This is a genomic window from Gimesia sp., assembly GCF_048260065.1.
Classification (GTDB): Bacteria; Planctomycetota; Planctomycetia; order Planctomycetales; family Planctomycetaceae; genus Gimesia.
Genome location: NZ_JBLXHC010000008.1, coordinates 173,015 through 288,357, shown reverse-complemented (window position 1 = coordinate 288,357; position 115,343 = coordinate 173,015). Strand labels below are relative to the sequence as shown.

General features: G+C 52.4%; 89 protein-coding genes (2 of these 89 running past the window's edge). 36 read left to right on the top strand and 53 right to left on the bottom strand.

Annotated features, from left to right (window positions below; genetic code table 11):
* The 5 genes from ACN0YN_RS17110 to ACN0YN_RS17090 all read left to right on the top strand — a co-directional run.
* Positions 1 to 188, top strand: the final stretch of a protein-coding gene (locus ACN0YN_RS17110) for a DUF1553 domain-containing protein (protein ID WP_417386245.1). It extends 3,298 nt beyond the left edge of the window; the window shows 188 of its 3,486 coding nt (coding positions 3,299–3,486); its start codon lies beyond the left edge, outside the window; the stop codon is at positions 186 to 188.
* 312 nt (positions 189 to 500) lie between these two features.
* A complete protein-coding gene (locus ACN0YN_RS17105; RefSeq protein ID WP_417386244.1) occupies positions 501 to 3,962 on the top strand; it encodes a DUF1553 domain-containing protein in 3,462 nt (1,153 codons plus the stop codon).
* A 56-nt stretch (positions 3,963 to 4,018) separates the two neighbouring features.
* A complete protein-coding gene (locus ACN0YN_RS17100; protein WP_417386243.1) occupies positions 4,019 to 5,359 on the top strand; it encodes a DUF1501 domain-containing protein in 1,341 nt (446 codons plus the stop codon).
* 181 nt (positions 5,360 to 5,540) lie between these two features.
* Positions 5,541 to 9,248: an FG-GAP-like repeat-containing protein gene (locus tag ACN0YN_RS17095; RefSeq protein ID WP_417386242.1), complete on the top strand. Its 3,708-nt coding sequence runs from the start codon at positions 5,541 to 5,543 to the stop codon at positions 9,246 to 9,248.
* Positions 9,249 to 9,406: 158 nt separating this feature from the next.
* The gene (locus tag ACN0YN_RS17090) at positions 9,407 to 10,162 is read left to right on the top strand and encodes a hypothetical protein (protein WP_417386241.1); all 756 of its coding nucleotides are present in this window, start codon (positions 9,407 to 9,409) and stop codon (positions 10,160 to 10,162) included.
* Positions 10,163 to 10,177: 15 nt separating this feature from the next.
* Here ACN0YN_RS17090 and ACN0YN_RS17085 read toward each other — a convergent pair whose 3' ends face one another.
* The 3 genes from ACN0YN_RS17085 to ACN0YN_RS17075 all read right to left on the bottom strand — a co-directional run bounded on the left by ACN0YN_RS17085 (position 10,178) and on the right by ACN0YN_RS17075 (position 14,042).
* On the bottom strand, positions 10,178 to 11,704 hold the full coding sequence (locus ACN0YN_RS17085) for an FG-GAP-like repeat-containing protein (protein WP_417386240.1): 1,527 nt from the start codon (positions 11,702 to 11,704) through the stop codon (positions 10,178 to 10,180).
* Positions 11,701 to 12,852: an SGNH/GDSL hydrolase family protein gene (locus tag ACN0YN_RS17080; protein ID WP_417386239.1), complete on the bottom strand. Its 1,152-nt coding sequence runs from the start codon at positions 12,850 to 12,852 to the stop codon at positions 11,701 to 11,703. Before ACN0YN_RS17080 ends, ACN0YN_RS17085 begins: the two co-directional genes overlap by 4 nt.
* 185 nt (positions 12,853 to 13,037) lie before the next feature.
* Positions 13,038 to 14,042 carry a DUF1559 domain-containing protein gene (locus ACN0YN_RS17075; protein ID WP_417386238.1) on the bottom strand — a complete coding sequence of 335 codons (1,005 nt, stop codon included), beginning with the start codon at positions 14,040 to 14,042 and terminating at the stop codon, positions 13,038 to 13,040.
* Between the two features lie 392 nt (positions 14,043 to 14,434).
* On the opposite strand from ACN0YN_RS17075, the gene ACN0YN_RS17070 reads away from it, so the two are divergent.
* The 8 genes from ACN0YN_RS17070 (at position 14,435) to ACN0YN_RS17035 (ending at position 24,113) form a co-directional block, all read left to right on the top strand.
* A complete protein-coding gene (locus ACN0YN_RS17070; RefSeq protein WP_417386268.1) occupies positions 14,435 to 15,862 on the top strand; it encodes an ATP-binding protein in 1,428 nt (475 codons plus the stop codon).
* On the top strand, positions 15,840 to 17,252 hold the full coding sequence (locus tag ACN0YN_RS17065; protein ID WP_417386237.1) for a sigma 54-interacting transcriptional regulator: 1,413 nt from the start codon (positions 15,840 to 15,842) through the stop codon (positions 17,250 to 17,252). The genes ACN0YN_RS17070 and ACN0YN_RS17065 overlap by 23 nt, the downstream gene beginning before the upstream one ends.
* A 25-nt stretch (positions 17,253 to 17,277) precedes the next feature.
* Complete coding sequence (locus ACN0YN_RS17060; protein WP_417386236.1) at positions 17,278 to 18,774, top strand: sulfatase; 1,497 nt, start codon at positions 17,278 to 17,280, stop codon at positions 18,772 to 18,774.
* A 193-nt stretch (positions 18,775 to 18,967) separates the two neighbouring features.
* Positions 18,968 to 19,930, top strand: a complete 963-nt coding sequence (locus tag ACN0YN_RS17055; RefSeq protein ID WP_417386235.1) for an AAA family ATPase — start codon at positions 18,968 to 18,970, stop codon at positions 19,928 to 19,930.
* 79 nt (positions 19,931 to 20,009) lie between these two features.
* The gene (locus tag ACN0YN_RS17050; protein ID WP_417386234.1) at positions 20,010 to 21,347 is read left to right on the top strand and encodes a DUF58 domain-containing protein; all 1,338 of its coding nucleotides are present in this window, start codon (positions 20,010 to 20,012) and stop codon (positions 21,345 to 21,347) included.
* Positions 21,344 to 23,359, top strand: a complete 2,016-nt coding sequence (locus ACN0YN_RS17045; protein WP_417386233.1) for a transglutaminase-like domain-containing protein — start codon at positions 21,344 to 21,346, stop codon at positions 23,357 to 23,359. The genes ACN0YN_RS17050 and ACN0YN_RS17045 overlap by 4 nt, the downstream gene beginning before the upstream one ends.
* Before the next feature lie 286 nt (positions 23,360 to 23,645).
* Entirely contained in the window at positions 23,646 to 23,855 is a 210-nt protein-coding gene (locus ACN0YN_RS17040) for a hypothetical protein (RefSeq protein ID WP_417386232.1), read from the top strand.
* A 48-nt stretch (positions 23,856 to 23,903) separates the two neighbouring features.
* A complete protein-coding gene (locus tag ACN0YN_RS17035; RefSeq protein ID WP_417386231.1) occupies positions 23,904 to 24,113 on the top strand; it encodes a hypothetical protein in 210 nt (69 codons plus the stop codon).
* Positions 24,114 to 24,179: 66 nt separating this feature from the next.
* Here the strand turns inward: ACN0YN_RS17035 and ACN0YN_RS17030 are convergent, their stop codons facing one another.
* The 13 genes from ACN0YN_RS17030 to ACN0YN_RS16970 all read right to left on the bottom strand — a co-directional run bounded on the left by ACN0YN_RS17030 (position 24,180) and on the right by ACN0YN_RS16970 (position 40,024).
* A complete protein-coding gene (locus tag ACN0YN_RS17030) occupies positions 24,180 to 25,322 on the bottom strand; it encodes a metallophosphoesterase family protein (RefSeq protein ID WP_417386230.1) in 1,143 nt (380 codons plus the stop codon).
* Between the two features lie 361 nt (positions 25,323 to 25,683).
* Entirely contained in the window at positions 25,684 to 26,970 is a 1,287-nt protein-coding gene (locus ACN0YN_RS17025) for a Gfo/Idh/MocA family protein (RefSeq protein WP_417386229.1), read from the bottom strand.
* 178 nt (positions 26,971 to 27,148) lie between these two features.
* Positions 27,149 to 29,032 (bottom strand): hypothetical protein, encoded by a 1,884-nt coding sequence (locus ACN0YN_RS17020; RefSeq protein ID WP_417386228.1) that lies wholly within the window; start codon positions 29,030 to 29,032, stop codon positions 27,149 to 27,151.
* 110 nt (positions 29,033 to 29,142) lie between these two features.
* A complete protein-coding gene (locus tag ACN0YN_RS17015) occupies positions 29,143 to 30,129 on the bottom strand; it encodes a phosphoglycerate dehydrogenase (protein ID WP_417386227.1) in 987 nt (328 codons plus the stop codon).
* A 118-nt stretch (positions 30,130 to 30,247) separates the two neighbouring features.
* Positions 30,248 to 31,441 (bottom strand): hypothetical protein, encoded by a 1,194-nt coding sequence (locus tag ACN0YN_RS17010; RefSeq protein ID WP_417386226.1) that lies wholly within the window; start codon positions 31,439 to 31,441, stop codon positions 30,248 to 30,250.
* Between the two features lie 74 nt (positions 31,442 to 31,515).
* Positions 31,516 to 32,706 (bottom strand): hypothetical protein, encoded by a 1,191-nt coding sequence (locus ACN0YN_RS17005; RefSeq protein WP_417386225.1) that lies wholly within the window; start codon positions 32,704 to 32,706, stop codon positions 31,516 to 31,518.
* A gap of 76 nt (positions 32,707 to 32,782) precedes the next feature.
* On the bottom strand, positions 32,783 to 33,706 hold the full coding sequence (locus ACN0YN_RS17000; protein WP_417386224.1) for a hypothetical protein: 924 nt from the start codon (positions 33,704 to 33,706) through the stop codon (positions 32,783 to 32,785).
* Between the two features lie 128 nt (positions 33,707 to 33,834).
* A complete protein-coding gene (locus ACN0YN_RS16995) occupies positions 33,835 to 34,548 on the bottom strand; it encodes a hypothetical protein (protein ID WP_417386223.1) in 714 nt (237 codons plus the stop codon).
* A gap of 449 nt (positions 34,549 to 34,997) precedes the next feature.
* Positions 34,998 to 35,603: an HD domain-containing protein gene (locus tag ACN0YN_RS16990; protein ID WP_417386222.1), complete on the bottom strand. Its 606-nt coding sequence runs from the start codon at positions 35,601 to 35,603 to the stop codon at positions 34,998 to 35,000.
* Complete coding sequence (locus ACN0YN_RS16985) at positions 35,600 to 36,382, bottom strand: phytanoyl-CoA dioxygenase family protein (RefSeq protein ID WP_417386221.1); 783 nt, start codon at positions 36,380 to 36,382, stop codon at positions 35,600 to 35,602. Before ACN0YN_RS16985 ends, ACN0YN_RS16990 begins: the two co-directional genes overlap by 4 nt.
* Positions 36,379 to 37,737 (bottom strand): DUF5690 family protein, encoded by a 1,359-nt coding sequence (locus tag ACN0YN_RS16980; RefSeq protein WP_417386220.1) that lies wholly within the window; start codon positions 37,735 to 37,737, stop codon positions 36,379 to 36,381. The genes ACN0YN_RS16985 and ACN0YN_RS16980 overlap by 4 nt, the downstream gene beginning before the upstream one ends.
* Positions 37,738 to 37,928: 191 nt before the next feature.
* A complete protein-coding gene (locus ACN0YN_RS16975; protein ID WP_417386219.1) occupies positions 37,929 to 39,287 on the bottom strand; it encodes an ABC transporter permease in 1,359 nt (452 codons plus the stop codon).
* Positions 39,288 to 39,349: 62 nt separating this feature from the next.
* Positions 39,350 to 40,024, bottom strand: a complete 675-nt coding sequence (locus tag ACN0YN_RS16970; RefSeq protein ID WP_417386218.1) for an ABC transporter ATP-binding protein — start codon at positions 40,022 to 40,024, stop codon at positions 39,350 to 39,352.
* Positions 40,025 to 40,338: 314 nt separating this feature from the next.
* On the opposite strand from ACN0YN_RS16970, the gene ACN0YN_RS16965 reads away from it, so the two are divergent.
* Together ACN0YN_RS16965 and pyrE are read left to right on the top strand one after the other, a co-directional pair.
* Positions 40,339 to 41,622 (top strand): L,D-transpeptidase family protein, encoded by a 1,284-nt coding sequence (locus ACN0YN_RS16965; RefSeq protein ID WP_417386217.1) that lies wholly within the window; start codon positions 40,339 to 40,341, stop codon positions 41,620 to 41,622.
* Between the two features lie 228 nt (positions 41,623 to 41,850).
* The gene (gene pyrE / locus ACN0YN_RS16960) at positions 41,851 to 42,411 is read left to right on the top strand and encodes an orotate phosphoribosyltransferase (protein WP_417386216.1); all 561 of its coding nucleotides are present in this window, start codon (positions 41,851 to 41,853) and stop codon (positions 42,409 to 42,411) included.
* Positions 42,412 to 42,570: 159 nt separating this feature from the next.
* Here pyrE and ACN0YN_RS16955 read toward each other — a convergent pair whose 3' ends face one another.
* Together ACN0YN_RS16955 and ACN0YN_RS16950 are read right to left on the bottom strand one after the other, a co-directional pair.
* Positions 42,571 to 43,086 (bottom strand): 3-hydroxyacyl-ACP dehydratase FabZ family protein, encoded by a 516-nt coding sequence (locus ACN0YN_RS16955; RefSeq protein ID WP_417386215.1) that lies wholly within the window; start codon positions 43,084 to 43,086, stop codon positions 42,571 to 42,573.
* Positions 43,087 to 43,268: 182 nt separating this feature from the next.
* On the bottom strand, positions 43,269 to 44,225 hold the full coding sequence (locus ACN0YN_RS16950; protein WP_417386214.1) for an HAD family hydrolase: 957 nt from the start codon (positions 44,223 to 44,225) through the stop codon (positions 43,269 to 43,271).
* A 995-nt stretch (positions 44,226 to 45,220) separates the two neighbouring features.
* Between ACN0YN_RS16950 and ACN0YN_RS16945 the strand changes: the two genes are divergently transcribed.
* Both ACN0YN_RS16945 and ACN0YN_RS16940 read left to right on the top strand, forming a co-directional pair.
* Positions 45,221 to 45,793 carry a helix-turn-helix domain-containing protein gene (locus tag ACN0YN_RS16945; protein WP_044238118.1) on the top strand — a complete coding sequence of 191 codons (573 nt, stop codon included), beginning with the start codon at positions 45,221 to 45,223 and terminating at the stop codon, positions 45,791 to 45,793.
* A gap of 204 nt (positions 45,794 to 45,997) precedes the next feature.
* On the top strand, positions 45,998 to 47,662 hold the full coding sequence (locus tag ACN0YN_RS16940; RefSeq protein ID WP_417386213.1) for an ArnT family glycosyltransferase: 1,665 nt from the start codon (positions 45,998 to 46,000) through the stop codon (positions 47,660 to 47,662).
* A 4-nt stretch (positions 47,663 to 47,666) separates the two neighbouring features.
* On the opposite strand, the gene ACN0YN_RS16935 is transcribed toward ACN0YN_RS16940, so the two are convergent.
* From ACN0YN_RS16935 to ACN0YN_RS16900, 8 genes are all read right to left on the bottom strand, one after another.
* Positions 47,667 to 48,698: an SMP-30/gluconolactonase/LRE family protein gene (locus tag ACN0YN_RS16935; RefSeq protein ID WP_417386212.1), complete on the bottom strand. Its 1,032-nt coding sequence runs from the start codon at positions 48,696 to 48,698 to the stop codon at positions 47,667 to 47,669.
* An 83-nt stretch (positions 48,699 to 48,781) separates the two neighbouring features.
* The gene (locus ACN0YN_RS16930; protein WP_417386211.1) at positions 48,782 to 49,465 is read right to left on the bottom strand and encodes an MIP/aquaporin family protein; all 684 of its coding nucleotides are present in this window, start codon (positions 49,463 to 49,465) and stop codon (positions 48,782 to 48,784) included.
* Between the two features lie 32 nt (positions 49,466 to 49,497).
* Entirely contained in the window at positions 49,498 to 50,334 is an 837-nt protein-coding gene (locus ACN0YN_RS16925) for a phytanoyl-CoA dioxygenase family protein (protein ID WP_417386210.1), read from the bottom strand.
* A 160-nt stretch (positions 50,335 to 50,494) separates the two neighbouring features.
* Entirely contained in the window at positions 50,495 to 51,382 is an 888-nt protein-coding gene (locus tag ACN0YN_RS16920) for a MotA/TolQ/ExbB proton channel family protein (protein ID WP_417386209.1), read from the bottom strand.
* A gap of 409 nt (positions 51,383 to 51,791) precedes the next feature.
* Positions 51,792 to 54,875 carry a tetratricopeptide repeat protein gene (locus tag ACN0YN_RS16915; RefSeq protein WP_417386208.1) on the bottom strand — a complete coding sequence of 1,028 codons (3,084 nt, stop codon included), beginning with the start codon at positions 54,873 to 54,875 and terminating at the stop codon, positions 51,792 to 51,794.
* A gap of 228 nt (positions 54,876 to 55,103) precedes the next feature.
* Positions 55,104 to 56,381: an acetylxylan esterase gene (locus ACN0YN_RS16910; RefSeq protein ID WP_417386207.1), complete on the bottom strand. Its 1,278-nt coding sequence runs from the start codon at positions 56,379 to 56,381 to the stop codon at positions 55,104 to 55,106.
* Between the two features lie 205 nt (positions 56,382 to 56,586).
* Positions 56,587 to 57,015, bottom strand: coding sequence for a hypothetical protein (locus ACN0YN_RS16905; protein WP_417386206.1), 429 nt, complete (start codon positions 57,013 to 57,015; stop codon positions 56,587 to 56,589).
* Positions 57,012 to 57,824 carry a class I SAM-dependent methyltransferase gene (locus ACN0YN_RS16900; protein WP_417386205.1) on the bottom strand — a complete coding sequence of 271 codons (813 nt, stop codon included), beginning with the start codon at positions 57,822 to 57,824 and terminating at the stop codon, positions 57,012 to 57,014. The genes ACN0YN_RS16905 and ACN0YN_RS16900 overlap by 4 nt, the downstream gene beginning before the upstream one ends.
* 276 nt (positions 57,825 to 58,100) lie before the next feature.
* Between ACN0YN_RS16900 and ACN0YN_RS16895 the strand changes: the two genes are divergently transcribed.
* Together ACN0YN_RS16895 and ACN0YN_RS16890 are read left to right on the top strand one after the other, a co-directional pair.
* Positions 58,101 to 58,340 carry a hypothetical protein gene (locus ACN0YN_RS16895; protein WP_417386204.1) on the top strand — a complete coding sequence of 80 codons (240 nt, stop codon included), beginning with the start codon at positions 58,101 to 58,103 and terminating at the stop codon, positions 58,338 to 58,340.
* A gap of 241 nt (positions 58,341 to 58,581) precedes the next feature.
* Positions 58,582 to 59,076: a hypothetical protein gene (locus ACN0YN_RS16890; RefSeq protein WP_417386203.1), complete on the top strand. Its 495-nt coding sequence runs from the start codon at positions 58,582 to 58,584 to the stop codon at positions 59,074 to 59,076.
* A gap of 179 nt (positions 59,077 to 59,255) precedes the next feature.
* On the opposite strand, the gene ACN0YN_RS16885 is transcribed toward ACN0YN_RS16890, so the two are convergent.
* Positions 59,256 to 60,368, bottom strand: coding sequence for an alpha/beta hydrolase family protein (locus ACN0YN_RS16885; protein WP_417386202.1), 1,113 nt, complete (start codon positions 60,366 to 60,368; stop codon positions 59,256 to 59,258).
* Positions 60,369 to 60,694: 326 nt separating this feature from the next.
* Between ACN0YN_RS16885 and ACN0YN_RS16880 the strand changes: the two genes are divergently transcribed.
* Positions 60,695 to 61,138 carry a Fur family transcriptional regulator gene (locus tag ACN0YN_RS16880; RefSeq protein WP_417386201.1) on the top strand — a complete coding sequence of 148 codons (444 nt, stop codon included), beginning with the start codon at positions 60,695 to 60,697 and terminating at the stop codon, positions 61,136 to 61,138.
* Between the two features lie 21 nt (positions 61,139 to 61,159).
* Here ACN0YN_RS16880 and ACN0YN_RS16875 read toward each other — a convergent pair whose 3' ends face one another.
* Entirely contained in the window at positions 61,160 to 62,320 is a 1,161-nt protein-coding gene (locus ACN0YN_RS16875; protein WP_417386200.1) for a ZIP family metal transporter, read from the bottom strand.
* Between the two features lie 609 nt (positions 62,321 to 62,929).
* On the opposite strand from ACN0YN_RS16875, the gene ACN0YN_RS16870 reads away from it, so the two are divergent.
* Both ACN0YN_RS16870 and ACN0YN_RS16865 read left to right on the top strand, forming a co-directional pair.
* On the top strand, positions 62,930 to 64,528 hold the full coding sequence (locus ACN0YN_RS16870; RefSeq protein WP_417386199.1) for an OprO/OprP family phosphate-selective porin: 1,599 nt from the start codon (positions 62,930 to 62,932) through the stop codon (positions 64,526 to 64,528).
* 61 nt (positions 64,529 to 64,589) lie between these two features.
* A complete protein-coding gene (locus ACN0YN_RS16865) occupies positions 64,590 to 65,042 on the top strand; it encodes a hypothetical protein (RefSeq protein WP_417386198.1) in 453 nt (150 codons plus the stop codon).
* A gap of 72 nt (positions 65,043 to 65,114) precedes the next feature.
* Here ACN0YN_RS16865 and ACN0YN_RS16860 read toward each other — a convergent pair whose 3' ends face one another.
* Positions 65,115 to 68,261, bottom strand: a complete 3,147-nt coding sequence (locus tag ACN0YN_RS16860) for an efflux RND transporter permease subunit (RefSeq protein WP_417386197.1) — start codon at positions 68,259 to 68,261, stop codon at positions 65,115 to 65,117.
* A gap of 72 nt (positions 68,262 to 68,333) precedes the next feature.
* Positions 68,334 to 69,659 (bottom strand): efflux RND transporter periplasmic adaptor subunit, encoded by a 1,326-nt coding sequence (locus ACN0YN_RS16855; RefSeq protein ID WP_417386196.1) that lies wholly within the window; start codon positions 69,657 to 69,659, stop codon positions 68,334 to 68,336.
* A gap of 286 nt (positions 69,660 to 69,945) precedes the next feature.
* Here ACN0YN_RS16855 and ACN0YN_RS16850 point away from each other — a divergent pair, with 286 nt between their 5' ends.
* Both ACN0YN_RS16850 and ACN0YN_RS16845 read left to right on the top strand, forming a co-directional pair.
* The gene (locus ACN0YN_RS16850) at positions 69,946 to 71,808 is read left to right on the top strand and encodes a TolC family protein (protein ID WP_417386195.1); all 1,863 of its coding nucleotides are present in this window, start codon (positions 69,946 to 69,948) and stop codon (positions 71,806 to 71,808) included.
* A 172-nt stretch (positions 71,809 to 71,980) separates the two neighbouring features.
* Positions 71,981 to 73,447 (top strand): type I 3-dehydroquinate dehydratase, encoded by a 1,467-nt coding sequence (locus tag ACN0YN_RS16845; protein ID WP_417386194.1) that lies wholly within the window; start codon positions 71,981 to 71,983, stop codon positions 73,445 to 73,447.
* Between the two features lie 9 nt (positions 73,448 to 73,456).
* Here the strand turns inward: ACN0YN_RS16845 and ACN0YN_RS16840 are convergent, their stop codons facing one another.
* Entirely contained in the window at positions 73,457 to 75,658 is a 2,202-nt protein-coding gene (locus ACN0YN_RS16840; RefSeq protein ID WP_417386193.1) for a heavy metal translocating P-type ATPase, read from the bottom strand.
* A 241-nt stretch (positions 75,659 to 75,899) separates the two neighbouring features.
* Here ACN0YN_RS16840 and ACN0YN_RS16835 point away from each other — a divergent pair, with 241 nt between their 5' ends.
* The 8 genes from ACN0YN_RS16835 to ACN0YN_RS16800 all read left to right on the top strand — a co-directional run bounded on the left by ACN0YN_RS16835 (position 75,900) and on the right by ACN0YN_RS16800 (position 87,572).
* On the top strand, positions 75,900 to 76,997 hold the full coding sequence (locus ACN0YN_RS16835) for a M24 family metallopeptidase (RefSeq protein WP_417386192.1): 1,098 nt from the start codon (positions 75,900 to 75,902) through the stop codon (positions 76,995 to 76,997).
* 398 nt (positions 76,998 to 77,395) lie between these two features.
* Entirely contained in the window at positions 77,396 to 77,899 is a 504-nt protein-coding gene (gene accB / locus ACN0YN_RS16830; protein ID WP_417386191.1) for an acetyl-CoA carboxylase biotin carboxyl carrier protein, read from the top strand.
* A 93-nt stretch (positions 77,900 to 77,992) separates the two neighbouring features.
* Complete coding sequence (accC, locus tag ACN0YN_RS16825) at positions 77,993 to 79,330, top strand: acetyl-CoA carboxylase biotin carboxylase subunit (RefSeq protein ID WP_417386190.1); 1,338 nt, start codon at positions 77,993 to 77,995, stop codon at positions 79,328 to 79,330.
* Positions 79,331 to 79,550: 220 nt separating this feature from the next.
* Positions 79,551 to 80,585 (top strand): 6-phosphofructokinase, encoded by a 1,035-nt coding sequence (locus ACN0YN_RS16820; protein ID WP_417386189.1) that lies wholly within the window; start codon positions 79,551 to 79,553, stop codon positions 80,583 to 80,585.
* A 429-nt stretch (positions 80,586 to 81,014) separates the two neighbouring features.
* On the top strand, positions 81,015 to 82,631 hold the full coding sequence (locus tag ACN0YN_RS16815) for a family 16 glycoside hydrolase (RefSeq protein ID WP_417386188.1): 1,617 nt from the start codon (positions 81,015 to 81,017) through the stop codon (positions 82,629 to 82,631).
* A 75-nt stretch (positions 82,632 to 82,706) separates the two neighbouring features.
* Positions 82,707 to 85,775, top strand: coding sequence for a PVC-type heme-binding CxxCH protein (locus tag ACN0YN_RS16810; RefSeq protein ID WP_417386187.1), 3,069 nt, complete (start codon positions 82,707 to 82,709; stop codon positions 85,773 to 85,775).
* A 64-nt stretch (positions 85,776 to 85,839) separates the two neighbouring features.
* On the top strand, positions 85,840 to 86,895 hold the full coding sequence (locus ACN0YN_RS16805; RefSeq protein WP_417386186.1) for a C45 family autoproteolytic acyltransferase/hydolase: 1,056 nt from the start codon (positions 85,840 to 85,842) through the stop codon (positions 86,893 to 86,895).
* A 23-nt stretch (positions 86,896 to 86,918) separates the two neighbouring features.
* Positions 86,919 to 87,572, top strand: a complete 654-nt coding sequence (locus ACN0YN_RS16800) for a tetratricopeptide repeat protein (RefSeq protein WP_417386185.1) — start codon at positions 86,919 to 86,921, stop codon at positions 87,570 to 87,572.
* 32 nt (positions 87,573 to 87,604) lie between these two features.
* Here the strand turns inward: ACN0YN_RS16800 and ACN0YN_RS16795 are convergent, their stop codons facing one another.
* The 15 genes from ACN0YN_RS16795 to ACN0YN_RS16725 form a co-directional block, all read right to left on the bottom strand.
* The gene (locus ACN0YN_RS16795) at positions 87,605 to 89,146 is read right to left on the bottom strand and encodes an FAD-binding oxidoreductase (protein ID WP_417386184.1); all 1,542 of its coding nucleotides are present in this window, start codon (positions 89,144 to 89,146) and stop codon (positions 87,605 to 87,607) included.
* A gap of 114 nt (positions 89,147 to 89,260) precedes the next feature.
* Entirely contained in the window at positions 89,261 to 91,285 is a 2,025-nt protein-coding gene (locus ACN0YN_RS16790; RefSeq protein ID WP_417386183.1) for an ATP-binding protein, read from the bottom strand.
* On the bottom strand, positions 91,285 to 91,971 hold the full coding sequence (locus ACN0YN_RS16785; RefSeq protein ID WP_417386182.1) for a hypothetical protein: 687 nt from the start codon (positions 91,969 to 91,971) through the stop codon (positions 91,285 to 91,287). The genes ACN0YN_RS16790 and ACN0YN_RS16785 overlap by 1 nt, the downstream gene beginning before the upstream one ends.
* 359 nt (positions 91,972 to 92,330) lie before the next feature.
* On the bottom strand, positions 92,331 to 93,128 hold the full coding sequence (locus ACN0YN_RS16780; RefSeq protein WP_417386181.1) for a transglutaminase domain-containing protein: 798 nt from the start codon (positions 93,126 to 93,128) through the stop codon (positions 92,331 to 92,333).
* A 209-nt stretch (positions 93,129 to 93,337) separates the two neighbouring features.
* The gene (locus ACN0YN_RS16775) at positions 93,338 to 94,330 is read right to left on the bottom strand and encodes a hypothetical protein (RefSeq protein ID WP_417386180.1); all 993 of its coding nucleotides are present in this window, start codon (positions 94,328 to 94,330) and stop codon (positions 93,338 to 93,340) included.
* 182 nt (positions 94,331 to 94,512) lie between these two features.
* Complete coding sequence (locus tag ACN0YN_RS16770) at positions 94,513 to 95,835, bottom strand: DUF1501 domain-containing protein (protein WP_417386179.1); 1,323 nt, start codon at positions 95,833 to 95,835, stop codon at positions 94,513 to 94,515.
* Between the two features lie 242 nt (positions 95,836 to 96,077).
* The gene (locus ACN0YN_RS16765) at positions 96,078 to 96,467 is read right to left on the bottom strand and encodes a hypothetical protein (protein WP_417386178.1); all 390 of its coding nucleotides are present in this window, start codon (positions 96,465 to 96,467) and stop codon (positions 96,078 to 96,080) included.
* 56 nt (positions 96,468 to 96,523) lie between these two features.
* A complete protein-coding gene (locus ACN0YN_RS16760) occupies positions 96,524 to 97,495 on the bottom strand; it encodes a hypothetical protein (RefSeq protein WP_417386177.1) in 972 nt (323 codons plus the stop codon).
* 66 nt (positions 97,496 to 97,561) lie between these two features.
* Positions 97,562 to 98,614 carry a 6-bladed beta-propeller gene (locus ACN0YN_RS16755; RefSeq protein WP_417386176.1) on the bottom strand — a complete coding sequence of 351 codons (1,053 nt, stop codon included), beginning with the start codon at positions 98,612 to 98,614 and terminating at the stop codon, positions 97,562 to 97,564.
* Positions 98,615 to 98,676: 62 nt separating this feature from the next.
* Positions 98,677 to 99,471 carry a hypothetical protein gene (locus ACN0YN_RS16750; protein WP_417386175.1) on the bottom strand — a complete coding sequence of 265 codons (795 nt, stop codon included), beginning with the start codon at positions 99,469 to 99,471 and terminating at the stop codon, positions 98,677 to 98,679.
* A 43-nt stretch (positions 99,472 to 99,514) separates the two neighbouring features.
* Positions 99,515 to 100,954: a sulfatase-like hydrolase/transferase gene (locus ACN0YN_RS16745; protein WP_417386174.1), complete on the bottom strand. Its 1,440-nt coding sequence runs from the start codon at positions 100,952 to 100,954 to the stop codon at positions 99,515 to 99,517.
* Positions 100,951 to 102,333 (bottom strand): sulfatase, encoded by a 1,383-nt coding sequence (locus ACN0YN_RS16740; protein ID WP_417386173.1) that lies wholly within the window; start codon positions 102,331 to 102,333, stop codon positions 100,951 to 100,953. The genes ACN0YN_RS16745 and ACN0YN_RS16740 overlap by 4 nt, the downstream gene beginning before the upstream one ends.
* A gap of 107 nt (positions 102,334 to 102,440) precedes the next feature.
* Positions 102,441 to 102,767 (bottom strand): Imm8 family immunity protein, encoded by a 327-nt coding sequence (locus ACN0YN_RS16735; protein WP_417386172.1) that lies wholly within the window; start codon positions 102,765 to 102,767, stop codon positions 102,441 to 102,443.
* A gap of 137 nt (positions 102,768 to 102,904) precedes the next feature.
* Entirely contained in the window at positions 102,905 to 104,137 is a 1,233-nt protein-coding gene (locus ACN0YN_RS16730) for an efflux RND transporter periplasmic adaptor subunit (RefSeq protein WP_417386171.1), read from the bottom strand.
* A gap of 55 nt (positions 104,138 to 104,192) precedes the next feature.
* Positions 104,193 to 107,351 (bottom strand): efflux RND transporter permease subunit, encoded by a 3,159-nt coding sequence (locus tag ACN0YN_RS16725; protein WP_417386170.1) that lies wholly within the window; start codon positions 107,349 to 107,351, stop codon positions 104,193 to 104,195.
* A 196-nt stretch (positions 107,352 to 107,547) separates the two neighbouring features.
* On the opposite strand from ACN0YN_RS16725, the gene ACN0YN_RS16720 reads away from it, so the two are divergent.
* From ACN0YN_RS16720 to ACN0YN_RS16705, 4 genes are all read left to right on the top strand, one after another.
* Complete coding sequence (locus ACN0YN_RS16720; protein WP_417386169.1) at positions 107,548 to 108,174, top strand: GntR family transcriptional regulator; 627 nt, start codon at positions 107,548 to 107,550, stop codon at positions 108,172 to 108,174.
* Between the two features lie 87 nt (positions 108,175 to 108,261).
* Positions 108,262 to 108,849, top strand: a complete 588-nt coding sequence (locus ACN0YN_RS16715) for a hypothetical protein (protein WP_417386168.1) — start codon at positions 108,262 to 108,264, stop codon at positions 108,847 to 108,849.
* A gap of 138 nt (positions 108,850 to 108,987) precedes the next feature.
* Positions 108,988 to 109,794: a hypothetical protein gene (locus tag ACN0YN_RS16710; protein ID WP_417386167.1), complete on the top strand. Its 807-nt coding sequence runs from the start codon at positions 108,988 to 108,990 to the stop codon at positions 109,792 to 109,794.
* A 289-nt stretch (positions 109,795 to 110,083) separates the two neighbouring features.
* Complete coding sequence (locus ACN0YN_RS16705) at positions 110,084 to 110,308, top strand: hypothetical protein (RefSeq protein WP_417386166.1); 225 nt, start codon at positions 110,084 to 110,086, stop codon at positions 110,306 to 110,308.
* A 127-nt stretch (positions 110,309 to 110,435) separates the two neighbouring features.
* On the opposite strand, the gene ACN0YN_RS16700 is transcribed toward ACN0YN_RS16705, so the two are convergent.
* From ACN0YN_RS16700 to ACN0YN_RS16670, 7 genes are all read right to left on the bottom strand, one after another.
* Positions 110,436 to 111,236: an NIPSNAP family protein gene (locus tag ACN0YN_RS16700; RefSeq protein ID WP_417386165.1), complete on the bottom strand. Its 801-nt coding sequence runs from the start codon at positions 111,234 to 111,236 to the stop codon at positions 110,436 to 110,438.
* Positions 111,237 to 111,240: 4 nt separating this feature from the next.
* Entirely contained in the window at positions 111,241 to 112,284 is a 1,044-nt protein-coding gene (locus ACN0YN_RS16695; protein ID WP_417386164.1) for an LVIVD repeat-containing protein, read from the bottom strand.
* Between the two features lie 43 nt (positions 112,285 to 112,327).
* Complete coding sequence (locus tag ACN0YN_RS16690) at positions 112,328 to 113,392, bottom strand: LVIVD repeat-containing protein (protein ID WP_417386163.1); 1,065 nt, start codon at positions 113,390 to 113,392, stop codon at positions 112,328 to 112,330.
* 111 nt (positions 113,393 to 113,503) lie between these two features.
* Positions 113,504 to 113,881 carry a carboxypeptidase-like regulatory domain-containing protein gene (locus ACN0YN_RS16685; RefSeq protein ID WP_417386162.1) on the bottom strand — a complete coding sequence of 126 codons (378 nt, stop codon included), beginning with the start codon at positions 113,879 to 113,881 and terminating at the stop codon, positions 113,504 to 113,506.
* Positions 113,874 to 114,050, bottom strand: coding sequence for a hypothetical protein (locus ACN0YN_RS16680; protein WP_417386161.1), 177 nt, complete (start codon positions 114,048 to 114,050; stop codon positions 113,874 to 113,876). The genes ACN0YN_RS16685 and ACN0YN_RS16680 overlap by 8 nt, the downstream gene beginning before the upstream one ends.
* A gap of 42 nt (positions 114,051 to 114,092) precedes the next feature.
* On the bottom strand, positions 114,093 to 115,082 hold the full coding sequence (locus tag ACN0YN_RS16675; RefSeq protein ID WP_417386160.1) for a DUF1559 domain-containing protein: 990 nt from the start codon (positions 115,080 to 115,082) through the stop codon (positions 114,093 to 114,095).
* Positions 115,083 to 115,172: 90 nt separating this feature from the next.
* Positions 115,173 to 115,343, bottom strand: partial view of a FecR family protein gene (locus ACN0YN_RS16670; RefSeq protein WP_417386159.1) — the 3' end only. It continues 1,131 nt past the right edge of the window; only the last 171 of its 1,302 coding nucleotides appear in the window; its start codon lies beyond the right edge, outside the window — the gene reads right to left on this strand; the stop codon is at positions 115,173 to 115,175.

Here is a 115,343-nt window from a genome sequence, read left to right as displayed (position 1 = left end):
TACCACGAAATCTGGTCAGCTGGTCAAATCATGTGAATTCCCGGGCCAATGAAATCAAGGTGGAACTGGAGGGGGCGGTGAAAAAAGGAGATCCGCCTACCAATCGGCTCGACGATGACTGGCGGAACCGCTACGAGGACATGCTCTGGACTTTGTTGAATTCTCCCGAATTTATCTTTGTGCCTTGATTGCTCGTTAAATCGAACAGGGAACACAATTTTCTGATGCGTGTGTGTGATCCTCTGCTTTTCGTATCAGAAGATGCGGAAAGTCATGAAAAGAGGGGGAATTCCCTCAAAAATTTCATAAATTGGACAATCCGAGTACAATTTGCCGTGAGATCGGCGTGCCTCCCGGTATATTAGAGTAGGTCACGATTTATGACCTGAATACATTCTTGTGTACAGTACTGTTTGTCAGGTCTGGAATGACCGGATTCTGACAAAACTCGCCTGCTGTGACGTCTCTCCTGAGAACCTGATTATCTGGAATTGCCCGCTATGAACCACTTGGCATTCGTTAAGCGTTCCCTGTGCCTGCTGAGCCTTTCGCTTGCATTACCTTTGTCTGCGAGCCCCTCCTATGCTCAAAAAGAGAAAGATTCCAAAGCAGAAAAGAGTCCCAAAGTTGCCGCTCCTGCCAGCTATCGGGAGTTGATTCTTTCCGACCAGCCAATACTCTACTGGAATTTTGAGACGCCTGCTGCTGAGGGTTACAGCAGCGTTGTCGCCGATCAGGAAAAAACTAAGCCTGTGAAAGCGCTGGTCAGTGGTAAGCTGGCAAAGTCTGCTGCAGGTCCTCGACCTTCTGAGTTCCCCTTGTTTACTGCTGAGAACAAGGCCGCATCGTTCGAGCCTGGTCAGGGTTTCCTGCGAGTTGTGGATCCGGGTGAAATGAGTGTTCTCGATTTTACTGCCGGAGATGCCATCACCTTGGAAGCATGGGTGAATCTGAACTCCACTAAAGCAGGACGTCACTACTACATCATTGGTAAAGGGCGTACGAATCGCAAAGGGATGGCCCGTGACAATCAGAACTATGGTTTCCGAATCACTGGTTCGGAGCTCAGTTTTCTGTTTCGAGGACAGCCCGAGAAAAAAGATCAGAAAGCCGACTTCCATCGCTGGACTTCGAGTGGAGCTGGGATCAGTGCCCACAACTGGCATCATGTGGCTGTCACTTACACATTCGGAAAAAAGAAAAGCCTGACTGCTTATGTCGATGGTCAGCCCGTTTCCGGTAAATGGGATATGGGCGGCGATACGACTCTGGGGCCTGTCGTGGACAACGATGAAGTCTGGATCGGTTCTTCCATGGGCGGGTCCGCCGGCAGCTCGTTTGATGGTCAGATGGATGAGCTGGCCGTTTATCGAAAGGTGCTGTCAGCCAAACAGGTAGCATCACATTTCAAATATCATGCTCCTGAACCACAGATCGACTGGACGGCGATTCCCAATGACCGTGTCAAAGTGGATATCCTGGAAGGGGTTCCTAATAAGAAATCCTGGAAGTTCCGTCCACCGCGTCTGGCAGAATCATTTACCCAACCGCATTTCGCACTCATTGAAATTCCCAATCGTTACTCCGAACGGGGTGTGAAAGTGGATCGTCCTGATCCTTACCTGATTCGCGCCATGTCGAGTGTTGTGATCCCGAAAGGAAAGAAGCGAATTCTGGTTCGTGCCCGGAATGCCTCGCGATTGTATATCGATGACAAACTGGTCGCTGAAACCGGCTTCCACAATATTTCCGGTTCGGCTCACGGTCACGTATTTAAAGTCGATCGCAGCCTGGCACCCCATATTCGTCCGCTGCATCGTGGCGATCAGGAAAAAGTCATTGAATATACCGGAGATGGAAAACCACACCGTGTGCGTTTCGAAATGATTGTCGGCGGATTTCGACATCGTCCCGATTTCGGTGAAACGGCAGTCTTTATCGGAGATCCCAAACAGGACTTCCAGTTGCTGACCCCCGGTAAAGAAACCGTCATGCTGACGGACGCAGACTGGCTGCCTTTCGAACGCGAATATCGTTACAACATGATCGCTGTCAACGCAGCACGTCGCCGGGAAGCTTCCGCGAAGGAAGATCAATACTGGGAATCGCGGCATCAACTTGCAAAAGCCGAAATTCTCAAGCAGCCTCAAGTCAAAGTGCCCGCTGCAGTGCCGGGATTGCGGGCAAATAACGCCATCGATCATTTCATCAATCGGCGGCTGGCAAAAGAGAAAGTGTCTCAGGCACCGTTACTCAATGATCTGGCATTTCTGCGTCGGCTCTCCCTGGACACTACTGGTACTGTGCCAACCACAGTACAGATTGAAGCATACCTGGCTGATGAACCCAAAACACGACGTGCGAAAGCCATTCAACGATTCATTAATGATCCCGCCTGGGCAGACAGCTGGGTTGGTTACTGGCAAGATGTGCTGGCAGAGAACCCGAACATTGTGAATCCGACATTGAACAATACCGGACCTTTCCGCTGGTGGATTCACGAGTCGTTTTACGATAACAAACCGTTCGACCGTTTCCTGACGGAACTGGTCATGATGGAAGGCAGTAAATATTTCGGCGGTCCGGCCGGCTTTGAAATGGCATCACAGAACGACGCCCCGATGGCGGCCAAAGCACACATTATCGGCCAGACTTTTCTGGGACTGAATATGAAATGTGCCCGCTGTCACGATGCTCCTTTCCATGATTTTAAACAGCGCGATCTTTTCAGCCTGGCGGCCATGCTCAAACGCAGCCCACAGGGAGTTCCCAAAACCAGTTCTGTGCCGGGTTTCGATTCTCAATCGAACTCGATGCTGATCTCAGTAACATTGCTGCCTGGAGAAAACGTCACTCCTAAATGGACTTTTGAAGAACTGGTTAAACCTGGTGCCTACCCGGAAAGCTACCTGCGGTCTGCCAAAGATACACGGCAGCAGCTGGCGGCGACGATTACTTCGCCTCAGAACGAACGCTTCGCAAATGTGATTGTGAATCGTGTCTGGAAGCGGTATCTCGGACAGGGACTGGTAGAACCGGTAGACGACTGGGATGGCCAGGAACCTTCCCACCCGGAACTGATGAAGTACCTGTCACAGCAGTTCGTGATTCACGGCTACGATCTGAAATATCTGGCCCAGTTGATTTTCGAATCGGATCTTTATCAGCGAGAAGCAACAACCGATCTTTCAAAAATCGAGAATCTGGTAGAAACGACTTATGATTTTTCTTCACCGGTCCTGCGCCGCATGGAAGCGGAGCAGATTGTTGATTCGCTGTTTTTGATCTGTGGAAAGCCACTGGACGCGGGTCGGATGTGTATCGATATCGATGGTTCCCGTGATTACCACAGCTCACTCGACCTGGGAACGCCGCGTCGTGCGTGGGAATTTACGTCACCATCCAATGAACGGGACCGTCCCAGTCTGGCACTGCCTTTCGGTCAACCCTTTATTACTTTGTTGAAGACGTTCGGCTGGCGGGATACTCGTCAAAGTCCTTTGACGGTTCGCGAATTTGCGGCCACCGCTCTGCAACCTGCGATACTCGCGAATGGTGTCATCGGCAAGCGGTTCACCCGTCTTTCTGATGACAGCGATTTTACTGCGCTTGCTTTAGAGACAGAGTCGGTAAATGAACTGGTAAGGCAGACGTTTTTGAAGACGCTCACACGTGAACCGACTGAAAGTGAGTTGAAAATGTTTGTCGAGCTGCTGCAACCTGGTTATAGCGAGCGTGTAAACAAGGATGCAGAGATCGCTTCACGAGAGCCGCTGCCGCGCAATCTGGTGGGCTGGTCAAACCATTTGAGTCCCGAGGCGAATGAAATCAAGGTGTCCCTCGAGGCAGCCGTCAAAGAGGGGGATCTTTCCACACAGCGTTTGAACGAAGACTGGCGAAATCGTTATGAAGACATGCTCTGGACGTTGTTAAATTCTCCGGAATTTCTCTTCGTCCCGTGATCGAACTTGATACTGACTGATAAACTAACCTGCAACATTTATCATAAGAGTTAACCATGAACGCATTTGAATCTACCCGTCGCGATTTTTTAAGACAGGCTTCGCTTTCCGGTCTGGCAGCATCTGCTTTGGGAACTCCCTGGCAGCAGTTACTGGCGTCTGAAAAACACGCCGATACAAAACATGGTGCTAAAAAACTGCCAATGCCCGTTGGTAAAGCCGAACATTGTATCATGATCTGGCTGGGCGGGGGGTCCTGCCACATCGATACCTGGGACCCGAAACGCAAGGGAGATCCCAAAGCGAAAAAAGCCGGCTCCTATTACGATCCGATTCCGACTGCCATTAAAGGGACCGAAGTCTGTGAGCATCTTTCCAAATGTGCGCCGATCCTTGACCGGTTCAACATTGTGAGATCGGTGCATCACGAAGTGATTGACGAACATGCGGCTGCTACCAACCGCATGCATACCGGACGACCGACAACCGGAACGATTACCTATCCTTCGGTTGGTTCTGTGGTGGCTCACAAACGGGGGTCTGCCAGCGATCACGCTCCCGCTTATGTGTTAATCGGTTACCCGAATGTGACACGCGGTCCCGGGTTTCTGGGGAGTGAGGCGGGTTACATCTATCTGACCGACACCAGTGCCGGACCGAGCGGCTTTACACGGTCTTCCCGAGTGAATCAGAGCCGTCAGGATCGTCGCGAACGCCTGCTGACGAAGATGCGGGCTGAGTACCGCCAGAAAAGTGTGGGTGGTCAGACAATTCAGGATTACGATCAGTCGGTCGCTGAAGCACTACGACTGTCGGGTCCCGAGTTCATGAAAGTATTCCAGCTGGACAATGAGAAAAGCGATCTTCGCAATTCTTATGGTGGTGAGTTCGGACAGCGCTGTCTGCTGTCACGTCGACTGATTCAGTCAGGCGTACGGTTCATTGAAGTCTCGCATAACCTGAACTTTGTGAATGGTACCGGCTGGGATACGCACAACGACGGCCAGCTCAATCAGCATCTGTTGATCAAGGAACTGGACTCCGCACTGTCGGCGCTGGTACTTGATCTTGAGAAAAATAAACTGCTGGATAAAACATTGATCGTCGTCGCTTCCGAGTTTGGTCGTCCGGCGAGATTTGATTCCGGCGGAGGACGCGGTCATCAGTCCAAGGCATTCAGTGTTGTCCTGGCGGGCGGCGGACTGCAGAATGGAATAACGATCGGTGAGACCAATGAACTGGGTGAAGAAATTGTTTCCCGCCCGGTCTCTGTTCCCGATCTGCACGCTACGATTTACGCTTCGCTGGGGATCGACCCCAGTGAAGAGCTCTTTGCCGGCGATCGCCCCGTACCGATTACCGATATGGGCGATCCTGTACGGGAACTGTTTTCCTAAGCCCGTAAGGTATACAAATTGAATTCCGAAAAACCGGGATGGCTTGAAAAAGGCCATCCCGGTTTTTGTTTCCGGAGCGTTCTGGCGGGAAAGCAATCTTATCTTGGCTGACATCTGCACGCTGGCCGTGTATTCTAAATGAATAAGGCTTCCCGTTTTTGATTCAGCTTAGAGGTTTTTCATGCCGTCCCGGTCTTCGCATTTCGCTATCATTGCAGCAGTGGTCCTGTTTCTGGGAATGCTGGCGTTATTTCTGACACTCAAAGCACCACCTGGGTTGAAGAACGGGCCTGTTGAACAGGAACCCATCAGCTTTGAACGGGCAAATGAACTGCTGAAACTGAAAAATGAAGGCGTGGCTTATCTGGAAAATGAAAAGTACACCGACGCAGATCGTCAGCTGGAACAATTGACCGAAGAATTACCCACGGAACTGATTGGCTTTCGCAATTTAACGATTTGTCGGCTGTTGCAGCTAACGCCTGAAAAAATAGCGAAACAGCCGGAAGGGGAGCAACTGAAAGAGCAGGCCCTGCAAGCGCTGAGTCGCCTGTTGCAAATACCACCTGAATCTGCGGTCAACTCAATCCTGTCGGCTCGTATTTATGCCGCTTTAGGGAAACCGCTCCAGGCGCAGGCAGATCTGGTCCATGCCACAGAGCTGAAACCAGAAGATGCTGCCATCTGGTTCGAATTGTCACAGATACAAAAACAGATTCCAGCAGAGAACGAACTTTCGCTGGCGAATGAGTCACTGGCCGAAGCCTGGAAACTGCAGCCGGATAATCTGTTTCTGACACTGGAGTACCTGCAGGTCACCACAGAACAACAGTCAGAGCAGGCGAGTACCGTTTTCGAGAAAGTCAAAACGCTGTCAGCGCCACTGGTGGCCAGCGTCAAAGATCACACACGCCTGGATTTAAATCAGCTGGTGGATGATTCGCTGACAGCGGTCAAGGATCAGAAATGGAATGTGGTTCTCCGCAACGCACGTATCATGCGAAACGTATTGATCGCCGAAGACCTCGTCAAAAGTGATCGCAGGCGCGTGGAACAGAACTCACTGGAGTTTGTGATTCATGATTTTCCACCTGCGTTTTATGAAGCGGTCGATTGGCCTGACCAGCAGAAGCCACGTACGGTTGAATTTGCCCATGCACGTGCGCTGGAATTCAGCCCGGCCATCACGTCGGAGATTCAGGATCTGCAGGTTGCCGATTTTAATCTGGATGGAAAACCTGATCTGGTAGTGCTGACAGCGAAGCAGGTGATTGTTTATTCTCAAAACGAAGAGGCCTGGCAGCTGGTGACGCAGCTTGAACTGGAAGGCGACTTTGCAGAAGTGACACTCGTCGATCTTGATGCGGATGTGCAAACGCTGATGCAGCCGGCTGAAACTGAAAAAAAAGAAGCGACAGAGTTTCCCATTTCACCAGCCCGCGACGCCGACCTGGATCTGGTCGTCAGCGGGAAATCGGGGCTCAGAGTTTTCCAGAATACCGTGTCTAAATCCGGCCAGCGGATTCTGGAGCTGAAATCACAGCCGGATACTCTGGATACGCTTTCTCATCTGCTGGCAGTCAACTTCTCCGATCTCGATCATGATGGCGACCTGGATCTGGTGGCGTCGACGGAGAAGGGGATTTCGCTCTGGTCGAACCGGGGTGATTTTTCGTTTCGAAATATCAGCGATCAAAGCCAGTTGCCGCCTGCGGATCTGGCGGTCTCTACAATCGTACGCGTGGACTGGGACCGGGATGTGGACCTCGATCTGATTTTATGCAGTCGATCGTCGAAGCAGTCCGGTTATCTGGAAAATCTGCGGCATGGTCGGTTTCGCTGGCGTCCGTTTACTCAAGCGGCTGCGGAAAACGAGCCGACGGCGAATCAGTTTGAAGAATGTGTACTGGCGGACTTTGATCGCAATGGTTCCTGGGACCTGATGGGAGTCAGCGAGCAGGGGTTAATGCTGGCTGAGACCAGGCGACCCGAACCAGGGAGTGTGCAGATTGCTTCCGTACAGAAAATCAGTGGGACGGAACCTGTCAATCAGCAGGGGAATGTCCTACAGGCCGGTGATCTGAATAATGATGGTGTGATGGATGTCATCGCGCGGGGCTCCGACAGACTGCAGTTGTTGCTGGGAACCGCGGAACAGAGGAGCGGACAGACCGCGTTTGTGAAGGATCAGGATCTTACAGTATCAGGGCCGATTCAAAAGTACCGTCTTGCCGATTTGAACCAGGATGGCAGTCTGGATGTGATCACAGTCGTTGGCGATCAAATTATTTACCAGCAGAACATGGGAAATGACTATCACTGGATCGATGTTTCACTGCGGGCCGAACAGATCAAAGGGGAAGTCAAATCGGCGAGCGGACGCGTGAATCATTATGGCGTGGGCAGTCTGCTGGAATTGCGCAGCGGTATTATCTATCAGCCACAGATCGTCGCTGGCCAGTCAACACATTTTGGACTGGGGAACCAGAGCGTTGCAGAGGCGATTCGCGTCTTGTGGACCAATGGAATTCCCGTCAACATCATCAATACAAAAACGGATCAGCGGATCTATGAGAAGCAGACCCTGATGGGCTCCTGTCCTTATCTGTATACTTGGGACGGGGAACAGTTCTCGTTTTATACCGATCTGCTCTGGGCAGCTCCCATTGGTTTGCAGTTTGCGCAAGGAGTTGTGGCGCCCAGTCGTGACTGGGAATTTCTTAAGATTGACGGAGATCGGCTCAAGCCGAAAGATGGTTTTTATGAACTGCGGATCACCGAAGAACTCTGGGAAGCAGGCTACTTTGATACGGTCGAACTGATGGCCGTCGATCATCCGGCGGATGTGGAGCTGTTTTCGAATGAAAAGGTGGGCCCCCCTGATCTGGCGGCGTTCAAAATCCATACGGTTCAGCATCCACAGACGCCTCAAGCAGCCGTGAATCACAAGGGGCGCGACGTGCTGCCTGAGATTAAGGATGCGGATGATGTATATGCGAAAACGTTCGATGAAAAGTATCGTCAGGGGCTGACGGAAGATCATGCTCTGGAACTGGATTTGAATACGGAAGCCATCCGGAACTCGAAAACGATTCCCCAGATCAAGCTGTTTCTGACGGGCTGGATCTATCCTACGGATACCGGCATCAATCTTGCGTTATCTGAGAATCCCTCAATGCCTGGTCCGCGCCCCCCCTCGCTGTCAGTGCCTGACAAAAATGGTGCATGGCAAACGATTCAACCCTTCATGGGTTTTCCCGGCGGGAAGACAAAAACGATTGTTGTTGATCTGACCGATCAGTTTCTGACAGACGATTATCGCGTGCGTATCGAAACAAATATGGAATTCTACTGGGATCAGGTCTTCTTTACTGTCGATGAAACGCCGGCTGAATTTGTGACACAACCGTTGTCACTGGAATCTGCAATGCTGCAGTATCGTGGATTTTCCACGCCCCTCATTCATCCGGGCAACGGGCCGGAACGTTATGATTACCAGAGTCTGACGACCAGTATTCAATGGCCGCCGATGCAGGGGGGCTTTACACGATACGGGGATGTGAAACCCCTGGTGGAATCCGCAGACAATCGACTGGTGATCATGGGTTCGGGGGATGAGATACGGCTGCGGTTCAAAGTTCCTGACGAACCCGTCAAATCAGGCTGGAAACGTGATTTTATTCTGCATAATGTCGGCTGGGACAAGGACGCCAACCTGCATACGATTCTGGGGCAGTCGGTCGAACCACTGCCATTTCGCGAGATGAAAAGTTATCCCTATCCGACTGAAGTATATCCAGATGAGAAGTTGCTGCAGCAGGATCGGGAGATCTATCATACCCGTCGTCAGAACAGTGCCCGTTTCTGGCAATCTCTGGCGAAACCCTGAGTGTGAATTCATGAGTGCAATTGCCACTCTGATTCGGTAAAATGCGGTTTGACCGACTTAACGATATTTTTCTCAGGTTTTTCAAGATGCCGTTTCTCTCTCGTTGCTGTTTCGTTTTCCTGATTCTCTGTGCTCCTGAAATGATACAGGCTGCAGAGATGTCGTACCCGAATTCTGTTGTCGCGACTGAAAAAGGGCCCGTGTATGTGGCGGATTTAAAGCTCCCGGGCATCTGGAGTCTTGATCAGGGAAAAGCTGCCAGTTATTTCACGGGATCAAAAGTATTTCGCACTCCGTTGAATGCAGTACGTTGTGTGACCCTTGATAATGAGGGACGCGTGCTGGCCGGCGATTCCTCTACACGCGAGGTTTATCGTTTTGAAAAAGCGAGCGCGAAACCTCAGCCACTTACGAACGGGGGGATTGGAATTCCCATGGATGTGGTGGTATTGAAGAACGGCGATCTGCTGGTCTCGGATCTGGAACTGCATCATATCTGGAAGGTCCCCGCTGCGGGCGGGAAGCCGACTTTGTTTGCCAAAGTGGAAGCCCCCCGGGGACTGGCGCTCGATCAGGGAGAAAATCTGTGGGTCGTTTCCGGAACAGCAGATCAGCTGTTGAAAGTCAGTCCGGACGGGAAAGTCTCAGTTGTGGTGAAAGGCCGACCGTTTAATTTCCCACACGATGTTGTCGTCCTGGACGATGGCTCGGCGATTGTGAGCGACGGATATGAGAAAGCCCTCTGGAAAGTCGCTGCCGACGGAACTACGGAAAAATGGGTGTCCGGTGAACCGTTCAAGAACCCGGTGGGAATCACGCGCCAGGGACAGAACATCCTCGTTGCCGACCCGCATGCGAAAATGGTGTTCTCCGTCGATCCCGAGAAAAACGTCAGCGAGCTGTTGAAGCCCTGAGGTACTTAACTGAAACTATTCCGGTTTCACCGGTCCCTCGTTCCACCAGATTGAGAACCATTCTGTTTTGTCTCGTTGATCTGTTTCGCGTCCTTCGAAATTGCCGACAGCCAGATCGAAATCACCATCGCTGTCGAAGTCGCCAGCGGTGAGGACGGGATGCTGGCCCATTGAAAAGTCAAGGGGGTGGGCCTGGAACTGACCAGGGGAACGTTGTTCATACCAGAAGAGCGTGTTGCGTCGTTCTTTGTAATCCCAGGTCATGGAACAGGCGGCGAGATCGATGTCGCCATCTCCGTCAAAGTCCCCGTGCGTGGCACAGTAGGCACCCGTCAGCGGAGCGATTGGATGATGGGTAAAGGGAAATGTTCCTTTGTTTTCAAGCCATTGCAGTGAATGATCGGGACGGAGTTCGAAGCTGTCCATGGTGTCGCCGTTGGTGTAGAGCAGGTCGAGGTCATGATCCTGATCCAGGTCAACCAGCGAGATACTGGATGAACCATAAGCAGGATGGGGGGCCTGATAAATGGTCTCTTTACGAAACTGACCGTTCCCTTCATTCAGAAACGCAACGATGATTTCGTGTTCCTGTGAGAACAGTGTGACGAAGTCGGGGCGGCCATCCTGGTTCCAGTCTGTGATCAGCACATGACTGGCGCCGTGCCGACTGTCGAGGACGCTTTGTTTAAATTTCAGATCTGTCTTCGCTGGAGAGACATTTTCCAGGTATAGCAGTCGTCCCGTTTTGTGCCAGCCAAATTCAGCGACGATCAGATCGAGATCGCCATCCTGATCGAAGTCGGCGGCTTTGCCATCTGCGACACGTCCCAGATGGTCTTGAAGAGTCTGAGTCTGCCAGGAGTTCGATTTTTTATTGAATGTCAGCAGGCTGACGGTCCCCCGGTCGTGATCTTCCGGTCCGAAGCTGCCCAAATCTGCGATGAGATAATCGTACTGCTGATCCTGATTCAGGTTGACCCGTTCGATGTGAGCAGGATGTTTGAGCTTTACCAGTAGTTCATACTCAGGTTGTCCCGCATCAAAGTGAATCCGACCTGTCTCGCCTGTGCCCATGTCGGTTAAGAGGAGTTCATGCGGGGAAGTGTCACTGACCCAGTTCAGGTGTGTTATAGCCGGGAGCAATTTCGAATCAGTGCGTGGGATGACCTGTTTACGGAAACGGATCGGGCTGGTATCGGGGTGGGGATTCTGTTTCGGCAGGCGGTGAGATTCCGGTGCCTGTGAAACGAAGTACTGGATGACTTCTGATTCCGGTGGGACCCGCAGACTGGGGTTGGGGTTCTGTTCGAAGTGTGCATACTCGCGCGGGATCTGCATCCGCCAAGCCTCTTTTGTCAGGATACCCGGGTCAGGACAGAGATGGCAGTGGCTGCAGAAATTCTGAATTTCGGTATGAAATTCCTGATAGTGTGCCTCTGAGGGGAGCGCAACAGCGGTGGGGTTTTCCACCTGCGGTTCCTGTTTCCCGCAGGCAGACAGCGTGACGAGAAACAGGAAGAGGCAGAAACGGTTTGATCTCACTTGGACTGCTGTTCCAGAATGGGACGAAGAACTTTCTCGAACGCATCGGCCTGTCTGAAGAAACCCAGGTCCGTGGGATGTGAGCTGTCGACAGTATCTTCACTGTCATCACCCAGCAGAGTTTCGCCGTCCAGATAATACAGGTTTTTAACGCCTTCCTGTTTTAGCTTTTCATAGGCTTTCTTGAGGGCTTCCCGACTGGTGCGATGTCGATCCTGACTGCTCTTTTTGAGATAGGCATTGGAATAGGTCCGGTCTTCCACCAGCAGGATGGGAGTCTCCGGGTGAGCAGCACGGAGCGTTTTCACGAGGGGCTCGGTTTCCCGCGCGACTGTCTCAGCAGTGACGTTGGGGAGGCAGTCCATGATAAAGACGCTGGCATCCAGTTCGGCGACCAGTTTGGCGACTTCAGGTTCCATCCGGCCGTTGCCGGAAAATCCGAGATTGATGACCGGCAGATCGAGACGACGTCCCAGGATGGCGGTATGAACCATGCCGGTCCGTGAGGCACAGCCTCCCTGGGTGATGGAGGTTCCCCAGAAAACGAGCGGTTTGTCTTTGCCTGCTTCACGTGGCGGTGCTTTCCAGAGGTGACTGGATTCGGGAACTCCGATTTCAACGGATTCGACGCCGTTATAAAGTGGCAGGTACAACATGTATTCGCGTTTGCCGGGAATCAGGCCTGAGATCAGTGTCTCATTGTTTTCCTGTTTTGATGGTTTGCCAACTGCCAGCCAGCGCCATTTGCCTGATTCTGTTTTGACGTACAGATCCAGTCCACTGACGCCGGTCGCCGCCATATGATTCATGGCGATATTGGAAGACGTCAGTTTCCATTTGGCTTTGATGGTGGTTGCGTCGGTGACGAAGCGAACCGCCATACCTGCCGAATGTTTGCTGAGTGACCAGACGGGAGGCCGCACGACCCCTTTGGCTTTGGCGGGGAGGCGATTATAGAAGGACTCTGTTTCGGTCCAGCCTTTGCCTTCGACGCCGAGATTTTTAATATCGAACCAGTGTGTTTTGTCTTTCTGATCAACTGTGAAATCGGAGAGCGGTTTAGACTCGGCGGATTTCAATTCATTCAGTGAGCATACGCAAAGCAGGGCAGAAAGAATCAGCCCGATCGCTGTTTGTTTCAATATCATGATGGTTCCTGTTCTCAACTCAAAAGCAGTAAATTACCTGTCACAATGGGTCTGTTTTCATTCTTCATCTTAACAGCAGCGATTCAGAAAAAGAAAGTTGAGAGCAGAAAATGCAGACAAAAAAAGAGTGGATCCGAAATCAGATCCACTCTGCCGTGTATAAGAAATTGCTGCAGTGAGAAAAGTTAGAACTCACCCAGTACTTCTCCGTTGTCGCGGGTGCCCAGGGCACGCCAGATATCGAGCGAGATATTTTCGCTGATCGTTCTGACGGAACCATCGACGAGAGCGGCGTTGACTACACCTGTGTGATAGCTGCGCGATGTGATGATCGCATAAGTGGGGGAGCCTGCGCTGCCGTTCTTTCCTTCCTGCCAGGAATTATAGTCGGCGTCGTATTCCGTTCCGCCACTGGTATAAGGTACGTAGGTGTTGGGATTCAACGTGACCGTAAAACCGGTATGATGAACGCGGCCATCGGGCCATTCGGTGTGACCGGTATCGGTTTTAAAGTCGGAACCCGAGGCAACAATCGTGGCGGCCGCTGATGCACTGCCGGGAATGGTGGTCGTTGATGGGCCGCCATTGCGCGTGTAGGGTTGCCAGCCTTTCACTTCAGCCGCCAGCAGAGTGTTGCTGGTTCCATCCAGAAAAGAAGCCATGCTCAAGCTGGCATTCGGGTAAAAGGCACCATTGCCGCTGCTGCCATTGGTGGGGTCGAACACAAACCAGGTTCCATAATTGAAACCATAGTTGGTGGGATAGAGTTTTACCTTATTATTGCCGGGATCCCGAACGCGGTCACTGTTGGGATCGCTGGGGCAGGCGTAGACGGAGATTTTGAGACCATCAATGGCGGTCTGGAAATCCCAGGCGATCGAGAGATCAACATTGTTATACAGGTTCCCCTGTTCCAACACGGGGAGGATGCGACCGTGCACGCCCCAGGAACCGTTGTTTCCTGTGGAAGAGACGGACAGGTCCACGCTCGCGCCGGGGGGGAGATATCGATAGCTGCTGGCATAATTGTGAATCGCGAGCCCCAGCTGTTTGAGATGGTTTTTGCATTGAGTTCGGCGGGCGGCTTCGCGTGCCTGCTGGACTGCGGGGAGCAATAAAGCGATCAGAATCGCGATGATGGCAATCACCACCAGCAATTCGATCAGGGTAAAGCCACGTCGGGTGCGCATTTTAAGATTCCTGCTTACTTTGTGGGCGGGTCGTTTGAATCCTGAATTATAGCCGCAAACAATGTTCCAAAGCAGTTATTTTCAAATATTTGTGCAGGTTATCCAGGATGCTATGCAGGATTTTTGTTGGTTTGCTTTTATTGATATGACACACTGAAAAGAGGTGTCGGTTATTTCGATATGCATGTCGAATAGTTCGACATTTGTCGCGGTCCTGTCGACGTTCAAAAGCGGTGCATGGCAGCCCTGGATTGAAAAATACGATCTGAACTGACAGGTTGAATGTGTTTTATGGTCCGTGTTTACCATAAAATGAAATCATCTCTGCGGGCTGTCGCGTTCGTGGAATGTTTACCTGAATTTACGTTGACCCACAGAAAGCCAATTAAGTGATGCGCTGGCCTTTAAGGTACCAGATCCTGATTCCGATGGTGGGCATTATGGTCTGCGCGATTGTGTCAGTGACGCTATTGCATGCCTGGCTGGCCACCAACCAGATTAAACTGCAGATCCGGGATCAGTTTCGCCAGATCGCACATACCCTGAATGAAGCGACGTTCCCACTCACTGCAGCAGTCCTGAACCAGACCAAAGGTTTATCGGGAGCTGACTTTGTCCTGGTGGAACCGGACAACGAGGTGCTCTCTTCGACGCGACCTGATTTTGTCCCAGCGGCTGTTAATCAGAATCCGCCTGAATGGAACCAGTTACAGATTTCAGATGTGATCGAAACCGGGGATACTCGTTTTTTTCACGCCGTCGTCCAGATTCACCAGCGATCGCGGACGGATGACGTGCAGTATTTACACATTTATTACCCGGTGAAAGCATATCGGGAAGCGTTGTCGAACGCCATTTATCCGTCTTTACTGGCAGGCAGTATCGCGTTGATCGTGGTGGCGATTCTGGCGACTGTGATCGCCGGTCGAGTCACGCGTCCTTTGCAGCGGCTCGAACGTAAAGTCGCACAGATCGCGCATGGAGATTTTCATCCGATGACTCTACCTGCGCGAGACGATGAAATTCGCGATCTGAGTATTTCCATCAACCAGATGGCGGAACTGCTGGGAGATTATGAAGACGAAGTCAAACGGAGTGAGCGGCTGAAGACGCTGGGACAGTTGCGCGGTGCGATCGCACATCAGCTTCGAAATGCAGTAACCGGTTGTCGGATTGCGTTGGATCTGTATCTGCGAAAATGTGCCGACAGCGAACAGGATGAAACATTACAGGTCGCCAATCGTCAGCTCTGTATGATCGAACAATACCTGCAGAGTTTTCTGGAAAACAAAGCCGGTCATTTTTCCAGCTTTGCACCGGTGTATCTGAATGAGATTGTCGAGAAGCTGATGAGTCTGCTGGAGCCCACTGCGCGGCATGGGGGTGTCCGGCTCATCAATGATTCTGTTGAAGAATCATTGACAATTGAGGGGGATGCGGAGTCACTGGAGCAGTTGATGTCCAATCTGATTCTGAACGCGATTGAAGCAACATTGTCGGTGCAATCAGAACCCGATGCTCAACAGGAGCTGGAGGCAGAAGTCAGGTTGAAGCTGTTCCCAAGTGGTGCAGAGTCTGTTATTTTGGAAGTCACAGATACAGGACCGGGGCCAGAGTCTGCCATTGTCAGTAAAATGTTTGAGCCTCTGGTGACAGCAAAAAAAGACGGAACCGGGCTGGGACTGTTTGTTGCCAGGGAAATCGTGCAGAACCATGGTGGGCAACTACACTGGGAGCGTCGAGGTCAGCAGACCTGTTTTATCGTAGAGTTACCTGTCTATCAGGTGGAGAACGCGCGTGTCGAAATTATTAATCGTTGATGATGAAGAATCGATCTGCTGGGGGTTGAGCCAGCTGGGTGAGAGCCTGGGGCATCAGGTGCGGATGGCTTCGTCGGCGGAACAGGCTCTGAGTCTTGCAGAAGAGGAACGCCCGGATGTCGTAGTGATGGATGTGCGGCTGCCAGGCATGGATGGGTTAACCGCGATGCAGGGGCTCTACGATCGTATCGGATCGGTTCCCGTGATTGTGATTACCGCTTATGGTGACTTGCAGACTGCAGTGGAAGCGGTTCGGAACGGCGCGTTTGATTATATCGTCAAACCCTTCGATCTGAATCAGATGGAACGGGTGCTGGAGAAAGCCATCGATGAATCCCAGCGTGATGAACTGACGCCCGGTGAGCCACGACAGGTAGAGGGACTCGTTGGTTCGACTCCTGAGATGCAGAACGTCTTCAAGTCGATCGCGCTGGTAGCGGGCTCGGAAGCGAGTGTTCTTCTCTCGGGTGAAAGTGGAACAGGAAAAGAACTGGCGGCACAGGCTATTCATCGATTCAGTGACCGTGCAGCGGGGCCATTCGTCGCGGTTAACATTGCTTCGCTGAGTGAGGGGCTGGCAGAGAGCGAACTGTTCGGCCATGCACAGGGGGCTTTCACAAGTGCGGAATCGGCGCGGGTTGGTTTTCTGGAGCAGGCCGACCAGGGGACGTTATTCCTGGATGAAGTTGCCGACATTCCTCTGGCGATTCAGATTAAACTGCTGCGTGCGCTGGAAGAGGGGGAGGTCCTGCCCGTCGGTTCGAATCAGCGGGTGAAGACGAGTTTTCGACTGATCGCCGCCACACATCGTAATCTGGAATCATTAATCAAGCAGGGGAAATTTCGACACGATCTCTATTTTCGTCTCTGTACATTCCAGATTGATATTCCACCTCTGCGAAAGCGGGTGGCTGACATTCGCGTGCTGGCGGAATTTTTTCTGGAGCGGTTTGTGGACCGACAGACGGGGATGCAGCATCGTCTGACTGCGGAAACGGTCGCGGAGCTTGAGCGGCGTCCCTGGTACGGTAATGTGCGCGAGTTGCGGAATGCGATTGAACATGCGGCATTGCGGGCAAGGGGGGGGACGATCTTACCAGAAGATCTGCCGGCTGCGGTGTCACAGTCGTTTCTGGGAATGGATGAGGCTCCCGCGGGCTCAGAAGCGGAAATCAGGGGGCTGTTGAAAGAGTGGGCAGAAGCGCAGCTGACGGATCCAGAGCAGGCTGCGAATATTTATGAACAGCTGCTGACACTGATTGAGCCTCCCGTGATGGAAGTCGCGCTGGAGAAATTTCATGGACAATGTGCCCCCGCGGCGCGGTGTCTGGGCTTGCATCGGACCACGTTGAGTAAGAAACTGAAACAATACGGAATTGAAAACAGCTGAAACACTTCTTTTGAGGAATTTCAACATGCAACTGTTGTCGCGCTGCACGTTAATGTTGATGATTGCCATCTCGGTTCTGGCAGACAGGCCGTTGTCTGCTGCTGAGGAATCAAAACAGAAAAAACCGTTGAACTTCGTGTTTATTCTGGTGGACGATCTGGGGTATATGGATGTGGGTTGTAATAATCCGCAGACCTTTTATGAGACGCCTCATATCAACCAGCTGGCGAAGACCGGCATGCGGTTTACCAACGGCTACGCGGCCAATCCGGTTTGCAGCCCGACGCGTTACAGCATTATGACGGGGAAATATCCAACGCGTGTGGATGCGACGAATTTTTTCTCAGGAAAACGTGCCGGGAAATTTCTGCCTGCACCACTGAATGACAAGATGCCTTTAAGCGAGACAACAATCGCGGAAGCACTTAAGGAACACGGGTATTCCACGTTTTTCGCAGGCAAGTGGCATCTGGGCCCGACGGAAGAATTCTGGCCTGAAAAACAGGGGTTTGATATTAACCGTGGCGGCTGGCATCGTGGCGGTCCGTATGGCGGGGGAAAATATTTCTCACCCTACGGAAATCCCCGTTTGACGGACGGGCCCAAAGGGGAACATCTGCCTGATCGTCTGGCGAGTGAGACGGCTCAGTTTATTGATGCACATCGCGATGAACCCTTCTTTGCTTATCTCGCCTTTTATTCGGTGCATACTCCCCTGATGGGCCCCAGTCCGCTGGTGACCAAATATAAAGAGAAAGCGAAACGGCTGGGGCTGACCGGTCAGGAAGAGTTTGCAGACGAAGAACAGGTGTTTCCCGTCGATGAAAAACGCCGTGTGCGGATTCTGCAGAATCATGCCGTGTATGCGGCAATGGTGGAGTCGATGGACAAAGCGGTCGGCAAAGTACTGCGACAACTGGAAGAGTCGGGCGTCGCTGAGAATACAGTGGTGATGCTGACCGCCGACAATGGGGGGCTCAGTACCTCAGAGGGCTCGCCCACATCCAACCTGCCTTTGCGCGGTGGAAAAGGCTGGTTGTACGAAGGGGGGATTCGGGAAGTCTTTCTGATTCGCTGGCCAGGTAGAACAGAGCCGGGCAGCGTTTGCGACGAGCCTGTGATTACAACCGATTTTTACCCCACGATCCTGGATCTGGCAGGACTGCCTTTGAAACCGCAGCAACATCTGGATGGAGTGAGTCTGAAACCGTTTCTGCAGGGAGAAGAACCGCTGAAACGGGATGCGTTGTACTGGCATTACCCGCATTATTCCAATCAGGGAGGGATTCCCGGCGGTGCGATTCGTGTGGGGGACTGGAAACTGATTGAACGGTTCGAGGACGGACAGGTGCACCTGTATCATCTCAAAGAAGATCTGGGCGAGAAACAGGACCTGTCGGCAAAATATCCGAAACGTGTGGCTGCGATGCGCGAGCAGCTTCACAAGTGGTATCAGGAGACCGATGCAAAGTTCCTGCAGGCGAAACCAGGTGGACCAGAACCCTGGCGACCAGGCTCATAGCCGGTAATGTCTTCATGGAATATTCAAATTTGATTTTGATTCAAGGGAAATATTTTTGTGAGAGTGCTTTCATTTTGCTGTGATCTGCTATAATCGAGCTGATCCCTTGCCTTTGTGATGGAACACACGAATCGAAGATGCGATTTGAATCTGCATTTCCCTGATCTGACAGAATAAATGGTTGAGAAGTCGTATGGCGCAGTCCACGTTGCCGGAGCAAAGCGAAAAATACGTTCAGAAGTTGAGCCTGTTAAAGAATAATCTGAGCAGCGTGATACGGGGGAAATCAGAGAGCATCGATATGATGATGGTGGCGTTGCTCTCGAACGGTTCGGTTCTAATGGAAGATGTGCCCGGCACGGGTAAAACCACACTGGCGAAAGCACTGGCCCGCTCTCTGGACGTTCCCTTCAACCGGGTGCAGTTTACGCCGGATCTGCTGCCGACCGATATTCTTGGTTCTTCCATTTATAATCCCGTGGATGGCACGTTTCATTTCCGGGAAGGTCCGATCTTCTGTAATATTCTGCTGGCAGATGAAATCAACCGCGCATCGCCGCGAACACAGTCTGCACTGCTGGAAGCGATGAGTGAAGCGCAGGCGACGATTGAAGGCGTGCGCTATCTGTTGCCTTCTCCTTTCTTCGTGCTGGCGACGCAGAATCCGGTAGACTTTCACGGCACGTATCCTCTGCCCGAAGCGCAGCTCGACCGCTTTCTGATTCACCTGCAACTGGGTTATCCCGATGCGGAAAATGAAATCGATATTTTATTTTCGCAGTCGACGGAGCATCCGGTGGATCATCTGGAGCGGGTTTTGAGTCACGAGGAAGTGGTTCAGATGCAGGACCAGGTGAAAACGGTGCACGTCGATCAGAGTGTGGCCCGCTACATGATCGACCTGGTCAATATGACGCGCAATGACCCACGCTTAAAACTAGGTGTCAGTCCTCGTGGTTCGCTGATGCTGTTTCGGGCTTCCCAGGCGATCGCGTTTCTGAAAAGTCGAAATTATGTATTGCCCGATGATGTGCAGCATATGGCTGAGTACGTATTGGCGCACCGGCTGATTTTAACTTCAAAAGCAAAATACAGCAGTATTACCAAGCTGGATGTTGTGAAGGATATCGTGAATAAAGTCAAAGTGCCTACGTAGCCCGGTCATGATTTCTCAGGCTGAAGGTGATTCGCGCGGAGGCAGTCCGGATCTATCAAAGTGAAACGTTGATTCAGTTATGCATGTCTCGGAATACGATCCTTATTCATCTAAGATCAGGAAAAAAGATTCCTTTACCAATCGCCTGCTGCTCGTGCGGATGCACAAGCATTACTGGTATTACCGCATGACCTATCCGGGAAAGATCCTGCTGTTCGGATTTTTTCTGTCCGGCATTGGTACGATTTCTGTTTCCGTCCCCATTTATAATCTGTTCAGCGTGTTGATGGCTTTGATTCTGGTAGACGGAATAGCTTCGTGGGTGTTTCGTCCCCGCTGTGATCTGAAGGGGGATTTTCCAGCCCAGACGACCGCCGGCCAGCCTGCGGTTGGTCATTTTACTGTAACGAATCGGGGCTGGTTGCCCATTTATGATATGGCTGTCGCGTTTCGCTGGCTGGAAAGACCACTGTCGCAGGCGGATCGTGACGATACTCTGGGATGTCTGTCTCGCGGTGAATCGGTCGATGTGACTGTCACCATTAATGCGCCGCAGCGCGGATTTTATGCACTACCCAAGCTGGGCGTGCATACGCTGTTTCCGTTTCATCTCAACCGCTCCGGAAACGCGGCATTACCCGGGAAATCACTACTGGTACTGCCTGCCTTTCATCAGCTGACCAGTGTTGATCTGCCAGTGGGCAGTAAGTTTCAACCGGGGGGGATTGCCTTGACTTCCAATGTCGGCGAATCACCCGAGTATGTTGGTAACCGGGAATACGTACCGGGAGAGCCCGCCCGCCGTCTTGATTTTCGGTCGTGGGCGCGGCTGGGTAAACCTGTGGTCCGGGAGTATCAGGAAGAGTATTACTGCCGGATCGCTTTGATCCTGGATACTTATATGCCTCCCGAATCCTGGTTGATCGAGAAGTTGAAAACAATCGGTCAGCGATATCAGCCGATTTTGTCTGAAAAGCAGCCGATGAACGTTCTCGAAGCAGGAATCAGTCTGACGGCATCCATAGCCGACGCGCTGTCGCGAGGAGAATATCTGATCGACCTGTTTGCTGCAGGGCCGGAGTTGTATGTATTTCGAGCAGGCCGACATACGGCGCATTTTGACAATGTGCTAGAGATCCTGTCGTGTGTCGACCGTTGTCCGGACGATCCGTTCGAGACGATTGGTCCGGCTGTGTTTGAAGAGTTATCCAATGTCTCGACAGCCGTCTGCATTTTTCTGGACTGGGACGAACGGCGAGAGCAGATGGCACGTGCCGTCCTGGATTCCGGTTCGAGTCTGAAAACCATCATTATTCATGAAGGCAATACGACACTGCCTTATAATGCGGATGAGTTTGGACCCGCTTACCAGTTTACCCCGGACGAGATTGCAAAGGGGAAGGTGGAATCAGTATGAATGCGCAACGTACCATCGCGTTCACAATGATCAGCCTGGAATGCGCTACGTTTGGGATTCTGTCTGAAACGCTGTTTTTCCCTTTCAGTATCATTGTTCTGGCCGCGCTGTCGTATGTGCCTCTGCTGCGCTATTCCTTTTCACGACGTCAGGTGTTCTGGACAACCAGTATGCTGGCCATTCTGTTTATGGCCAAATATATGATGTATCAGCATGAATTTGCTTTGGATCGGCTGGCGATCCGCACACCACTGGCATATGCGGCAGCTCAATTTGTCATTACCGTACAGCTGCGCCAGATGTTCGACAGCCATTTTGAACGTTTTCTACCAAACTCCTTTCCACTGTTCGGAATTGTCGCCTATATACTGATCGGAGACATTCTCGTTTATGGGTCGAAGGGGCGGTACTACCAGGTTCTGGTTTTCGGTTACATCCTGTTAACCGGGGTGTTTTATCAGTGGGGGCATGCTGTCCGGAAACCGGTCAAGCCGGAAAGGAAACGCTGGTCTGTTTATGTGATTCGGACAGGATTTTTCGTTTTGATCTGTATGATGGGCTGGTTGACGGCAACGGGCCTGGATCGGTACGAACGCGAACTGGATCAGTTGTATTACCGGCTGATTGAACCTCGCACGGGAGGGCTGACATCGCGTGCCGGTTTTTCGACGATTTCACGACTGGGAAGTTTGAGTAAACAGTTCGATGCGGGAGCTGAGCAGATCAAACTGCGTGTGCAGTCCACCGATGAACCAGGCTATTTTCGCGGGCGGGCTTTTGTGCAGTTTTTCAATTCTGAGTGGCATTCAGAAATAGGAAATCATAATGCGCCCATCATCGCAGTGCCTCCTGCCGGTGTGCAGGCCACTGTACCTCAGGATGGAACCTGGTTTCAGATCGGAGAGGCCAAGTCATCCAACTGGATTGAATATCAGGTCTGGTCTGAGGAGGCGGGACACATTTTTGCGCCTTTGAATACACCACTGGTATATGCCGTTGCTCATAGCGTGCAGTTTGACAGCCAGGATATTCTGACTTCACGTTCCATGGAAAGCGGATTTCCTTACTCACTTTATTATCCGCGTCACACGCTGCCACATCGTCCTGAATCGGAGCAGGCATTAAGACGGCTTTTGCAGTTACCATACAATATTTCGCCAGCGATTCAGAAACTGTCACAAGAGGTTTTCGCCGGCTGTGACACACCGGCTGCAAAGATAAAACGGGTTCAAGCCTACTTCCAGAATAACTATGAGTATGAACTCGGGATTTCGATTCCACAGGGAGCCGATCCGATTACGTACTTTCTGCTGGAAAAACCCAAGGCCCATTGTGAGTATTTTGCTTCCGGAACTGCGCTGCTGTTGAGGCTGGCGGGAGTCCCTTGCCGATACGTCACAGGTTATGTGGTGCGGGAACGAAATCATTACGATCAATATTGGGTGGCCCGGAATCGACATGCGCATGCCTGGGTAGAAGCATGGGATCCGGAACTTGGCTGGGTGACAGTAGAGTCGACTCCTGCTTCAGGGCAACCCGAATATTATGCACCCAGTGGAACCCGCCAGTACTGGGAGTCCTTTATCGGTCAGTTCGCCCGACTGAAAACAGCGTTGCAGCAGGGGCAGTGGATTCTGGCGTTGTCAGAAGCGCAGCTCCCGCTGCTGCTGCTGGTTCTGGGAGTGGTGCTCTGGTTTGTGCTCAGGTGGTTTTTTTATCTCATATTGAAAATATTACAGGAGCGGGCAGCCTTTAAGAGAAACCCGGTTCATATTCAGGAGTTGCACCTGCTACTGGCGCAAATGGATCGCCTGATGGCAAAACATAAACTCGTCCGGAAACCGGGGGAAACACTAATGCAGTTTTCCCGGCGGATTCAAAATCAGGCTGTCTCTGAGTGGTATCAGACGTATGCCTGCAGCCGATTTATGGTTGAAAATGAATCGGCTTCGCTGCTTGTGATACAGTTGAAACAGCAGTTACAGGAATACCGCCGACTGAAAACACTGTAATCATACAGTGAACCGGCAGATTTTGCATGTAAATCGGTCTTGGCAGACTGGCAGTGTCTGACTAGAATTCCTGCCTCATCTCTCACTTCTCAATCCAAACAGTTACTATTGAAATTCACTTTTTTGAAAGACGAGCAACTGGTTCGCCTTTTTTGCCTGCGCGCGGGTAGAGGAAATCTTCGTCTGTTCAGGCGGATTATCGCTCTTTCTCGTACGTCCGGATTGAGTTGGAAAGGCGAGAAAGTGAATGGAACGAACTCTAGAAAATTAAAACGGGATTCTCTCAATGAAAGTTCTCTCAAAAGCACTCATCATAGTGATCATTCCCAGCCTGTCCTTCTTTGCTTCCGGTTGTGAAATGTTGCCGCATGCGTTGCAGCCCAGTCAGTGGCATAAGCTGAACCGTGGTCCGGCACCCCGCCAGGATACTTACTTTTCCGTTCCCGATCATATTCCGGAACGCGATTTGAATCCGCATACGGGATCGCAGAACTGAAGTATTGCTGATGGACAATCGCATAATTTTGCCCATGGAAAGGTCAAAATGAAGGTTCTGATTCGAGTGTGTCTGGTGCTGGTTCTTTCCGGTCTGTCACTGCATTTGACCGGCTGTTCGCTGATGCCGCATGCGCTGCAACCCGATCAGCTGCACAAACTGAGTCGTCAGGAAAAACGAAGGGACGACATGTACTTTTCCGTTCCCGATGAGATTCCGGCTTTGAAGTCTCAGTCTGCTTCGACGACAGAAGAATAAGCTGATTCAGTCCATCCGACATGGATTGTGGCTGCTGCGAAAAAGCTGCGCCTGCAGCAAATCAGCTTACTTTTTTGATCGTGGGGAAAATTGCTGGCGATCCAGCACTTCGTTTTTCAGGCTTTTCAGTTCCACGGTCAGCGCACCCGAATTACGATCACAGGTCAACAACAGATAACTGTCTTTTCCGGCCAGAAACTTTGAATGCGGGTCGGGGTATTGAGTCCCTGTACCGCTGAGTGATGTATTGTAGTATGTGACTCCATCAGCTTCGGCCCGTTCGGCGAAATAACCAAAGCCGGTCACACAGAGTGTTCCGCGCTGAAACAGTCGTTGCCAGTCCCCCTGCAGCTGATTACGCATGGTTGCATTGCGTTCGTTATAGAGTGTTACCAGATGTCCGGGCGGATGCTGTGTAATGGATTCATACCAGCGGTATTGTTCCGAATTCCGGTCCAGAGGGTGGCAGGTTTGCCAGGTAGTACCGAGATCGGAAATGTGATTGAAATCAAGGCCGACGAACCGAATGTCAAAATCAGGGATATCAAATTTCCATATCCATTCCTGATCGGGCAGTTCAAAGAAGCGGCGAAATGCAGTAGCATCCACATCATAGACGGCATGCTCAGGCGGTTTTTTACCGCGCGGATACACTTCTCGATCATGGTTCCCCAGGACTGGCATGAAGGGCGTTGATCGAAACAGTTCGGGATAAGCGCCGATCAGCTCGAGGTAAGGTTGAATGCAGTCCGGCTTTCCAGGACCGCAGGTCTGCCAGAGATTACTGATGTTATCTCCGGCAGACAGCAACAGGTGGACATCATCTTTCAACAGACTTGAGAGATCAGGACGAGACTGCCAGTCTGCAACAATAGCAATGCGAAGCGAACCAGTAGGGTAAGCCTTAAAAGTTGCGATGTTGGAATACTGCTTTCCCGTCTGGACTCGATAGTAGTACAGCGCATCCCGTGCGGTGAGGGGGATTTCCACATGATGCAGACTGGTATTCTCTTCTGTCTTGACTGTTTTCAGTGCATCAGGGGCAAGGCCGAAATGAACAATCGAGTTGCCAGGCAGAGTCGAGCTCCAGTTCACTACGATTCGATCAGGCTGCTGTGATCGATGAGTCAACCAGATGTGTTGGATCTCTGCTGCGTCAATGGGAGCGGAAGTGTAAAGCGCACAGAGTAAGCAGAGAATGTATTTCATGTAGCGTGTCTCACGGATTCAGGCTTCGACTGTCGGCACAACTGACAATAGTGTATCTCACTGAGTGTTTCAAAATTCTGGTGTCCTTTGATCGTAGCGGGAATAAGAGGGGATTTGAATCCGTTTCTTTTTCCCTTTTAATTTAATTCGCTTTTTCTCTCTACATAGTATCTACTAACAAGGATGCCGTTAAGGAGCTGGCTGACAAGCTTTGAATCAAACTCGGCATTCTTTCCAGTACAAATCAAAACACCTTCAGTCGCTTTCGATTGAAGGTGTTTTTTTAGCTCCAGATGTCGCGCACGAAAAAAGGGAGTCGATCCAGGACCGACTCCCTTTTGTTTTTTCTGTTATGGGAAACTTATACTTTAGGTTCCCAACCTGGTTCGTATTCACGAGTCCAGAGAGTCATGGCTTCCTCATCATTCTGGATATGACCGTTGGCAGGATCGCAGGTCATCGTACGACCGGTACGGTGTGCGATGTTACCAAGGTGGCAGAGCAGTGTGCTCTTGTGTCCGATTTCGATTTCGGCATTCAGGTTCAAAGGCTCATTGTTACGAATAGCATCAATGAAGTTTTGAGCATGTTCACGCAAGCCCTGGTTGCCGTCCACTTTTTCAATTTCTTTGTCCTTGGCGTCCAGAATGCGGTAACCACCGGAAATGCCGAGAATCAAAGTTCCTTTGCTGCCGAAGAAGGTGACAAAGTCATTTTTATGACGATTGCAACTGGTACCCTGCCAGGTGATCTGTTTGTCATCGCCGAACTCGTAACCGACGACATGGGTGTCCGGGGTCTGCTGATCATCATCATAGGCATAGCGACCACCACTGGAGACGACGCGGGTTGGATAGTCGACATCCAGTCCCCAGCGACAGAGGTCCAGAGAATGTACGCCGTTGTTACCCAGTTCACCGTTACCGTACTTCCAGAACCAGTGCCAGTTATAATGAATCAGGTTGTCCACGTATTTCTGACGGGGTGCAGGTCCCTGCCAGAGATCGTAGTTGAGTTCGCCGGGGACCGCAGCTGGCTTGCCTGTGCCGATAGAACCACGGGCACTTTCGTAAAAAGCACGAGCGAGATAGACATCGCCGATGGCTCCCTCTTTGACGCGTTGAATCCCTTCCTGAATCGATTCGCTACTGCGACGCTGGCTCCCCATTTGAACCGCTTTTTTGTTCTTACGGGCGGCGGCGACCATCATTTCCCCTTCTTTGGGGTTATGGCTGCAGGGCTTTTCGACATAGACGTTTTTGCCGGCTGAACAACCCAGGATGGTGGCGGGGGAATGCCAGTGGTTCGGGGGGGCAACGATCAGGGCGTCGACTTCTTTGTCGTCCAGAATCTTGCGGAAGTCACCGATCGCCTGTGGTGCTTTTGTCGTCGCTTTTTCGACTGTTTTGGCAGCGTTAGTCAGACGGGTGTCGTCGGTATCACAGACATATTTGATTTCGACACCATCCAGGGCGCCAAAGATTTTAGCGAGCGCAAGGCCGCGCTGCATCCCCATGATGCCGATAGTGACTTTTTTGCTGGGGGCATTATTGGCGGCTGAGAGGATGGCCGGTGCTGCGAAGCTGGCAACAGTGGCTGCCACCGCCGATTGACCAAGAAAAGTGCGACGATTAACCGAATCGGACATAGTCTGGTTCTCCGTAGATTTGGGAGTGAATGCAAGGCAGGATAATATTTAAAACAAACTGTATTCTAATGGTTTCCGGGGGCAATGAACACGGAAAAACAGGATTCACGGGCATTTAATTAAAAAAACTAAGATATACCGTTTCTCGCGTGACTGCTGTGCCATGTGGGAGAATATATCAGGCTTTTCTGATGTAATGAGCGGCATAACTGCGGATATTCTGGCCATTCAGAACGTGGAACATCCTTAACTGCTGGATCGTTTCCTGGCTGAAGCGTCCCAGGGGAACGTGGATCAGTTTTTTCTGATAGCGTTTGGCAAGTCTGCGCCAGCCGATTCCCGGAGGGGCTTCACTCAGCACGGCAATATGGGGCTCCTGGCTGTAGTGACAGGCGGCAACGAGCAGTCGTTCTTCGAGAGTATCGACGAAGTCGAACTGAAAGTCGTTCCAGATATCCTGCACGGGGCGTGGCGGGAACAGAAACAGGGCACCACCGTAGGTTGCCATTCCGATACCTGGACCGACCATCTCTTTGCGATAGTCGGTCGCAAAAAAGGCGAGTGTTGATTCGTCCTGATGTTCGGCATGCCACGTAAGGCGGTATGGATAGTCGCGCGGATCAGCGGGGGAGTCGAACAGCATGAGCACACAATCCAGTTTCCCGCGACTGGGAGGCAATACTTTGACGTGAAGTTCTCCGGTGTGCCAGTTGCGGAGGGTTTCGCGGAGATCGAGTCCGTCTTTCATACTGGTGGTGAATTTTTCGGTACGTGCCAGGTCGACACCCAGCAGATTCAAAGCGTGATCTTTGACACTCGTGCGAAACTTTTCAATGGCGACGTCTTCGGGAGGCCAGCTGCATTGTTTAAATGGATCCCATTTCATTTCCCATTCATCCTGTTTGGGTTTGGGAGGTTTGGGAGAGAGTTCACAATTTCGCCATGAGATTGGATTGCCGGGCAGACGATTGCTCATCTCGAGCATGGTTCCATTGGGAAGCTGGGCCTGTTCGATGCCGAAGCTGATTTTATCAAATGGAAGCAGATGCACGAACGGGTATTCGCGTGCGGTTTCTGCGATTTGAATGGCAAACTGATCACCGGCCACCTGTTGTGCGGCTTTGACGAGTGTGTAGAGATCGGGGGTCATCCGCCGTTCGATGAGTGAGAGGTTGCGCACATACCGGAAGTAGACTGACAGCAGCTTGGGGGTTATTTTGCGGCCTTTGGATTTTAATTCGAGTCGATAGCGGTCGCGTGCTGTCAGCGCCAGTTCTTTGATCCCGTCTACCGAGAGATTTTCGTCATCTTCCAGTTCAGAGCGGGCGGCTTCGTAGAGACCCGTGATGTAAGGGAGCTCGCCGAGCATAAACAACAGGGTTTCCGAGTCAGCGGTATAGATGGTGGTTTCGTTGACCTCTTCATCTTCGACTTCCAGAGGCTGCTGGTCAATATAGGCATCGTGGATCCAGGGCCAGTCGGAAAGCGAGCAGACCAGCAGAATCGACTTGTATTTCTTTTCCAGTTCCCGGAGTCGATGTGCCATCATCACACAGCGATTGAGCGGCTGTCCATCGGGAAGCTTATTCAGAGCCGGTAAGACCGCAGCAGCAAATTTTTCCAGGGGAACTTTTTTTAGCGCATAGGGGTCAGGCAGTGAGGCGGAAATACTTTCGAACCGCTGTGTTTCCAGATCAATAAAATGCCGATCGATGTGTTCCATCATGGCGATGCGGAGTGCAGCGATCACACCCTGACAGGGATCGATGGGCACATAGCTGCAGAGTCGTTGCACATCTTCATCGTCATCCTCTTCTTCCCAGGGGGCGGAACCTGAGATCGGAGGTTCTTCCTGTACCACAGCGGTAATACTGGGCAGAAAGGTGATGGCGCGTTCGACATTCTCCTGGAATGAGGGGGGTAGCGGCACCGCCAGGCAGTCAAACTCATTGTTGAGCATCACGCGACGGACTTCGATTGCAAAGTCACCACTGCCATGAATTAATGGTAAGACAGAAATCTGAGGACTGATTTTTAAAAAACTGGAGTGAGGAGCTGTCATAATGGATTCGTCCAGTTTTTATACATGAAAGCGGTGTAGGGGACTGACCGTAATACAAATAGTGTATTGCTCAGACTGGTTGTGCTGCGCCAGGTCAGGTAATTGAATGATCAGGACCATTTCCAGCCAGTCGTCTCTTTCAGATTGACAACACACTCTACGGGCCATTCACCCTGATGCAGTTTGACGATGTTCTGAGCCGCCATCGCATAGGCGTCCCGATGTGATTCCTGATCGAGTCCACCTGTGTGACAGCTTAATAGTACATTTTCCAGTTTGATCAGGGGACTTTCAACAGGCAATGGTTCTTTTTTGAAAACATCGAGTCCCGCCGCCCGTAAATGCCCCGATTCCAGTGCTTCCACCAATGCATCTTCGTCAACCAGTCCCCCGCGCGCTGTGTTGATCAGCACGGATCCCGGTTTCATGATGGCCAGGGTATCCCGGTTGATGAGGTCGACGGTATCGGGAGTCACGGGCAGATGCAGAGTGACATAGTCTGACTGTTTCAGCAGTTCTTCCAGGCCGAGCATTTTGATCTGATGTGCTTTGGCGAATTCTTCGTTGGGGAATGGATCGTAAGCCAGTACATGCATGCCCATACCGATGGCGCGGGTCGCGACAGCCTGACCGATGCGACCCAGGCCGACGATGCCGATGGTGCTGCCCCAGACGCGTGGAGTTAAAGCCCGTTCCCATTCGCCACTGCGAACGGCGCGGTCCTGAGTGCGTGTCATGCGGGCGATGCCCATGAGTAAAGCGAATGCCTGTTCTGCGACGGAGTGATGATTCACACCGGGTGTGATGGTGACCACAATGTTTTGCGCATCGGCGGCAGCCAGATCGACGGCATCGAAGCCGACTCCGTAACGGGAGATGACTTTCAGTTCGGGCAGCTGTTCCAGTACTTCGCGGGAATAGACTTCGGCACCGGCGAGGATGGCATCGTAACCCTGAACCTGTTCGACCACGCGGTGTGGTTCTTTACGGAGATCAACATCTGTGGGAACCGTGTCGACTTCAAAACCGGCGGCCTGCAGGATTTCGAAATGCGGGCCGAATTCACACATTTTGGCAGTACAGATGACACGAGGCATGATCGGTATTCTTCTCTAAAAACAGTGCACGGACAGGGTAAAACGGGTACTGTTACTCTAGCGGAAGAAGATATCAGCTGACAACGTTCCCATGGAGAAAAAACGAAATGCCTGCTAATCACCGGGGTGGCTGAAAGAATCGTTCTGCACTCCGGATTGTCTGAGGGTCTGTCAGACGCAGCAGTTCGAGGAACTGCTTTGCTTTGCGGGATGTTTCTATATCATTTCCACCTGCTCTGGTCGGCGGGACAAGCGAAGCCACCAGGAAATAGCGGATGATGGCTTTTTTAACCGAACGTACATCATAGTCTTTGGCACCGTACAATTCGGCCAGGCGCTCCATGACGGTCCAGTCTTCCCACCGCGCCAGATTCGCGATGACCAGATCGGCCAGTTCGGGGCGTTCCAGCAGCAGTCGCATTGACTGATTCAGGCGGCGTTTCTCAATCTTATCCTCTCCGAAAGTCCACATGAAAGAGAGTGCCTGCATCGCGGCAAACGTCTCACTGAAGGCCGCCATTTTATCCCGGAACTTGGATTTATCGATTTTGTCCAGGCCGGCAGAACCTGTCAGCATCAGGTAACCGGACATCAGACCGCCGATACCCATTCGGATTCCCTGTGCCGGCTCAAGGATCTTTGCTTCCATGAACTGGATGTCCGGCTCCTGACCGCATAGACCAAGCAGCAGACCATACAGACCCAGTCGGGGAACGGGGGTGTTCTCGTTTTCCAGCCAGCTGTGAAGTTTTTCGCGAGGCAGGTCTTCCGCCAGGGGGGTGACTGCTTCGAAAGGGGCATTCGCGAATTCGGCAAAGGCATCGTTGGCGATGATCGGGTCCGGGTGTTCCAGATAGTTCAGGAAATAGCGGAGACGGTGACTCGTCTCCATTTTCTGCGAAGGGGCCTGTTTTAAATAATGAATACTGGCACTGGTCATCGCCACCGGTTCGTTCCAGTGCAGACTGATGCCGCGGGCTCCCGTCAGAAAAAACTGCTGGGCCGGTTTGCCGGCGTAGTGACGCGATAGAGTAATCTGGTCACCGACTTTCAGAGTGCTCTTACGTGGTTGATGCAGCACTTCTGAGATCACGAAGCTGGTCTGTCCCGCTTTCTGAAGCGTCCCCAGCTTGGCGCTCGACCATTGGCCGAGGATCGCGACATCCGCGAGTTCCAGCTGTCGGGAAAGCGTGGTGGAGGGACCCGGACAGAACGGGCAGGCCTCCAGCGTCGTTACTTTTAAGGCCAGCAGTAAACTGCAGAGGATAAAAATACCACAGTGCTTGACTTCAGTTCGTTTTCGCACGTTCATCACCGATCCTTCGGCTGATTGAGGAGATTCATGACTTCCAGTTGTCATCCCGCGAGCGCTGTTTCACTCAGCCTCTATTTGAGGAAGAAGAACCGTTCTGCACTCTGGACGGTTTTGGGGTCTTCTTTACGCAGTTTGTCGAGCAGTTTTTTTGCTTTTTCGGCGGTGGCTGCATCAGGACCACCTCCTTTTTTGTTCTTACCTTTTGATGCAACGAGCAGGTAGCGTACGATGGCCCGTTTGATCGAGGGGATGTCGTAGTCTCCGGTGCCATACATGTCCATCAGACGATCCAGGACAGACCAGTCATCCCAGCGGGCCAGATCGGCGACGACCAGATCGGTCAGTTCGGGACGATCCAGCAGCAGTCGCATGGATTTTCGCAGACGCTCTTTGTCGATTCGGCCATCACCATAGGTCCACATGAATCGCAGGGCCTGCATGGCAGCGTAGGTTTCGCTGAACGCGATATCTTTGGGGACGAATTTGGTTTCATCAATTTTATCCAGTCCGTCCGCACCGGTCAGCAGCAGATAGCCGGAAATGACGCCATCAATGCCCAGGCGGAATTCTTTGGTGGGTTCATTGATTTTCTGTTCCATGAAGGAGACGTCTTCCCCGGTGCCACAGAGTCCGAGCAGCAGACCGTAGAGCCCGATGCGGGTGACAGGAGTGTCAGGGTTGATGATCCATTTGCGGATTTTTTCGCGCGGCATTTCTTTGGAAAGGGGCGTGATCTCCTCGTACGGTGCATTGGCAAATTCTGCATAAGCATCGTTGGAGATCATCTGGTCGGGATATTCCAGAAACTTCAGGAAGTACTTGAGTCGTTTGGATGTTTTTTCTTCCGGAGCAGGGGCCTGTGAAATGTAGTGAAAGCTGGTTTCGGTGACTTCGATAGGATCCCCCCAGTCGACTTCCGCGCCTTTGGTTCCCAGCAGGAGAAACAGGTTGCCTTTTTTGCCCGGGCGATGTCGGTTGATTGTGATCTGATCGCCGACTTTGAGTTTGTCTTTATCAGACTGCCGCACGATTTCTTTGACTTCGAAAACGGTCTTGCCGGCTTTTTCCAGCGTCCCTTTTTCGGCTTCCGTCCATTGTGCCAGAACGGCGACATCAGACTGTGAAAGCTGTTCGGTCAATGTGAGTGACGGTGCAGAGCAGAAAGGGCAGGCAGTGAGGGCCGGTGTTTGTGCGAATATGATCAGGCCACAAATGAGAGCCAGGAATACGCGATTATTAAAATGCTTTGTCAGACCAGTCATGTGCCGAACCTCGTGGCGGTAGATTTCAATTATTGGTGAAACGAAGGGAGTTCGTTATTTGTAAAGTACTACTTCATTATTTATCAATGACGATGGCATCGTCAATCGTGTAGATGCGTTCGAGTTCTCCGTCAAAGCTTACCGCGTTGATGTGGAATACGCCGACAACGTCAAAGGGGCGATTCAGAATATAGTCGGCGGTGACACCTTCCCGCATAATGACCGGGAACAGATCGTAGATTTTCGGGTTCTTACCGAAGCAGCAAATCTGATTATCCCGTGCGAGCAGAAAGTATTCATTGCCTGTCTGCTGAAAGGGAGGATACATAAACCCGCGAATCCGAATGCGTTTTCCATCCAGGTTTTTCAGCCATTCCGGCATGAGTTCGGGAGCCCGGGGAGTGACCGGTTCCATGTTCATGACTTTGAGTAAATCGAGATCGTCGTAGTTGACGAGGAGTGCGTTTTCGGGAGAGGTTGTCCGGAAAGAGCGGTCTTTGACCAGGATTTTCACTTCCCGTGGCTCACTGGCGATTTTTTCCTGTGCCACTTCTTCTTTTGTCAGCGCCCGTTTTTTGGGGTCGGGTCTCTGTGCTACAACGGGCAAAGAGTGATCGGTGGAGGCGTTTTTCTCAGCGGGTGACGAAACAGGTGAATCTGATTTGGCGGCTTCAGTGGTTGTCTCTTCTGAAGGAGCAGCCGGTACTTCCGGTTTCACAGGAGCGGTGGCAGATGTTTCTACCTGGGCCGCCGGTTCGACCGGTTTTTGCTCAGGTGCTGCATCAGCAGTTGCTTCTACAGGTGTGGTATCAGACGGAGAACGGTCGTGATCAATCTTTTCGCTGAACTGCCTGTAATCGGTCGAGTCAGATGAAGAACACCCGCTGACAATGACAGACAGACTGCCCAGGATGAAAAGAATGAGTGTGAAACAAAACGGTCGGGTAGGATTCAGGTGGGCCTGCACGTGATCAATCTCCTGATGATCGGGTGGTTGCACCAACTTCCTGACAAAGTTGATAATGGCTCAGACTGATGATCAACCTGAGCCATTCAGATAAACAGTGAACGCGAATTTGGTTTTCTTTCCAGGTTTCAGAATCGAAATTGAATAGGCTCTCCTCTTGATCAGTAAGAAGTTCGAGCCTGTTCAAAGTGGGTTCCCTTCATTTGGTATACGGGGCGTAAATCTCCTGCAGTGGTGGGAGCTTCTGCCAGGAACTCTCCCGCGACAGAGACGAGGCCTGCATAAAAGTCAGCCCGTTTGTCTCCCTGCATTTCCACAAGGATCATGTCTTTGACGTCGGGCTGTCCGCCGAAGCAGCATTGGCCGTTATCTTTGACCAGGATGAAGCTCTTGAGGTCTTTGGTATTACCGGTGGGATACATGTAGCCTTTGAGGAAGATATTCTGCTTGTCCAGTTTGAGCACATCCGGGTTCACACTCTGGACGCCATCTTTGGTGACGAAACCTTTGGCTGAGATGTCACTGCTGAAGTTCAGACGGTGATAACCTTCCGGCACTTCGTTGGCATAAACAAAGGACTGGTAACCGATGCCACTGACCAGAAAGAAGCCTGAGAGCACCAGTCCGGAAGAGGCCACCATTCTGCCACCGAGTTCACCAGAGGAACGTTTGATATTCCAGAGGCTGATCAGTGAAACAGCAATACCAGTGACGGCAATACCCAGACCAATAATGCCGAACAGTGCGATAAAGGAAAACAGACCAAGACCCAATCCTACGACGGCGGTCGGGGGAACGGGTTTGTAGGAAAATTCGTCCTGAAAGTCAGCAGGGTTTTCCAGCGATTGATTCGAACCATCAAGAACTTGCGACATCTTGCAAGGCCTTTCAAAATATCAGCAGAAATCAGAGATAGAAAAATAACAAAATCAGCAACCATGACCCCGGAGACGATCTCGGCCGGAGTGTATACGGCTTCTCTCTTTATCATATCATGCTAGCGGGTCGAGAGCACCCCTGAAATCGTAGAGAAAACCAGAGAAATCACGCAGCCTGTCGCCAGGCAGCGCGCCTTCGCGCAAAGAAAACGACGATCCCCGGCTTTCGTCTGGAATTGACGCTGAGTGCGTACCGACTCCCTCAGTATATACGTAATCAGGCTGTTTTTTGTTGAATTTTTATGAATCTTAAGAATCACGGTGCAGTGTGGGGAATAAACTGCGTCATAAGGCACATAATCATAATAGTTTATGATAATTAGCACGGTGCCCGTTTCTGATGCCCCTTCTGTACAGGATTTCAAATTTGTCTGCAGGGACAGAGATCAGGCATGCTCCAGACAGCTTTCCACTTCTTTGTGATATTCCTGCAGTCCGGGCACTTTCAGCCCTTTGACCTTGGCACCGTCGTCCCAGCGTCTGAGTAAAACAGCGGTGTGATGAAACGGATTCTGTTCGAAATCTGCAATTTCGTCGACAGTCATCAGTCCCCCCTGGAGTTCAAAACTTCGCTGAGAGGCGCGGGAAAGACCGTTGAAATAGTCCGCATTAACTGTGCACAGATAGCGTTTTGCCGGAACATGCAGAAAAATGGGTTCTGTAACCGCCTTGCCGAAGAAGGGGGCCAGCTGCTGCGCACCGACGGTTTCGTGCTGCCAGTCTTCCGCGAGGAAGTTGTTCTGCTCGTCGTGTTCGTCCATCAGGAAGTGGCCGATGTCATGCAGCAGAGCTGCGGTGATCTGCTCCATGGTCGCATGACTTTTTTTCGCGAGATGGGCTGCCTGGAGAGCATGTTCCAGTTGGGTGACCGCTTCGTCGTAAAAACTCTGCCCGTGATCCTGCATCAATTCGAAGAGGGCAGTCACTCTTTCACTGGGAGTTTTAGAGAGCGATAAGACATAACAGAGTGAGAGTTCAATTTTTTCTTTCATATCTGCTGCGCTGGCTTTCCATCAAAATGACCAATTTTACTGATTTTCAGTTTCTCGCCGCCTGTTGTATCAGCCTCGGCGAACGAACGTCGTTTGTCGGCGTAATATTCCTCTCGCAGGTCTCCTTCCGAGCGGGCGTTATACGTGAGGTATAACGTTCGGCGCGGTTGCTGCGTTTCGTTGGGGGGACTTTTATGCGGCGCATAGGAACTGAAGAACAGCGCGTCTCCCGGCTGCATGGGAACCGGTTCCCAGTCCAGGGTCTCAGCGTATTCCGTGTCGATGCAGCCATTTTTATCCAGATGCAGCAGTCCCTGCTGATGCAGTTCGGGCGCAAAGAAGAGGCAGCCGTTTTCGGGAGTCGCAGGATCGACGGCGATAGAACAGGTGATATGGTTACGGATGAATTCATACGCGGGGGCATCCTGATGGGCAGCATAGCCACCACCTCCCGGATATTTGTAATTGATTTTTTCCTTATACAGGATTGCCGCTTCCCCCATTAACTCGCTGGCACAATCGGGAATTTTACCCAGCGTGAGCAATTGTCGAATGCCGGGATGATAGGCCAGGATGTATTCCGTGCGCGCGGGCCGCACGCCAGACGGAGTCTGTTCAAAGTGGTGCATCCATTTTTCAGGGTCGGCTGGCCAGTCGCTGATTTCTTCCACCCACTCGCGCAGATTCTCCGTTTCCGATGCTGAGAGAAAACCGGGAATTTTGAGATAGCCGGTCTGATACCAGCGGTCGAGTTGGGAGGCGTTCAGAATTGTGTTCATGATACAATACCTGTATTGGGGGTCAGGCTGGTTTCGGGTTCCTGTTCCAGCAAAGGTCCGGTTTCACTGACTGTCTGTTTCTGGCGGAAATACCAGATGACGACCAGCGTTCCTGCGATGGAGAGGGGGGAGATGATGAGCGCCAGCCAGAACAGCAGGGCCACGAAATCCAGGTTCTTCTGAAAGATTAGATTGACGATGACCATCAGGATCACCGTGCTGATGTAACCTGCAAAATCTCCAAGATAGAGCAGGTATCCGACGTTGCTTTTGTCGCGGATCATGGCGATGACCCGTTCATAGATGGTGGTATGAAACAGGACATAAGGCACATACAGACTGATGCCGATCAGCACCATGAACTGGAACGCGGCTGCTTCTGTCCAGGCAATGGTTCCCCAGTAAGAGAGGGTTGTCGCCAGCGCACACCCGAAGCCGAGACCGACCATGATCATGCCTGTCAGAAAGGCACGATAGTTAGCGCCGATAAACACGACGACCGCGCTTAAGGCGATGACGACGATGGCGACCACGAATTCAGACTGGGCAAAAATCTGTGGCTTTTCGACTCCGAATCCCGACCAGATTTCAGCAGCATAGTCGTCGCGCACACTGCGAAAGATGGTGAGTAAGACCATGAGCAGAATCAAAACACTTAATCCCAGTGCATTGCGGGAGTAAAACTGTCTGCGTTCGGTTCCATTAAAGGGAGAACGTTTCGAGCGGGCTGTCTCATCCAGTTCGCTGGGGGGAGGGATCTGTTCCAGCATCCAGACTCCGGCTAACAGGGGGAGCCAGAACAGGGCGCCGGTGAGAAAGGGCATCCAGAATTCAGAGACGCCATAGGACTGCATCAGAATCGCACCTGCCGACTTGACGGTGCCGGAAGCCATGATGAAACTGGCACACAAGCCGGCGGCCATCGCTTCGGTTACCCGTCGCCCTTCCAGGAATGCGAAGACACAGCCAAACACCATTCCCAGTGGTAAGCCGTTACAGAAAAGAAATACCGGCTTCAACCAGTACGGGGCAATCGCATACGGGAGCAGCGCGAGATGGGCAATCGCGATCAGAGTCAGAATCATGGCCGCCCGTCGGTGTGGTGTCATTTCCGAGATGACTTTAATGCCGATCAGTTTAGAGAGGGCATAACCGCTGACCTGGGCAAACAGTAGAATGACTTTATACCCGATGCCCCAGAAGACGAGGTCTTCGTACTGTGCCACGGTAAACGGTTTCCGAAATGCGTACATGCAGAAGTAAGTGGTAAATGCAGCCACCACAGACCAGGCGGTCAGGACACCTCGATTGCTCTGTTCCAGACGCGTCGAGATGTAAGCGGATTGAAATCGCATGCGGCGTCAGTACGAAAGAGGCTGTCATTTTCAGGTGTCTGTAATGACAGGTAGTGTAAAGACACAGCATGAAGTGCGAGTGAGGCGGGTATGAAATATGGATGAAGAACACGCTGCCTGGGGCAGCAGGGCGTTCTTTTCTATTCATAGCCGTATTTCAGACGGAGTGTACTCTGGTGAAAAAGTGATGCTCAATCGCTTAAGGTGCTGGCAACGTCGGTGCGGTAGGCAGTCATGGCGGGGATGAATCCGACCAGGGATGCCAGAACCACAAGAATTGGCAGCAGGATCAGTTCGGTGGAACTGAAAGCAAAAGGATCGATCAACAGGCCGCTGCGGGCTTCGATAATCGGTGCGGCGATAAAGACCAGACCGTGGCCCAGAATCATTCCCAGGATGCCACCCCCCAGACAGAGCAGGACCGATTCAGAGAGGATGATCGCAAAAACGGTTGCGCGGCCTGCACCCAGGGCACGCATGATGGCGATTTCTCTTTTACGGTCGGACATGGAGTTATAGATGCTCACGAAAATGCCGACTCCGGAAACAACAATGATCAACGACGTCAACACGATGAGCATGGTTCTGATGTTGCCTACGATATTCGTCATCAACCAGCTGATCTGCTGGATCGGGTTGACGGCCTGTGCCTGATTGCCTTCTTTCAGCTCCGATTGAAACTTGATGGAGGAGAACCCGCGCAGGCGGTCCCCTTTCATCTGCACGAGGATCGCGGTGACTTCTTTCTGAGCATCGGGAACTTCATGGCCGTGGTCATGACCGTGATCGTGTCCGCTGTGATCATGGTGATCGTGTTCTGCACTTTCTTTCAGTTGGGCTTTCAGTTTTTCTTCATCCACTTTTTCGCCGAAGAAGGCGGCTTCGCGGCGGATGGCTTCTTCCAGTGGTTTCTCGTGACCGGAGACCTGATAAAAGCCGCGCAGGTTGACGAAGACGGTCCGGTCGTTGGGAGTTCCCGTTGGTGCCAGGATGCCGACGATTTTGAATTTCTCATCATGCACGTGTCCGCTTTCTGCGGAACCATGAATCAGACTGAACTCGTCCCCCATCTTCCAGTTATTCTGTTTGGCAACGGCAGAACCGATGACTGAATCCCAGGTGCCCGGCAGAAACTTTCCCTCTTTGTTGATGCGGAAATGGCGACCGGGAATGTATTCCAGTGCGAAGTAGCGGGGGATAGTGCCAACAATCGGGAAGCCCCCTTTCTGGGTCACGTCGCCGATGGCGAACGGAATGGCTTCTTTGACGCGTGGGTCTTTCTGCAGCTCGGTGTAATAGCGGTAAGGCAGATTTTCGATCGGAGCTCCGACCCGGAAGACCGTATTCAACACCAGTTGCAGTGCACTCCCCTTGGGGCCGACAATCAGATCGTAACCGCTGGCAGTCTGATTGAACATGCGATCGATGACGCCGTTAATGACCAGGACAGAGATCATCAGCGTGACACCCAGGGCAACACTCAAAGCCGTCAGTAGAGAAGCGATGCGGCGTTGTCGGATACTTTTCCAGGCTATCGTCAGAGTATTCATTAGAGAGATTACTTTGTTCGCAAAAGAAGAATGATGAATGTTACCGTGGCTTATCGCAGCTGTCAGACGCGGGCATGCACTTTGTTGAATTCCGTCAACGTCTCCACTCGCTCAAACTGTTTCGCGACTTCCTGTGAGTGGGTGACCAGCAGCATGGCGATCTGATTCTGGGTGCAGGCGTCGCGGAGTAACTCTAAAATCGTCTGCTGATTGGCGATGTCAACGTTAGCCGTCGGCTCATCTGCCAGCAGCAGTCGGGGTTGATTGGCCAGTGCCCGGGCTACAGCGACGCGTTGTTGTTCACCCACTGACATCTGCTTGGGGTGATGATTGAGGCGGTGCTCCAGTCCGACGAGTGCCAGCAGTTCTTTCGCCCGTTCGCGACTCGGTTTTTTGCGGGAGAAGCTCATACCCAGCAGTACGTTTTCCAGTGCAGAAAATGCCGGCAGCAGATTGAACGTCTGAAAGACAAAGCCAATGCGTTCGGCCCGGAAGCGGTCGCGGACGACTTCGGCCATCGAAGCGATCTCGGTGCCGGCAATGGTGATTTTTCCGCTGTCGACGGCAGTGATGCCGGAGATGACATTTAACAGTGTCGATTTCCCGGAGCCACTCTCGCCGATCAGGACGACCTGTTCTTTGTCTTTGATTTCAAATCGCTCGATATCCAGAATCGGAAGCGTGGAGCCATCGGGCTCGCGATAACTCTTTTTCACATTTTCCAGCAGCAGAGACATACTGACCTCGATTGTTGGGCAGAGAAAGCGGTCTGGCAGAGCAGACGGCAAAATATCGTATTTGTTTTTGCAAATGTTATGCAATAAGGGTCTTGTTGACTAGGGTTGTTTTGTCGAAAGTTTGTAATTCCCGCCGATCGGTGGTGTGCAGCGGTTCTATCTTAAACAATTATTAATATAAGACTTACGTCTCAGGATACTCAAGTCGAATTTCGCGAGATCGCCGTAGGCTTAATCGAACGGATTTGTTATAGTTCCGCCTCTCTGATTGTAACCAATACACGGATGGATTGTGAATCAAGGAAGAAGACAAGATGCGAAGTCGTAACCGGGGCCGATTGATTACTCCCTTTCGTTTTATCATGATTGCCGGACTGGGGATTCTGGGAACCGCTGCCTGGAAATATGATCTGCTCCCTTTTCAGGTGAGCAGTGCTCCCACGGGTGCGCTGCATGAAGAAGAGCAGCAGGCGGTCACTCAAACAGAGTCGGAGACCGACGAAGCTGAGCCGATTCTGTCCAACGAAACGATTATCGCACAATCTGAGCCACCGGCAGAAGCATTGCCTGAAGGAAATGATAATCAGCGTGCCTACAAAACCCGCGATATTGAACTTCCACGGATTTATAAACGGACAATGAGCGGGCAGGTTGTTGAAGCGGAAACCACCGTTGATTCTCCCGTAAACGAATCATTAGAGCCACAACTGTTTAAACGACCGGAGCAGTTTAAACAGTCAGCACGGCCTCTGCAGCAGGAACAGCCGGAGATGACCGAGCGGCAGACGGTTGACCCGCGTGCGCCTCGCCAGTTTCAACCACCGGAAGGAATTAAACGCGCCAGCGAACCTGTCATTAAAACCGCCAAACATGCGAGCTATAAAGAAGAGATTGGTGCCAGCCCGGCAGAGCAGGAAATTCCCGATCTGATTGCCATTGATGAACTGATTCAGCAGCGGAAGATCCTCGAAGCGCATAAAGCCCTCTCCAAGATCTACTGGGCACAACCTGAACTGTATCCCGTGATCAAATCACGTATCGAAGAAACGGCACGGTTGATCTATTTTTCACCCCAGCCTCACTTCATGACGCCTTATGAAATTCAACCCGGCGATCAGCTTCGCAAGGTCGCGAAAGATTATAAGATCAACTGGGAATACCTGGCGAAACTGAATCAGATTGATCCCGTGAAAATCAGACCGGGGCAGAAATTGAAAGTGATCAAAGGTCCCTTCAATGCGTTTGTGGATTTGAGTGACTTTACGTTAACCGTACACGCTCATGGTTACTTTGTTCGCAGGTATTCGATTGGAACCGGGAAAGATCACTCGACGCCAACCGGTAAGTTTCTGGTGAAAGACAAACTCGTTGATCCTGTCTACTATGGTCCTGACGGTGTGATTGCCAATGATGATCCCTCCAATCCGCTGGGAGAACGCTGGATTGATATCGGCGACAGTTATGGGATTCATGGCACAATTGACCCGGCTTCCATCGGCAAAGCAGAATCGAAAGGCTGCGTGCGGATGTTGAATGAGCATGTTGCAGAAGTTTATGACCTGCTCGGCATCGGCTCGGAAGTGGTGATCCGTCCCTGAGATACAGGGAGAATCTGTTCTCTAACCAGCGACCCGTGATCTGTTTGCTGCATGCAACAATGTAATAAACACGATTTCGGGTATTCTGGGCCTGCGGTCCGTTTGAATGTTGAATTCAAGCCTGTAGAATACGTGTGGCCAACCCGGATTGAAGCGCAGTCATGGGACGTGCGCAGTCAGGATAGGCATTCGATAACGTCACACATTCAGGTTAGGGACAGAGCATTCATGTATGATCGGGAAAAACTGATCGAGTTGTTTCGGGAGCGGGCTTTAAAGTTCGGCGATTTCACTCTGGCTTCAGGTAAGAAGAGCACCTATTACCTGGATGGCAAGCAGGTGGTCCTGCATTCACATGGACTGCGGATGGTCTCTGCCGGTCTTCTGGAACTGCTGGGCGATACCGAATTCGACGCGATTGGCGGCATGTCGATAGGAGCCGACCCGATTGTTGCCGGCGTGCTGGCAATTGCTGCCGAGCAGGGGAGAGCCCTGAATGGGTTCATGGTTCGAAAAGAAGCCAAGGGGCATGGCACGATCAAGTATGTCGAAGGCCCTGTGAAGCCTGGCGACAAAGTCGTGATCGTGGATGATGTGATTACGACTGCAGGCAGTGCCCTGCTGTCGGTAGATCGGGCAGAAGAGTTCGGCTGTGAAGTGGTCAAAGCGCTGGGTGTTGTGGACCGTCTGCAGGGGGGCGCAGCGAATTTTGCGAAGCGCAATATTCCGTTTGAAGCCCTGCTTTCGATCGTAGATTTCGGTATCGAACCACCGGCAGATGATGAATAGTCAAAGTCCTGTTCGAGAGCTTTGACGATTCCGCGGCGCGCAGTGAATCAACGGTTCGTTGTGGAAATCACGCGACCCGATCCGATCGCAGCCTGTAATAAAAGACTGAACTCCCGGACTCATGGCGAATCGAGTCCCGGGAGATCAGATATGCTCGCATCAGGCTCCGTCTGAGCCGGGGATTTCCTGATTTTTGTCGATCGGCACGCCAATCATCTGGCCGCTGAAGACCATGCTGTCCCCGACCAGCCCCTGAAAGTTGAATTCGGCACGTTTGCCGGCACGAATCCGGGCGAGTTGGGCCATGATGACTAATCGTTGATTCGGAAAGACGGGGCTGCGGAAGCGGACATCGTTCATTCCGCCGAACCCGAGAAAATCGCCGCCCAGCAGTTTGTACTTGCGGGCATAGAATCCGGCAAGCTGCGCCGAACATTCACAGAGAATCACGCCAGGCATTAAGGGGAAGCCGGGCATGTGTCCCCGGACCCAGAATTCATTTTCGGTAATGTCTTTAAAGCCGACGATTCCATGATTTTCCCTGTCGACATGCACGATTCCGGAAAGCTGTTCCATCTCAAATCGCTGAGGGTTAATTTCCCTGATCTCTTCAATTCCGAACATGGGGTTGTCAAAATCAAAGTCGATTCCACCATAAAGCAACTTGGGAGGCATGGTCTCTATTCTCCATTAGGGTCATCAATATTTAAAACGGCCCTTGTTCCCTGGCAGGGGCCATTATCGATATGAAATGGTTTTACAAGGTGATGTATGTGAAAGCCTGGCCATCTGTCTGCTGAAACAGGCTACATTTATTCGTGATCAAGCCGAGATACTAACAAAAACCGGAAACAATGTTAATCGAGGATTTCTGTTAACTGGCCTAAACTGGTGATCAATCTGTCAGGTTTTGTGTCTGAATGGCGGACTTGCGCTTTACTGGCATGCACACTGAGTGAATCGCCGGCGAACAATACCGTTTTCATTCCGAAGTTTCGGGCAATCGCCAGATCGTCTTCGATGCGGGTTCCCACGTGCAGAATTTCTTCTGGAGCGATCCCTGACTGTTCAAATCGTTCGAGCAGCTTCTCGTAGAGAGACGCTGATGGTTTACGGACTTCTTCACGACAGGACAAACAAAAACATTCCTGAGTAAAGAGCTCGGAAAGTGGCGGCAGTTTACCTTGTAGGCTTAATCCCCGCAATAGGTGAACCAATGTGAAAGGTTGTGCATCGGCGAATAATGCAATTTTTTTACCCCGTTTACTTAATTCTTCAAGTGTCGCTAAAGCTTCAGGCATCGGTTGAATGCCCTGCAGTGACGCATGAAAGAAGTAGGCCACTTTCAGACTGAAGTCATCCAGGTTTCCATAGAAGGATTCGTCGAACGAATATTCGTTCTTCTGCAGCCGCATGATGAGCTGTTTCCAGAGCTCAACGGAATTGATTTCCGGTTTTTCGCCTTTGGCAGTCTTGCTGGAAATCTGCTGGTCTTCGAGCAGGTTACGATATTGTGTGAGCATGTATTCCCAGGGCGCACCCGGTTTGCGGGACATGCTGTTCCACATATTGAACTCTTTAATGGTCTTATCGAGGGCAATCTGCATTCTGAGTTGCTGTTCATGATCGAACAGCAGGCTGCCGTCAGCGATATGGAGTAATGTACCGTACACGCTGAAGGTGACCGCTTTGATTCCCGGTAAAGGTTTCAGGAAGGGGGTGGCTTTGGGAACCACCAGTTCCGGCGCGACGGGCCAGATCAGGTCGTCGCGACTGGCTAACCATTCAGCATATTCTTGGAGTGACTGCGCCATAGTGCGTGGATTATTTCCGGATTGAGTTGGCTGGAATCAGAAACAGAAGTCGACTTTCAGAGATCACTGAATCGTAATGAATGGAAAAAAGATCTGCTTGCCCTGGTGATCTGCAATTCATAAAGAATTGAAGTTCCGGTCGGGCTGGCTGGAAAAGTGCATTGATCTTAGACGAGACATCTGTGGCAGGGCAAGCGAAAAAGGGGTTTTCAGGAGTATTCCTGACAGAGACGATCGTTTAGTAGATTTAGAAATACCTCCAACACAAACCGGCATCTCCGTCGTAATAGATAAGACGGGTGCAATCAGTTTGAACCTGCTGCCGGTCACTGTTGTCCTAACGATTATCCGCCCTCTCCCGGGCGACAGGCCGGAAAAAAGCCGGAAACCTGTGTGAAAAATTCAAGTGCCTGCAGAAATTTGGTTCATATCTTAAGTGTTTCTCACAAGCGATTTAAGTGCCTGAATTATAGAGGATTACGGCCAGATATTCCTCACCATTGATTCTTCCCTGCCAGTTAATCCCAGTGTCTCTGTCCGTACTGCACTCTCTCTTGTCAAAGAACTTAAAGTCCTCACTCCAGTTTCGTCGATGCAATTAGGGCAGACGGTTGAAACCGGAAAGACGTAAAAACCACGTCGAACCAGTCAACATCAGTTTGACGGGTTCAATCCCTTCAATTGTCTGTAAGGGGGGAGAGGACAAGATGGATCTAGTCTGACGAACTGATCTGAATGGTATTGCGATTGTCATTCAGTCCAACCCCAAAAAGTATTACGTACCAGATCCCAAATTTCCTTAAAATTAAAGATTGGCATATTGAAACAGTTTCTGGAGATGCTGTCTCCTGAAACAAACCCCAACCCAAGACTACTCAGGTTACAACTTGAAACTGACTGGCCAGGATAGCCGCGAAAAGTAGTGGGGGTTAAAGCAGAAGAAAAGTAACCTTTCTTCGAATAGATTTGCCAAGCATGTGATTGGAGAGCCCGCAATGAAAACGATCTTCACTACTGGCCAAGTAGCAAAGATCTGTAAGGTTGCACCCCGCACGGTTAGTAAGTGGTTCGACTCCGGCCGTCTGAGAGGATACCGGATCCCCGGTTCTCAGGACCGACGAATCCCACGTGAGCACCTTATTCGATTTCTTAAAGAACACGGTATGCCGCTAGGCGAACTGGAAGACGAAGCCATGGGCAAATTACTGCTCGTTGGTGCTGACACTCAGGTTCGTGCAAGCCTTGACGATCTGATGGCAACTGAAGATTTCAAGATTGAATACGCCGTGAGTGGTTTTGAAGCTGGTATCCAGGCTGAATCACTGCACCCCGACTGCGTCATCGTTGATTTCGCAATGGGTCGCAATGAAGCTCTGATGATCGCTCAGAACCTGCGAAGAAACAAAGACTACACAGACTCTGTTCTGATTGCCCTGCTGAGCGATGAAGACAACGCCAGCGGTTTCGACAGAACATTGTTCAACGAAACTTTCCGGAAACCATTTGACGCAGCATTACTGGCCGAACGGATTCGGACCTTGGTTGGACGTAAAAAGCAGATCGCCTAATAGACCGGGCAGGAATGCCTTAAGGTGATTTTGCCAGGGCCGCATAGTTCTCGATATTATGGACGGTGTCGAGAGAGCGACCCACTGGACAACCAGAACAATCGCAAAGGGATTTGCTGGTTTGCGTGAACGACTAAACCCGGCCAAGAGGTCAAACTCTTGGTCGGGTTTTTTTACGCGCCGACTTTCTGCATAATGACGGGTATGAAACAAGACAAGCCTTCCCCCGAATCGATTGCCCCAAGGCGACCTGCTGCCCTCTTCTGGTATCTGTTGCTGGCGGGACTGTCGTTTTTACTGGTGGGCTCTCAGCTGGATTGTGCAGACGATCTCAGTTTCACCGGACCCGGGCCGGGCATGACGGTAGATGAACCCTTTAATGTCGGGCAGGGCGTGTTTCTTGTACGGGCGATACGCGTGTATGGTCTGGGGATTATTGCCCCGGAAAGCCTGCGGGAAATCTTTGAACATCCTAACTATCTGCCTGACCATCCCCCCCTGGGACGATTTTTGATCGGCCTGGCACACGAGTCGGTAGCCGGACTGGCGGGTGACGAGGGTCGCCCCTTTGTCGTCACTTATGGCAGATATGCATCTGCGGTCTGTTTTGCCTGCCTGGTCTTTCTGGTGGGCTGGTTTACTTTTAAGCGGGCAGGTCACGCGGGGGCGCTGATCGCCGCCGGTTCACTCCTGGCACTGCCGCGCCTGTTTGGACATGCTCATCTGGCGGCTCTGGAAATGCCGACGGCGTTGTTTTATGTGATGGCGGTTCTGGCTGTTGTTCAATGGTGGGATACGGAGCTGGCACCGACGAACAAGCGCGCCTGCCTGACCGGAATTCTACTGGGACTGGCGCTGCTTACCAAAATTCAAGCCATCCTGATTCCGATTCCCGTGATCGTCTGGGCGATCTGGAAATGGCGACAGCACGCGCTACTCCCTTTACTCTGCTGGGGCGGCATGGGGTGCCTGGTTTTCTTTGTCGGCTGGCCGTGGCTCTGGTTTGATCCAGTCGGGCACCTCAGCGAATACCTGGGCAGAACAACCGGGCGGGCGGCATTGTATGTAGAGTACTTTGGAACTAAATATGCCGACCGCGATCTCCCCTGGCATTATGCCTGGGTCATGTTGCTGACCACGGTTCCCGTCGGGCTCCTGATCTGCAGTGGTTTTGGTGTTACAAAACTCTGGCACGATTTCAAAACCGAGCAGCCAAAGCGACCGACGGCAGGGCTACTGCTTTTTGTGTCTCTGTTGTGGCCTCTGATCTTATTCACGCTGCCCGGTGTCACCGTGTATGACGGCGTGCGGCTGTTTCTGATGGTCTTCCCGCTACTGGCGATTTTAATCGGGCTGGGGGCGACAACTGTGATTGACTGGTTGACCCGACGCTTCCGTCAGAAGGTTGCCATCGTGACAGTGACTCTTTTGTTGCTGACACAGTTCACCGGTTCTTTGTTGTATGCCCCCTGCTGGCTGAGTTATTACAGTCTGCTCTTAGGGGGATTGAAGGGAGCAGATCAACTCGGCATGGAAGCGACCTACTGGGGGGATTCGCTGACCGCGGATCTGCTGGCGGAGGTTGTAGAGGAAGTTCCGGACAACAGTATCATTCAAATTGCACCGATCCTGCATCCCGCCTGGCTGCAGATGCTGCAGGAGACACCAGAGATCAAACGCAAGGGGATTCAACTGGTTCCCTTTGAATCTGAACGGCCGGTCTCGCGTTACGTCATGTATTTCCAGCGGAATCCTTACCTGCCTGAACTGCTGCAGACACAGAGTTCAGACAGGTGGACGGTGCTCAAAGAAGTCACTCGCCAGCAGGTGGCGCTGGGCCGACTGGTCTCTCTGAAAGAATCCCGCTGAACGACTATTTATCGACGGGTAGAGAAGGGTGGAATCCGGGGATCTTACAGGGAATCCGGTACAGGCCACTTCCCGCGGTGATATAAAGTGTGGAGGCGTTATCGCCGATTCCAAACGTGCAGTTGGTCGGCAGACTTGGCGTTGGAATGTAAGCCAGCTCTTTGCCTTCTGGTGAAAAGACCACAATGCCAAATCGACTTTCTGCACGGAACGCGGCGTAGATGTTGCCTTTCTCGTCGACGGTCATGCCGTCAATGCCGGTCTCTTTGGTGCCGAAGTCGGCGAGGATTTTTTTCTTGCCGAGCGATCCATCCTTTTTGATGGGGAACGCATTGAGCGTCATTCGCAGTTTGGGTTCTTTGGGTGGTTCTTTTTCCAGGCCGCTGGCACCGTTGTCGGTCTCTGCGACATACAGGGTTTTTCCATCGGGTGAAACCACGACGCCATTGGGCTTGGTGATGTCAGTGGTGGCGCGATGCACGGTTTTGGTTTTGGGATCGTAGCGAAACACACTCATGTGATCGAGTTCGAGCGGTTCGTGTCCGACATAGCGGGGATCGGTAAAGTAGACCCAGCCTTTAGGGTGAATCACCAGGTCGTTCGGGGCATTGAATTTCTTGCCTTCAAACTTGTCGACAATCGGTTTCACTTTCCCGTTCTTTGTGATTTGTGCCAGGCACTGTTTACCATTATTGGCACCACAGGCGGCGAGCATCTTGCCTTTTTTGTTGATCATCAGCCCGTTGCTCTGTCCGCTGTCGGCACTGAAGACGGTCGTCTTACCCGTAGCGGGATCAAAGGCCATGATCTTGCCTTTTCCGCCGGCAAAGTTGATGTCACTGAAATAGATGATGCCGTCCATGCTGACGCAGGCACCTTCGGTGAAACCTTTATCAACCCAGAGCTCTTCCAGTTTTGCATCTGGTGAGACAATGGAAGCATCGCCCGTTGGTGCGGGAGTTTCAGCGTAAACCAGGGAGACTGCGAATCCGGAACAAGCGAGTCCCCAGACTAGAATGTGTTGCCAGTTGATCATGGTTTAACCCTCTCTGTGGTTTTGGTCAGACGTTGATGCACTCCAGGATACGAGCGATATTCGAGTGTGTGATCCTTTTACATTCAGCTTACAGGTTCTTCAGAAGTTTCAATGGTTTGTGAGTCTCGGTTATTGCGTACCAGCCAGAGTGACGGAACCGCCAGGATCGCGCCGGCAGTCGGACCAACCAGGTAGAGCCACAATGACTGCAGGTTGTTACTGACCAGTGCTGGTGCCAGCGAGCGGGCCGGGTTCATGGAAGCGCCGCAGATCGGGCCGGCAAACATCGCTTCCAGCGCGATGACCGCACCAATCGCGACACCAGCCAGGATGCCGGTCTCCTTGGCGCCGGTACTCACGCACAGCACAACAAACATCAGCATCCAGGTCAGCACTCCTTCCAGAATCAGGGACTGCATGTCCGAGCCGGCGGGCCGCGTCATGCCGTAATTGTCGAGGCCGGGGAAGATGACTCTTAAGAGGATGCAGGCGGCAAGTGCGCCGATCACCTGACAGACGATGTAGGGGAGAACCTGTTTACCGGGAAAGCGACCGCCGACCCAGAATGCGATTGTCACAGCCGGGTTGATATGCGCACCAGAGATTTCTCCAATCGCATAAATGATGGCGGTGACGACCAGTCCAAAGACCAGAGCGATACCGACATGCGTGACGGTCCCTTCGGAGACCTGATTCGTGACGATCGCTCCTGCGCCCGAGAACAGCAGGATGAACGTACCGAAAATTTCCGCGTAATATTTTTGCATCAGATGTCAATTCCAGGGTGCGAGTGCGAAAGTTAATCGTTTTCAGGCCGTTTTGGATTTAACCAGTGCCCCGAAGGATCGGAGCCGGAGACGATGACGCCTTTAGCGTTCCAGTCCATACCGGCCCGGACGTCGGCGGCACAGTATCTAAGGGTTAAGCCACAGCGTCTGCGATCCGACTGATTGGCTTCCGAACCATGGAGCAGCAGATCGGAGTGGATCGATATTTCACCCGCCTGCAGTGTATCGTCAACGGGAGTGCCATACTGTTCTGCGTTTTCGATGGTCTGGTTGAGCACGTTGTCTTCGTGGGAGCCGCTCGGTCGGTAAGTCATATGGCCGTGATGGTGACTGCCGGCGATGAACCGCATGTTGGCGTTTTCCGGGTCAGCATCATCGATGGCCAGCCAGACTGTGACGGCCTTGGAAGGGGAGAGCGGCCAGTAGCTGGCGTCCTGATGCCAGGCGACCGATTTTCCATCGTGGGGCATTTTGCAGAAAAAGTGCGAACCCCAGGCGATGACATTTTCCCCCAGCAGGTCTTTGACGTAAGCGACGATTTTCGGGTTGGTCAAGAGGTCATAGACTTTGCCGTATTTCATATGCGCCGTGCTGATGGAGTAGCTGTTTCCGCCCGCAGCGATCACCGATTCCAGCAGGCGGTCGAAGTATTCCCGGTTCTCCTCGACTTCCTGTTCGTCGAAGACACGCAGGTTTCGCAGGTAGCCGTCCTCGTTGAACTGTTCAATATCACGGGGCGTGAGTACTTTGGGATTGGTCGTTTGGGAAGGGTAGAATTTCAGGTCGCGTTCAATCTGAGACAATTCCTCTTCGAGCGGGACTGCCTTGAAATCTTTCGATTCAGCCATGAGGTATCTCTATCTGTTCGGAACTAAGAGTGATTCCAGCAAAAAGCTGGATGCAGGACACTGAACCCCGGCGGGGGAATCGTCCTCTATTGTAAATAGGGACAGGTCCCGGAACAACTTAGAAGTGGTTGTTCTGCCGGATCACAGTGGAAGCAGAGTCTTACGACTTACTCGTCGTTTTATCCGGTTTGGCTTTGGTGGTAGTCGCTGGTGCTGCGGAAGCCGATTTGCGGTTGGCGGCACTGGCGGCGAGCCCTTCGGCAGAGATGAGGTGGACCAGATCCTGGGCCGACTGATCCATTTCCATGACCAGTCCATCAACGCGTCCGGCCAGGTACATATACATGATCAGCGACGGAATGGCGATGCCCAGTCCCAGTGCGGTGGTTAACAGCGCGAGTGCAATCCCGCCGGCAAGCTCTTCGGCTTTTCCCATCGCACTGCTGTTGGCGATATCGTTGAATGCCAGGATCATGCCGATGACGGTTCCCAGCAGCCCCATCAGCGGGGCGACTGTTGCAACACCATTGATGACGCGCAGATGCTTACGTAACTGAGAGAGCTGTCGTTCGCCGCCATCGATAATGGCCTGTTCGACTTCGACACTCGGTTTACCCCATTTGCGCACGCCGTGTGCGAAAACGGAGGCGATCGGGCTGGGATTTTCGTCACAGAGTTTGAGTGCGGAGCGGGAATTGAGCTTACCGTCCTGCAGCAGTTTCAGAAATCGCGTCACGAAATGCCGGGGAATCACCCGTCCGGATCGCAGAATGACCAGCCGTTCGATAATGAACCACATGGAGATAATGGATGCGATCACAAACGGCAGCAGAAAATACTTCAGCTCTTCAATGATTTCCTGCGGGGTAAAGGGGATCTTCTTGCCCCGGTCAGGCAGCATACCCGCTTCCGGGAGCGGCCCATTGGGATCTTTCACTTCGACCAGCTCTCCGTTGACCGATTCGACAACCTTAGGCAGTCGTTCCTGCGCGGAGCTGTTGGCGGGAGAAAGCATCAGAACCGGACCACAAAGTAACAGCAGTATCATCAGGAACCGGTACCGCCTACTGTGCTGCTGATCGACAGAGGAACCTGTTTTCGATGGCGGTTTACTGTTGATTTTGATCATGAGTACTGAATATCACTCTCGAATATCTGGTGGTGAGCAACCGGTTTCGTGTTGATTGCCGGAACAGGTTCTGCGAACTGCATAGACTGGTTGCTCTTTAAAAACTGAGTTTGCATGGCAGCCTGAACTCAGAATGGAATCTAGAGCGGATTACATTTAACCCTGGCGTCATTCAATCTAATATACCCGTCTCAAATCGCCTTGGAGACGCGACAGTAAATCTGGACACAGACTAGTTTACGTCAGATAGAGATTCCCGTCGAGTCTGGAATGGCAATTCCACTTGAGTGCGGGGCAGTCGAGGAATGGCGAAAGCAGGGAGTGAGGCTTATTTCTTACCGATCCGGGCTGTGACTGCTTTCAGCCGTTCTTTGGCCTGGGGAACCAGTTCGTGTTCCGGAAAACGCTTCAAATAATCCTGATACGTTTTCTGGGCCTGAGGCCATTCGTTCAGGGCTTCATGGCACATGGCCGCCTGATAAAGCGCCGGGGCCTGCCATTCGGGGAACTTATACTGGATGTCCACCTGCAGATAAGCCAGCAGGGCTTCCTTGAATTTCTCCTGGATCATCAGGGTTTCGGCGAGCAGGAACTGACATTTGGCGGCAGTTGCTGTCCGACGGCTGTTTTCGGAATCGATGATCTTCTGGAAGACTTTGCGGGCTTCGTCAAATTTCGCCTGGTTCTTCAGGCTTCTGCCCAGCACCTCTTCCGCCTGATACAGAAACAGACTGTCCGGATCCCAGGCGCGGAAGCGGTCGACGGTTTGCGCGACTTCCTGATATTTTTTCTGACGAAAATAAGTTTCCGCCAGCAGAACCCAGACGCGGGGATACCAGGGTTCCTGGCCGAGCGCTTTCACTTTGTCTTCCGTGGTCAGCTTCAATAATTCTGCCTGCGCCGCTTCTACCTGATTCAGGTATAAGGCTGCTTCGGCTTCATGAAACTGGGCAAACGCCGCGTATTCATTTTTGGGAAACCGTTTCAGTAACTCTTTGGAGAATTTGTCGACCAGATCCCACTTCTGCAGTTCGAGATTGATTTCAATCAGGCGGTACAGGGAGACCTGCTGCACTTTTTCATCTGATTTGGGATTGCTCTGCAGTTCATCGAATGCTTTCGCGGCAGGCTCCAGTTTCCCGGCAATCAGATCACTTTCTGCCAGGCTCAGGCGGGCGTTGTCGGCCAGATCGCTGTCGGGAGTTTCTTTTACCAGCCGGCGGAAGATTTCATCCGACTTTTCGAACTGTTCCGCTTCGTAATTGATCAGCGCCCACTCATCCAGAATTTTATCGAGGTTGTCGACTTTGGGGAATTTCTGCAGCAGCGCTTCATAAGCCTGGTTCACTTCATCGATTTTTTTCAACTGAAACAGCGTGCGTGCGGCCTGCAGACCGGAGAGCATGGCGTAGCGCGAAGGGGCGAACTGCTGCAGCGTTTTCTGGTAAACGTCGACGGCAGCTTGCAGTTGTTTGTTGTTTTCCAGACTGCGCCCCTGCATGTAGGCGGCTTCCGCAGTGAGCGGGCTCTCCGGGAATTTCTTGACGAACTGCTCGAAATGTTCTGCCGCAGCTTCGTTTTCTGCGAGCTGGAATTCACTCCAGGCTAAACCTGAGAGTCCTGCCGGATACTCGGGCGAATCGGAGCCGAGTTTGACGATCTCGTTGAAAAATGTTTTGGCGCGGGCCCACTGTTTTTCTTCGTAGTTGCGTTCTGCCAGTTGACGATACGTCTGAATCAACAGGTCTCCCACGGGCTTACGGTCCTGCAGTTGTTTCAGATATTGATCGACTTCCTCTGGCTTGTTGTTTTTGGCTGTCAGCAGAATCAGGTTCGCCAGGATCTGGTTGAAGCGGACTTCGTTGGGAAACTGCTTCAGGTACTCTTTCGAGAGGGATTCAGCTTCCGCATACTTCTGCTGAGAATTGAAATTGTTGCTCTGCAGCACTAACGCATCCGCATACTCGCTGGATGTTTTATTGGCTTTCGGATCTTTGAGATAAGGGTCCAGAACCTCGATCGATTTGTCGTACTGTTTGAGTTTCTGATACGTGCGTGCCAGGTAGAGCCGCGCCAGCAGTTGCGTATTCTCCAGTTTGGACTCTTTCAGAACATTCTGAAAATTTGTCGCGGCTGCAGCGAGATCCTCGGGCTTGCCTTTTGCATCCAGAATGCGTCCTTTGAGCAGTTCGTGATGCAGACGCAGTCCACTTTGCGGAAATGTCTTTTCAAACTGAGCTGCCAGCTGTTCGGCTTCAGCCAGCTCATCTGTCAGCAACGCGGCTTCGATGGCAAAATGCAGGCTGTCATCAGCCAGTTCACTCTCCGGCGACTGTTTGAAAAGTTGCAGGAACAGTGTTTTTGCTTCTGCGGGTTTGCCCGACCGGAGCAGGGCATCGGCCAGCTGGTAAGTGGTTGCTTCCTGCTGACTGGGATTGGGTTTGGATTTGAGGGCCAGTTCAAATGCTGCGATGGCAGCGGGCAGCTGTTGCTCTCCTTTCAGGGCAACCCCCTTCCAGTACAACGCGTTTGCGGCCTGAGTTGGATCTTTTGAGACCAGGTCAAACTGCTCGACCGCTTTTGCATATTCCTTGAGATCGTAATACGCATAACCTGCATTGAGCCGGGCGGTGATCCCCAGTGGACTTTCGGGAAATTTCTTCGGAAGTTCGAGGAAGGCATCGGCGGCTGCCTGGAACTGACCGCGATCAAACAGAGAGGTCGCGAGAGACATCTGGGCATCGCTGGCGCGTGGATGATTTTTCAGACCGGCGATCTCTTTGAATCGTTTTTCTGCTTCCTCAATCTGCTGATCACGCAGGTAAGAGGAAGCCAGGCCAAACTGGGCGTCTTCCGCCATCGCCCCTTTGGGATGACGTTCGAGGGATCGCTGAAAACTTTTAATAGCGAGGTCGGCTTTACCGCGTCGCAGCAGCACATCCCCAAAATAGGGATAAGCCCATTCTTCCAGCGCATGGTTGGGATACTGTTTGAGGAAGTCCGTGAACTCTTTTTCGGCCGCTGGCAGATCGTCCAGCAGGTAACTGCATTCTGCGATGCGGTAGACGGCATCAGGCAGGTTTTTGTTTTGCGGATACTGTTTGGCGAACTCTCTGAGGGTTTCGCGGGCCTCCCGGTATTTCTGCTGATTGACGAGTGTCAGCCCCAGGTAAAATTTCGCCAGGGGCACACTGGCGTCGGTCGGATAATTCTTCAGGTATTTACGAAACGTTTCGGTTGCGAGCTCCCAGCGATTCTGTTTGTACAGACCAATGGCCAGTTGGAATTCATCGGAGGCTTTATCTGCGTGCACCTGGGTTAACGGCAGGAGTGTCAGCAGGAGCAGAATCAGGCAGATTTGAGGCGCACGTCGATAGATGTTGAGAGAGTTCCTGATACGAAAATTCATCATATTACTAGTCGTCAGTTTGTTTTGAAGAAGAAATTGAACACTTGCCCCCATTATCGTGGGTTTTCAGGCAGAGGCAAGCGGCGTTCGGCAAAACTGCAGTGGTCCGCATGAAAAGCTGGCGGTTTTGAGGGTGAATGTGCCGTTCCGCAATCAATATAAACAGCAGGCCAGCAGGATGTTGGAGTGACCTGCTGGCCCGGATGTGCGCCTGTGAATGTGATGCGCGGCTTAACTGCCTTGAAAATGCTGGTCGGCGAAGTTCAGGTACTGCTGCCAGTCGAAATCAGTCACATCGTGTTTGCCGGTGCGGATGTGATACCCCATCTGTTTCTGCACAGGTTTGTTGACGCCAGGCATGTCATCTGCGCCAAAGCCGGCCGTTCCCAGCAGTTTGTAAACCGGTTCCGCATATTTCACCGAGAGGAATTCCCCCTTCGGGTCAGCCCATTGGTCGTCCTCGGCACTGGCGACATACACGGGCCGCGGTGCGATTAAAGAGATCAGCATGTGTTGATCGACGGGTAGATCGTTTTCCTTGTCGATATATTTATTGAAATTGTCACAGAACCAGTGCGGGAAGGCATTGTTGATGACGTGCAGTGTTTCACCAAAGCGACGTCGGCTCAGCGCCGCTCCGCCACAACCCGAGTCGTTAGAGATGACCAGGGCAAAACGCGGGTCCTGTGCACCGGCCCAGAGGGAGGTTTTCCCGAGGCGGGAGTGCCCGAAAACGGCGACTTTGTTCGCGTCGATCTGTTTGTCGGTTTCCAGATAATCCAGAGCACAGCTCAAGCCCCACGCCCAGGCAGAGATGGTGCCCCACTCATCGGGGGCGGGTTTCTGTTTAGAATTGTAAAGCGCGTGGACGCCGTTCTTGAAGCCGTCGTCGTAGTCGGGATCGATGTCGCCGCAATAGATGGCGACGAGCCCGTAGCCGCGATCAATGATGGTTTCGATGGGCCAGCGGGACGAAGATTTGCCGCGCGAGTCTGCGGTCGCTTTATGATCGACGATGGCTTTCTCTTTGCTGGCCCGCATCCAGTGCTCGTTGATTTTGACATCTGTTTCATCCGTGATGGTATGATTGCCGTAAAAGTTGAGGCCCATGAAAACGGGGACCGGTTTGGTGGCTTTCGCGGGCAGATAGATCAACAGATCCATGCGAGGCTCTTCTTTCTTTCCCGAGAAGTACACCGAAACTTCTTTGCGGATCGCTTTACCGCCCAGCGCATCGTTTTTGACAGACGTCACTTCGAACAACATGTTCTGCGGTCGTGCGGGGCTTTTGCCATACACTTCGGTTTCGAACAGCTCCAGGATTTCGGGTCTGCGGACTTTGTTCCATTCTTCGGCAGAATCGACCTTTTTTCCCTCGCTGGTGACCAGCGGGTCGGGGAGCTTGAACTGCGGGACCTTGCTTTCATCGTAATTGGGTTTGGGGCGTTGCGCATGAACGGCGGGAGTCAGGAGCAGTGTCAGGCTGAGAAGTAATAGCAGGCGATTCATGGTGAGGCGGACCTTTATGTTCTGGTGGGAAGATGATGTTGAATTCAGGTATTACTATTCTCAATCGTGGTCGTTTTCGCAACGATAGGCAATATGAAACCGTGGTTGGTCCGCAAAAAGCTTGAAATTCGGGAACTGCAGATGACAGAAGTTTTTTAACCACGAAGGTCACGAAATGTCCGGGTAGTGGTTCTGTCGTCAGGTGTCACTTCGCGTTAATCATCCTGGGGGTGGTGAGGATGGATTCGATCAGTGCGTGCGTATCCAGGCGGAGCTCTGCTGTGTCAATTTCCAGACGCTCCAGCACGATGACGATCTGATCCAGTAATTCGCCGAGTGCCTGCCGATACTCTGTTGGACCCTGATTTTCCTGTTTGTCATACGTCAGAAAAATAGAAAATTCCACGTCTCCGTCTTTCCTGTAGACTGTAGGGCCTTTAATTTCGGGAACCGTAAGTTCTGCTTTGGCACTCATGCGAAACATCAGGCTGAAGTCTTCGCCATACTTGTTGATGAACAGATCAGAGGGTTTCACCCGCTTCGTAAGCTCCTGACTGAGGTATATCTGAAAGTGGTGCGAAAACGGGAAGCTGACGCCGACCTGGATATAGATTTGAGAAACGTAGACGTTCATGACTTCTCACCTTCAGTCAGAACTGACTGTTTCCAGGCCTGGATGATGTAGCGTTTCATGCGGACACCTGCCTGGTTGACCAGCACCGGGTCGACGCGCTGAAAGTAAAGGTCGAGAATTTCGTGCATTAATTCTTCCCGGAGTTCAGCGGGTACGTGGCGGGCTGCGGGGACCCAGGAACAGAAGAAGTCGGAGAGGGCTTCCCGGGTGCCGAAGTATTCGTCGCCGATGATTTCGTCGAAGCGATCGATATAAAAGCCGTTGCCCTGGATGCAGCGGAGCATATACTCGCGGGTCCAGTGGTTATAAGGATCGTCAAAGTCTGCCAGCAGCGGTTTCCAGCGGTCGCGTTGTGTGACAAGGGAGACGGCGTCCCAGAAATCCGGATGGTCGGCCTGGAATCCGACGAGCACGCGACCGCCGTCGCGGAGGGCGCGATGAATGCCGCTCCAGACGTCCCACTGTCGTTTGACCCAGTGTAGAATGCTGAAAGAACAGACGAGATCGAACGCGTTGTCAAATTCCAGTTGATCGGCGCTCATCTGCTGGAAGTCGATCCGTCCCGGTTCGGCATAGGTGTGGCGGGCGAATCCGACCATAGAGGGGGAGACGTCGATGCCCACGATCTGGCCGGCGGGCAGCTGCTCCGCAATGTGTTTTGTGACGGCGCCGTTGCCGCAGCCGATGTCGAGGACATGTTGAAACGAACCCACGTCGATTCGCGACAACGCTTCCATTGCCTGACGATACTGCATCGAGGAGTTGTCGGCATATTCGGATCCATCCCAGCGATCTTCTGTGTCTGTCATGGCAGGCTCCCGGGTCTGTTTTCATGAAAAATCAAATTTCCTCTTTGCAAGCGTGATCAATTTCGCCACGATTGGCAATATGAAATCGGGATTAGACTGGAAAAGCTGGCCGGGAACGAAAGTTTACAAAGATCTCTCCAGGGTAATTGGAAACAACGTTCCAGAACAATTTGTGTTTGATTTGCTCGAAAGACCAGATCCTTAGTGTCGGTTAACACCTGAGTATCGAGAATACATGATTTGGTACAACACAGAAAGGTGGGGAGGAGTTGGACGATGAATATTCAAGAAGCAATTGAGAAATCGAGAGAATTTATTATACAAAAAATGGGAGTCGATTGTTATCCCGAATTTGCCACGCTGGATAGACATGCTGGTAAACCTCAAACTTGGGTCATCATCTATAGCCCATACTGTTTAAATCAAGAGCTGGACGCTGTCATAGATGGTGGAGAAATTATTGTTGTGATTGATTACCAAAGCGGTGAAACCTCATTTAAGTCTGAGATGGGGTGACTTGATGTTCGCCAAGAGAAATTGAAGGGGCATCGTGGTTCACCTACTTTGTGACGCCGCCGGTCGGGAAACACACATCATCCACTTTTCTTCGGGTAACACCCCCTTCTGATATGTATAACGCGGCCGGCAATCGAACGCAGCGTGTGAATCTGAATGGAGTAAAGAGGTATCAGCGGAAGTGCCATTCGTTCCTGACACCTTTTTAATGAGAGTCTGTTTTGCTGGAAGCGGGTAGGTAATGGAAATTGAATCCGAGCAAAGCCCATTTGTGGTCGAAGAAGGATTGTTTATCGCCGCATGGTATCGACTGCGTTACCAGCCTTTGGTCATATTGCGCAAGTCACTTCGCTGGGGGGCCAGGTTCGCCTTGTTCATTATGGGTTTGTTGGCATTTCGTGGACCCAAACCTGGTGCACCTTCTCTAACCGAAGCCGGGTTTGTGAGCTTTGGTCTGGCTGCCGCCTATGCCGTGATCTGTGAAGTGGAGTGGCGACGTCTGACCATTTCATCCGATGAAATTGGTCTGCTGCTGGGTAATAATAGAGTTATCAGTAAGAACTGGGATAAAGTCAGAAATCTGGAGATACTCTCTCGCTCGGGAGCAAAAGTCGTTATCAGAATTCACTGGGTAACAGGCCAGGGTGATTCCTGGGTTGTTGCCGGAAAAATTCAGAATGAGAATCCGGATGACGTGCTGAAAGCATTGGATGAGTGGTGTCGACGGAGTGAGTGACTATCTGACAGAGATAAATCGTTTTCCTGAAGAGAAAGGATATTTACTACCCAGCAGGCGTTGTTAGGGACTGAATATTTCGCGAGTCTCTTCTGCCGGTTTCCTGCTCGCTGTGCTCGGTCCGATTTGCATTCGGGGTCACCCTCGCTTTCGGAGTTAAGGATGGAAAAGTCGGTGGATTACTCGCCGAAGTGTTGTTTGAGGAAGGCGAGGCTTTTGTTGTTGGACCAGCGGTGGCCGCCCTGAAAGAAGTCGGCGTCGATGTTTTCTTTGGCTCCTAAAACCTGGTAGACCTGCTGTAGTTTTTTGTAGCCTTCGCGGGCGGCTGCGATGGGGAAGATATTGTCTTCGATGCCGTTGATGAGCAGGACCGGGCGGGGGGCGTGCAGGGCGACGACGTCGGACATTTCGCCGAACCGCATCATCTCGGGCATACACTGACACAGGCAGTGCGGCATCGCATAGTAGGACGCGCGGTAGGTGGAGAAGGCGCCGGCGATCATCGTGAGTTTGACGCGATCATCGAGGACGGGGAGATACATCGCGGTGGCTCCGCCTCCCGAGAGGCCGGCGGCAGCGATGCGGTCCGGGTCGACTGCGTCCTGAGTCTGCAGGAAGTCGATGACGCGCATGGCGTCCCAGCTGCGCTGGCCTTGCGGGGTACTGCCGATGAGGAGGGCGTTCATGGTCATCTGCAGACAACTGCGTTTGGTGTGTGAGACGCCGCGATCCTGGTCGCCGGCGGTTTCGTTCCAGCCCCGCATGACGATGGCGGCGGTGACGTAGCCGTGCTTTGCGAAGTAGACGGCGTAGTCGAGTTCGCTCTGGCGGGTCTTTTCTTTGTCGGCTTTGGTGGTGCCTTCATCGATGTAGGGGATGATGCCGCTGTGTCCGTGCATGCAGACAATCGCGGGGACTTTTTTCTTTAACTCGTGCGGGACGAAGTAATAGACGGGAGCCCAATAGGCGGCTTCGGTCCGAATGAAAACTTTGTTTCGGGTGAAGGTGTCGAACTCTTTCTTTTCGGCCCACTTGACTTCCAGCGGGACGCGCTCGGGCATTTGACCCAGGATGCGGACGACGGTCGGATGAAACTGTTTCCGCCAGGCCTCGTGTTCGGCTTTGTTTGTGGCTTGCCAGGCCTGCAGCGGTTCCATCGAGTCGGCGAGTTGCTGGTAACTTTCGGTGACGGTAAATGGTTTCTCGGCAGGGTCGCGTTCTGCTGCGGTGGCCGGGGTGATGCAGACACAGGAGAGCAGGGTGACGAACAGGCTACGGGTGAGTATTTGCATGAGGATTTACCGTCATTCAGAAACAGGGGATGTTTGGGTTGGTTCGGGAGTCGCTGGGACAGTCTCCTGCTCGCTGCGCTCGGCCCGAATTGTATTCGAGCCCACCCGTGAATTAATGATTCATTCTATTACAGGGGAATTGAAATTGAAGGTCAAGGGGGAGGCATGTCGGGATAAGGTGTATAAGCAGTGTGGGGCGGGGGGAACCGGGTGGAAATCACAAATATTTACCGGTATCTCGTAATTCTTGTATATAATGGTTAATATGAGCTTTCGTTACTGAATATTAACTCACCGGCGCTGTGGGGTGCCTTGGATATCACGACATGAAAAATCTGTCCCAAGCAGAAGAGATTGATGAAATCCGTACGCTGGTTCGCAAGAGCGGATTACGGAGTACGGCTGCCCGGATTACGGTGATCCAGTTTTTGCGGCAGGCAAATTCGCCGCTGACGCATGCGGAAATTGCTGAAGAGTTGACCCCCATGGGCTTCGACAAAGCCACCGTGTATCGTAATCTGATCGATCTGGCAGAAGCGGGGCTGGTCAAGCGAACCGAGCTGGGCGATCATGCCTGGCGGTTTGAATTACGCAATCCCGATGAGCCGGAAGACGCCGAGCATCCGCATTTTGTCTGTACTGAATGTGGCAGTGTTTCCTGCCTGCACGATGTCGATTTCAAGACACCCAAAAACAAGCAGTGGGCAGCGGTCGGCAAGGTGACGGAAATTCTGCTCAAAGGTATCTGCAGCGAGTGTGACGAAGACTGAGTTGACTCAGAGTCATCGAACTCAATGAGAATGCGAGTGGCTGTGTTCGGAATCTGAAGCTTTCACGTCGTGTGAATGACCGCCATGCTGGTGTGCGTGTTCCGGTTCCAGGAAGCCGATGCCATACGCGAGGGCAATGCCCAGCAGCAGGACAAACGAGAGCCGAAACCGGTTATGCGAGTGGAACTCCATTTCGGGGAGCAGGTCGCCCAGCGAAATACAGAGAAACACGCCTGCGGAGAATGCGAGCGCACAACCGATGATAATGTGCTGGTTTTCTGAGAACTGCTGCACTCCCAGGAAAAACAGGATGGCTCCCAGCGGGCACATCATGGCGAAACCAATATTGACCGCATTGCGCCAGCCGACAGACCAGCCGCTGGCGGCCATCAGCGAGGTGATGGAAACCGCGTCTAATGGTTTGTGTAAGGCAATCGCCAGAAAGGTTCCCAGCCCGAAGAGGGAAAGGAAGACTTCGTGATGTTGATCGGCGACGATACTGGCACCGAGAGCCAGCCCGTCAATCAGGGTATGCAGTGCGAGTCCAAAGGCGATCCCTACCCAGCTCAGATGATGAGAATGCGCGTGCGAGTGTGAGTGTACGGGAGCATGTGCGTGGTGATGATCGCAGTCATGATCATGGTCGTGATCGTGTGTGTGGCCTTCCTCTTCATCCAGTTCGACTTCATCCAGTTCGACGGTTCCATGCTGATGGAAGTGAAACGTACGCAGCAGGAAGAACAGGGTGACAATGCCTGCCATCATCCACCAGACCGCCCGGTCGATCGATCCCATTTCGGCAACCGCGTGAGGCAGCAGATGGAAGACGCCGATGCCCAGCATGAGCCCGCCGACAAAACTGATCAGCGTTTCCATGCGGGTGTGTGTCAGCCGGATCAGGGAAGGGAGCCAGCCGCCCAGCAGCGACGAACCCACGATGACGACACAGTAGATTCCCAGCAGAGTATAAGACCAGCTTTTGTCGGCTGGTTTGGATTCATCCGTTTCTGCATCAGTGGCAGCATCCTGATGTTCGTCGTGTGTGTGGACGTGCGCCTGATCAGCCGCCAGGGTCGTGCGGGGAACAAAGAAACCGGGGGCAACCAGAAAAGCCAGCAGCGGAATCATTAGGAGCAGGAGCGTGATTTTCACGTCGTTTTTAAAAGGAGAAAGCGGATTCATCTAATTAAAAAGCCACCTGTGATTGACGCTGTGTGAGCAGGAGTGGGTGCCGGGATGCTCACTACATCGGCACTCTTGGATCGTTATTGCAAACTAATTGCGATTGAATTTAACTTTTATATCCGATCAGTACAAGACTCCCCGGAATTCTTATCGCGGAAGATTATGAACTTTTGCACTCTGGGTTCCTTGATTTGCTGAATATGCAGACCTGAAAACGACTTAGGCTGAATTAGATCCCAGTCGGACTCACTTGGAACGAGAATCGTCTGGTTCTTTTGTCCGTTGATTCAGACCGTTGGAAGTTTTGGTCCCGTCAAGGTGGTTCGGCAGCTGATTCGAACGGGAAATCCCGCATCAGATTCAGATAAGTACAGGTTTAACTGTAGTTTACTGCGTTAAACTGTTCCGATTGGGCGCACTTTTCTGCGGGGGCATGTTGTGAGTTTGAATGTGAAGGATCTTCATCATTTCTTAATATTTGCTTTAAATTTGAACCGCCGATAAGCCTCTGTAAGGACCATATTGTTTCTGCAGGGTGGCAGGGACAGTGATCAAACGTCAAATCAGCCCGAAACGGATAGCGGGCCCTTCACATCAGGGATGAAGATGCGCAAATTCATAAAACTGGCAGGAATTCTCCTGCTGCTGGGAACGATGTTCCGTCCGCCAATCGTTCAGGCAGAAGACACAAAAATCAGTTCCGAGCAACTCGAGCGACTGTTAAACCGACTGGAACAGGCTGAAAAACGGATTCAGGAACTGGAAGAATCCAAATCCGAAGAGAAACCAGTAACGCCGCCTCCATCTCCTTCACCATTTCGTGAGGTGCCTCCCCAGCTGGAGCGAGCCTCGGGGGGACTGGACGATTCCGAAGAGATGCTGATTAATAATTACACTGATGACTCAGGCTCACCCGCCTTTGAGACTCGGCTCTCGACACTGGAAGAGGACTGGAAAAAATTCTCCGAGTCCGAGAAGGAGAAAAAGGCAAAAGATGCATCCAAGGCAACTACGATGAAAATCACGGGGCGAATTCATCTCGATGGTTGGAATTTCTCTAACAGTACTCCCGGAATTGCTGCATTCAATAATCCAGCTGATCCCATGGATCCGGAAAATAATTTAGAGTTTCGTCGGTTGCGTCTGGGTTTTGCTGGAGACATCAAGGACAACATGCTCTACAAGCTGGAGTTTGATTTTGATGATGCCAATGACCCGACGATCAAAGATGCTTACATCGGGTGGAATGATCTGCCTGTCTTCCAGACGCTGTTAATCGGTAACCAGAAGCGTCCGCTGGGTATGGACCACCTCAACAGTAGTCGATTCAACTGGTTCCTGGAACGTCCACTGGTGATTGAAGCGTTCAACCAGGATGCCCGACGTCTGGGGATCGCCGCTTATGGTGTTTCAGAAGAGGAAACCTGGAACTGGCGGTATGGTATCTATGAACTGGAAAACATTGCCAATGACTCAGGGTATGCTGGGGATGCCGGTCAATACAGTATCAACGGTCGTCTCGCGGGGACTCCCTGGTATGATGAAACTTCAGGTGGACGTGGTTACCTGCATATTGGTATTGCCGACATGTGGGCGAAGCCGGACGGAGATCCAAGTGCCACTGCTTCAAATAACAATGAAGCCCGTTTCCGTACCCGTCCTGAAGCGCGGACAGGGAGCGTACGCTGGCTGGATACAGGTGCGATTGCCGGAGCTGACTGGTTCAATACCCTGGGGCTGGAAGCGATGCTGACAGTCGGATCGTTCTCTGTGGTCAGTGAATACCAGGTGACCTACGTAGGGCGTGGCGCTACGGGACCAGACTTAACCTTCGAAGGTGCCTATGTTGAAGCCGGTTACTTTCTGACGGGTGAATATCAGCCGATTAACCGCAGGACTGGAACAATTGACCGGATCAAACCTCTGGAAAACTTCTTCTGGGTTAATACCTGTGATGGCGAAACCGGCGGTGGCTGGGGTGCCTGGCAGGTCATCGCCCGTTATTCCTACCTGGATCTGTCAGATGGAAATGTAACGGGGGGTGATGAAAGGAACTTCACCGCTGGTCTGGTCTGGTGGTGGAATTCGCATGCCCGCATGCAGTTCAACTACATCCATGCCCAAATTGATGACCGTGGCCCGATTGATGGTTACACAGGCGGTCGATCAGACATCTTTGGTGCTCGTTTCAGTGTTGACTTCTAAACTCGATGCACTTTCAGCGATGGACATTATTTAACGATTAAACTCTCAGGAAGTGAGTATTATGAAATATTTTGGAATTGTTCTGCTGGCTGTTACGGTCAGCCTGTCGGGCGGGGCTCAAAGCTCGGCTGAGTTGAAGTCAGGGGCTCCCTGCTGTGACAAGGTGAATGGAACCTGTAACAGCAACTGCTGTTCACACGGGTGCAAAACCTGTCGTCTGTATATAGAGACGTTAAAAGTGAAAAAGCACTGCTTTAATATTGAGTGCAAAGACATCTGTATTCCACCCGTACGCTTCCCCTGGCAGAAATGCTGCGAACTGAAATGTGGAAAAATCAAAACGGTTCGTGTGCTGAAGAAGCATGAATACACGTGTGAAAAATGCGGGTACAAATGGGATATAGAAAACCTGTGTGGTGCCTGCTCGACGGGGAACTGTGAAACCACATTGCCTCCCGCCGTCAAGTCAGCTGCCCAGCCACCTCTGGCACCGGCGACTGCTGTCAGAAAGTAGTATTTACCAGATAGATTCGTTTCAGTCGGGGACAGACTTCGTGTCCCCGCTGAAACAGGTAATGTGGATCTCTCAAGCCGCCGGTTTGACTTTGCGGCGATGTACCAGTGAATAAATACAGGGTACCAGAATCAGTGTGAGCAGGGTTGAGACAACCATGCCACCCAGCAGAGCACGGGCCAGCGGGATCATTGCTTCATTGCCCGGCGCGAACTGGAATGAGAGAGGGATCATCGAGGCAACCAGCGTCAGGGACGTCATCAGGATCGGTCGTAAACGCACCTGTGCAGCTGACAGTGCCGCTTCTCGGGGGGAGAGTCCTTCGTCACGACGACGATTGGCAAATTCAACAAGTAAAATCGAATTGTTGACGACTACGCCAATCATCATCAGGGTCCCCATCAATGACTGAATATTGATGTAGGTATCCGTCAGGAACAGAATCAACAGTACGCCACCCAGCCCCAGGGGAACCGCAAGCATGATGATCAGTGGGTCCACGAACGAGCGAAACTGCGCCATCAATACCAGGTAGACCAGGACCCCGGCGACCAGCAATCCCATCCCCAGCAGATTCATGCCTGTCTGCATGTTTTCGACAGGTCCCCGTAGTGATGTTGAGACCCCATTTTCGAATTCCAGCTGGTCCAGTGCGTTTCTGATATCCTGGGCTACAGAGCCGATGTCTCTGCCCGCCACGTTGACGTAGACATCGTTGACTCGCGAAATATTGTAGTGTGCGATCTCTCCTGGAATAGTAACCCGCTCGATAGTGGCAATATTGGATAAGGGGATGGTCACGGGACCATCGGGGGTATTGAGTGAGAGGGGGATGTTCCGGATTTCATCGAGCGTCTGAAATTCGTTCGATTTGTATTGCACTCCCATGAAAAAGTCGACACCCGATTTCGGATCAATCCAGATTGTGGGAGAATAGCCGACACTGGATCCGAGAGCCGTTAATACCGTCTGGGCGACTTCTTCCTGATCGACCCCCAGGTACTTGGCGCGGGTCCGATCTACCTGAATATCAAATTGAGGATAGTCCAGCGACTGTGCAATCTGAACGTCCTGGGTGCCGGGAATCTGCTGAACCACTTCGACAATTTTTTCAGCGGCATTTCTGCACTGGTCCAGTGTTCCCGCTGCGACCTGGACATTGATCGGGGTGGGAACACCTTCATTCAAAGCCAGATTAATGATCCCTCCGGAGACGAACAGAAATTGTTCCATGGGATATTTTTTCGCCAGCTTTGCACGCAGTTCCTGGATGTAATCCTGCGTACTCACAGAACGTTTTTCCTGATTCAGATTGACGATCAGATATGCGGTATCAGGTCCCGAATTGGAACTGAGTACGGTTGAGAACCCGGCCCCTTTTCCGACAGGCAATCCGATATTGGCGATGAGCGTTTCAATTTCTTCTGGTGGAATTACTTCTTTCACGGTCTCTTCAATACTGGCAACCAGCTTTTCCGTTTCGTTTAATTCGGTGCCAGGCAGAGTTTTGATGCGGATCTCAAACGTTCCCGCATCGACGTCAGGAAAGAGTTCAGAACCGATCAGAGGCCAGAGCAGGAACGATGTGCCGATGCCGGCTACGATAATCAGGCCGCTCAGAGCCGGTGCTTTCAGAATGCCATTCAGGAAATGCCCGTAGAGACCGTGTGGTTTCGTGTCCGATTCACTGTCGGTTGTCTGTGTACTGGTCTGCCCCTTACGGAAGCGTTCCCGAACGAAGGTGGCACAAAAGGCAGGCACGACTGTTAACGCCAGAATGTAAGAGGCACCGATGGTAAACGTAGCCGCCAGTGAGAGGGGAGCAAAGAGGTATTTGATCATGCCTGTCAGGAAGACAGCCGGCAGAAAGACAGCCAGCGTGGTGATGGTTCCCGCCAGGATTGCACCGGAGACTTCGATGGTGCCTTCCCGGGCGGCTTCGAGGGGGGACTTCCCCATTCGCTGGTGACGAATAATATTCTCAACGACAACAATTCCCGCATCCACGACCGTCCCGATGGCCAGGGCAATACCGCCTAGAGTCATGACATTAATGGTTTGTCCGGTAAACGCAAAACCCAGCCCGCCAATCAGAATGGATAATACGATCATGGAAACAATAATGAATGTCGGTAACAGTCGACGCAGAAATATAAACACGACGACAGCCACCAGCAATGCTCCCAGTCCGACCTGGCTGTAAAGGTTGGACATGGCTTGCCTGATGTAATGTGACTGATCTGAAACGAGGGTGACCTCCGTGGCTTCCGGGATATCGCCCCGTTCTTTCATTTTGGGTATTTCAGTTGAAATCCCGTCGTAAATGCGATCGACGACTGCAATCGTATTTTCGCCGGGTTCCCGTAGCAGGGGACAGTAAACACTGCGTTTTCCGTTGACTCTGACGATATTATATTGCAGAGCCGCATCGTCTTTAACTTCGCCGAGATCGCGAATAAAAATCGGACGTCCTTCTCGTACGGCGACGGGAATTGCTTCGATTTCTTCTGTGGTAGGCAGGGTATTTCTGGGATGAATCTGATAGTCCATGCCTCCCAGTCGTGCGGTTCCTGCTGCCAGGACCAGGTTCGATTTTTTCAGGGCATTCACGACATCGGTCGTGCTGACGTGGTAAGCCTGAAGCTTTGCCGGATCGACATACACCATCATCTGGCGAAACTTTCCTCCAAACGGGTGTGGGATCTGGACGCCTTTCAAGCCTCCCATTTTGTTGCGGACCGCGTAATAGCCGATGCTGTACAGCTCGGATTCACTCAACCCTTCCCCTGAAATCGCAGCAAGCACCACAGGCAGGTTGGAAGGTTCGCTGCGCAGTGTGAAAGGCCATTCGATGCCGGGAGGCAAATGGAACATGTCGCTCGCTTCCAGATTGACGATATCATTCATGGCTGAGCTGGGATCAGCACCCGCCTGGAAGAAAATTTTAATGACCGCAGCGCCGGGTACCGTTCGCGATTCCTGGTGTTCTATTTTTCCAGCCAGTGTCAGTGCGCGTTCCACCCGGGATGTGACGGATTTTTCCATGTCCAGAGTGGGCAAACCCGGGTAGGAAAAAAAGCTGACAACAACGGGTTTTTTGAAGTCCGGTAGAATATCGATTGTGATTCCCGGAATGACGGCGGCACCAAGCAGACACAACGCGATGGCACCTGCCAGCACTGCGTATCGGTTTCTGAGTGAAAAATTAATGAGTCCCATAACGCCCGCACCTTCTTGTATGTCACTGATTAAAAATGGTTACCACTACTGACGGAATCAGTAGAGTGGTCGTCATTGGAGGGGAGCAACTTTGTCACCCGATTTAAAGCGTTTCAAATGGGCATCAACGACTTTCTGGCCAGGTTCGAGTCCCGACAGAATTTCAATCGAGTTGCCATTATCCATGCCTGTGGTTACCGGGATGACAGAAACAATGTCATTCGAGACGGCATACACAAAGGCTTTCCCCGATTCGAAGCGGATGGCTCTGGCGGGCAGCATGTTTGCTGCTGCGGGAGCACCCAGTGAGATCGTTGCCTGCCCAAACATTCCGGGGATGAGCTTTCGGGAAGGGTTGGGCACTTCTGCTTCGACCAGCATCGTGCGGGTATGGGGATCCAGTTTTCCCGTAAAGCGGGTGACAGTGACTTTCAGTACTTCCTCAGCCGGAAAAGAAGGGAAGCTCAGCTGGATGACATCGCCTCGACTGATGAAGGCGGCATCGATTTCAGGAACGGGGATCTCCACGCGGACTTTCTCAATCTGGTCGATCTCAAATAGTGGTTCACCTTTTCCGACTTCATTTCCTTCCCGCACGAGGTCTCCCGGATTGACGGTGCGTCCCGTGATCATCCCGGAAAAAGGCGCTTTGATGTTGGCGTAATTCAACAGAACATCCAGCTCTTCAAGTTGATGCCGTGCGATGGAAGTTTGTGATTTTGCGACCTGCAGATCAGCTTCGGCAGATTTCTGTTTTGCCCTGGCGACCACTACATCGGCGCTGGCAGAGTTAATGGCAGAAGTCATAGTCTGCTGGTTGGCCAGTTCGGAATCGCGTTTTTTGCGCACTTCATCCAGAACGCGACTCTCCAGTGATCGGCGCTGGACCAGGTCATTCGTCCTGGAAAACTCTGCTTCCGCTGCTGCGACGAGCGCCTTCGTGCGGTTGAGTTCCGACTTTGCCTGTGACAGTCTTGCCTCGGCGGACTGTACGTTGGCCAGACTGAGTTGAATTCCTGCCTCAGCCCGTTTTTCTTCGGAGTCACATTGCGCGATGCGCGCTTCCATGATCTGACGCTGTTTCTGCAACTCCGGGACATCGATCACGGCCAGGATCGTTCCCTGTTTCACGTAGTCGCCGATTTCAGCTTTGACTTCTTTGACGTAGCCACTGACCTTTGCTCGAATCTCTGTCTGATAGAAAGGCAGGATCGTAGCAGGTTGGGTCGTGGTTCTGGCGATCTGTTCCTGTGTCATGGAAATCATCTCAACGGGAACGGGTTGAGATGTTTTTTTCAGGTGTGTGACATCAGTTTCAACAGAGCAACCCGTCAATCCAGCAGCCAGCGAAAGCGCGCTAATGCTGAGACTCATCATCAGGGCATGGTGTGACTTCATGTACATTTGACCTTTGGGTTCAGGAAATGTGTGGGAAAAGCATAAATCTACCATTGAAAACAGGCAGATTATAGATGGACACACGGCAATTGAAGCAGTTTTTCGGGTATTTAATTGGAAAGCCTTCCTCGGGCCGCAAAGTCAACGCAGGTGGAATAACGGTTTCAGGTCTTGCAAATCGTAAGCGAATTGAGGGGCGTTTTCGTAAATGGGCGGGTTTTTTTGCCGATATAATCGAGACAGGAAGTGTAAATAGCTAAATCGCCAAAACACGGAAGGTTTTACAATGGGTCAAGGGAGGAGCAGGTTATGGATTGGATTCGGGCTGGCCTGTCTGACTGGTTGCTCGACGGTTCAAACAGCTTTCACCGGCTCTGCAGATGATCGGCCTGATGTTCCCCGTCGCGCATCGATTCTGGCCGAGAATGAGCTCGGTGATGGGATATCGGCGCGTCCTTCCCGCAATACACGGTACCTCACAAAGAAAAAAGCCAGCCTGGTCAGTTTAAGACCCCGTGTTCCTGCAGCAGTTGCCGCGGTTGAGACCCGTGAGCACGAGATTCCTGCGTTGTCATCCGAACAGATCAAGATGGTTGATCATGAGATAAAGTCACAATCTCCATCAGCAGTACCAGCTATCGGAACTTTGACCGTCAATGGTCGTACATACCGGGTGCAGCTACAGGAGGAAGTTTTGAAACCTGCTGTTCCTGATGTTGTGACCACGGCTTCAGGTAGCCTGCCACCTGCTCCGGCGACACTGCCTGTGACGGATTTTGATTCATTGGAATTGTCACCATCGGAATTAACGCCGACCGCCGAGGAGACTCTGCGTCTCAATTTACCGACTGCCTTATCGATGATTGGTGGAGAACATCCTGTCGTCGGTTTTGCGCAATGGCGGGTACAGGAAGCGTATGCCAGACTCGATCAGGCGAATGTACTCTGGCTGCCTTCCATTCAACCCGGATTCAGTTTTGATCGGCATGATGGAAATCTGCAACCCAGCGATGGCTCGATTGTGGATGTCAATCGAAATTCATTTCAGTATGGTTTAGGAGCAGGAGCGACCGGAGCCGGCACGACTCCAGTCCCTGGTCTGGTTGCCCGGTTTCATCTGGCTGATGCCATTTTTCAACCCGAGATTGCTGAGAAGACTGCCTGGGCCAGAGGGCATGCTGTTGACAGCGCACTGAATGAGCAACTGTTTAAAGTTGCGTCTGCGTATCTGGAATTACTTGAGTCTGAACAGAACTTGCGGATTCTGGAAGAGACCCGGAATCATACTTCCGGTCTGGCGAAGCTGACCCATGACTACGCAGCGACAGGTCAGGGACTGCAGGCTGATGCAGATCGAATGAAAACAGAGTTGACCCTGGATCAGAATCGCGTGGTGACGGGGCGTGAGCGAATCGCACTAGCCTCGGCACGACTTTCAGAAACACTCAGCATTGATTCCGGACAGCTGATTCAGCCACTCGATTTCACCGTGGTACCACTGGAGCTGGTAAATCCGGAACTTGATAAGGGGACGCTGATCAGCACCGGTCTGGCGAATCGTCCGGAACTGAAAGAGGCCCAGACTCTGGTTGCGGTCGCTTGTGAGCAGTACAAACGACAGAAATATGCCCCGTTCATCCCCAGTGTCCTGTTGGGATTCAGTACCGGCGGCTTTGGTGGAGGTTTGAGTGACAGCCTGAGTGATGTGGGAGGCCGTTACGACTTTGATGCATTGGTGACCTGGGAAATTCGGAATCTGGGCTTTGGAGAAGGGGCAGCCCGCCGAGAGACGCAGGCACAGATCGAACAGGCAAAGTTCCAGCAGATCAAAATGCTTGATCAGGTTGCACGCGAAATTTCAGAAGCCCAGACTCAGGTGAAGCATCGGGCGGAAAGCATTCGAATAACGCGAAACGGAATCAAAGCAGCGGAAGAATCCTATCAGAGAAATCTGAGTCGAATTCGTGATGGGCAGGGGCTCCCCATTGAGGTATTGCAGTCTGTCAGAGCTCTGGAATCAGCACGTCGTGCTTACCTGACTGCCGTCGTCCAGTACAATCAGGCGCAGTTTCGATTGCAGTGGGCGCTGGGCTGGCCTGTGTTTGATCCATCAGAGCCGGTTGCGAATGCTCCAGGTTCTGCGATGTAAACTGGAACAGCGGTTCTCCATCCAGCGGCATCGGAAGTGGGGGAATCAATCGAAGAGGATTATTTCTTCCTTTCAATACTTTGCAAATCTGGCATAATTAATGGACTCTGGATCTGGTTACGCCGCTCGGACAGTAATCGCTCAACTCAGTTCCCTTTGATTGTGTGACATCATGATTTGTATTTCTGTGACTCCGGAATCCCGTAATTTTGCCAAGGTGGATATTCTGAACGCCGCCGCCCAGTGCGACCTGGTGGAGCTCTGCCTGGATCGACTGATCAAGACTCCCGATATCGGCGACATGATTTCCGGCTTCGATACGCCGATCCTGGTTTCCTGCCGACGCCCGGAAGACGGCGGGCAGTTCAAAGGAACGGAAGCAGAACGCGTCCAGCTGTTGAAGCAGGCGATTATTGCAGAACCGGCCTATATTGAACTGGATCTGGAAACTGCAAAACAAATTCCCCGCTTCGGAAAAACCAAACGGGTCATCAGTTATACCAGCCTGAAAAAACCACTGTCGCAGGTCGATGATATTTTTGACGAAATGGCGGATGCGAAAGCCGACGTGGTGAAATTCACCTGGCCGACACCGACACTGCAGACTGCGTGGCCTCTGCTGGCGACGATCAGTCAGAAACGGGACATCCCGGTCGTTGGTCTGGGACTTGGAGCAGCCGGCATTACGTTTTCACTGCTGGGCGTGAAGTATGGCAGCCCCTGGATTTATGCAGCGCTTGAGAAAGGGATGGAAGCGTTTGAAGGACAGCCTACAGTAGCGGAACTGAACGAGGTTTATCACTACCCGAAGATTTCGGCGAAAACCCGGTTCATCGGCGTTGCGGGGCTGGGAGTCGCCGAGCGGCGGACGATTGAAGTCTTCAATAAAGCATCAGAGCAACTCGGGCTGGATTATGTCTGTCTGCCTCTGGTGATCAATGATTTCAAGCAGGTACACAAGATGCTGGGGATTCTGAAAATCCGTTCGCTGGTGGTGAGTCCGCGGATGGGTGAGTTCATTCTACCCCTGGCGGAGCATCTGGAAGAGTCTGCTGAAAAGACCGGCTACGGAGATCTGCAGCTCAATCAGCCCGATGGCTGGCACGCCTACGATACCGTCAGACGCAGCGCGATCAAGAGTCTGGAAGCGACGCTGGAGAAGAAATCACCCGGATCTAACTCCGCTTTTCAGCGAAAAAATATTCTGGTGCTGGGGCAGAGCGGACTGACAAAAGCGGTGGTTCACAGCCTGACGCAGCAGGGGGGAGTTGTGAGTGTGACGTCGCAGAATGATAAAGCGGCTCAGGGGATTGCTCGTGCTTTTGATGTGCGCTACGTTCCGTTTGCCAATCTGTACGATACGCTGTCTGATGTGGTGGTGCAGACTGATCCTGAATTGAAACTGGGACACGGGAAAACGGAACTGAATCCTTCGTATCTGCGGGAAAGTATGACCGTCATGGATATCAGTCAGTTACCCGAATCGACCGAACTGATGCGGGAAGCGGAGAACAGAGGCTGCGAAATCGTGTGTGTGGATGATGTGTATCGCAGACAGCTTTCACAGATTTTCAAAGCGATCACTGCTGCCGAGATACCGGATGAAGTCTTCGAAACCCGCAGTGAATATACGCGTTGATTTCAGAGATCAGCTTTTCTCAGGCACGTTGATCGCAGGAGACTGCAGCAGTCGCAGTCCGTTGAAAATCACCAAGATTGAGGCACCCATGTCGGCAGCGATCGCTGCCCAGAGGGAGGCGTGGTTCATCAGCATCAGCAGCACGAACAGGATCTTGATGCTCAGGGCAAAAATGATGTTCTGGCGAATGATGGTCAACGCGCGGCGTGAATGATTGATTAACCAGGGGATTTTAGTGAGATCATCGGTCATCAGAGCGATGTCTGCCGATTCGATGGCGACATCACTGCCGGCCGCTCCCATGGCGATGCCCAGACTGGCGCGACTCATCGCAGGGGCATCGTTGACGCCGTCCCCCACCATCGCCACATATTCATATTCCCTTACCAGGGATTCAATCACAGAGACTTTGTCTTCCGGCAGCAATTCAGAATGTACCTGATCCATGCCGACTTCGTCGGCGACGGCCTGCGCAGTGCCCGCATTATCTCCGGTGAGCATCACCAGTTGTTTGATGCCTGCCTGATGCAGGTCTTTGACGACAGCCGCTGATGTCTCGCGCACTTGATCCGCCAGCGCAATGAATCCACAGACGTGCGTCTCGTTTCCGATGACCACCACCGTCTGACCGGCGTTGGATAACGCTTCCAGCTGCTGATGTACTTCGGCGGTTTCTTCTTTTCGTTCTTCCAGATAACGATGCGAGCCCAGCCAGAACTCTCTGCCGTCAATAGTAGCTGTGGCGCCTTTGCCTTGAATGATCTGGTAATCTTCCGCAGCCTGATAGGAGACCTGCTGTTCTTCCGCTGCGTCCAGAATGGCAATGGCCAGGGGGTGGTTACTGTGTGCTTCCAGCGCGGCTGCCCGTTCGAGTAACTCGGCTTCGTTGTGTCCATTCAGCGGGACGATTTTGGTGACCACTGGTCTGCCTTGCGTGAGTGTGCCTGTCTTATCCAGTGCCAGAGCTTTCAGATGGGCAGGGGTTTCGACAAAGACGCCCCCTTTGATCAGCACGCCATTTCTTGCTGCTGCAGCCAGCGCGGCGACGATACTGACGGGGGTGGAAATCACCAGAGCACAAGGACAGGCGATGACCAGCAGGACCAGCGCACGATAGACAGCGTTATCCCAGCTGACCTGAAACAGGGTGGGCAGAGAGATGAGAACGAGCAACGCGAGTGCCATCACGATGGGTGTGTAGACTTTAGCAAATTTTTCGACCCAGAGTTCTGAAGGAGCCCGCTTCGACTGGGCTTCTCCAACCATGCGAATGATCTGGGCCAGGATGGTGTTTTCCGCCAGCTTGGTGCATTTCGCTTCCAGCAGGCCATCGCCGTTGATGGTGCCGGCATAGATTTCATCCGTCTCCCGTTTGCCAACCGGAATGGATTCACCGGTGATGGGAGCCTGATTGACTTCGCTGTTTCCTTTAAGAACTTCGCCATCGAGGGGGATTTTTTCTCCGGGACGAATAATAAACGTGGTGCCGACTTCAACCGATTCGGCGTCGACCGTGATTTCCCTGCCTTCTGCATCGCGTACGCGGGCGATGGGTGTGGAGAGATCCATTAAAGCAGCGACCGCACGTCGCGCGCGGCCGACACTCCAGGCTTCGAGCAGTTGAGAGAAGGCAAACAGGAAAGCGACGGCAGCCGCTTCAAACCATTCATCGATACAGAGCGCGCCAATGACGGCGGTAAACATCAGCAGGTTCATGTCGGGGCGCAGACGTTTCAGCGCAAACCAGGCTTTCGGCAGCACAAACCAGATACCCGCAATGATGGCGGCCAGATATTGCAGGCGAACTGGCAATGGCATCGCACCATGCGCCGTCTGTTCCGCTCCCAGAGCTGCACCGAAGCTGCCGGTCAGAAAGACGTGTGTCAGAAAAGCGGTTCCCATGAAAGCGCCGCTGAGAGTGGTCAGGATGGTTCTGCCCTGGCGAGACCAGAAAGTCCCTTTCTCCGACTGTTTTGCGTCTTCGTTCCAGAGCTCGGCACTCATGCCGGTCTGGCTGATGGTTTGCATGATCGATTCGGCAGAGACGTTTTCCGACTGAGAGCGGACCGTCATTCTTCGGTTGAGTACATCAAAGAACAGATGTTCTTCACCGCCGACCAGAGGCGAGAGTTCCCGCTTGAGTATGGTCACTTCTTCGACGCAGTCCATATCCTGAATTTTAAAAATCAGTTCGTCGGTTTGTTCATTCATACAGAATCGATATTCAGAAGAGTACGTGTGGAATCAGATGAGAATTCAAAGGTTCGTTCTGTAAAATCATAGCACCTCAAACCGGGAAACTGAAAGTTCGGTTTTTTTTCTTCGCAAAATTCTGCTAAAAGAGATAAGATCCGCCATGACCGTTTTAACCGGCAAATTTTAAATCGATGAAAACCATACAGTCCGGTGTTTCCAGCAGGTCACCGACTGACACCATTAATGAAGGACCATCATGAGTAAAGATTATCTGGCCGTTCGCAGGAAGAAGTTGATTTCACAACTGAAGCGCAGGGGCGCCGAGGCGATGCTGATTACCAGCGAAACGAATGTGACTTATCTGACCGGGTTCAGCGGGGATTCGAGTTACCTGTTGATCGGCAAAGGGCAGACGGTGTTAATCAGTGACGGGCGGTACACGACCCAGCTGGAAGAAGAGTGTCCCGATCTGGATGTCTACATTCGCAAAGCGACCGAGTCGATGATCACGGCGGTGGAGCAGGTGCTCAAGAAATCGCATCTGCCCAAACTGGGATTTGAAAGCCATATCGTGACCTGCGAACAGCTGGATGCCATGAGCGGAATTTCCCCCGCCGCCCAGTGGATCCCGATAGCGGGTCTGGTCGAAGAACTGCGGATGATCAAGGATGCTTCCGAAATCCAGGAGATTCGTGAAGCGATCGAGCAGGCACAACGCGGTTTTGAAGTCTTTCGGGCGATGCTGACGCCTGAGATGACGGAACTGCAGGGAGCCCATGAGCTGGAACACGCGATGAGAAGGTTTGGAGCCCGTCAGGCGGCCTTCGATCCGATTGTCGCTGTGGGAGAACGGGCAGCCCTGCCGCATGCGATGCCGACCGAAAAGCTGATTGCGGACTCACCCTTTCTGCTGGTGGACTGGGGCGCAATGACTCAGAAAGGCTACCGCAGTGATCTCACCCGGATGATTATTCATGGGAAACCACCGGCCAAACTGAAAAAAGTGTATCAGACTGTTCTGAAGGCACAGCTGGCGGCAATCAAAGCGATCCGACCCGGAGTGCTCTGCCGGGACGTGGATCGTGTGGCGCGAGCCGTGATTGAGAAGGCGGGTTTCGGCAAACAGTTCACTCACAGCCTGGGACATGGAATCGGCCTGGACATTCACGAAGGGCCGCGCCTGGGGGGAAATGTGCCGACGGAACTGAAACCGGGCATGATCGTGACGGTCGAACCGGGCATCTATCTCCCTGGCTGGGGAGGTGTGCGGATCGAAGATGATGTACTGGTGACCCGGAATGGAAATGAAGTTATGACCAGTGTCCCCAAAGAGTATGAATCGGCAATACTCTGAGTGAAAGCGATAAAAATAGTGTTCGGATGTGTGTTGGTTGCGGTGGGGTTCTAATTTGGATCATGAGGTCACCTTAAATGATCGTTAAAGGTATTAGGACAGGAACTTACGTTGCAGGGGTTTTGTCGGGAAAACGGGCAGCGTTGTGCCCGATTTTATTGGAGAAACTCTCCTGTTACTCTTGGTTTTCTGATGTGATTTGGCTTAGAATCTGAATCTTAACATGTCAGGCGGGGTAGAGCGTGCGCGCCAGTCGTCAGCGTTTGGACCCTTTCCCCATATCGTCAGTCAAAGAGTGAAAACCTGGAACGTGTTGCTGAAGGACGTTTATGTCAATCCGTCCTCTTTACAGCCGGCAATGCGAGTGCAGCTTGAGAATACGAAATTAAGGTAGGTCAATGGCAAAAAACGAGGTGCCGAAAGGCGAGCCTTTCGATTTGGAAAAACTTCAGACTCTGTTTGAAATGATGGAAAAGCACGGATTGACCGAGGTTAATCTGAAGCGCGGTGAAGAAACCTGGAAGTTGCGTCGCGGACCGCAGGAAACGATCTCAATGGTTCCCGCCTCGATGCCGCATGCGGTGCCTGCTCCCATGGCAGCACCGGCTGCTCCTGCAGCAGCTCCCGCGCCTCCGACCGAAGCGGCACCTGCTGCTGACGCTGGTCCGGTCATCAAGAGCCCGACCGTGGGGACCTTCTATGCCTCTCCGAGCCCTGACGATCCACCGTTTGTCAGCGTAGGTTCTAAAGTGGGTTCTGATACCATTGTCTGTATCGTCGAAGCGATGAAAGTATTCAATCAGATTCCCGCTGAGATGAATGGCACGATTACGGAGATTCTGGTCAAAGATGGCGAAGCGGTCGAATTCGGCCAGCCTCTGTTCCGAATCTCTCAAGGCTGAAGCCTGCTATCGTAGAAAGTTCGCGATCAGGCAGGTCATGCCGTTGCGTTCAGAAACTCAGATGAAGTGTCCTTATTACCAAGTCAAAAACACATGTTTCAAAGAATACTGGTTGCAAACCGAGGTGAGATCGCACTGCGAGTGATTCGTGCCTGTCGTGAAATGGGAATCGAAACTGTTGCGGTTTTCAGTGAAGCAGATCGGGGCGCACATTATCTCTCGCTGGCTGACGAGGCCATCTGCATTGGACCGCCGGCTGCGACTGACAGCTACCTGATGATCAATCGAATCATCAGTGCCGCTGAAATCGGTAACGTGCAGGCCATTCACCCCGGTTACGGGTTCCTGGCAGAAAACGCCCACTTCGCGGAAGTCTGCCGGAGCTGTAATATTGAATTCATCGGCCCGCCTCACGAAGCGATGGCCCAGCTCGGTGATAAGGTCTCTGCCCGGGAAATCGCCAAAGCGGCTAACGTGCAGGTTTCACCGGGAACCGAAGGTCTGGTGACCGACGAAGCAGAAGCATTGCGTGTGGCCCAGGAAATCGGTTACCCCGTGCTGATTAAAGCGACCGCCGGCGGTGGTGGTAAAGGGATGCGGGTGGCCCGCAATGACATCTCGCTGAAAGCGGGCCTCAAAGCAGCTGCTGCCGAAGCGGAAGCCGCTTTCAAAAATTCCGGCGTCTACATTGAAAAATACATTGAAAATCCACGGCACGTCGAAGTGCAGATTATGGCGGACAATCACGGCAATGTGATTCACTTGTGGGAGCGTGACTGCAGTCTGCAGCGTCGTCATCAGAAGCTGGTCGAAGAGAGCCCGGCTCCTAACCTGCCTCAATCGGTTCGTGAAGACATTTGTAAAGCCGCCTGTCGTCTCGTTTCGACAGCCGGTTACACCAACGCGGGTACCGTCGAGTTTCTTGTCGGACCTGACAATGAGTTTTACTTCATCGAAGTCAATGCCCGTATCCAGGTCGAACACCCGGTCAGCGAACTGGTGACCGGCATCGATTTGATCAAACAGCAGATCCGTGTCGCTGCCGGCGAAAAACTGGAGCTGAAGCAGAAAAATGTCCCCTGCCAGGGCTCTGCGATCGAACTCCGTATCAATGCGGAAGATCCCGAAAATGATTTTCGCGGATCACCAGGCAAAATCACAAAGTTGCGGGTTCCCGCCGGTCCTGGAGTCCGGTTTGACTCGCATATTTACGAGGGGTACACCGTGGGCCCTTATTACGATTCTCTGATTGGCAAGCTCATTGTCCACCGACCGACGCGTGAAGAGTCGCTGGCCTGCATGAGACGCTGCCTGGATGAGTTCGTGATTGAAGGGATCAAGACCACCATTCCCCTGGCGAAGAAGATCTTTAATCACTCGGCGTTCATTGAAGGTAAGGTCGATACCACGTTTATCGAACGGACCTGGTAAATCGTTCCCAGAGATTAGTGCGACAGACATTCGGTCGTTTTGTATTGTAGCAGACCTGCGGGCATTCACTTCGCTCATCCGCCAGGGGTCCTGTGTCGGCAAAACGCTCCGGTTTCGGAAGCGAAGTTTCGCTCACTTCCTATTGTAAGCTGGTCATATTTTGAGTCTCTCAAGCAAAGTCAGAGACGTTACTTTTTTGAAAACAGGTACAGGTAGAATAATGAGAGTTGGTATTTTAACGGGTGGTGGAGATTGTCCTGGTTTGAATCCGGTGATTCGTGGCGCCGTACGCGTCATCTGCAATGCAGGCGGCGAAGTCTATGGTCTGCTGGAAGGCTGGCGGGGTGCGATTGAAGGTAACTACATCGAACTGACTTCTGAAAATACAGACGACATCATTTTCAAAGGGGGAACCATCCTGGGATCTTCCCGTACCAACCCTTACAAAAATGAAGAAGAAGATGTGCCTAAGGTACTCGCTACACTGGAAAAGCTGGGCCTGGACTGTCTGATCGCCATCGGTGGTGACGACACACTGGGCGTGGCCAGCAAACTCTGGAGCGATCATAAAGCACCTGTGATCGGCTGCCCTAAAACCATCGATAACGACCTGAGTTCCACCGACGTGACCTTCGGTTTCGATACTTCGATTAACATCGTGATGGAAGCCGTTGACCGTCTGCGAACCACTGCCGAATCACACCGTCGTATTATGGTTGTCGAAACCATGGGACGACACGCAGGCTGGATCGCGTTGTTCTCCGGTCTGGCAACCGCCGCCGACTACACGCTGGTCCCCGAGATTCCCATCGAAATGGATCGCATGGTCGAAGTGCTGAAGAAGCGTCGTGCGAACGGCAAACTGTACGGCATTGTGATTGTCAGTGAAGGCGCTCAGTTCAACGAAGAAGAAGGCGTAACCACTCAGGACGGCGAAGTCGATGATTTCGGTCACGTCAAACTGGGCGGCATCGGCGAAACCGTTGCGAAAATGATTGAAGACCGCACCGGATTCGAAACCCGACACGTTACCCTGGGTCACCTGCAGCGTGGCGGTTCACCAAGTGCCGCAGACCGCGTGCTGGGAACACGCTGTGGCGTTCACGCCGGCTGGCTGGCTCTGAAGCATCACTTCGGTTACATGGTCGCGTTGCGGGGAACACAGATTGTTCCCGTCGCACTGGCAGATGCTGTCGGCGAAATGCGAGCCCTCGAAAAGAACTTCCTCGATGAAGCAGAAGTCTTCCTGCAATAAACGGGAACACCTCCATCGAGAACAAGAGACCTGGCGCTGGCAACAGCGCCTTTTTTATGCGCTGATCGCAGTCATCAGCACCTGAGAATCGTACTCATACAGAAAGTGCATCCTGAATCGGGTAGCCCTGGATGTAATCCGGGGGTGTCGCAGACAACGGGAAACTGTCTGGTTCAGACACATGGGTAACACACGTTCGGACACATGGGTAACACTCTCGCTCTATTGGCTGTAATTTCTTAACAATCCTGTCTATTTCGTAATCTCCGCTTTCACGCTGGATTATCGTAGCTGCGTCTGTTTAAGATAGTAGGACTGACTCAAACCAGCTCTTTTTATCTGTAGCCTGTATTCTTCAGAAACCAGCTGCAGCCTGCCAGAGCGAATCACAACGGTTCTCAACGACTTGATATTCTCCCGGAGGGATTAATGACACTACAGCGCTTGCTTCGCATTCACACCTCACTGTTTCTGACTCTGTTCTGTGTCGCTCTGTTATTCAGCCCTCAGCCCGTCGACGCGGGTGATAAAGGTTTCAAGCCGATCTTTGATGGTAAGACGCTCGACAACTGGGACGGTGATCCCCGTTTCTGGTCGGTCGAAGATGGGGCGATCACCGGGCGCACGACTGCAGACAACCCGACCAAAGGCAACACGTTCATAATCTGGCAGGGGGGAACGCCGGCTGACTTTGTACTGAAACTGAAATACAAAATCATCGGTCACAATTCGGGCGTGCAGTACCGCAGCTTTAAGTTACCCAATGCGGCAGACAAATGGCGCGTAGGCGGTTATCAGGCTGATATGGAAGCCGGCGATAAGTATTCCGGGATTCTGTACGAAGAACGAAAGCGGGGCATCCTGGCCCTTCGCGGACAGAAAACCGACATCGAAAAAGGGAAAAAAATTGATGTCGTCGGTTATCTCGGCGATACGAACGAAATCCAGAAGAAGATCAAAAAAGAAGACTGGAACGATTACGAAATCATCGCCCGCGGCAATCATCTGATTCACAAAATCAATGGCGTCGTGACAGCTGATGTGACCGACAACGATCCCGAACAGCGCCGCGCTGACGGCATTATCGCCTTACAGCTGCACGCTGGTCCTCCGATGGTTGTACAGTTCCGTGATATCGAACTGAAGGAACTGCCGGCTGGCGACCAGACTTCTTCCACGGACGGCGCTAAAAAAAAAGTAGTGCTGATCGCCGGTAAGAAGAGTCACGGCTACGGTGCTCACGAGCATCGTGCCGGTTGTATGCTGCTGGCTGATGCGTTGAAAAAGAGTGGCCTGGATATTGAAACCATCGTTGTCACGGAAGGCTGGCCTGAAGATGCCAGTGTGCTGGACGACGCCGACTCGATTGTGATCTACTGCGATGGTGGCGGACGTCATCCTTACAATGATCATCTGGATGAACTCAGCAGACTGGCCGAAAAAGGTGTAGGCATGGTAAACCTGCACTATGGTGTGGAAGTTCCTAAAGGTGCTTCCGGCGATGCTTTTCTGCGCTGGATTGGCGGATACTTTGAAGAATGGTGGTCGGTCAATCCACACTGGACCGCCGACTACAAGAGCCTGCCCGATCATCCCATTTCGCATGGCGTGAAACCCTTCAGCATTAATGATGAATGGTATTACCACATGCGGTTTCAACCTGAAATGAAAAATGTGCAGCCGATCCTGACGGCTGTTCCTCCCAAAGAAACATTGAAACGTCCTGATGGTGCTCACAGCGGTAATCCTGATGTGCGGAAAACCATCGGGCAGCCTCAGCATATGGCGTGGGCCTACGAACGTCCGGACGGAGGTCGCGGGTTTGGGTTTACCGGCGGTCACTTTCACTGGAACTGGGGCCATAACGATTTTCGCAAACTCGTATTGAATGCGATTGCCTGGACGGCGCACGCGGAAGTCCCTTCGCAGGGAGTGGAATCGGCGCCTGTCACAGTCGAACAACTGGAAGCCAATCAGGATTACGAAAAACCGGACAACTTTAATCCTGCCCGGATTAAAGCATTGCTGAAAGAGTGGAATCAATAAACAGACTTTGATTAAAATGACTGATTGACACAGACCCGGGACAGCAACTTGAATCAATAAAAGGAAACTGACTCCATGAAGTACCGTTGGCTTGCCATCATTCCCGCCCTGCTGCTGAATACCAGTGCCGCGACCTCTTTTGTCTCTGCTCAGACCGAACATGATCCGAAGCAGGCCGTTCCCAGTCTGACGGTGGCCCCCGGTCTCAAAGCGACGCTGTTTACTTCCGAGCCGCGTATCAGCAGTCCGTCCAGTATGGACGTGGATTCACAAGGGCGTGTCTGGATCTGTGAAATCGTCAACTATCGCGCCGGTCTGCGTGATATCTCCACTCGCAAAGAGGGGGACCGGATCCTGATTCTGGAAGATACAGACGGCGACGGCAAAGCCGACAAGACGACCGTTTTTTACCAGGGCAATGACGTCAACGGTTCACAGGGGATTTGTGTCTTAGGGAACAAAGTGATTGTCGCTGCTTCCCCGAATGTGTTCCTGTTTACCGACGAGAACAACGACGGCAAAGCCGACAAGAAAGAACTGCTGTTCAAAATCGCGGGGGGCGAGCACGATCACTCAGCCCATACATCCATCTTCGGACCGGACGGCAAACTGTACTGGAACTTTGGAAACAGCGGTAAGCAGGTCTTCGATGCTGAGGGCAAACCGATCCTGGAACGCAATGGAAAGCCTGTCATTGATAATGGCAAACCTTACTGGGGCGGCATGGTATTTCGCTGCAACCTGGACGGTTCTGACTTTGAAGTACTCGGTCACAACTTCCGAAACAACTATGAAATCACCGTCGATTCTTTCGGCACCCTCTGGCAGTCCGATAACGATGACGACGGCAACCGGGGTGTTCGCATTAACTACGTGATGGAATTTGGGAATTACGGTTACCTCGATCAACTGACGGGGGCCCGCTGGAATTCGCCACGTACGGGCATGCACGACGAAATTCCTCTGCGTCACTGGCATCTTCGCGATCCGGGTGTCGTACCAAACCTGCTGCAGACCGGAGCCGGCTCACCGACGGGCATCTGTGTTTACGAAGGCTCTCTGCTGCCGGAAAAATACCGGGGTGAAGTCATTCACTCAGACGCTGGTCCGAATGTGGTTCGCGCCTATCCCGTGAAAAAAGATGGTGCCGGCTACGAAGCCGAAATCGCGAACATTATTACCAGCGAACAGGACAAATGGTTCCGTCCCTCCGATGTCTGTGTTGCCCCCGATGGTTCGCTGTTCGTCGCCGACTGGTATGATCCGGGTGTAGGCGGTCACCGGATTGGCGATCAGGAGCGGGGTCGCATTTTCCGGATTGCTCCCGCTGATGCGAAGTATGTCTTCGACAAACTGGATCTGAGTACGGTCGAAGGTGCGATTGCCGGCATCAAAAATCCGAACCTGGCGCGACGTTATCTCGCCTGGAATGCACTGCACGCCCTGCAGGATCAGGCACAACCTCAGCTGGAAGAACTCTATCAGTCTGACAACCAGAGGAACCGCGCTCGCGCCCTCTGGCTGTTGGCCGGCATCAAAGGGAAAACCGGCGAATATGTATCCCGGGCGATTCAGGATAAAAATTCTGACATTCGGATTACCGGTCTGCGTGCCGCCCGCCGTTACAAGCAGGATGTGATTCCGTATGTCAGTCAACTGGTGAAAGATCCTTCGCCTCAGGTGCGTCGTGAATGCGCAATCGCATTACATCACAACAAGTCGCCCGAAGCAGCCGCCCTGTGGGTCACGCTGGCAGATCAGTATGACGGTAAAGATCGCTGGTACCTGGAAGCACTGGGGATCGGCATGGATGAGCAGGAACAGAAATTCCTGACCGCCTGGCTCAAACAGGCGGGCGACAACTGGAATACACCGGTCGGCCGTGATCTGATCTGGCGTTCCAAAATTCCAATGGCGGTTCCTTACCTGGTCAAAATTATTGAAGACCCGAATACCGAACTGGACACTCTGCCGCGTTACTTCCGGGCTCTGGACTTTATTCCGGGCAAGGAAAAAGGTGCCGCTGTCGCAGAGCTGGCATTGCTGAAAGAACCGCAGAATAAAAAACGTGAAACCTATATCATCGCGGAAGCGATTTCCCGTATGCCCGCCAACACGGTCATGCAGGATGCGAAATACAAACAGGCGCTCGCCCAGGTCATCGACAGCAGTCGGGGGACTCCCGAGTTCATTATGCTGGTTCAGAAGTTCAAAGCTGCGGACTATTATCCCGAACTGGTGGCAATCGCTGCACACGCCGGCAAGTCCCAGACATCGGTGGACGCGATCCGCGCTGCTTTGAGTCTGAAGCTGAATAAGTTGATCCAGAAGTCTCTGGACAACAAAGCCGATACGGAAAAAGAACAGAATCAGAAACTCGATCTGATCTGGGCTCTGGGAAATGCAGGGCACAACGGTGCGAACGGGATCCTGCTGAAGCTGATCACCAACAAAGAGGAGCCGCTGGTGGATCGACGGGAAGCCGTCCGTGCGATTGCCAAATCCCGCTCGGGCGCCCATGCGTTGCTGGATCTGGCTGAGAAAAAGGACTTTGATCCCCAGTTGAAACAGACGGTCGCCGCAGCGATGTCGTCGACGATCATGAAAGATGTCAAAGAGCGGGCTGCGAAAATCTATCCGGCTCCTCCCACCAAAGACAACAAGCCTCTGCCTCCGATCAATGTGCTGGCAAGCATCAAGGGGGATAAGCTGGATGGTCGGGTGATGTTCAACACGAAGGGGACCTGTGCCAAATGCCATGTCATTAACGGCATGGGGAAAGAAGTTGGTCCGAACCTGTCAGAGATCGGCAAGAAGCTGAGCCGCGAAGCGCTGTTCGAATCGATCCTGTTTCCCAGTGCAGGCATCAGCCACAACTTCGAATCGTACACGGTGGTCCTGGCCTCGGGGAACGTGGTGAATGGCCTGCTGGTCAATAAGACTGACGATGCAATCACGATCAAGGATGCCGAAGCGATTTCGCGGACCTTCAAAATGGAAGACGTCGATGAAATCATTCAGCAGAAAGTATCACTGATGCCAGCCGACCTGCAGAAAGTGCTCACCCAGGAAGAACTCGTCAACATCGTCGAGTACCTGACCACACTCAAGCAGGCCGAGCCCATCAAAAAAGCCAGCCGGTAAGTATGAGTCATAAGAAGGCGCTCTTCTTTCGTCTCTACGTGGTATCGAAACATGCAGGGTGACAATGTCTGACTCAAGCCGTTATCGTGAGATTGAAGTGACCGGTACGCCGCTGGAAATGGGGCAGCAGACCGGTGAGGCGGCGCGGGAGGAGATTGCCGGTTTTTGTGAACTGGCTCTGGATCGGCTGCGGGAGATGCTGGATGTCAGCAGTCAGCAGGCGCGGGCGCATGCGGAGCACTGTCTCTCTTACGCGGAAGAGTACAGTGCCGATTCCGTCGCAGAACTGCAGGGCATCGCGGAAGCGACGGACCTCCCGTTCTGGAAAATCATGCTGCTGCAGATTCGCAATCAGTTTACACCCGATGCGGACGCGGGTTGTACGTCGCTCAGTCTGCCGGCCACTTCCACGCGGGGGCCGATTGTCGCGCAGAACTGGGACAACGATCCAGCCCTTGATCCGTTTACAATCGTCCTCACCCGCCGACCAGCGGGGAAACCGGCGCTGATGACGGTGACGCAGGCCGGGCTGATTTCTTATGTCGGTTTCAATGATGCGGGCATCGGGGCCTGTCTGAACAGTCTGCCCGCTCCCAGCCGTTCGACGGGAGTGCCTCACTACTTCACGTTGCGTGAACTGTACGAGACAACCAGTCTGGAGGCGGCGGTTCAGGCCATTCGTCGGGCCGAGCGGGCGATCCCTGCGAATATCATGCTGATGACCCCGGAAGGGCCTGCGGATCTGGAAGTGACTCTGGAAACCGTGCAGGTTTTGAGACCAGTGGAAACGAGCTGGATCACGCATACCAATCATTGTCTGCATCCGGAACTGTGTGAGTATAACGAGCAGTTTCCCGAGCTGATCGGTTCGCATCCACGGAAGGCACGCATCGATTCTCTGTTGCAGGCATGTGGCGATGAAATCAGCGTCGACGACATCAAGGCGGCGCTCACCGATCACGAAGGATATCCGCGGTCGTTGTGTCGGCATGTGAACGATGACGCGGACACCGGTTACTGGCAGACTGTGTTTTCCGTGATCATCGAACCGGAACAACAGCGGATGCAGGTTTCGCGGGGAACGCCCTGCAGTTCCAGTTACGAGTTGTACCAGCTTTGAAAAGATGAGAGTTCTTATTCCCTATGAATCACAACGCCGTCCTTAAGCGTGGCATCGAATCGCATACCCAGGGGCGTCTGGAACAGGCGGTTGCCGACTATAGTCAGGTGATCGAGAGTGCCTCGGCTGAGGATACCGAGTTGATGTGCCAGGCCTTATATTATCGGGGATCCGTCTATCAGCAACTGGACAGGTATGACCAGTTGACTGAAGATATGAACCGGATGATCGAATGCCGCGGTGAGGTTTCGGCTGAACTCGTTGCCCAGGCTTATTCGATGCGGGGAGAGTCTTATGCGGCTCAAGGGAAATGGGTGTCAGCGATCGCGGATCATACCACAATCATCGAATCACTGGAGGGGCTGCCAACGGGCATGATACTCAGTGCGCTGTTGTGTCGCGGAAGGCTCTTTGCGGAGCAGGACAGATATGAATCAGCGATCGCCGACCTGACAGCGGTCATCGAGCAGGCGAGTGAACATCGACTGCCGGCCTACTTTCAGGCGGAAGCGTACTGGAATCGCGGGCAGGCTTATTTCGCTCAGGCAGAATATTTCCGCGCTGCACAGGACCTGAACCTGGTAATTTCCAGTCACTGTCTGGGAGCGACAACGCAACAAAATGCAGAGGAATTACTGGCGGAGTGTGAAAAGCAGCTTCGTGAATCATCAGATTGAAATGAACTGTCTTCCTGTCAGGAAGTCGAATATTACCGCTGGTCAATTTCGAGAGAACGCCCATACTTCAGGTAGAACTGATTCTGAAACAGTTCCTGAGGATCATAGACTCTCTTGAGTGCAAAGAACTGTTTTGCCTGCGGGTAGGCTCTGTGAAACTGCTGCGGTGTGGCATGCAGTCGGTAAGGCAGGTAATATCGTCCACCCGCTTGAATGGCTGCATCAATCAGTTCGATAGACAGTTTTTTCATCTGGCGATCCCCCTTGTCGGATCGTGGCTGACTGAACAGCATGACGAATGAAAACAAAGACTGATCGGCATAACGCAGGAAGGTATCTTCATCCACATCGACCTGACGAATCGTGACGTTCAGTAAATCCTGGTGATGACGGGGTATGATCTCGCGGAGTGCGGTCGTGAACTCTGTGAGACCGGCGCGGGGGATAAAATATTCATGCAGGATGTCGGTATAGTCTGCAGAGCGATTCTCGAAAACTTCGACTCCTTCATTAAGTAACTGATTCCGGGAAAAGTAGTTCGGTCTCACGTGTGGCTGCAGTTTTGTTTCTGCCTGCCAGCGTAACTTTTTCCCGTAATCACTGTTGCTGGAGCCTCGGAAGAGGGGACGTCTGATTGCCGCCAGAGGTATCTCTGTGAGTTCGGGTAAAGACTCTGATGGTTCCGGATCACGATAGAAGACAGTGATGATCACATCGTTCAGAAATTGATCGGGCATGATATTCATGCGCGCGAAAGTCATCGCGACATCGGGATCTTCGATCATGGTGTCGAAGGTACTGAGAGCTTGTTCGACGGGGACGGTTGCCTGTTCCAGGCGATAACGTTCGTTGGGGACAATTCGTAAATCGAGATCGAGAATCAGTCTAAACAGTCCATAGCCTCCCAGAGCCAATGAAAACAATTCGGGATTCTCGGTTCGACTGCAGTGGAGAATGCTTCCATCGGCGTGCATCAGGCGAAACGAGTCTACCGACGAGGCGATGGGAGGAGAACCATATTGCCAGCCATGACAGTTCACGCTGACAGACCCGCCGACGGTAAAAGAATGATTCGATTGCATAATCGCGACCGATTTTCCCCGCCGATCGAGCCAGGGAAGGATCTGACTCCATTTGGCCCCCGCCTGGACGTGTAGCAGATTCTGGCATTCATCCAGTTCCATATCGTTAAAGGTCGTCATGTCAACCATGATTCCCCCGGGAACCAGGGTATGCCCGCCCATGCTGTGTCGTGCACCGGCGATAGAAACTGGCACTCCTTCACTCCGGGCTCGTGCAAACAACTGTGCGAGTTGTTTTTCCGCTTCGCGGGGGTTATGGGGAACGGGCCAGACTTCACTGATCTCCGTTGCATTCATCCGGCTGGCATCATCAACAAATCCTGCCTGGGGCGGTTCTCTCTCTTCAGTATCCTTCCAGGCGGTTTTTGCTAAGTGTAATGCTGGTCTCCCGATAAGTGTTATCAACAGTAAAAAGATCAGCAGTGAAATGAGCGCAGTTTTCCGCCATGCCTTGCGTGGCTTTGGCAGTCGGTGTGGAAAGACAGTTCGCATCTGGAAATCCCCCTGATAGTAAAGGCTGCTATCGAGGCGAGATAAACCAGTGGATATCACGCAAAATGTTCCTGATTTTCAGAAAAGATCAGAAATGTGAACGGGAGAAACGCGTCAAAAAGCGGCATTGGTTGCTTCGCAGTGATTCAGATCGATGTTCTTTGTTTTATCTTTTGTCTGACGAATAAAACTGGCGAGAACTTCGACCAGTTTTCTGCGATCGATGGGTTTGGTGAGGTATTCATCACAGCCGGCGTCCAGACATTTCTGTCGATCGCCGCTCATGGCGTGCGCGGTTAATGCAATGATCGGGCCCTGATAGCTGGCTGCTCTCAGTTTTTGTGTGGCCTGATAGCCGTCCAGAACAGGCATCTGCATATCCATGACGATGGCGTCGAAAGGCTGTCCCGCATGCACGGCTGCCATTGCCAGTTCATAGGATATTTTTCCGTTCTCCGCAATTACGGTTTCAGCGCCTGCTTTATACAGGATGAAACTGATCAGTTTCTGATTATCGGGGCCATCTTCGGTCAGGAGGATCCGGCAGTTTTCCAGTGGGAGTGTCTCGAACAGTTCCGGCTGCTGAACTCCGGGTTCTGGTGTTCTCACGATGCAACTGGATTGAATCAGGGGGACATTTTCCAGTGAATCGGTTTCGATGGTGATGGAAAAAATACTCCCTTTTCCGGTTTCGCTGGAAACCCTGATTTCACCACCCAGCAGTTCGGTTAAACGCCTGCTGATCGTCAGGCCCAGACCCGTGCCAGCAAACTTCCGGGTCATCGAACCGTCGGCCTGGGTGAAAGGTTCAAACAGGGAGTCAATACTTGCTTGATTGATCCCGATACCTGTATCAATGACATCAAACTGCAGGCGTGTTGGCTGGTCCGGTAGATCAAGCAGACGAGTGACGACTTTGACCGAACCGGTTTCCGTGAACTTAATCGCGTTGCCGATGGTGTTAATCAGAATCTGGCGTAAGCGAGTCGGGTCTGTCCTGATCGTTTCGGGGAGGGGGCCGTCGATCTGAAAATCGAGAGGCAATCCTTTTGCGATCGCGCGAACATGCATCAACGAATAAATATTGTTGAGCAGAGCGTGCGGCGAACAGTGAACGTGTTCTATCTCCAGTTTTTCTGCTTCGATTTTAGAGAGGTCCAGAATATCATTGATGAGACGGATCAGGTACTGACCATTTTCTTTTATCGTATGTGCGGCTTCAATATTTTCCGGCCGTTTGACACCATCCAGCAGAATGTCATTGAAGCCCAGAATGGCGTTCATCGGAGTGCGGATTTCGTGGCTCATGTTTGCCAGGAAGGCGCTCTTGGCGCGGTTCGCTGCTACGGCTGCTTCTTTAGCAGTCAGCAGTTGCTGCGCCTGTTGTTTCAATTCATCTGTCTGCTGTTTGAGAACCCGGTTTTTCTCGGTAATCGTCCAGTTTGCTGTATGCAGTTCGAGAGTCCGGTTTTTCACTTCAGTTTCGACGAATGCTTTTGTCTCTTCGAGTTCGGCCTGCTGTAATGCGATCGCTTTCATTTCCCGTATATTCTGATGAATGGCAATCAACAGGAACAGGTCTTCGAATACGACCCAGGCACCGTGTTCCACAATCCGCCAGGGGCTGGTGGAAAGTACGCCAAAGATGGCCTGCGGGTAAAACAGACCGAGAACAGAGTGGTCTATGACAACAACCGTAGTGGCAGAGATCAACACACGCCAGTCTCGATAGAATGCCAGAAATGCCAGTGATCCGAAAATATGGAAATGTGTTTCAATCCGGCCACCACTCAGATGGACCAGCAGGGAAGAGGTCAGCATCTGACTGATGGCGATTACGTGTCGGGTTAATGTTGTACCGGGGCGTAACAGCGTCAGCATGACGGGAAACAGGGTAATCAGTCCGCCCAGCAGACAGGCGGCCCAGACATGCACGTGGGTTTGACTACTACTGCCGATCCAGGTGCGCGGCGTAATCCAGAAGGCGGCGGCCATTGCTGCGAGCCACTGCACTATCATCAGACAGGCAAACAGCCGGTCGGTTCTCTGATAGTGTTGGTGCAGATTACTCTGAAACAGCCGATCTGCTCTTTGAGAGACTGAGGGTGAACAAGGCTTTGTCAGTATGGATAGCGACATTACAGTCCCTCCTGACGTGAAATGTTCTGCTCTCCCAGCAAGGGACACCCAAAGGTGAATGTTTCATTTTGCTCTGCTGTTCCATGCAGCAGAATCGATTCAATGGCAGATCTCCCCGCGTTATCACCGGCATGTCCCCTTGAACCGGTGATACCGCCGTGAAACAGCAGATTTCCTTGTGTGTTATAGAGAAGCGTGTATCCGGAGGTCGTCGCTTTAAATAATCTGGCGGTTGTGCCATCCAGGTCACTGAGAACTGTGACGCCCGGAATCGCAGCTGCGGTCTTCCAGAGATCCGTTTTTTCCCAGCCCTTGGGAAATACAGAGGATTTGAAAAATACAATCCGGGCATCCACCCGTTCCGGACCGAGCGTCATGATCCTGGCCAGTTCACTCAGACTGGCAGCTGTACAGGGACAGCGAGGATGAGCAAACATGACCAGCGTCGGTCGCATCCTGTTGCAGGTCATAAGGCTCTCAGGAGGCCAGTCGGCGTCCGCCAGCGAATCTGTACCCGGTGTCGACTGGTATTGCCAGAGCACAAACATCCCATACACCACAGCGCCGAACCAGAGCAGTGTCAAAGTGGAAATACACAGAGACCATGCGGCCTGGTACTTCGGCTTTGTATCTGGTTCCCCTGCTGTGTGCTCGGGGGGTGACAGGTTAATGGAGCTGGCGTTCATAGTTCCTACTCAAAAAAGTGTCGAAGCCGGTCAGATGTCTGCTAGAGTACAAATGAATGTGACAGACACACAATCATATTTTGCGATTCTCAGAATGACGGAATTTTCAATCTATTAGCTGATCCCGCTATCCGAATTAAGATGCGATGGATAACAAGTCTTCATAACCCGCAAAAAACGTCTGAAATAAGGAGGGATTTGCATTCATTTTTAAAGAAAGCATGGGCAGATGGATCAGGTGTTGTCACGTTGCGTGAAGGGAAATAACTCAACCTTCTGGTCGGCAGGAGGGACTTACCGGCAGTATTCAGGAGGTACTGGTGAGAAAGAGTGAGAGCCTCAGGCAGGGCGAATGAATTTCAATACTCGGGCGGGGAAATCTGTTCGACGCTGACCTGCATATTCAGCAGTTCGACAGGATCGCCAAACTGGGTGTAGACGGCGACGTCAGCGGCATCGCGACCATAGGCAATCGCCACCCGTCCGCCATCCAGATTGTTCTGCGTCGGGTCGAACGTGTACCAGCGACCGCCGACATAGGCTTCAAACCAGGCATGCAGGTCCATCGGCTGCAGCGTTTCCAGATAACCGACCACCAGCCGCGCAGGGATCGACAGTGCACGACAGCAGGCGATTCCCAGATGCGCCATATCGCGGCAGACTGCTTGTGTCTTCTGATTGACTTCGCAGGCACTGATGATTTCCTGTCCTTCGCCGGGCGCGTAGCGGATGTTTGTGCGGATATAATCCACAATTTTGTCACACTGGTTATAACCGGGGGCCACTCCTTCCACGAGTGAAGAGGCCATCTGCGAGAAGCGGTCCGATTCGCAGTAGCGGCTGGGTAACAGGAAGGGGAGTGTCTCTTCAGGCAGTTGTTCGACGGGAACAAACGGCGCGCCGGGGCACGTATCAGAGGAGTCGGCGACTTCAATATCAAACGACGTTTTTACCGAAAATGAGCCGGCGGGTGCAACAAGCCGCTGACAGAGATTCCCGTATGGATCGGTAAATTCCACCGCCGAGAGACTGGGCGTCAACACGTACTGTTCGCGACCCACCCATTGCTGACTTCCGCTACGAGGGCGCAGCATCAGCAGAAAGGGAGTATCCACGGGAATATTGAAATCCAGTAAGCAGGAAGCATGCAGCCACATAAAGAATCAGGTCCAGAATGAATTTCCGCGTTTCCGATCCCGCGGGCAGGTTTCAGAAACAGACAATCGCAGTCCGATCTGAGATTCGGCGCGAGCCTCTGATCGTGTGAACGCATTATCCAGGACGGCGAGTCAAAAGAAAGTCCCAATTTGCTCCGTCCAGCGATTCCAGACAAAATGTCGGATCGGTTAAGAATTATGTCAGCAGGTCAATCTTTCTGATCTTCCTCTTCATTTCTAGTAGCCGAGTACTGCGTCAGATACCAGCCCTCCGCGATCCGGTCCGACCGGGTGAGGTGCTCTGTCCAGAATCTGCCCCGAACTTTCTTCAACGGACCACTCTCGGGAGGATGATATTCCAGCCGAAACAGGTAGTGTGGCTCCAGCGTAAAACTGATACCTTCATCTGGAAGTTTCGATATGAAAGATCCCATCGTTTCTTCTGACTCATACCTGGTCGTATCGTGCAAAAAAACTTGCCCCGGTAGTCCTTCATTTGCAAAGAACTTTCCGATTTCAGGCAGCGTTCCCGACTTTGTGGGCCATTTCTCCAGTAGCGGTTTCAAGGCCTTTTCAAACCGGGGAAGGTTCTTTGAGACTCGATAGCGGACTGCATACCAGAGCAGGTTGTCCTGTTGATACACCAGAGTCCCAATGCCACTCACGCAGAGCGTAAACAGAACAATATATTTTTTACTCGCACCATTCAGCAAAATGTGTATTACCGCCAGCAGTATACAAATCACGCTACCACAGAGAACCAGCAGCATCACGCCAATGCGGGGCCCCAGCACTGACAGCGAATGCATTTCCCAATAAAGCGTGGGCTTCCCGGCATCTTCTAAATAACTCGCGCCCAGAAAGTTTAGAAAAAGGAAATCCCGACCGGTTTCATCGGGAATTCCCAGATCAACTCGGGCCCAGGTGTAAGCCGATTGAAAACTGGCATCACACCAGATCCATGCAGGGACAGCGAGCAGGACCAGAAAAAGATAACAGAGTGCCCAGTTTGATGTTCTGGCAGTTGCCTTTCGCGTCACTTCCAGCAGTTTGCGTATTCCACTACGGGAATGCCGCAGCGTCACGGTTAACAGGGCGATCGCCATCAGACAAATCACGGTTCCCGCTACCGGAGACGAATTGAAGCCCAGTACTCCTCCTGCAAACATCAATACGGCAACCACTTGCAGGAAGACTCGCATCAGGCGACCTGACAGCGGGATATGGCCGCACGCCTCGCAGACGTCGGACTGGATGATGCGCAGAATGACCCTGCGATTCTGCCCGCATTTTTCGCATTTCAAAGTCATAACTTTGAAAACGAAGTCATCCGCGACGGGATCAAAGTATCTCAAAAATTGCTGAAAAGAATCTTGTGGTCAACTCAGATCAATTCGCTGATCAGTTCGCGGCGTTCCAGAATGTACCGGGGGCGGCCGCTGTGATCCAGAAATGTGGTCGATGGATCGATGCCCAGATGGCGGTAGAGCATTGCCAGTACATTTTCGGGACGATACGGTGCATCGACCGGTGCGCCCCCCTGGTCATCGGATGAACCAATTACCTGGCCGGTTTTGATGCCGCCCCCTGCCAGGGCGACGCTCATCACGCGTCCCCAGTGATCGCGGCCGGCGGTCTTGTTGAATTTTGGCGTCCTCCCGAATTCACCCATTGCGACCACCATCACTTTTTTGTCGAGCCCGCGTGCATGCAGGTCTTCGACGAGCGCCGCAAACGCACGGTCGTAAGGCACCCCTTTTTCCCGCATCCGTTTGACCAGGTCACGGTGATCGTCCCAACTGGGTCCGGTCACCCGTACCGATGCGACGGTCACCCCGTGTTCGACCAGTCGGCGGGCGAGCAGGATGTTTTGTCCGAAAGGAGTTCTGCCATAACGGTCGCGCGTGGCTTCATCTTCCTGGGAGAGATCGAAGGCGTTGCGTGCAGCGTCTCCCGCGACCATATCGAACGCTTCCCGCGTGAACTGATCGATGGCGTCACCGACACCGTTGTTGTCGATGATTTCCCGGGTGGCGTCGAAGTTTTTCAATAGTGTCTTACGGTCCTGCAGGCGTTTGGAAGTCAATCCACTTAACAGGGTCAGGTTGGGGACTTCGAAGTTTTTGATATCCGCATCGCGGGCAGTGATGAAGGGATTGAAGCCTTTGCCCAGCCAGGCAGCACGACCGTATCGCATGTCGCGTGGCAGTGAGACATACGCGGGGATGCCCTGAGTATTACTGCCGCGCACCTTGGAAGTGATGCAGCCGATGCTCGGCATTTCGTTTTCTCTGTTCTGACGATCGCGCAGGTAATAACCGGTTTGCGTCAGATGACTGCTGGTGCTGTGACTGCCGGAATCGTGATGAATCGAACGGATGACCGCCAGCTTATCGAAGACCCGCGCCTGTTCTTTCATGAACTCGCTGAACTGCACGCCCGGGACGGCGGTACTGATCGAGGTGAGAGGCCCGCGGTATTCAGCCGGTGCCGTTGGCTTGGGATCGTAGGTCTCATGCTGCGCCGGTCCCCCCGCCAGTTCCAGAAAGATAATCGCCGTATCCTGTTTTGCGTGTCCTGCTTCCGCGGCCTGCGCTTTAAGACGCAGAATGTCGGGGAGGGAGACACCCATTAAGCCGGTCAGACCTGCTTTGATTACGGATCGACGTGAAACGCCATCACAAAATTCTGCAGTTCGCTGAGACATTCCTGCTCCTTTCCCTGGTGAGTGAGGTGGGATGGTTGCGGGGTTGGCAATCGTTGCCAGTCGGTGGGACGATAAATCTCTCTATGCTTAGTACTATATCGTGAAAACGACCACGTATCAACACTTGTTAATGTGTTTCAGCCCGAATTTGCCTCCGAAATGGATTCTCAAGCCGCTACAGGTCTGATGGATTGGTTATCTTAACATCACCGACCGCGTTGATTTCCCGGCTATGTTCATTTTTAACTGCTACAGCGAACCAGCGTTGAGTTGATCTTCACTTGACGGAGACCATCCTGAATCCATGTGAGTGTCGTTTTTGTATCTTTTAAGTCATTTAACACGGCCCTGGCATCTTTCAATGAAACCTGTTTTCGCTGTCTGAGTACATGTAGCGCAGGGACAATATCGTTTTGATCATCGAGTACTAATTGCCATTCACCTTCTTCAGCCAGTATCGCTGGTTTCAATTCATCTGGCAGATCACCTACGCCATCAAATTCAATATTCGAACCACAGGATTTACAATTAGCGTGGCCAGACCAGAGCAAGTCCCCCTTGATCAGATGTTGATAATAATTACCAATCTCCGTTCCGCCGCAATTGGAACAGATTGATGTGTACTGTGCCATTAGAACGTCATCCGTACTGCCAATTCCACGAGCATTTTCAATTGAGATTCTCCCGCCTACTTCAATCCCGCCGGTTCTCCCAGCATCTGGATGCTGAGCAGATGATGTGAGGGCATTTTTGTGCCGCGTTCGACGACGGGGATTTTGCCGTCCGTTTCCAGGTCTGTCTTCTTCAGCGTCCAGAGCACCCGTTTGTCGCGGGTGATTTCAAATGCCTGCACGTCGTTGTCCATCCCTTTGCGATGGTGATAGTCGGAGTTGATCACCACCAGGTTGCCGTTGTTGCGCACCTGCACGCCGACCGGATACAAGAGTTCGAAACCGAGGTCGTCCTGCTTGTCCAGCTCCCAGGTGATCTTTCCCTCTGGGTCGACTTCGATGATGCGATACGAGGTAATACAGGGGATCAGCGTGCGACCGTTGGGCAGGCGGATTGCGGTGAAGGCGCGATCGTTGTCGTTTAATTTATACCGCCAGACCTCTTTGCCGTCGGCGTTGAGTTCGAGAATCAACTTGTTGTCGCGATACGAAATCAGATACGTGCCTTGAGGCGTCTTGCGGGCCTGCATATAGCGGTTGTGAACGTTCTTGCCGCCGTCAGGCAGATCGATGCTGTGCGTCACACTCTGATCGCGGTCGACCTCCAGCAGCTTCTGATTGCCGCAATCCAGGATCAGCACCTTTCCGTCGGGCAGAGGCTGGCAGGAGTTGATTTCCTGCTTGCCCGGTTCCCGCGGGATTTTATAATCCCAGACCGTTTTCTGATCGAGCGTTACTTCCCGCACGCCATAGCGATGACAGAACAGCACGTTCCCGTTCGGCAGCTGCCAGGCATCGTAGACCGTTTCGATGTCCGCAGGATGATAATGCCAGACGATGTGATTCTGTTCGTCCAGCTGCAGCACGCCTTCCCCGTAGCCGATCAGCAGTTGACGTGGCGGGCTCTTTTCTTCCGCTGCTGCTGACGGAGTCATCGGTAGCAGGAAGCAGAACAGTACAGTGAGGCAGAGGTTATAAAAGTATTTCATGGTGCGCTTTCGATTGAGTTCAGCCGGTGATGGATTCCTGACTGATCGGATTATGAAGCAGTCGTTTTATGTAGTCGTCTCGGGGACCAGCTTGACCGGATACGTGTTGCCGGACGCGAACTGGGGGACATAAATCGCGCCGTCGGCTGCGACGACCAGATCGTGTGGATGTCGGAAAAAGCTGCCCTGCTGCTGCATCGGTTGTAATTTTCCGTCAACATACTGAGGCGGGGTACCACCGATGTTGGAGACGATTTTGTAATCGCGATCCAGCACCGAAATATAGCCGCGACTGTCGCGGTCTTTCGGCCAGTTATCCGCCAGGTGGGGGACGAACATGTGTTCGCCGACAATCTGGATCATCCGCGGATTCGAACCGGGCAGGGCGATTTCTTCAATCAGTTTCCCTTCCAGCGTGAGCCGCTTGATTGTCTGCTGATCACTCATCGCGATCACCAGTTCGGGTTCGCCTGGACCGCGAGTATCGATCACACCTCCGTGTGGTCCCCAGTGGGCGATGCCCCCTTCCGGTCCGCCGAAGTAGTGCAGCAGCTTGCCGTCACGATTGTAACGCATGATGTAATCTTTGCCGTAGCCGTCGAGCACGAAGAAATCGCCGTCAGGCAGATGCAGCGTCCAGGCGGGTCGATACTCTTTTTCGCTGGCGTATTTGCCCGTTGATTTGGGATAGGTCAACTCCATCAGAATCTCGCCGTCCAGTGTGGTCTTGAAGACGCGATGCAAGTTGAGATCGGTGATGAAGAGCACTTCGCGATCGTCCTCTTTGACGATCTCCAGACCATGTGCGCCGGGAAACCGCGTGCCCCATTTCTTCAGCAGTTTTCCGTCTTTGTCATAAACGATGACATTATTCGCCAGGTGATCGGTGAGCAGATAAATCCGCTCCTGCGCATCGACGACCATCGCACTGCAGTTCTTGACCGGCGTTTTTTCATTGAGGACACCCCAGCCCGCGACGGGGCGGTACTGAAAGACGCCTTGTCCCAATACAGGCAACGGTTGTTCTTCCGCTGTCAGTCGCCCCACTCCCAGCGCACAGGCCCCGGTGAGCAGACTCTGGTAGAGAAAATCGCGACGGTGCAGTTGGTGGTGATGCATGGAAGACTCCTGTGGCTTTATTTGAGGAAGTGAGATGGCTATTCAATGTCTTAGATTATGTTTCATTTAACAAAGTCTTGTTCACCGATATCATGCCACTCACCCTCGCCCGAGTAATAATTGATCGATTTCTCATTCGTGATTTCAATCAAATTCAAATGTTCTTCAATTTTATAGAATTTATTAAAATCGTCATCCGACAGTATTAGTGCCTTCAATCGTCCTTTGGGAATCATTGGCTCTGTAACGGCCTCATGCTTTTTGATTGTCACTGCAGGCAGTTGCACAGACAGGGGAGGAATGACCGTACTGAAACGCCAGGATTCAATAATCGCCTCAGGCGTATTGGCATAAGCACCATACGCTCCATTCGGGTAACCAAACTTCTGAAGCTCCTGATACCAGTTCTCGTTATACTTGAGACCGATATGCTTTTTCTTCCAATCATAGTCTTCATTATAAAAGAACAGGCTCAAACCGTTGATCTCCATCAATTCTGTTTTCTTGTCTCTAGGATTATCATTCACCGAGTTTGGCGATTCACCCAGAACATGAAGAAGTAACGGTCGTATTTGTCTGATATCGTAATAAGCAGTTTTGATCTGTTTCGCCAGATTTCTATTCTGCTTTCCCAGTGAAAGCCGTTGATAGCCGGAATTGTAGAGATTAAATCCATCCCGGTTATCTTCGAATGCATAATCCGGATCCTTATCCAGCTTCTTCAAGACCTCTTCTGTTATCACGGTGTTAAAAAACGCGTCTCCAGGTAAAAAATACCCTGGGTAAGGAGGACGATCAGTGGCAGCCAGTCTCTGACCGTTTGCTAAATAGATCAGGAGTAAAAATGATACGGTCATGCAGCGAACAGCCATGCGTTTTCTCCGATTCCATTTTGAATCATCAATCATTGGGGTTCACAATATTCCGCCAGTCGGGGTAGTTGGGCCGCTCTGTTGCTTTCGGGCCTCCTTTGACCGGCGGTGCGGGGGGGATCAGTGAGAGCGTCTGCTGCAGCATCACGCGGGTCTGTTCTCCCTCGGCGCCGGCGCTCCCTTCTGCAAGGTTCTGTTTCTCGGTCAGATCAACGGGGACATGAAAAAACCGGCCGTCGCGGTACAGTTTGAAACCGGCGTTCCGCACGTACTGATCCCCCTGGAATCGTCCCCAGTAAGGCTGGTAGTGATTCAGCACCCACTCCCGGGGCTGCCCCGCTTCGCCATTGAGTTGAGGCAGAAAACTGCGGCCGTCGATGGGATCTGCTTTCCCCAGTGAGACACCTGCCATCGCGGCGAACGTCGGATAGAAATCGGTGAAGTCGATCAGGTCATTCAGCACTACTCCGTGAGGCGTGTGCCCTTTCCAGTACGCGACTAGAGGCACATGGGTGCCCATGTCGGTGGTCGAACCTTTGCCGCCATGAATCATTCGGCCGTTCCATTGAGAGGTGATTTGCACGTTCGTGCCGTTGTCGGCGGTGAACAGGATCAGCGTATTCTCCAGCTGACCGACCTCTTCGACCTGTTGGACCAGCTTGCCGACGATCTTGTCCAGGTAATTGACCATCGCCACAAAATTGGCTTTGCGGGCCTGCTTGCCTTTCGGCTGTTTGTTGGCGGCCTGTGTCCGTGGAGCAGCGCCAATCGTATCGGGGGTGGGCACAAACGGATTGTGGACCAGCGTCGTCGGGTAATAGACGAAGAAGGGCTGATCTTTGTTTTTTCTGATGAAGTCACACAGGAAGTCTGACATGATATCCGGCCCGTATTTCCCTGCATTATCTTCAATCGTGAGGAACTTGCCATTCTGTTCCAGAGGCGGACTCCAGAAACGCTCGCCGCCCCCGTCTTTGATCTTCGTGCCCGTCGTCACCTGCCAGAGACAGTATTCATCAAAGCCCGCTTTGAACGGTCGCGTATTGTCGTCGTGCCCCTCTGCACCGTGATAGAGCCCATTCAACTGCCACTTACCGGCAATCGCGGTCTTGTAACCCGCCGACTGCAGCAGCTGACCGAAGGTTTTTTCTTGCGGATTCAGGTAGCCGAAATGGGAGTAATTGCGAAAGTTGTATTTGCCCGTCATCAGCTTGACGCGGGACGGCGTACAGAGAGGCGTCGAGTAACAGTTGGCGAAGCGGATACCCTGCTGTGCCAGTCGGTCGATGTGCGGCGTTTTGTAATCATCGGCACCGTAACTGCCGAAACATTCCCAGCTGACATCATCGGCCATGATGAGAATGATGTTCGGTTTGCGCGGTTCTGTCGACGCCTGCTGTGCGATGGCATCGCTGGCAAAGAAGCCTGCTGTGATGATCAACAATAAACTGACAACGAGTTCTTTCATTTCTGCTTCCGTTTCTTTTTCTTTCCGCCACCTCTGGTGTGCTGGTCGGCTTCGAGTTCGGTCTGCTGGCCTTGGTCGCCGCAATGTTTCATCCAGGCGTCGAGCTCTGCTTTCAGTTCAGCCTGCACCGCCGCGTACTCCGGTTTGCCGGCCAGGTTATGCCACTCGAACGGGTCCTTGTGGATGTCATAGAGTTCAATCGCGGGGCGTTTTCTGTAGCGACGGACTTTATCGGCTGCGTCGGCATCGCCGGCGGCGGCTTTCGCTTCCCAGCTTTTGAACTCGGGTGAATTCATAGCGACGTTACGAAATTCGATTTCAGGTGTGAAGTTCCAGATGTATTTGAAGTCTTTGGAACGGACCGAGCGAATGCCGAATGTGGGAGAACCGTTGATGATGCCGCGCGTGGTCATCTCGCCGAACACATGGTCTTTGTGCTCCTGCTTCCCAGCGAAGACGGGCAGCAGACTTTTCCCATCGAGCACCGGAGCGGGTGTGCCTCCCGCGGCTTCCACGTAGGTGGGGACCACGTCGACGTATTCAATCATCGCGTTGTTGACCGTGCCGGGCTGAATTTTACCGGGCCAGCGGGCGATCAAGGCGGACTGCAGGCCGGAATCGTAACAGGTCCACTTGGCGAACGGCATGCTGCTTCCCTGTTCGCTGACGACGATGACCAGCGTGTTATCACGGAACCCATGCTGGTCGAGTTGATTGAGGATGCCACCGACTTCTTCGTCGAACACAGTGATCTCCGCCAGGTAGCGGGTCATGGCCTCGCGCGTTTCCGGCGTATCGACAAAGTAGGGGGGGAGCTTCAACTGGCTGGCGTTGTAGCGGGACGGATCTCCCTGATCCCAGGGCGTGTGTGGTTCCCGCGAGCAGAAGAAGATGCAGAACGGATCGTCGCGTCCCTGGCACTCTTTGAAAAAATTGTCGGCTGCTTGCACCAGTCCTTGACCTTCCGGTTTCTCAAACGGGAAGACACCTTTCGGGCCGACGTGGCTTTTTCCCGTGAGCGCCACCCGATAGCCAAGCGGTTTCAGATAGTGCACGATGCTTTTTGTTCCGCGATTGGCCTGCGTGTGATTGGGGTAGGCTCCGGTTTTCACCGGATACTGGCCAGTATAAATATTGTGCCGGGTAGGGGAGCACATGGGCGCTGCCTGAAAGCAGCGGGTGAACCGCATGCCTTCGGTTGCCAGCCGGTCGATGTGCGGTGTATGGGCCTGGCCGCCGTAACAGCCGATGTCGCGAAACGTACAGTCGTCGGCGATGATGAAGACAAAGTTCGGCTGCTTCGCTTCCGTCGAATCGACAATGGCAAAACAGAGCATTGCCACCAACGCGAAGAATGAAATCCCGTATCGCCTGCGCATGATATCACTTTCCTGAAGAGCGCCTCAGAAGATAGAACAGTAGATATCATGCTACCCGGTGAAGACGCCTGCGCACAGGTATTTCCGCGGAATTCGGGACGGGAGGTTTAATTCATCCCTTCGTATTCCCATAACCAGTAGCGGGCCAGTAACTGGTAGGGATCTTCAGAGAGGTTTTTCGAAATGGTTTCCTCAATAAATTGATTGATCTTGGCGATGGTATCCTCTCGACTGATCCATTCATCAAGCAGGAATAAATGACGTTTATCGGTAAGACGTTTGAGTGCCGTACGCGTACAAAGCTGTACCTCATAATTGCAGCCTGCTCCATTTTCACCAACAGTAAGCGAGACCATTTCGTGAATGTCCCATGGTTCGGGGGGAACCCAATCCGGTTCCTGATCATAAAAATAGAATGATATCACCTCTAACATATCACGGAGCCGGTTGTACTTAAGGTGAAAATATTTTGAAAAGGAAGTTCCTGCGAATGTCTGACACTTAGATGATACACCAGGTTACCATATTCAACCAGATTTTGTAGTTCAAAGTTCCGCCATGATGATGTGTTTCACTCGCTGCGTTCGACGGGATGCACGCGGGTCCCTTCGGGGAGATCGTCGCCGGGGCGGAGTGCCAGCAGTTCTCCCCCTTTGAGGCCGGTCTGTATTTCCAGGTGCGAGCCGAAGTCCTGGCCGATGGTGACCGGGTGATAGACGATTTTCTGTGCGTCGTTGATGACGGCGACGCGCGTGCCTGTGCCGCGGGTGATCAGGGCTGCGGAGGGAATGCGGACCCGCTGCGTCTCATCGAACTGCAGATGGGCGCGCACATACATGCCGGGCAGCAGTCGCTGGTTCGGATTGTCGACCTGGATCTCTACACGCAGCGTGCGTGTTTCCGGCGAAAGTGAATTCGTGGTGCGTGTGACTTTCGCGGCGATCTGTTCGTCGGGGTGTTCTCGGCGTTGCAGTTGGACTTCATCGCCGGGTTTGATCTGGGTGCTCCATTCCTGCGGGACATCGACAAAAACCCGCAGGACATCAATCTGGGCGACGCGAAACAGTTCGGCTGCCTGACCGGGCTGATCGCCGGCGACAAGTGCACCGGGATCGTAACTGCGGGCAGTGATCACGCCAGCAAAGGGGGCGCGGATCTCCTGAAAAGAGACCAGCTTTTCCAGGCGACGGACATTGGCCTGCTGTGCCAGGATGGTGGCTTCTGCGACCCGCTGATTGGCTTTGGCGACCTGCAGCGCGGCTTCGTAATCATCGTATTCCTGTCGGGTTGTAATATCGCGGGCCAGCAGTTTTGCCTGTCGATCAAAACTGACCTGGGCCAGATGCACGTCTGCCAGCATCTGCTCTCGTTTGGCCTTTGATTCGGTCAGTTGCGCACGGGCCTGTTCGAGATTGGCTTCGAGTTCGGGGGCATCGATGCGGGCAAGTAACTGACCCGCTGTGACGCGATCGCCAATATCGACCAGGGTGTCCGTCAAGTAGCCGTCCACGCGGGGATGCAGGGCGGTTTCCCGCAGAGCAAACATGCTGCCGGGCAATGTGATCTCCCGCGCGCCGGCATGGATTTCTGCAGTGCGGGCAATCACCCGCGGGGGCTGGCTGATTTTCTCTGCAACGATCTGCTGCGTGAGTTGCTCGCGCTGCATCCGTGGCAGAGCACCCGCGGCGAACAGGCTGCCAAGGATGACCGGGAAGATCAGAAAGCTCATCCGCAGCAGTGCCCGCCGGGGGCGAGCGGGTGTCGGTGAGACGGGAGTGTTTTCAGTTTGAGTTACGGAGGACATCGGGGTACCTCATCAGGATCAGGTTTCAAAAAAGTATGTCGGTACTGTCGCAGGATTATTCAGTTGAACTTTCTTCAGCGACAGTTGGTCGGGCGCGGCGCAGCAGGCTGTAGATGACGGGAACAAAGATCAGGGTGTAAATGGTGGCGACCGTCAAACCGCCGATGACGGCTCGGCCCAGCGGTGCGTTCTGTTCGCCCCCTTCACCCAGTCCCAGCGACATGGGCAGCATGCCGGCAATCATCGCCAGTGCCGTCATGATTACGGGACGCAGACGCGTGGAACCGGCAGAGAAGGCGGCTTCGAGTGGCGTGAATCCTTCCGCAAGTTGCTGATTGGCGAAGCTGACGACCAGGATACTGTTGGCGGTTGCGACCCCGACACACATCATCATGCCCATGAGTGCGGGAACACTGACCGTGGTATCGGTGGCAAACAGGGCCCAGGCGATACCGCATAAGGCACCGGGCAGGGCCGCCAGAATAATCAGGGGATCGAGCCAGGACTGAAAGTTTACTACCAGCAGCAGGAACACCAGGATCACGGCAAAGACCAGCCCCGCCAGCATGCCGGAAAACGATTCCTGCATACTCTGAATCTGTCCCCGGACGGCAATCCGGCTGCCTTGGGGGAGTTCGGGTTCGAGCTGTGAGATGAGCTGATTCAAATCGCGGGCGACGCTGCCCAGGTCGCGCTGATCGGTGGCGGCGGAGATTTCATAAACGGGTTGTACGTTGTAGTGGCTGAGAACCGCAGGAGAGGTGTCGCGTTCGAGGCTGACCAGATTCTGCAACAGGTGCGGCTGGGAATATTCCTGGCTGTAGACGGGAGTGCTCAACAGTCGTTCGACCGAATTGACCTGTGCCTGGGGTGTCTGGACGGCGACGCGGTAGTTCACACGGTTTTGTGGACTGACCCAGAAGTTAGGGGAGATCTGGTTACTGGACGAAAGCGATACCAGCAGGCTCTGTGCGATATCGTCCTGGTTGAGGTTCAACTCCGAAGCCAGCACACGGTCGACATTGACCAGGAGATCCGGGGCGTCAGTAATCTGCCTGAGCCGGACATCGACGACGCCGGGAATGAGTTCCATCTGCTTCTGCAGTTTCCGGGCAGCCGCCAGGTTCTCTGCGCGTTTGACACCTACGACCTGGACGTTGATGGGCGCGGGTTTGCCGAACGTCAGAATCTGACCGGTGATGTCGGCAGGCATGAAGTAGAACGTGCACTCCGGAAATTTCTCGGCGAGCGTACTGCGTAACTGTCGCATGTAGTGTTGTGTCGGGCGATGTCCCGGTTTGAGGGAGACCAGGATTTCTCCATCAGAGACACTGACGGTATCGTTGTCGATAAAGGCAATGGTGGTGAAGAACGGAGGGATGCCGAGATTATCGAGGATCAGCTCGCGTTCCGCTGCGGGTACGATATCGCGAATGGTATCTTCAATTTTTCCGAAGAGGACTTCCGTTTCTTCGATGCGGGTGCCGGGGGGCGTGCGGACATGCAGTCGGAACTGACCGGCATCGACGGCGGGAAAGAAATCCTGTCCGATCCAGGGGAACAGCAGAAGCGATCCCCCGGCGAACAGACACATGCTGCTTAGAATGAGTCGCGGTCGTGCGAGGGCAGTGTGGAGGACATGATCGAAGTTCGCGCGGAAGTAATCGAACGTCTGTTCAAATTTGCCGTGAAACCAGGCGAAGAACGAGCGGCCGGTTTGCTGATGCGCGTCCACCTCGGAGCCGAGCATCAGCAGCATCAACGTCGGCACCAGGGTGCGCGAGAGAAAGTAGCTGGTGACGAGTGCAAAGATCACCGCCAGGGCAAACGGGACGAAGAGATGTGCTGCGGGTCCGTCGAGGAAGGCAACCGGTACAAACACGATGCAGATCGCCATGGTCGAGACGATTGCGGGCAAAGCGATTTCGCGGGCGCCGTCGAGGATGGCCTGCTTCAGTGATTTTTTCATTCCCAGGTTACGGTGTACGTTTTCGATTTCCACGGTGGCATCATCGACGAGAATTCCAATCGCCAGGGCAAGCCCGCCCAGTGTCATAATGTTGATTGTTTCGCCAATCATCCAGAGGCAGGCGATGGAAGACAGGATCGAGAGGGGAATGGAGATGATCACAATGAAGGTGCTCCGCCACGAACCCAGGAACAGCAGAATCATCATGCCGGTCAACAGCGCCGCGATGACTGCTTCGTGCACGACGCCTTCGACGGCTGCTTTGACGAAGACCGATTGATCGAAGAGCAGATCCAGTTTGAGTTCGGGGGGAAGTTGTGCCTGGATGCGGGGCAGGGCTTCGCGGATTCCATTGACGACTTCAATGGTGGAAGCCCCTTCCCCTTTGAGGACGGTCATCAGCACACCCCGTTTGCCGTCGCGGCGGACGACGTTTGTCTGCACCTGGTAACCGTTGTGAACCTGGGCCACATCACTCAGGAAGACGCGGGCACCGTTTTCCGTTTTGATGGGAATCTGGCTGAAGGCGTCGACCATTTCCGGGCTGCTGTTGAGGCGGACGTTGTATTCGGTGTCGGAGATCTTCACGGAACCGGCGGGGATAATCAGGTTCTGGGCATTGATGGCATCGCTGATGTCCGCCGGCGAAAGGCCGCGGGCATACAGGGCTTCCAGATCCAGGTCGATCATGATCTGTTTGGGTTTGCCACCGAAGGGCTGGGGAACGCGGGCACCGGGAATGCTGCCGAACCGCTGGATGATAAAGTTCGCCGTGTAGTCCGCCAGTTCCTGTTCGGTGAGTGTGTCGCTGCTGACGGCGATCTGCACGATGGGCACACTGGTGGCGCTGTAACGGACGATGTAAGGAGGATTGATGCCCGGCGGCATATTTTTGAGTACGGTCTGACAGGTGGAAGAGACCTGGGCGATTGCAGTTCCCATGTCGGCCTGGGGCTGGAAGTAAATCCGGATGACGCCGACGCCGTTAAGTGACTGGCTTTCGATGTGCTCAATGTCATTCACCGACGCGGACAGCACGCGTTCGTTATTGAGAATGATCCGGCGTTCAATGTCCGCTGCCGGCATGCCCTGGTATGACCAGACCACTGTGACGACGGGGATATCGATCTCGGGGAAAATGTCCGTGGGGAGACGGAACAGACTGACCAGCCCCAGAATCAGGAGTAGAATCGAGGCCACGATGAAGGTGTAGGTCCTGCTGATGGCGAGTTTGACAATCCACATAGTCTTGTGTCCAATGAATCAGCAACGTGTTGTCGGTCAGTCGGGCGGGCACCGCAGTCCTGAGGGCAGGCGATCGGGGGAGGGCAAATGCAAATACATTCGATATCGTCTGGTTTTGGTCTCAGGAATATGATATATTATCGATAATCGATAATATTGCAAGAGAAATTGTGACTAGACAGGAAAAGAGCAACCCATGGAGAAGGACCGGATCTGCGATCTCATTCGGAAAGCGTTGACCGAACGGATTCTGGATGGCACGTACGGGGCAGGTGATAAACTGATCGAACTTCATATAGCAAAGGAGTTTGGGACAAGTCAGGCGCCGGTGCGTGAAGCATTGAAAGAGCTGGAATCGGCGGGTCTGGTACAGTCGGAACCTTATCGGGGAACGCGGGTCCGCGCGGTGAGTGCCCGGGAAGTCCGGGATGCGTATTTTGCCCGGGGACTGCTCGAACAGGGCGCAGTCGAGTCCGCTGTGTTGAATTTACAGGTCCATTTAGGGGAATTACGGGCCGTTTACGAGGCGATGCTGCAGGCGGCGCGGGCCCGAGACTACGCGATGCAGGCGACCTGTAATCATCAGTTCCACCGGATGATCGTCGAGAATTCTGAAAATGAAGTGCTGTTACGGCTGTGGGATTCGCTGGCATTTGAAGCGCGAACGCGGGCCCGTTTGAATCGACCCGAGGCGGACCCGGAGCAGGATGTGCTGTCACATCTGCCGATCCTGGAAGCCATCGAAGCGGGGGACAGTGCTACCGCGGGACTGCTGTTACGTAACCACGCGAATTCCTTTGCCCCCGAGGTGGAGGAAGAGTGAACCTGGAAAATCTTTGTGATCCAGGGAGGGAATCGGTTACATTAGACAGATTGTCCGGTGAACCTGAATCTGCCCACTGAGTATGTCATGATCCGGGTTGATGAAGTCTTTAAGACTCTTGAAACGGAGAGAGTGATGTTACACAAGGTTTCATTTGTCGCTGTCATGGCGATTGCCAGCTGTGCTTTTGCAGCTGATGTGCGGCCTCATTATGGGAAATTGACCGTTACTGAAGAGCTGATTCGACGAGAGATTCTCCGACTTGGCGGAGACTGGGAGTCAGGAGAAAAAACTAAGCTGGTCTCTTTTATTGGCGACAAATTCGAAAGCAGACATTTCGAAATGTTGACTCACGTTCCCACTCTGGAAGGTTTTTATGTTGATACATGTGCCATTGATGAATATGCCCTGTCATGCCTTTCCCAAGTACATCAGCTTGAGCGGCTGGACTTCGTAGAATGTAAGCTGGAGCCTGAGAGCTTTTCGCTGCTGCGAAGCAATCGTGAACTCAAGGAACTCATTTTTGATTCCGTGATCATACCGGATCGATTAATGACCGAGCTTGCAAAACTTCCGAATCTCAACAGCATTTCCTTTATCGACTGTAAAGGGGTAACGAAGGAGCAGATCTCGACCTTGAAAGCGGCATTGCCCAAGGTGCAGATCAGTTATTAAAGCGAAGGACAGAGTTCTGGGCCGATTGATACTCTGTGTGGTAAGCACCAGTACTTCTACATCAATGAAGTACCCATCAGAATGTTTATAACGACTTAAATGGGAGTTTTAAACGTGATGTATTCAAAATCAATATCGATGTTATTGATTGCCGTTCCCCTTTTTTTAAATTCTGAATTAAGGGCTGATAACCCAATAGGAATAAATGCTTACTCAGGTAAATGGGCCTATGTTCGCGATCCCTCTAAGACCATGTATGACATTAATCATGTTGATGGTCAGATAGTGATCGACTCATTACTCAAGGACCAGGTCGTGAGCAACATCAAACATAATCCTCATTCGTTGAGTTTCTTAAGAACATCTTCCGAAGTTAATCCTCAAACCGGAACGACGGATACGATCAATGTCATTTTAATACCGGACGGAAGATCAAATGCCAACATGTTTGAAGTGTCTTTCATGGAGTCTGAAGAATTACAACTAACTGCAGACATAAAATTAGTCCTGCTAATGTCTAGAGTAAAAAGTGGAAACAATCAAATCGAAGGAAATACAGGAATCTCAAAAGAGCAGTCGAAGCGTGCCCTGGAAAACATTTATACAAAGCAATGGAGTTTAAGCGAATTACAATGCCTGGATGCGGATTACAAGATATCAGTACAACTATTAAGAATGAAAAATCGTGTCCAGGCTGTCTTTACTCATCGCGGTAATAAAACGCAAGTACCTGCGAAAGTAGTTGATAACACCGTAACTATATCAATTGATCCCAATAAAGATGATGACTTGAAATCGATTCCAATATTTCGAAATGGTAGGAAATATCATTTTCAGTTGATACCTCTGTGCGGTCATCAAGACCATCTAATACTCAAGGTGTGCTCAAAAAGAGATGACGACACTGTCTGCTTATATTACATGGTTCCTTCAATAGCCAAATGACTGCTCTTGTGAAAAGAGACCTTGTCCATTTAATCTCCCTGTTTCAATTCAGTGCGCAGTTTTCATCTCTCGGGTTGCGTTCACTTTTCCTATAATGTGCGTCGGGTGAGAGGTCTGGTTTTCAGGCACTGTCGGACAAGCCGACAGATGGCACCCGTGGTTTAAGTGAGCAGAGCGAGGTGGATCTTTGATGTTTCTAATGAGAGCATGTCATCTCATAATGAAGTTCAGTTGCAGGTCAATTCGATGTTGCCGATTTTCTGCAGGGGCGCGGGGGTGTCAAGGGGAGATGAACAGAATCGGGTGGCGATACTGGTTGATGTATGTTGATCCGGGGGCGACATCGGGGTGTCGCGGGACGATGCCGGGGCGATGTCGTGTCGATCCGCACGACATGTTTGAGCAGGCTTTTACTAAAATCATGCGGAAACGAGAGGCTTTGTTAGTGCTGACTTCGACACTGATTCTGTTTCTGCAAGTGAAGAAATACTGGACCACGCGCGCGACTCATTAGAGCGCTTATCATGTTTCGCGGCGCGGCGGAGTCAAGTCGAATTTTTTCAGTAGAACAGGTAAACAGACATGGACTAAATCAATCGATTGGCGCGACATTCACATTGGCGAATCGAGCGGGCCGCTCATCAGCGAATGTCAGAATAAGGCAGCGGGATCAGAAAACGCGACCTGATCTTTGAAATGGTGGACTGGAATTCCTTCCTCTGCCGAACCTGTTCCCAGCGGGGATCGGCGCGGAAAGTTCGCCAGTGTTCTTTGTGCACTGCTTCATTATCTGCAGACAGGAGATAGGTCAGGTTGGGAATTTGATTCCCGATCAATGTTTCCCCAAAAAAGACAGGAGCCAGCCCCGCGTCGCGCATCAGTTTGTCCAGCCGACCTTCATTGAACATGTCGACCGTCAGACGTGCCAGCTTCAGATTAGGGCTCTCATACGTCCGCAATTCAAACAGGTGCGGCATAGTACCTGTAGGCAATTCCAGAACCGGTGATCCGGCGAGACTCTTCAACAGCTGGCTCTCCCTCCGCTGCCAGATCGGTGCCTCTGCTGTCTGAGTAAAAAAGTCTTTCGCTGCACGCTGGAACTCGCTGTCGGAGTTCAGCCGCTCGTTCCATTCGCTGAATACTTCAAGTGACGCAAAGGGAAGTACCACCGTCAGACAGCGATCTTGCTGCATGTCTGTGCTCTGAAACACGCCTGCCGGACAGTCTGAAATCCGTTTCAATGCCGGCAGCAGTGCATGCTCCAGATAGTCGCTCAATCGGTGCTGACTCATTTCATCCGACAGGTAACAGGTTCGCAGTTCATAAAATTCCCGCTTTTTTGCAGACGAATCAGCCGGCAAGGCACGCGTCGCGCCGAGGGCGAACATCGATGCCAGCGAACCGGTCAGAAAACGCCGCCGCGGTAGCAGTTCTAGGATCATGATTTTACTTTTTCTCTAATTGGTCGCGGTCAAAGATCACCAGGCTGCTTCCATCACGTGAAGCCACATACAGCAGGTTGTCGCGTACCGCTGCCCCGTACGTTTTCTGCATCAGAACATGGTCCTGATACGAGGTAACGAATCGTGGATTTTCCGGATCGGAAATATCGACCACGGCGATCCCGTTTCCATCCACCATGGGCAGATAGGCACGGTCGCCTGCGACCACGCAGCGATTCGGCGCCCCCAGCCGTTTGTCGATCAGTTTGGCATACAGCTTGGGATTTCCTGCCTCGGCCACATCAAAAATCAGAAACGCGTTCTTGTCCCAGTTGACGGAATAATAACGATCATCCAGAACCTGCCCGCTGACCTGTCCGATTTCCGGACCGAAGACCTGAGTCGTCAATCGTGGTTTGGCAGGATTGCTGATATCAATCACGGCCAGCCGATTCTGTCGGCCGCGGATTGTTCCCACCAGTGCATAATCGCCGTGCAGCAGCACGCTGAAGGGACCATCATCTTCAGGAGTCACGATGGCAGACCCGACGACCTTCGGCGCTGCCGGATCCCGTACGTCGATCACGAAGAGTTTCCTCAAATCGGTATTGGGAATAAAGCAGTAACCGTTGCGGTAGGCGAGCTTATACAAACGCCCTTTCCCTCCCACAGGCACAGAACCCAGCAGGCGCAGGTTCTTCTTGTCGCTCGCGTCGAGCACCAGCAACCGGCTACTGCTCATGGAGGTCACATAAATCGTATCTCCATCCCGGTCGAAGCCCGAAGTAATACCCAGTAACGGATGTCTGAAAGTGGAAACCACCTGGGGGTGTGCGGGATCTTTAATGGAACAGACCGTCAACCGCTGCCCTCCCCGGCAGGGCACAAAGGCATAATCGCCATCGAGATAAATATCTTCCGCACCCTTCAGGTTGCTGGTATCGACCAGCTGTCCCAAAATGGGAGAGTCGGCAGCAACCAGCGACAGCTGAGGGATCAGAAGAATGACAGCGAACGGGAATACAAACCAGAAACGTTGATGAAGCATTTGAAAACCTTAATCAATTCAAAACAGTAAAAAGCTCGACCTTCTATTTTTCGAGGTCCCGCCGATTCAGAATCACCAGACTGTCGCCGGTTCGTGCACCGACAAAAACAAAGTCGCCCCGTGCAGCCAGCCCGTAGGGGCGTTTCATCAAGGGGTGGCTGAACGACGTCACGAACCGGGGATTTGCCGGATCCGAAATATCGACAACACCCACGCCATCTCCTTCAATGATCGGGAAATAGGCACGCTCCCCCACCACGGCACAACGATTTGGCTTACTCAAACGGGCATCTACCAGGGTGCCTTCAATCCGAGGCAGTTTGCTGTCTGACATTTCAGCCAGATTGATCACCATCATGGCGTCGTGCGGCCAGCATGCGATATAGAAACGGTCGCCCACCACGGTTCCAATCGCCTCGGAAAGATACGGGTCTGTCAATTCACCCACCAGGCGTGGCTGAGTTGGATCCGCCACGTTCACCACTGCCAGCCGATTCTGTTTGCCAAAGACGGTTCCGACTAATGCATAGTCACCGTGCATCGTCACACAGTAGGCACCGTCACGGTCCGTTGTGACCGGGATCTTACTCACAACCTGCGGTCTCGTTTTGTCCCGGACATCCACGATATACAAATTCTTCTCTCCCTGGTGGGACATATAACAATAGCCATCCCGATACGCCATTTTGTAGAGGGGGCCTTTGCTCCCCTGTTGACTGATGCGAACTTTTCCCAGGAGCTTCATTTTCTCCGGAATCGACACATCGACGATGAGTAAAAAGTGACTGCGTTGCGAGGCGAGGTAGGCGGTGCTTCCATCCAGGGCAAAACCGGTGACATCATCCAGGTCCGGATCCCTGAATGTACCCACCACTCGTGGCCGGGCAGGATCTTTAATGGAACAGACCGTCAGGCAATGCCCTTCCCGGCACGGTAAATATGCCAGATCACCGCTCAGAAAGATATCTTCCACTCCATTCAGGTTTTCGCTGTCGACCAGAGACCCGACAATGGGAGGCGCCGCACTAAGGATAGTCACGTCAGCCTGGTACAGGACTCCGAACAGAATCAGCAAAGTCCATTTCCAGGCAGTCTCGACACCTTGCATAAATCAGCTCCCGTTAACAGTCAGTGCTTTTCGGCGTTTCCGGTCCGCACATCTTTAATTTGAAATTCCAAAACGCTTCTTCACATTGCTCAGCGATCTGTTCGTTCCGCTTCAATCAAGATTGAAATCGAATGTACTTTCTCCCTCTTTGACTTCTGCTTTCAGTTTACTGGTTTGCGAAGAATGATACTTCTGCGGGATGGTTGCAGTCCCCGGCGGCAACGGAATCGTCTGGTCGAGCTCGTCTCTCGTGGAGGGGGGAGAAACAGAAACGAGATATTCCCCCGGAGGGACGCCGTTACCGTATTGAGACCGGATCTGGTAGCTGCCATCCTCGGCAATCGTAGCAGCTGCCGCGAAACCCTGGTCGGTATCGGCAAAGGTAATGATCGCGTTGGTCGCCGGTTTCGCATTCACCATAACCTGTCCGCTTACGGGAACCACGGTCGGCTGATTAGCATCGGAACAACCGACGGGGACGCTACACAAACATCCCCAGCATACAAAATGCATAACTGACTTTATTGACTTGAAACATGTCTCCATCGTGCCCGCTCCTTACAAACTTACGATCCTGCTCGTTCGATTTGGGATCAATCAGGTCTGCTTCTGATCGTGCTTCATGAAACCGCTGCTCCTCCCGGAAAAGTGATGGCACACTTTCTCTGGATGGAGAAACGAGCAACCCTTGTTGCAGCGATTAATATTCACCTAATACCATGCCGTCATTGCGAACGGCGAGAGGAACCAGGATGCCGTCAAAATCGATACTCTCCGAGAGAAATTTCACGCTGCCGTCACCACGCAGTACAAATGCGCCTCCGGCATGAACTGACTGGACCCCGTTATTTGTTCCATATTCAAGACTGCCGCCGGCATCATTCGTCTTGGTTTTGAAGTTGACCTTGTAGCGAATCGTGGTCACATTGTGGCAGTCATTGACACTGGATGTTGTCCAGTTTGACGTTCCCGGATAGCCGGCGGCTCCCGCTCCCATTGCGAACCCCCAACGCCAGGAATTTCGCAGATCCACTTTCGCACCCGAAGAATCGATTCCGTAGTCAGATTGTTCTGCGACAATAATGGTATTCGACAAACCGTCAGTGAACTCCCGGGATTGAATTGATATGTTAGGTGGCATTGCACCGTTGGAACAGACAACCCCGTAGAGCCCCTGCATACAGCGGGCACCGACTGTCGTAGAAATCGGATCTTTGGCAGTGGGGGCACCCGAAATTCCCACATATGAGGAGGCACTGAAACGCGGGGAGACCGCAGCACGCGAAAGGTTATCCAGTGGAGAAGAAGGACACTGAAATGTACTGATGACTTTGTCCCCAAACGCAGCGACAGTCGAAGCAGGTGCATAGTTTGTCCGGCCACCCATTTCTCCGACAAACGTCCAATGGTTATAGAGGGAATTTTCTTCGATATAGGGAAGGATGGCGACCATCCAGGAAGAGGCATAACGGTGCGCGCTGCCAATGGGCAGACCGTTAAATGTGTCGTGATAATTATGCAAAGCCAGCCCCAGCTGCTTCATATTATTCTGGCATTGTGAGCGACGGGCTGCTTCCCGTGCCTGTTGCACCGCAGGCAGCAAGAGCGCAACCAGAATGGCGATGATGGCAATTACCACCAGTAATTCAATTAATGTAAAACCGCGTTTCTTTCGGCGACTCGGTAACATGGTTTTTCTCCCGTGTAAATGGATCAGAATACTCACTGGCATTATGCAGGGTATTGTGTTTATGAAATGAAGAGGCTTTGATTTTCTGAATTATGGATAGTAGATGTTTTTAACGATCATAAAATCTCCTACATCAGGATTGTCTGAAAACCAGTCGGGGCGAATGCTGAGTTCATGCAGTTGATCTCCGTAACGGAGACCATGTATCATGCCCGATTCCTCTTCCCAAAGGGTAACCCTGCGCGTCCATTCACCGGCTTC

Excerpts from the sequence above, each read along its gene's own strand:
- ACN0YN_RS17050 (WP_417386234.1), top strand. The coding sequence starts at position 20,010 with ATGCATGTCTCGGAATACGATCCTTATTCATCTAAGATCAGGAAAAAA.
- ACN0YN_RS16845 (WP_417386194.1), top strand. The coding sequence starts at position 71,981 with ATGATTTGTATTTCTGTGACTCCGGAATCCCGTAATTTTGCCAAGGTG.
- ACN0YN_RS16770 (WP_417386179.1), bottom strand. The coding sequence starts at position 95,835 with ATGTCTCAGCGAACTGCAGAATTTTGTGATGGCGTTTCACGTCGATCC.
- ACN0YN_RS16890 (WP_417386203.1), top strand. The coding sequence starts at position 58,582 with ATGGAAATTGAATCCGAGCAAAGCCCATTTGTGGTCGAAGAAGGATTG.
- ACN0YN_RS16965 (WP_417386217.1), top strand. The coding sequence starts at position 40,339 with ATGCGAAGTCGTAACCGGGGCCGATTGATTACTCCCTTTCGTTTTATC.
- ACN0YN_RS16935 (WP_417386212.1), bottom strand. The coding sequence starts at position 48,698 with ATGATCAACTGGCAACACATTCTAGTCTGGGGACTCGCTTGTTCCGGA.
- ACN0YN_RS16785 (WP_417386182.1), bottom strand. The coding sequence starts at position 91,971 with ATGAACGCCAGCTCCATTAACCTGTCACCCCCCGAGCACACAGCAGGG.
- ACN0YN_RS17015 (WP_417386227.1), bottom strand. The coding sequence starts at position 30,129 with ATGCCTCGTGTCATCTGTACTGCCAAAATGTGTGAATTCGGCCCGCAT.
- ACN0YN_RS16805 (WP_417386186.1), top strand. The coding sequence starts at position 85,840 with ATGTCTGACTCAAGCCGTTATCGTGAGATTGAAGTGACCGGTACGCCG.
- ACN0YN_RS16990 (WP_417386222.1), bottom strand. The coding sequence starts at position 35,603 with ATGAAAGAAAAAATTGAACTCTCACTCTGTTATGTCTTATCGCTCTCT.
- ACN0YN_RS16975 (WP_417386219.1), bottom strand. The coding sequence starts at position 39,287 with ATGAATACTCTGACGATAGCCTGGAAAAGTATCCGACAACGCCGCATC.
- ACN0YN_RS17075 (WP_417386238.1), bottom strand. The coding sequence starts at position 14,042 with ATGCGCACCCGACGTGGCTTTACCCTGATCGAATTGCTGGTGGTGATT.
- ACN0YN_RS16690 (WP_417386163.1), bottom strand. The coding sequence starts at position 113,392 with ATGCAAGGTGTCGAGACTGCCTGGAAATGGACTTTGCTGATTCTGTTC.
- ACN0YN_RS17035 (WP_417386231.1), top strand. The coding sequence starts at position 23,904 with ATGAAGGTTCTGATTCGAGTGTGTCTGGTGCTGGTTCTTTCCGGTCTG.
- ACN0YN_RS16910 (WP_417386207.1), bottom strand. The coding sequence starts at position 56,381 with ATGAATCGCCTGCTATTACTTCTCAGCCTGACACTGCTCCTGACTCCC.
- ACN0YN_RS17025 (WP_417386229.1), bottom strand. The coding sequence starts at position 26,970 with ATGTCCGATTCGGTTAATCGTCGCACTTTTCTTGGTCAATCGGCGGTG.
- ACN0YN_RS17070 (WP_417386268.1), top strand. The coding sequence starts at position 14,435 with ATGCGCTGGCCTTTAAGGTACCAGATCCTGATTCCGATGGTGGGCATT.
- ACN0YN_RS16865 (WP_417386198.1), top strand. The coding sequence starts at position 64,590 with ATGAAATATTTTGGAATTGTTCTGCTGGCTGTTACGGTCAGCCTGTCG.
- ACN0YN_RS16740 (WP_417386173.1), bottom strand. The coding sequence starts at position 102,333 with ATGCGCAGGCGATACGGGATTTCATTCTTCGCGTTGGTGGCAATGCTC.
- ACN0YN_RS16795 (WP_417386184.1), bottom strand. The coding sequence starts at position 89,146 with ATGCGAACTGTCTTTCCACACCGACTGCCAAAGCCACGCAAGGCATGG.
- ACN0YN_RS17005 (WP_417386225.1), bottom strand. The coding sequence starts at position 32,706 with ATGACTGGTCTGACAAAGCATTTTAATAATCGCGTATTCCTGGCTCTC.
- ACN0YN_RS16870 (WP_417386199.1), top strand. The coding sequence starts at position 62,930 with ATGCGCAAATTCATAAAACTGGCAGGAATTCTCCTGCTGCTGGGAACG.
- ACN0YN_RS16900 (WP_417386205.1), bottom strand. The coding sequence starts at position 57,824 with ATGACAGACACAGAAGATCGCTGGGATGGATCCGAATATGCCGACAAC.
- ACN0YN_RS16885 (WP_417386202.1), bottom strand. The coding sequence starts at position 60,368 with ATGCAAATACTCACCCGTAGCCTGTTCGTCACCCTGCTCTCCTGTGTC.
- ACN0YN_RS17020 (WP_417386228.1), bottom strand. The coding sequence starts at position 29,032 with ATGACAGCTCCTCACTCCAGTTTTTTAAAAATCAGTCCTCAGATTTCT.
- ACN0YN_RS16840 (WP_417386193.1), bottom strand. The coding sequence starts at position 75,658 with ATGAATGAACAAACCGACGAACTGATTTTTAAAATTCAGGATATGGAC.
- accC (WP_417386190.1), top strand. The coding sequence starts at position 77,993 with ATGTTTCAAAGAATACTGGTTGCAAACCGAGGTGAGATCGCACTGCGA.
- ACN0YN_RS16810 (WP_417386187.1), top strand. The coding sequence starts at position 82,707 with ATGAAGTACCGTTGGCTTGCCATCATTCCCGCCCTGCTGCTGAATACC.
- ACN0YN_RS16725 (WP_417386170.1), bottom strand. The coding sequence starts at position 107,351 with ATGTGGATTGTCAAACTCGCCATCAGCAGGACCTACACCTTCATCGTG.
- ACN0YN_RS16850 (WP_417386195.1), top strand. The coding sequence starts at position 69,946 with ATGGGTCAAGGGAGGAGCAGGTTATGGATTGGATTCGGGCTGGCCTGT.
- ACN0YN_RS16705 (WP_417386166.1), top strand. The coding sequence starts at position 110,084 with ATGAACAGAATCGGGTGGCGATACTGGTTGATGTATGTTGATCCGGGG.
- ACN0YN_RS16880 (WP_417386201.1), top strand. The coding sequence starts at position 60,695 with ATGAAAAATCTGTCCCAAGCAGAAGAGATTGATGAAATCCGTACGCTG.
- ACN0YN_RS16915 (WP_417386208.1), bottom strand. The coding sequence starts at position 54,875 with ATGATGAATTTTCGTATCAGGAACTCTCTCAACATCTATCGACGTGCG.
- ACN0YN_RS16745 (WP_417386174.1), bottom strand. The coding sequence starts at position 100,954 with ATGAAAGAACTCGTTGTCAGTTTATTGTTGATCATCACAGCAGGCTTC.
- ACN0YN_RS16675 (WP_417386160.1), bottom strand. The coding sequence starts at position 115,082 with ATGTTACCGAGTCGCCGAAAGAAACGCGGTTTTACATTAATTGAATTA.
- ACN0YN_RS16940 (WP_417386213.1), top strand. The coding sequence starts at position 45,998 with ATGAAACAAGACAAGCCTTCCCCCGAATCGATTGCCCCAAGGCGACCT.
- ACN0YN_RS17040 (WP_417386232.1), top strand. The coding sequence starts at position 23,646 with ATGAAAGTTCTCTCAAAAGCACTCATCATAGTGATCATTCCCAGCCTG.
- pyrE (WP_417386216.1), top strand. The coding sequence starts at position 41,851 with ATGTATGATCGGGAAAAACTGATCGAGTTGTTTCGGGAGCGGGCTTTA.
- ACN0YN_RS17095 (WP_417386242.1), top strand. The coding sequence starts at position 5,541 with ATGCCGTCCCGGTCTTCGCATTTCGCTATCATTGCAGCAGTGGTCCTG.
- ACN0YN_RS16950 (WP_417386214.1), bottom strand. The coding sequence starts at position 44,225 with ATGGCGCAGTCACTCCAAGAATATGCTGAATGGTTAGCCAGTCGCGAC.
- ACN0YN_RS16920 (WP_417386209.1), bottom strand. The coding sequence starts at position 51,382 with ATGATACTGCTGTTACTTTGTGGTCCGGTTCTGATGCTTTCTCCCGCC.
- ACN0YN_RS16895 (WP_417386204.1), top strand. The coding sequence starts at position 58,101 with ATGAATATTCAAGAAGCAATTGAGAAATCGAGAGAATTTATTATACAA.
- ACN0YN_RS17060 (WP_417386236.1), top strand. The coding sequence starts at position 17,278 with ATGCAACTGTTGTCGCGCTGCACGTTAATGTTGATGATTGCCATCTCG.
- ACN0YN_RS17105 (WP_417386244.1), top strand. The coding sequence starts at position 501 with ATGAACCACTTGGCATTCGTTAAGCGTTCCCTGTGCCTGCTGAGCCTT.
- ACN0YN_RS16875 (WP_417386200.1), bottom strand. The coding sequence starts at position 62,320 with ATGAATCCGCTTTCTCCTTTTAAAAACGACGTGAAAATCACGCTCCTG.
- ACN0YN_RS16995 (WP_417386223.1), bottom strand. The coding sequence starts at position 34,548 with ATGTCGCAAGTTCTTGATGGTTCGAATCAATCGCTGGAAAACCCTGCT.
- ACN0YN_RS16765 (WP_417386178.1), bottom strand. The coding sequence starts at position 96,467 with ATGGCACAGTACACATCAATCTGTTCCAATTGCGGCGGAACGGAGATT.
- ACN0YN_RS16710 (WP_417386167.1), top strand. The coding sequence starts at position 108,988 with ATGTTATTGATTGCCGTTCCCCTTTTTTTAAATTCTGAATTAAGGGCT.
- ACN0YN_RS17010 (WP_417386226.1), bottom strand. The coding sequence starts at position 31,441 with ATGAACGTGCGAAAACGAACTGAAGTCAAGCACTGTGGTATTTTTATC.
- ACN0YN_RS16700 (WP_417386165.1), bottom strand. The coding sequence starts at position 111,236 with ATGATCCTAGAACTGCTACCGCGGCGGCGTTTTCTGACCGGTTCGCTG.
- ACN0YN_RS16750 (WP_417386175.1), bottom strand. The coding sequence starts at position 99,471 with ATGACCGTATCATTTTTACTCCTGATCTATTTAGCAAACGGTCAGAGA.
- ACN0YN_RS16860 (WP_417386197.1), bottom strand. The coding sequence starts at position 68,261 with ATGGGACTCATTAATTTTTCACTCAGAAACCGATACGCAGTGCTGGCA.
- accB (WP_417386191.1), top strand. The coding sequence starts at position 77,396 with ATGGCAAAAAACGAGGTGCCGAAAGGCGAGCCTTTCGATTTGGAAAAA.
- ACN0YN_RS16735 (WP_417386172.1), bottom strand. The coding sequence starts at position 102,767 with ATGTTAGAGGTGATATCATTCTATTTTTATGATCAGGAACCGGATTGG.
- ACN0YN_RS16980 (WP_417386220.1), bottom strand. The coding sequence starts at position 37,737 with ATGCGATTTCAATCCGCTTACATCTCGACGCGTCTGGAACAGAGCAAT.
- ACN0YN_RS16820 (WP_417386189.1), top strand. The coding sequence starts at position 79,551 with ATGAGAGTTGGTATTTTAACGGGTGGTGGAGATTGTCCTGGTTTGAAT.
- ACN0YN_RS16945 (WP_044238118.1), top strand. The coding sequence starts at position 45,221 with ATGAAAACGATCTTCACTACTGGCCAAGTAGCAAAGATCTGTAAGGTT.
- ACN0YN_RS16775 (WP_417386180.1), bottom strand. The coding sequence starts at position 94,330 with ATGCGAGTCTTCCTGCAAGTGGTTGCCGTATTGATGTTTGCAGGAGGA.
- ACN0YN_RS16905 (WP_417386206.1), bottom strand. The coding sequence starts at position 57,015 with ATGAACGTCTACGTTTCTCAAATCTATATCCAGGTCGGCGTCAGCTTC.
- ACN0YN_RS16695 (WP_417386164.1), bottom strand. The coding sequence starts at position 112,284 with ATGCTTCATCAACGTTTCTGGTTTGTATTCCCGTTCGCTGTCATTCTT.
- ACN0YN_RS17090 (WP_417386241.1), top strand. The coding sequence starts at position 9,407 with ATGTCGTACCCGAATTCTGTTGTCGCGACTGAAAAAGGGCCCGTGTAT.
- ACN0YN_RS16755 (WP_417386176.1), bottom strand. The coding sequence starts at position 98,614 with ATGCATCACCACCAACTGCACCGTCGCGATTTTCTCTACCAGAGTCTG.
- ACN0YN_RS16815 (WP_417386188.1), top strand. The coding sequence starts at position 81,015 with ATGACACTACAGCGCTTGCTTCGCATTCACACCTCACTGTTTCTGACT.
- ACN0YN_RS16970 (WP_417386218.1), bottom strand. The coding sequence starts at position 40,024 with ATGTCTCTGCTGCTGGAAAATGTGAAAAAGAGTTATCGCGAGCCCGAT.
- ACN0YN_RS16835 (WP_417386192.1), top strand. The coding sequence starts at position 75,900 with ATGAGTAAAGATTATCTGGCCGTTCGCAGGAAGAAGTTGATTTCACAA.
- ACN0YN_RS17045 (WP_417386233.1), top strand. The coding sequence starts at position 21,344 with ATGAATGCGCAACGTACCATCGCGTTCACAATGATCAGCCTGGAATGC.
- ACN0YN_RS16720 (WP_417386169.1), top strand. The coding sequence starts at position 107,548 with ATGGAGAAGGACCGGATCTGCGATCTCATTCGGAAAGCGTTGACCGAA.
- ACN0YN_RS16985 (WP_417386221.1), bottom strand. The coding sequence starts at position 36,382 with ATGAACACAATTCTGAACGCCTCCCAACTCGACCGCTGGTATCAGACC.
- ACN0YN_RS16955 (WP_417386215.1), bottom strand. The coding sequence starts at position 43,086 with ATGCCTCCCAAGTTGCTTTATGGTGGAATCGACTTTGATTTTGACAAC.
- ACN0YN_RS16790 (WP_417386183.1), bottom strand. The coding sequence starts at position 91,285 with ATGTCGCTATCCATACTGACAAAGCCTTGTTCACCCTCAGTCTCTCAA.
- ACN0YN_RS16715 (WP_417386168.1), top strand. The coding sequence starts at position 108,262 with ATGATCCGGGTTGATGAAGTCTTTAAGACTCTTGAAACGGAGAGAGTG.
- ACN0YN_RS16730 (WP_417386171.1), bottom strand. The coding sequence starts at position 104,137 with ATGTCCTCCGTAACTCAAACTGAAAACACTCCCGTCTCACCGACACCC.
- ACN0YN_RS17055 (WP_417386235.1), top strand. The coding sequence starts at position 18,968 with ATGGCGCAGTCCACGTTGCCGGAGCAAAGCGAAAAATACGTTCAGAAG.
- ACN0YN_RS16800 (WP_417386185.1), top strand. The coding sequence starts at position 86,919 with ATGAATCACAACGCCGTCCTTAAGCGTGGCATCGAATCGCATACCCAG.
- ACN0YN_RS17100 (WP_417386243.1), top strand. The coding sequence starts at position 4,019 with ATGAACGCATTTGAATCTACCCGTCGCGATTTTTTAAGACAGGCTTCG.
- ACN0YN_RS16780 (WP_417386181.1), bottom strand. The coding sequence starts at position 93,128 with ATGTGGCTGCATGCTTCCTGCTTACTGGATTTCAATATTCCCGTGGAT.
- ACN0YN_RS17030 (WP_417386230.1), bottom strand. The coding sequence starts at position 25,322 with ATGAAATACATTCTCTGCTTACTCTGTGCGCTTTACACTTCCGCTCCC.
- ACN0YN_RS16855 (WP_417386196.1), bottom strand. The coding sequence starts at position 69,659 with ATGAAGTCACACCATGCCCTGATGATGAGTCTCAGCATTAGCGCGCTT.
- ACN0YN_RS16925 (WP_417386210.1), bottom strand. The coding sequence starts at position 50,334 with ATGGCTGAATCGAAAGATTTCAAGGCAGTCCCGCTCGAAGAGGAATTG.
- ACN0YN_RS16760 (WP_417386177.1), bottom strand. The coding sequence starts at position 97,495 with ATGAAATACTTTTATAACCTCTGCCTCACTGTACTGTTCTGCTTCCTG.
- ACN0YN_RS17080 (WP_417386239.1), bottom strand. The coding sequence starts at position 12,852 with ATGATATTGAAACAAACAGCGATCGGGCTGATTCTTTCTGCCCTGCTT.
- ACN0YN_RS16930 (WP_417386211.1), bottom strand. The coding sequence starts at position 49,465 with ATGCAAAAATATTACGCGGAAATTTTCGGTACGTTCATCCTGCTGTTC.